The organism is Nonomuraea sp. NPDC054003, assembly GCF_055585125.1.
Map to the genome: position 1 here is coordinate 113962 of NZ_JBVJKR010000003.1, position 113825 is coordinate 227786.

Annotated in this window: 104 protein-coding genes and 1 pseudogene (1 of these 105 running past the window's edge); 59 read left to right on the plus strand and 46 right to left on the minus strand. The window is 71.2% G+C overall.

What is annotated here, in order from left to right:
• Window positions 1–210: 210 nt before the first annotated feature.
• The 4 genes and pseudogenes from ACZ6YG_RS08125 to ACZ6YG_RS08140 form a co-directional block, all read left to right on the plus strand.
• Window positions 211–378 (plus strand): annotated as a pseudogene (locus ACZ6YG_RS08125) (GntR family transcriptional regulator); the annotation flags it as partial.
• A 6-nt stretch (window positions 379–384) separates the two neighbouring features.
• The gene (locus ACZ6YG_RS08130) at window positions 385–933 is read left to right on the plus strand and encodes a GntR family transcriptional regulator (protein ID WP_261808886.1); all 549 of its coding nucleotides are present in this window, start codon (window positions 385–387) and stop codon (window positions 931–933) included.
• Window positions 934–1149: 216 nt separating this feature from the next.
• A complete protein-coding gene (locus ACZ6YG_RS08135) occupies window positions 1150–1752 on the plus strand; it encodes a GNAT family N-acetyltransferase (RefSeq protein ID WP_148033627.1) in 603 nt (200 codons plus the stop codon).
• A gap of 185 nt (window positions 1753–1937) precedes the next feature.
• Entirely contained in the window at window positions 1938–2618 is a 681-nt protein-coding gene (locus ACZ6YG_RS08140; RefSeq protein WP_466017527.1) for a copper homeostasis protein CutC, read from the plus strand.
• Window positions 2619–2622: 4 nt separating this feature from the next.
• Here the strand turns inward: ACZ6YG_RS08140 and ACZ6YG_RS08145 are convergent, their stop codons facing one another.
• Entirely contained in the window at window positions 2623–3777 is a 1155-nt protein-coding gene (locus ACZ6YG_RS08145; RefSeq protein WP_466017528.1) for a DUF6986 family protein, read from the minus strand.
• Between the two features lie 9 nt (window positions 3778–3786).
• Window positions 3787–5088 (minus strand): FAD-dependent oxidoreductase, encoded by a 1302-nt coding sequence (locus ACZ6YG_RS08150; protein WP_261808769.1) that lies wholly within the window; start codon window positions 5086–5088, stop codon window positions 3787–3789.
• Between the two features lie 246 nt (window positions 5089–5334).
• Here ACZ6YG_RS08150 and ACZ6YG_RS08155 point away from each other — a divergent pair, with 246 nt between their 5' ends.
• The 4 genes from ACZ6YG_RS08155 (at window position 5335) to ACZ6YG_RS08170 (ending at window position 9214) form a co-directional block, all read left to right on the plus strand.
• Window positions 5335–5787: a hypothetical protein gene (locus tag ACZ6YG_RS08155; protein WP_261808768.1), complete on the plus strand. Its 453-nt coding sequence runs from the start codon at window positions 5335–5337 to the stop codon at window positions 5785–5787.
• Window positions 5788–5890: 103 nt separating this feature from the next.
• A complete protein-coding gene (locus ACZ6YG_RS08160) occupies window positions 5891–6544 on the plus strand; it encodes a hypothetical protein (RefSeq protein WP_466017529.1) in 654 nt (217 codons plus the stop codon).
• A gap of 70 nt (window positions 6545–6614) precedes the next feature.
• Window positions 6615–8360, plus strand: coding sequence for a proline--tRNA ligase (locus ACZ6YG_RS08165; RefSeq protein WP_466017530.1), 1746 nt, complete (start codon window positions 6615–6617; stop codon window positions 8358–8360).
• 62 nt (window positions 8361–8422) lie between these two features.
• Window positions 8423–9214 (plus strand): class I SAM-dependent DNA methyltransferase, encoded by a 792-nt coding sequence (locus ACZ6YG_RS08170; protein ID WP_219544227.1) that lies wholly within the window; start codon window positions 8423–8425, stop codon window positions 9212–9214.
• A gap of 68 nt (window positions 9215–9282) precedes the next feature.
• On the opposite strand, the gene ACZ6YG_RS08175 is transcribed toward ACZ6YG_RS08170, so the two are convergent.
• From ACZ6YG_RS08175 to ACZ6YG_RS08185, 3 genes are all read right to left on the minus strand, one after another.
• On the minus strand, window positions 9283–9927 hold the full coding sequence (locus ACZ6YG_RS08175) for a DUF998 domain-containing protein (protein WP_466017531.1): 645 nt from the start codon (window positions 9925–9927) through the stop codon (window positions 9283–9285).
• A gap of 191 nt (window positions 9928–10118) precedes the next feature.
• Window positions 10119–10745: a PadR family transcriptional regulator gene (locus tag ACZ6YG_RS08180; RefSeq protein WP_466017532.1), complete on the minus strand. Its 627-nt coding sequence runs from the start codon at window positions 10743–10745 to the stop codon at window positions 10119–10121.
• 97 nt (window positions 10746–10842) lie between these two features.
• The gene (locus ACZ6YG_RS08185; RefSeq protein ID WP_466017533.1) at window positions 10843–11841 is read right to left on the minus strand and encodes a DUF4439 domain-containing protein; all 999 of its coding nucleotides are present in this window, start codon (window positions 11839–11841) and stop codon (window positions 10843–10845) included.
• 230 nt (window positions 11842–12071) lie between these two features.
• On the opposite strand from ACZ6YG_RS08185, the gene rimP reads away from it, so the two are divergent.
• The 8 genes from rimP (at window position 12072) to truB (ending at window position 19892) form a co-directional block, all read left to right on the plus strand.
• On the plus strand, window positions 12072–12557 hold the full coding sequence (rimP, locus tag ACZ6YG_RS08190) for a ribosome maturation factor RimP (RefSeq protein ID WP_466017534.1): 486 nt from the start codon (window positions 12072–12074) through the stop codon (window positions 12555–12557).
• A gap of 22 nt (window positions 12558–12579) precedes the next feature.
• Window positions 12580–13572: a transcription termination factor NusA gene (gene nusA / locus ACZ6YG_RS08195; protein ID WP_148034851.1), complete on the plus strand. Its 993-nt coding sequence runs from the start codon at window positions 12580–12582 to the stop codon at window positions 13570–13572.
• Entirely contained in the window at window positions 13556–13867 is a 312-nt protein-coding gene (locus ACZ6YG_RS08200; protein WP_219544224.1) for a YlxR family protein, read from the plus strand. The genes nusA and ACZ6YG_RS08200 overlap by 17 nt, the downstream gene beginning before the upstream one ends.
• A 113-nt stretch (window positions 13868–13980) precedes the next feature.
• Window positions 13981–17094, plus strand: coding sequence for a translation initiation factor IF-2 (infB, locus tag ACZ6YG_RS08205; protein WP_466017535.1), 3114 nt, complete (start codon window positions 13981–13983; stop codon window positions 17092–17094).
• Window positions 17095–17210: 116 nt separating this feature from the next.
• A complete protein-coding gene (locus ACZ6YG_RS08210; protein ID WP_148033615.1) occupies window positions 17211–17507 on the plus strand; it encodes a DUF503 domain-containing protein in 297 nt (98 codons plus the stop codon).
• A 41-nt stretch (window positions 17508–17548) separates the two neighbouring features.
• Window positions 17549–17998: a 30S ribosome-binding factor RbfA gene (gene rbfA, locus ACZ6YG_RS08215; RefSeq protein WP_148033614.1), complete on the plus strand. Its 450-nt coding sequence runs from the start codon at window positions 17549–17551 to the stop codon at window positions 17996–17998.
• Between the two features lie 8 nt (window positions 17999–18006).
• Window positions 18007–19017, plus strand: coding sequence for a DHH family phosphoesterase (locus ACZ6YG_RS08220; RefSeq protein ID WP_261808766.1), 1011 nt, complete (start codon window positions 18007–18009; stop codon window positions 19015–19017).
• Entirely contained in the window at window positions 19017–19892 is an 876-nt protein-coding gene (gene truB / locus ACZ6YG_RS08225; protein ID WP_466017536.1) for a tRNA pseudouridine(55) synthase TruB, read from the plus strand. The genes ACZ6YG_RS08220 and truB overlap by 1 nt, the downstream gene beginning before the upstream one ends.
• Here the strand turns inward: truB and ACZ6YG_RS08230 are convergent.
• Window positions 19889–20908 carry a TRM11 family SAM-dependent methyltransferase gene (locus tag ACZ6YG_RS08230; protein WP_364228169.1) on the minus strand — a complete coding sequence of 340 codons (1020 nt, stop codon included), beginning with the start codon at window positions 20906–20908 and terminating at the stop codon, window positions 19889–19891. The genes truB and ACZ6YG_RS08230 overlap by 4 nt on opposite strands.
• Window positions 20909–20988: 80 nt before the next feature.
• On the opposite strand from ACZ6YG_RS08230, the gene ACZ6YG_RS08235 reads away from it, so the two are divergent.
• Window positions 20989–21915, plus strand: a complete 927-nt coding sequence (locus ACZ6YG_RS08235) for a bifunctional riboflavin kinase/FAD synthetase (RefSeq protein ID WP_219544218.1) — start codon at window positions 20989–20991, stop codon at window positions 21913–21915.
• Here ACZ6YG_RS08235 and ACZ6YG_RS08240 read toward each other — a convergent pair.
• A complete protein-coding gene (locus tag ACZ6YG_RS08240) occupies window positions 21905–22498 on the minus strand; it encodes a TetR/AcrR family transcriptional regulator (protein WP_219544217.1) in 594 nt (197 codons plus the stop codon). The genes ACZ6YG_RS08235 and ACZ6YG_RS08240 overlap by 11 nt on opposite strands.
• Window positions 22499–22579: 81 nt before the next feature.
• Here ACZ6YG_RS08240 and ACZ6YG_RS08245 point away from each other — a divergent pair, with 81 nt between their 5' ends.
• From ACZ6YG_RS08245 to ACZ6YG_RS08270, 6 genes are all read left to right on the plus strand, one after another.
• On the plus strand, window positions 22580–22981 hold the full coding sequence (locus tag ACZ6YG_RS08245) for a VOC family protein (RefSeq protein ID WP_271279632.1): 402 nt from the start codon (window positions 22580–22582) through the stop codon (window positions 22979–22981).
• Window positions 22982–23141: 160 nt separating this feature from the next.
• Entirely contained in the window at window positions 23142–23411 is a 270-nt protein-coding gene (rpsO, locus tag ACZ6YG_RS08250; protein WP_148033607.1) for a 30S ribosomal protein S15, read from the plus strand.
• A 340-nt stretch (window positions 23412–23751) separates the two neighbouring features.
• Window positions 23752–26070, plus strand: a complete 2319-nt coding sequence (locus ACZ6YG_RS08255) for a polyribonucleotide nucleotidyltransferase (RefSeq protein WP_148033606.1) — start codon at window positions 23752–23754, stop codon at window positions 26068–26070.
• 52 nt (window positions 26071–26122) lie between these two features.
• Entirely contained in the window at window positions 26123–27433 is a 1311-nt protein-coding gene (locus tag ACZ6YG_RS08260; protein WP_466017537.1) for a M16 family metallopeptidase, read from the plus strand.
• Between the two features lie 23 nt (window positions 27434–27456).
• A complete protein-coding gene (gene dapB / locus ACZ6YG_RS08265; RefSeq protein ID WP_148033604.1) occupies window positions 27457–28194 on the plus strand; it encodes a 4-hydroxy-tetrahydrodipicolinate reductase in 738 nt (245 codons plus the stop codon).
• A gap of 141 nt (window positions 28195–28335) precedes the next feature.
• On the plus strand, window positions 28336–28818 hold the full coding sequence (locus tag ACZ6YG_RS08270; protein ID WP_148033603.1) for a GNAT family N-acetyltransferase: 483 nt from the start codon (window positions 28336–28338) through the stop codon (window positions 28816–28818).
• Between the two features lie 25 nt (window positions 28819–28843).
• Here the strand turns inward: ACZ6YG_RS08270 and ACZ6YG_RS08275 are convergent, their stop codons facing one another.
• The 5 genes from ACZ6YG_RS08275 to ACZ6YG_RS08295 all read right to left on the minus strand — a co-directional run bounded on the left by ACZ6YG_RS08275 (window position 28844) and on the right by ACZ6YG_RS08295 (window position 33254).
• Window positions 28844–29584 carry a GAF and ANTAR domain-containing protein gene (locus ACZ6YG_RS08275; RefSeq protein ID WP_466017538.1) on the minus strand — a complete coding sequence of 247 codons (741 nt, stop codon included), beginning with the start codon at window positions 29582–29584 and terminating at the stop codon, window positions 28844–28846.
• A 150-nt stretch (window positions 29585–29734) separates the two neighbouring features.
• Complete coding sequence (locus ACZ6YG_RS08280; RefSeq protein ID WP_148033601.1) at window positions 29735–30610, minus strand: 1,4-dihydroxy-2-naphthoate polyprenyltransferase; 876 nt, start codon at window positions 30608–30610, stop codon at window positions 29735–29737.
• 13 nt (window positions 30611–30623) lie between these two features.
• Window positions 30624–31232: a GNAT family N-acetyltransferase gene (locus ACZ6YG_RS08285; protein WP_148033600.1), complete on the minus strand. Its 609-nt coding sequence runs from the start codon at window positions 31230–31232 to the stop codon at window positions 30624–30626.
• A gap of 44 nt (window positions 31233–31276) precedes the next feature.
• On the minus strand, window positions 31277–31792 hold the full coding sequence (locus ACZ6YG_RS08290) for a CGNR zinc finger domain-containing protein (protein WP_466017539.1): 516 nt from the start codon (window positions 31790–31792) through the stop codon (window positions 31277–31279).
• A 67-nt stretch (window positions 31793–31859) separates the two neighbouring features.
• A complete protein-coding gene (locus ACZ6YG_RS08295; RefSeq protein WP_219544211.1) occupies window positions 31860–33254 on the minus strand; it encodes an aminotransferase-like domain-containing protein in 1395 nt (464 codons plus the stop codon).
• Between ACZ6YG_RS08295 and ACZ6YG_RS08300 the strand changes: the two genes are divergently transcribed.
• From ACZ6YG_RS08300 to ACZ6YG_RS08310, 3 genes are all read left to right on the plus strand, one after another.
• The gene (locus tag ACZ6YG_RS08300) at window positions 33253–34173 is read left to right on the plus strand and encodes a DMT family transporter (protein ID WP_466017540.1); all 921 of its coding nucleotides are present in this window, start codon (window positions 33253–33255) and stop codon (window positions 34171–34173) included. The two genes, ACZ6YG_RS08295 and ACZ6YG_RS08300, sit on opposite strands and share 2 nt — an antisense overlap.
• A 44-nt stretch (window positions 34174–34217) precedes the next feature.
• Window positions 34218–35240 (plus strand): hypothetical protein, encoded by a 1023-nt coding sequence (locus ACZ6YG_RS08305; protein WP_466017541.1) that lies wholly within the window; start codon window positions 34218–34220, stop codon window positions 35238–35240.
• A 64-nt stretch (window positions 35241–35304) separates the two neighbouring features.
• Entirely contained in the window at window positions 35305–35721 is a 417-nt protein-coding gene (locus tag ACZ6YG_RS08310; RefSeq protein WP_148033595.1) for an ASCH domain-containing protein, read from the plus strand.
• Here ACZ6YG_RS08310 and ACZ6YG_RS08315 read toward each other — a convergent pair.
• On the minus strand, window positions 35643–36164 hold the full coding sequence (locus ACZ6YG_RS08315) for a GntR family transcriptional regulator (protein ID WP_466017542.1): 522 nt from the start codon (window positions 36162–36164) through the stop codon (window positions 35643–35645). The two genes, ACZ6YG_RS08310 and ACZ6YG_RS08315, sit on opposite strands and share 79 nt — an antisense overlap.
• 34 nt (window positions 36165–36198) lie before the next feature.
• Window positions 36199–36675: a GntR family transcriptional regulator gene (locus tag ACZ6YG_RS08320; RefSeq protein WP_148033593.1), complete on the minus strand. Its 477-nt coding sequence runs from the start codon at window positions 36673–36675 to the stop codon at window positions 36199–36201.
• A gap of 110 nt (window positions 36676–36785) precedes the next feature.
• Here ACZ6YG_RS08320 and ACZ6YG_RS08325 point away from each other — a divergent pair, with 110 nt between their 5' ends.
• A complete protein-coding gene (locus ACZ6YG_RS08325) occupies window positions 36786–37091 on the plus strand; it encodes a hypothetical protein (RefSeq protein WP_466017543.1) in 306 nt (101 codons plus the stop codon).
• Between the two features lie 641 nt (window positions 37092–37732).
• Here ACZ6YG_RS08325 and ACZ6YG_RS08330 read toward each other — a convergent pair.
• Together ACZ6YG_RS08330 and ACZ6YG_RS08335 are read right to left on the minus strand one after the other, a co-directional pair.
• Window positions 37733–38389: a JAB domain-containing protein gene (locus tag ACZ6YG_RS08330; RefSeq protein ID WP_148033591.1), complete on the minus strand. Its 657-nt coding sequence runs from the start codon at window positions 38387–38389 to the stop codon at window positions 37733–37735.
• Window positions 38390–38794: 405 nt separating this feature from the next.
• Window positions 38795–39511 (minus strand): GntR family transcriptional regulator, encoded by a 717-nt coding sequence (locus ACZ6YG_RS08335; RefSeq protein ID WP_148033590.1) that lies wholly within the window; start codon window positions 39509–39511, stop codon window positions 38795–38797.
• A 575-nt stretch (window positions 39512–40086) separates the two neighbouring features.
• Here ACZ6YG_RS08335 and dapA point away from each other — a divergent pair.
• Together dapA and ACZ6YG_RS08345 are read left to right on the plus strand one after the other, a co-directional pair.
• Window positions 40087–41004, plus strand: a complete 918-nt coding sequence (dapA, locus tag ACZ6YG_RS08340; protein WP_148033589.1) for a 4-hydroxy-tetrahydrodipicolinate synthase — start codon at window positions 40087–40089, stop codon at window positions 41002–41004.
• Window positions 41005–41058: 54 nt separating this feature from the next.
• Window positions 41059–42744, plus strand: coding sequence for a ribonuclease J (locus ACZ6YG_RS08345; RefSeq protein ID WP_466017544.1), 1686 nt, complete (start codon window positions 41059–41061; stop codon window positions 42742–42744).
• An 846-nt stretch (window positions 42745–43590) separates the two neighbouring features.
• On the opposite strand, the gene ACZ6YG_RS08350 is transcribed toward ACZ6YG_RS08345, so the two are convergent.
• Window positions 43591–44370, minus strand: coding sequence for an ABC transporter permease (locus ACZ6YG_RS08350; RefSeq protein ID WP_466017545.1), 780 nt, complete (start codon window positions 44368–44370; stop codon window positions 43591–43593).
• A complete protein-coding gene (locus ACZ6YG_RS08355) occupies window positions 44367–45089 on the minus strand; it encodes an ABC transporter ATP-binding protein (protein ID WP_466017546.1) in 723 nt (240 codons plus the stop codon). Before ACZ6YG_RS08355 ends, ACZ6YG_RS08350 begins: the two co-directional genes overlap by 4 nt.
• 113 nt (window positions 45090–45202) lie before the next feature.
• Between ACZ6YG_RS08355 and ACZ6YG_RS08360 the strand changes: the two genes are divergently transcribed.
• Window positions 45203–46927, plus strand: a complete 1725-nt coding sequence (locus ACZ6YG_RS08360; RefSeq protein ID WP_466017547.1) for a sensor histidine kinase — start codon at window positions 45203–45205, stop codon at window positions 46925–46927.
• Complete coding sequence (locus ACZ6YG_RS08365) at window positions 46924–47565, plus strand: response regulator (RefSeq protein ID WP_148033583.1); 642 nt, start codon at window positions 46924–46926, stop codon at window positions 47563–47565. The genes ACZ6YG_RS08360 and ACZ6YG_RS08365 overlap by 4 nt, the downstream gene beginning before the upstream one ends.
• A 90-nt stretch (window positions 47566–47655) precedes the next feature.
• Here the strand turns inward: ACZ6YG_RS08365 and ACZ6YG_RS08370 are convergent, their stop codons facing one another.
• From ACZ6YG_RS08370 to ACZ6YG_RS08380, 3 genes are all read right to left on the minus strand, one after another.
• A complete protein-coding gene (locus ACZ6YG_RS08370) occupies window positions 47656–48201 on the minus strand; it encodes a DUF402 domain-containing protein (RefSeq protein WP_466017548.1) in 546 nt (181 codons plus the stop codon).
• A gap of 654 nt (window positions 48202–48855) precedes the next feature.
• Window positions 48856–49992 carry a hypothetical protein gene (locus tag ACZ6YG_RS08375; protein ID WP_466017549.1) on the minus strand — a complete coding sequence of 379 codons (1137 nt, stop codon included), beginning with the start codon at window positions 49990–49992 and terminating at the stop codon, window positions 48856–48858.
• The gene (locus ACZ6YG_RS08380; protein WP_466017550.1) at window positions 49986–51242 is read right to left on the minus strand and encodes a glucarate dehydratase family protein; all 1257 of its coding nucleotides are present in this window, start codon (window positions 51240–51242) and stop codon (window positions 49986–49988) included. The genes ACZ6YG_RS08375 and ACZ6YG_RS08380 overlap by 7 nt, the downstream gene beginning before the upstream one ends.
• Before the next feature lie 104 nt (window positions 51243–51346).
• Between ACZ6YG_RS08380 and ACZ6YG_RS08385 the strand changes: the two genes are divergently transcribed.
• Entirely contained in the window at window positions 51347–52804 is a 1458-nt protein-coding gene (locus tag ACZ6YG_RS08385) for an aldehyde dehydrogenase (NADP(+)) (RefSeq protein WP_466017551.1), read from the plus strand.
• Window positions 52805–52942: 138 nt separating this feature from the next.
• Here ACZ6YG_RS08385 and ACZ6YG_RS08390 read toward each other — a convergent pair whose 3' ends face one another.
• The 5 genes from ACZ6YG_RS08390 to ACZ6YG_RS08410 form a co-directional block, all read right to left on the minus strand.
• Window positions 52943–53848 (minus strand): 5-dehydro-4-deoxyglucarate dehydratase, encoded by a 906-nt coding sequence (locus tag ACZ6YG_RS08390; RefSeq protein WP_219544186.1) that lies wholly within the window; start codon window positions 53846–53848, stop codon window positions 52943–52945.
• Window positions 53849–53860: 12 nt separating this feature from the next.
• On the minus strand, window positions 53861–54622 hold the full coding sequence (locus ACZ6YG_RS08395) for an IclR family transcriptional regulator (RefSeq protein WP_148033578.1): 762 nt from the start codon (window positions 54620–54622) through the stop codon (window positions 53861–53863).
• A 70-nt stretch (window positions 54623–54692) separates the two neighbouring features.
• A complete protein-coding gene (locus ACZ6YG_RS08400; RefSeq protein ID WP_466017552.1) occupies window positions 54693–55556 on the minus strand; it encodes a carbohydrate ABC transporter permease in 864 nt (287 codons plus the stop codon).
• Window positions 55553–56482: a carbohydrate ABC transporter permease gene (locus tag ACZ6YG_RS08405; RefSeq protein ID WP_466017553.1), complete on the minus strand. Its 930-nt coding sequence runs from the start codon at window positions 56480–56482 to the stop codon at window positions 55553–55555. Before ACZ6YG_RS08405 ends, ACZ6YG_RS08400 begins: the two co-directional genes overlap by 4 nt.
• A complete protein-coding gene (locus ACZ6YG_RS08410) occupies window positions 56479–57792 on the minus strand; it encodes an ABC transporter substrate-binding protein (RefSeq protein WP_466017554.1) in 1314 nt (437 codons plus the stop codon). Before ACZ6YG_RS08410 ends, ACZ6YG_RS08405 begins: the two co-directional genes overlap by 4 nt.
• A 133-nt stretch (window positions 57793–57925) precedes the next feature.
• Here ACZ6YG_RS08410 and ACZ6YG_RS08415 point away from each other — a divergent pair, with 133 nt between their 5' ends.
• From ACZ6YG_RS08415 to ACZ6YG_RS08440, 6 genes are all read left to right on the plus strand, one after another.
• Window positions 57926–58720: an NAD-dependent epimerase/dehydratase family protein gene (locus ACZ6YG_RS08415; protein ID WP_466017555.1), complete on the plus strand. Its 795-nt coding sequence runs from the start codon at window positions 57926–57928 to the stop codon at window positions 58718–58720.
• A gap of 286 nt (window positions 58721–59006) precedes the next feature.
• Window positions 59007–59993: a carbohydrate ABC transporter permease gene (locus ACZ6YG_RS08420; protein WP_148033575.1), complete on the plus strand. Its 987-nt coding sequence runs from the start codon at window positions 59007–59009 to the stop codon at window positions 59991–59993.
• On the plus strand, window positions 59977–60846 hold the full coding sequence (locus tag ACZ6YG_RS08425; RefSeq protein WP_148033574.1) for a carbohydrate ABC transporter permease: 870 nt from the start codon (window positions 59977–59979) through the stop codon (window positions 60844–60846). Before ACZ6YG_RS08420 ends, ACZ6YG_RS08425 begins: the two co-directional genes overlap by 17 nt.
• A gap of 40 nt (window positions 60847–60886) precedes the next feature.
• On the plus strand, window positions 60887–62176 hold the full coding sequence (locus ACZ6YG_RS08430) for an ABC transporter substrate-binding protein (RefSeq protein ID WP_222709066.1): 1290 nt from the start codon (window positions 60887–60889) through the stop codon (window positions 62174–62176).
• A gap of 65 nt (window positions 62177–62241) precedes the next feature.
• Complete coding sequence (locus ACZ6YG_RS08435; RefSeq protein ID WP_466017556.1) at window positions 62242–63522, plus strand: Gfo/Idh/MocA family protein; 1281 nt, start codon at window positions 62242–62244, stop codon at window positions 63520–63522.
• Between the two features lie 66 nt (window positions 63523–63588).
• Complete coding sequence (locus ACZ6YG_RS08440) at window positions 63589–64677, plus strand: dienelactone hydrolase family protein (protein ID WP_466017557.1); 1089 nt, start codon at window positions 63589–63591, stop codon at window positions 64675–64677.
• An 85-nt stretch (window positions 64678–64762) separates the two neighbouring features.
• Here ACZ6YG_RS08440 and ACZ6YG_RS08445 read toward each other — a convergent pair whose 3' ends face one another.
• From ACZ6YG_RS08445 to ACZ6YG_RS08460, 4 genes are read right to left on the minus strand one after another with little or no spacing between them, the layout of a single operon-like run.
• Entirely contained in the window at window positions 64763–66646 is a 1884-nt protein-coding gene (locus ACZ6YG_RS08445) for a DUF6807 family protein (protein WP_466017558.1), read from the minus strand.
• Between the two features lies 1 nt (window position 66647).
• The gene (locus ACZ6YG_RS08450; RefSeq protein ID WP_372452413.1) at window positions 66648–67694 is read right to left on the minus strand and encodes a mandelate racemase/muconate lactonizing enzyme family protein; all 1047 of its coding nucleotides are present in this window, start codon (window positions 67692–67694) and stop codon (window positions 66648–66650) included.
• The gene (locus ACZ6YG_RS08455) at window positions 67694–68572 is read right to left on the minus strand and encodes a 5-dehydro-4-deoxyglucarate dehydratase (RefSeq protein ID WP_148033569.1); all 879 of its coding nucleotides are present in this window, start codon (window positions 68570–68572) and stop codon (window positions 67694–67696) included. Before ACZ6YG_RS08455 ends, ACZ6YG_RS08450 begins: the two co-directional genes overlap by 1 nt.
• Entirely contained in the window at window positions 68572–69456 is an 885-nt protein-coding gene (locus tag ACZ6YG_RS08460) for an NAD-dependent epimerase/dehydratase family protein (RefSeq protein WP_466017559.1), read from the minus strand. Before ACZ6YG_RS08460 ends, ACZ6YG_RS08455 begins: the two co-directional genes overlap by 1 nt.
• A 221-nt stretch (window positions 69457–69677) precedes the next feature.
• Here ACZ6YG_RS08460 and ACZ6YG_RS08465 point away from each other — a divergent pair, with 221 nt between their 5' ends.
• Both ACZ6YG_RS08465 and ACZ6YG_RS08470 read left to right on the plus strand, forming a co-directional pair.
• Entirely contained in the window at window positions 69678–70649 is a 972-nt protein-coding gene (locus ACZ6YG_RS08465; RefSeq protein WP_148033567.1) for a LacI family DNA-binding transcriptional regulator, read from the plus strand.
• On the plus strand, window positions 70646–71587 hold the full coding sequence (locus ACZ6YG_RS08470; RefSeq protein ID WP_148033566.1) for an aldose epimerase family protein: 942 nt from the start codon (window positions 70646–70648) through the stop codon (window positions 71585–71587). Before ACZ6YG_RS08465 ends, ACZ6YG_RS08470 begins: the two co-directional genes overlap by 4 nt.
• On the opposite strand, the gene ACZ6YG_RS08475 is transcribed toward ACZ6YG_RS08470, so the two are convergent.
• A complete protein-coding gene (locus ACZ6YG_RS08475) occupies window positions 71588–74014 on the minus strand; it encodes a SpoIIE family protein phosphatase (protein ID WP_187281329.1) in 2427 nt (808 codons plus the stop codon).
• Between the two features lie 202 nt (window positions 74015–74216).
• Between ACZ6YG_RS08475 and ACZ6YG_RS08480 the strand changes: the two genes are divergently transcribed.
• The 6 genes from ACZ6YG_RS08480 to ACZ6YG_RS08505 all read left to right on the plus strand — a co-directional run bounded on the left by ACZ6YG_RS08480 (window position 74217) and on the right by ACZ6YG_RS08505 (window position 80706).
• The gene (locus tag ACZ6YG_RS08480; protein ID WP_219544176.1) at window positions 74217–76727 is read left to right on the plus strand and encodes an FtsK/SpoIIIE family DNA translocase; all 2511 of its coding nucleotides are present in this window, start codon (window positions 74217–74219) and stop codon (window positions 76725–76727) included.
• A 74-nt stretch (window positions 76728–76801) separates the two neighbouring features.
• Window positions 76802–77551, plus strand: a complete 750-nt coding sequence (locus ACZ6YG_RS08485) for a helix-turn-helix domain-containing protein (protein WP_261808763.1) — start codon at window positions 76802–76804, stop codon at window positions 77549–77551.
• Window positions 77552–77596: 45 nt separating this feature from the next.
• Window positions 77597–79009, plus strand: a complete 1413-nt coding sequence (rimO, locus tag ACZ6YG_RS08490; protein WP_148033562.1) for a 30S ribosomal protein S12 methylthiotransferase RimO — start codon at window positions 77597–77599, stop codon at window positions 79007–79009.
• Window positions 79006–79578: a CDP-diacylglycerol--glycerol-3-phosphate 3-phosphatidyltransferase gene (gene pgsA / locus ACZ6YG_RS08495; protein WP_466017560.1), complete on the plus strand. Its 573-nt coding sequence runs from the start codon at window positions 79006–79008 to the stop codon at window positions 79576–79578. The genes rimO and pgsA overlap by 4 nt, the downstream gene beginning before the upstream one ends.
• A 5-nt stretch (window positions 79579–79583) precedes the next feature.
• The gene (locus tag ACZ6YG_RS08500) at window positions 79584–80075 is read left to right on the plus strand and encodes a CinA family protein (protein ID WP_466017561.1); all 492 of its coding nucleotides are present in this window, start codon (window positions 79584–79586) and stop codon (window positions 80073–80075) included.
• Window positions 80076–80349: 274 nt separating this feature from the next.
• A complete protein-coding gene (locus ACZ6YG_RS08505; protein WP_148034847.1) occupies window positions 80350–80706 on the plus strand; it encodes a helix-turn-helix domain-containing protein in 357 nt (118 codons plus the stop codon).
• On the opposite strand, the gene ACZ6YG_RS08510 is transcribed toward ACZ6YG_RS08505, so the two are convergent.
• Window positions 80703–81482, minus strand: a complete 780-nt coding sequence (locus ACZ6YG_RS08510) for a DNA-formamidopyrimidine glycosylase family protein (RefSeq protein WP_466017562.1) — start codon at window positions 81480–81482, stop codon at window positions 80703–80705. The two genes, ACZ6YG_RS08505 and ACZ6YG_RS08510, sit on opposite strands and share 4 nt — an antisense overlap.
• Before the next feature lie 192 nt (window positions 81483–81674).
• Here ACZ6YG_RS08510 and ACZ6YG_RS08515 point away from each other — a divergent pair, with 192 nt between their 5' ends.
• On the plus strand, window positions 81675–81812 hold the full coding sequence (locus ACZ6YG_RS08515) for a hypothetical protein (protein WP_271278667.1): 138 nt from the start codon (window positions 81675–81677) through the stop codon (window positions 81810–81812).
• A 7-nt stretch (window positions 81813–81819) separates the two neighbouring features.
• Here ACZ6YG_RS08515 and ACZ6YG_RS08520 read toward each other — a convergent pair whose 3' ends face one another.
• On the minus strand, window positions 81820–82404 hold the full coding sequence (locus tag ACZ6YG_RS08520) for a TetR/AcrR family transcriptional regulator (protein WP_364228220.1): 585 nt from the start codon (window positions 82402–82404) through the stop codon (window positions 81820–81822).
• An 81-nt stretch (window positions 82405–82485) separates the two neighbouring features.
• Here ACZ6YG_RS08520 and ACZ6YG_RS08525 point away from each other — a divergent pair, with 81 nt between their 5' ends.
• The gene (locus ACZ6YG_RS08525) at window positions 82486–83688 is read left to right on the plus strand and encodes an MFS transporter (protein WP_466017563.1); all 1203 of its coding nucleotides are present in this window, start codon (window positions 82486–82488) and stop codon (window positions 83686–83688) included.
• A 45-nt stretch (window positions 83689–83733) separates the two neighbouring features.
• On the opposite strand, the gene ACZ6YG_RS08530 is transcribed toward ACZ6YG_RS08525, so the two are convergent.
• Window positions 83734–84183, minus strand: a complete 450-nt coding sequence (locus tag ACZ6YG_RS08530) for an RrF2 family transcriptional regulator (protein WP_148033555.1) — start codon at window positions 84181–84183, stop codon at window positions 83734–83736.
• Window positions 84184–84191: 8 nt separating this feature from the next.
• Complete coding sequence (locus tag ACZ6YG_RS08535; RefSeq protein WP_466017564.1) at window positions 84192–86144, minus strand: endonuclease/exonuclease/phosphatase family protein; 1953 nt, start codon at window positions 86142–86144, stop codon at window positions 84192–84194.
• Window positions 86145–86234: 90 nt separating this feature from the next.
• Here ACZ6YG_RS08535 and ACZ6YG_RS08540 point away from each other — a divergent pair, with 90 nt between their 5' ends.
• A complete protein-coding gene (locus ACZ6YG_RS08540; RefSeq protein WP_148034846.1) occupies window positions 86235–87416 on the plus strand; it encodes an ROK family transcriptional regulator in 1182 nt (393 codons plus the stop codon).
• A 15-nt stretch (window positions 87417–87431) separates the two neighbouring features.
• Here the strand turns inward: ACZ6YG_RS08540 and ACZ6YG_RS08545 are convergent, their stop codons facing one another.
• From ACZ6YG_RS08545 to ACZ6YG_RS08560, 4 genes are read right to left on the minus strand one after another with little or no spacing between them, the layout of a single operon-like run.
• Window positions 87432–88877, minus strand: coding sequence for a glycoside hydrolase family 3 protein (locus tag ACZ6YG_RS08545; protein WP_466017565.1), 1446 nt, complete (start codon window positions 88875–88877; stop codon window positions 87432–87434).
• Between the two features lie 60 nt (window positions 88878–88937).
• A complete protein-coding gene (locus tag ACZ6YG_RS08550) occupies window positions 88938–89789 on the minus strand; it encodes a carbohydrate ABC transporter permease (RefSeq protein WP_148033552.1) in 852 nt (283 codons plus the stop codon).
• Window positions 89789–90793: a carbohydrate ABC transporter permease gene (locus tag ACZ6YG_RS08555; RefSeq protein ID WP_148033551.1), complete on the minus strand. Its 1005-nt coding sequence runs from the start codon at window positions 90791–90793 to the stop codon at window positions 89789–89791. The genes ACZ6YG_RS08550 and ACZ6YG_RS08555 overlap by 1 nt, the downstream gene beginning before the upstream one ends.
• A 6-nt stretch (window positions 90794–90799) precedes the next feature.
• Window positions 90800–92125, minus strand: coding sequence for an extracellular solute-binding protein (locus ACZ6YG_RS08560; RefSeq protein WP_148033550.1), 1326 nt, complete (start codon window positions 92123–92125; stop codon window positions 90800–90802).
• 138 nt (window positions 92126–92263) lie between these two features.
• On the opposite strand from ACZ6YG_RS08560, the gene ACZ6YG_RS08565 reads away from it, so the two are divergent.
• The 3 genes from ACZ6YG_RS08565 to ACZ6YG_RS08575 all read left to right on the plus strand — a co-directional run bounded on the left by ACZ6YG_RS08565 (window position 92264) and on the right by ACZ6YG_RS08575 (window position 95244).
• Window positions 92264–93409, plus strand: a complete 1146-nt coding sequence (locus ACZ6YG_RS08565; RefSeq protein ID WP_466017566.1) for an ROK family protein — start codon at window positions 92264–92266, stop codon at window positions 93407–93409.
• A 23-nt stretch (window positions 93410–93432) separates the two neighbouring features.
• On the plus strand, window positions 93433–94089 hold the full coding sequence (locus ACZ6YG_RS08570) for a M15 family metallopeptidase (RefSeq protein ID WP_466017567.1): 657 nt from the start codon (window positions 93433–93435) through the stop codon (window positions 94087–94089).
• A gap of 69 nt (window positions 94090–94158) precedes the next feature.
• Complete coding sequence (locus ACZ6YG_RS08575; RefSeq protein ID WP_148033548.1) at window positions 94159–95244, plus strand: carboxylate-amine ligase; 1086 nt, start codon at window positions 94159–94161, stop codon at window positions 95242–95244.
• Between the two features lie 4 nt (window positions 95245–95248).
• Here ACZ6YG_RS08575 and ACZ6YG_RS08580 read toward each other — a convergent pair whose 3' ends face one another.
• The gene (locus ACZ6YG_RS08580) at window positions 95249–99736 is read right to left on the minus strand and encodes an ATP-dependent helicase (protein ID WP_466017568.1); all 4488 of its coding nucleotides are present in this window, start codon (window positions 99734–99736) and stop codon (window positions 95249–95251) included.
• Window positions 99737–99825: 89 nt separating this feature from the next.
• On the opposite strand from ACZ6YG_RS08580, the gene ACZ6YG_RS08585 reads away from it, so the two are divergent.
• Window positions 99826–100314, plus strand: a complete 489-nt coding sequence (locus tag ACZ6YG_RS08585) for a VOC family protein (protein WP_466017569.1) — start codon at window positions 99826–99828, stop codon at window positions 100312–100314.
• 375 nt (window positions 100315–100689) lie between these two features.
• Complete coding sequence (locus ACZ6YG_RS08590) at window positions 100690–100884, plus strand: DUF3046 domain-containing protein (RefSeq protein WP_148033546.1); 195 nt, start codon at window positions 100690–100692, stop codon at window positions 100882–100884.
• Here the strand turns inward: ACZ6YG_RS08590 and ACZ6YG_RS08595 are convergent.
• Entirely contained in the window at window positions 100876–101142 is a 267-nt protein-coding gene (locus ACZ6YG_RS08595; RefSeq protein WP_466017570.1) for a hypothetical protein, read from the minus strand. The two genes, ACZ6YG_RS08590 and ACZ6YG_RS08595, sit on opposite strands and share 9 nt — an antisense overlap.
• Before the next feature lie 221 nt (window positions 101143–101363).
• Between ACZ6YG_RS08595 and recA the strand changes: the two genes are divergently transcribed.
• The 5 genes from recA to rny all read left to right on the plus strand — a co-directional run bounded on the left by recA (window position 101364) and on the right by rny (window position 109358).
• Window positions 101364–102461, plus strand: a complete 1098-nt coding sequence (gene recA / locus ACZ6YG_RS08600; RefSeq protein ID WP_148033544.1) for a recombinase RecA — start codon at window positions 101364–101366, stop codon at window positions 102459–102461.
• A gap of 2426 nt (window positions 102462–104887) precedes the next feature.
• The gene (recX, locus tag ACZ6YG_RS08605; RefSeq protein ID WP_466017571.1) at window positions 104888–105364 is read left to right on the plus strand and encodes a recombination regulator RecX; all 477 of its coding nucleotides are present in this window, start codon (window positions 104888–104890) and stop codon (window positions 105362–105364) included.
• Window positions 105365–105613: 249 nt separating this feature from the next.
• On the plus strand, window positions 105614–106114 hold the full coding sequence (locus ACZ6YG_RS08610; RefSeq protein ID WP_466017572.1) for a SigE family RNA polymerase sigma factor: 501 nt from the start codon (window positions 105614–105616) through the stop codon (window positions 106112–106114).
• Entirely contained in the window at window positions 106111–107448 is a 1338-nt protein-coding gene (locus ACZ6YG_RS08615; RefSeq protein WP_466017573.1) for a TolB family protein, read from the plus strand. The genes ACZ6YG_RS08610 and ACZ6YG_RS08615 overlap by 4 nt, the downstream gene beginning before the upstream one ends.
• 293 nt (window positions 107449–107741) lie before the next feature.
• Complete coding sequence (gene rny, locus ACZ6YG_RS08620) at window positions 107742–109358, plus strand: ribonuclease Y (protein ID WP_466017574.1); 1617 nt, start codon at window positions 107742–107744, stop codon at window positions 109356–109358.
• Between the two features lie 4 nt (window positions 109359–109362).
• Here the strand turns inward: rny and ACZ6YG_RS08625 are convergent, their stop codons facing one another.
• The 5 genes in view from ACZ6YG_RS08625 to ACZ6YG_RS08645 are tightly spaced (at most 58 nt apart) and all read right to left on the minus strand, a layout consistent with a single transcriptional unit that may run on beyond the window.
• Window positions 109363–111210 carry a S9 family peptidase gene (locus tag ACZ6YG_RS08625; RefSeq protein WP_466017575.1) on the minus strand — a complete coding sequence of 616 codons (1848 nt, stop codon included), beginning with the start codon at window positions 111208–111210 and terminating at the stop codon, window positions 109363–109365.
• A gap of 36 nt (window positions 111211–111246) precedes the next feature.
• The gene (locus ACZ6YG_RS08630; RefSeq protein ID WP_466017576.1) at window positions 111247–112140 is read right to left on the minus strand and encodes an amino acid ABC transporter permease; all 894 of its coding nucleotides are present in this window, start codon (window positions 112138–112140) and stop codon (window positions 111247–111249) included.
• Window positions 112137–112805, minus strand: coding sequence for an amino acid ABC transporter permease (locus ACZ6YG_RS08635; protein ID WP_466017577.1), 669 nt, complete (start codon window positions 112803–112805; stop codon window positions 112137–112139). The genes ACZ6YG_RS08630 and ACZ6YG_RS08635 overlap by 4 nt, the downstream gene beginning before the upstream one ends.
• A 58-nt stretch (window positions 112806–112863) precedes the next feature.
• Entirely contained in the window at window positions 112864–113748 is an 885-nt protein-coding gene (locus tag ACZ6YG_RS08640; RefSeq protein ID WP_148033538.1) for a glutamate ABC transporter substrate-binding protein, read from the minus strand.
• A gap of 18 nt (window positions 113749–113766) precedes the next feature.
• Window positions 113767–113825: the 3' end of an amino acid ABC transporter ATP-binding protein gene (locus tag ACZ6YG_RS08645; RefSeq protein ID WP_378525167.1), read on the minus strand. The gene runs 661 nt beyond the window's last position; 59 of the gene's 720 nt are visible here — the last part of the coding sequence; its start codon lies beyond the right edge, outside the window — the gene reads right to left on this strand; the stop codon is at window positions 113767–113769.

Here is a 113825-nt window from a genome sequence, read left to right on the forward strand (position 1 = left end):
GTCCCGCCAGGGCACGTACGGCATACCCGCGCGGTCCGGCATCACCGGCCCTCACCCCCTCACCGGCCTTTCGATGGATTTGTACCAACGAATGGATGATGCGGCTGCGGATGCCGTCCGGTCAAGGGGGAGATGGTCTGCTAGAACCAGATCGTCTAAATTGTTGGAACAAAAGGGGTGAAAGTGGCAAGGTCGGTGCTGTATCAGCAGGTGGCTTCGGAGCTGAGAAGGGCCATCTACTCCGGCGTACTCGGCCCCGGAGCACAGCTGCCGACAGAGGCGCAACTCATGGAAGACCATGGGGTGAGCCGCAACACCGTCCGATTGGCCCTCGGGGAACTCGTGAATGAAGGGCTCGTAACGCGTACGCCACGGCGCGGCACGGTGGTCAGGGATCGCAGGCCGCTGCTCATCTACCCGCAGCGCGAGCTGGAGCCGCAGCCTTCTGGAGAGCTGCGCGAGGCCTTCGCCTTCGCCGTCACGCAGGAAGGCCGCGAGCCCAGCCAGTACATAGAGGTTCTGACCGTATCTCCGGTGGAGGAGATCGCCAGCAGGCTGGAACTGTCCGACGGGGAGCTCGCCGTGGTACGGCGGCGCCTGCGGTTCGTGGACGGCCAGCCCTACAACACCAACGACTCCTACTTCCCGCGGAAGCTGGTGGCCGACTCGGCGATCGCCCGGCCGGGCGACATCGAGAGAGGCGCCAACCGCGTGCTGGAGGAGCTGGGGCACGAGCAGGTGCGCGTGGTGGACGACATCTGGGCGCGGATGCCCAATCAGGAGGAGGCTGAGCGGCTCCAGCTGGAGCTCGGCACGCCGGTCATGGTCTATGTGCGCGTGGGCTACGACCGTTACGAACTGCCGGTGCGCGTCGCGGTGTCGGTGCTGCCTGCCGACAAACATCTGATCAGATACGAGCTCGACCGCCGCTGACAGAGCTCGGTTGGGGGTGATCCCGCCGGCCGCGGTACCAGCGAGCCTGCCGTCTCGCTGGACGCGGGGAGCCGTAATGCTCCCCTTGTAGCGATTTATCCGTATATATCGGGCTATCGGATATATCGGGCCATAGGCCACCATTTGGGATTCGTATCCCATCCATCGATCACTTTGCGTATTCGTACGCGCGCGTATCGCAATGAAAGGTGAATCATGCGCACGAACACCCTCCTGCACCCGCTCACCCTCCGGCGGGCGGAGCCCGTCGACCTCCGGGGGGTTCTCGACCTCCTCGCCGACACGGCCGGCTGGCTGCACTCGCGGGGCGTCCGCCAGTGGCCCCGCGAAGGATTCGGCCCGGACCGTATCCTGCCGTTGATCGAGGAGCGCGTGCTGTTCCTGCTCGACGACGAGCTGCGCGCGCTCGACCCCGACGGGCCGGCGCCGCTCGTCGCCACCATCGCCCTCGACGGGCACGCCGATCCGGAGTTCTGGACCGAGGCCGACGACCCCGGCGCCGCCCTGTACGTGCACAAGCTCGCCGTGGCGCGGCCCTGGTCGGGGAGCGGCCTGGGAGACGCCCTGCTGGACTGGGCGGGCGCCACCGCGTACGGGTCGGGACTGCCGTGGCTGCGGCTGGACTGCGCCAAGCGCAACGAAGGGCTCCAGAGCTACTACCGGCGCCGCGGCTTCCGTCACGTGCGCACGGTGGACCTGCCGCATCGCGCGTCGGGCGCGCTGTTCCAGCGCAGGGCCGCCGACCCGGCGATCACGGCCTTCCGCGACCTCACGGCGCCGGAACTGATCGTCGCCTGACTCCGGATCCGTTCCGCGTGGCCGGCGATGTTCACGTTCACAGCATGGCCGGTCCGGCCGGTGGCTGACAGGGAGTGCGGGCCGTCGCCCGCGCTCCCCGGGTGTCCGGCGCATGCCGGCCCGCCAGGAGGATTTCCCCACCTCGGCGGGCAAATCAGGGCAGAGCTGCCTATACCCTCTCCAGCATGACGGGATCCCTGCTGGAGGTCATCGCGCTCGGCGTGCGTGACGCCGTGGCGGCTGAACAAGGTGGCGCCGACCGCCTGGAGGTCGTCACCGGGATGGCGGAGGGCGGGCTCACTCCGGCGCCCGAGACGGTCGCGGCCATCGCAGCCGAGTGCCCGCTGCCGCAGATGGTGATGCTCCGCTGCGACGGCGGGTTCGTCGCGGACGGCGACGTGCTGGAAAGGCTGCGCGCCGACGCCCGCGAGCTGGCGCAGGCGGGCGCGGCCGGGTTCGTCTTCGGGTTCCTGGACGAGGCGGGAGCCGTGGACCTGGCGGCCACCGAGGCGCTCATCCACGCGGTGTCCCCGCTGCCCTGGACGTTCCACCGGGCGGTCGACCACGCGGCCGACACACAGGCCTCCTGGCGGGCCGTCCGCCTGCTGCCCAACCTCGCCACGGTGCTGACGGCGGGCTCGCCGCACGGCGTGGGGGACGGGCTGCCCGTGCTCAAGGGCCGCGCCGACGCCGGCGACGGCTCCATCATCATGGCCGGCGGCGGTCTCAGGCCCCGGCACGTGGCGGACCTGCTGGACTACGGCGTACGCGCCTTCCACGTCGGCTCGGCGGTCCGGCGGAGCTGGACGGACCCGGTGGACGCGCAGCTGGTCCGCCGCTGGCGCTCGCTCGTCGAACGCGACTAGCCGGTCAGGGCAGGGCCGCGTCGGCCCGGCGCAGGGCCGCCACCAGCGTCTTGACGGTCGCCGGCTCGTCCATCACGCCGCCCCCGGCCGCGCGCCGCTCCTCCCAGGCGCGCACCCGCTCCCGGTAGGCGTCGTAACGCGCCAGATGGAAGGCGTAGACGGTGGCGAACCGGCTCACCAGATGCGACGGATGCATGTCCCACCCCTGGTGGAACCCGTGCGCCAGGGAGTGACGCACCAGTGCCGCGTGCCGCCGCCACAGCGCCCGCACGTCGGCGGCCGAGCCGGAGGCGGGGGAGGCGGCCAGCGAACCGTCCGACAGCTCCACCCCGGTGCCCGCGAACGCCGTCTGCGTCACGTGCCGCGCGTGGTCGCAGGCCGGATGGTCGAGCCGCTGCTCGTGCGGCGGCAGCCCGAGCGCGGCGGTGTAGTCGAACACCCCGAAGTGCGCCGCCGACAGCCGCCCGCCCAGCTCGCCGGCCAGCTCGGCGCGCAGGAACCGCACGGTCTGCGGCGCCTCCACCTGGATCTCGAACCGCAGCGGGGAGAGCCCCAGCGCCCGCTCCAGCCGCTCCAGGAACGCGACGAACTGCCCGAGGTACGCCTCCATCAGCACCTTGGGGAAGGTCACCACGAAACCGTCCGGCAGCTCGCCGAGCCGCTCGACGATCCCGGTGACGAACCCGTCGAGCGTCCGCACGGACCGCTCCGGGTCCCCGTCGGCGAACGACTTCACCCGAGGCCCCCACCGGCGCGGCAGCGTGCCCGCCGCGCGCATCGCGGCCAGCGCCTCGACCGCCTGCTCGACGTGGCCGTCCTCCTCGTCCGGGCGCACGCCGTACCCGTCCTCGAAGTCCACCCGCAGGTCCTCGACCGGCTCGCCGGCGAGCTTGCGCAGCATCCGATCGTGCACGGCGGCCGACAGCTCCGCCGGCACGTCGAACACCTCGGCCAGCTCGGCGGGCGTGGCCAGGTGCGCCTTGGCCAGCGCCAGCGCCTCGTCGCCCCACGCCGCCACGGTGCCGGCGCCGAACCGGTCGGCGGGCACGTACACGGTGTGCACGGGCTGCCAGCCGGGCTCGGCCGCGGGGTAGCGCTCCTGCTGCAGCCGGTAGACCTCGGGGAAGCCGGGCACGCCTGACGGGACGGTGGTACGCATGCGTTCCTCTCAGGGACGGCAGGCCCGCAGCATCGCCTCCAGGCCGGTCAGCTTGACCCGCTCGCCGCGGCCCAGCGACTTGGCCAGCTCGGCCTCGGCCGACTCGATCGCCAGCCATTCCTCGTACGTCACCGGGTGCACCCCGCGCTCGGACAGCAGCGCGTCGAGCGGCCTGAGGTCGCGCGGCGCCTGCCCCGAGAGGTCGGACAGCAACGTGCGGACGGTCTCGGCGGCGTCGGACTTGTTCGTGCCGATCACGCCGGTCGGGCCGCGCTTGAGCCAGCCGGCGACGTACTCGCGCTCGCGCACCCGCCCCGCCGCGTTCGGCACGGTCATCGTCTTCTCCGAGAACGGCACCCCGGGCAGCGGGACGCTCTGGTAGCCGACCGAGCGCAGCACCATGCCGACCGGCAGCGTCTCGTACTCGCCGGTGCCGACCACGCGGCCCTCCGGCGACAGGATCGTGCGCTCCAGCTTGAGCCCCTCGACCCGCTCGGTGCCCAGGATCTCCACCGGACGCAGCCAGAACCGCACGTCCAGGCGGCGCGGCCGGCCGGCCGGGCTGCGCTCCGACCACGAGCGCAGCACCTCGATGTTGCCCCGGATCTGGCGGGGGAAGTCGGCGCCGAGCACGACGGCCTCATCGGGGCGCACGCACACGTCGGCGTTGGCGAGCTCGCCCAGCTCGCGCAGCTCCTTCAGGGTGAACTTGGCGTGCTCGGGCCCGCGGCGGCCGATCATGTGGATGGCCTTGACCTGGCTGCTCTCCAGCCGCTCCAGCACCTCGTGGGGCACGTCGGTGGCGCTCAGCTCCTCGGAGGTCTTGGCCAGGATCCGCACCACGTCGACGGCCACGTTGCCGACGCCGATCACCGCCACCTCGGGGCTGTCGAGCGTGAACCGCGACGGGTCCACGTCGGGATGGCCGCAGTACCAGTTCACGAAGTCGGTGGCGGCGACACTGCCCGGCAGGTCCTCGCCGGGGATGCCCAGCCGCCGGTCCACCATCGCGCCGGTGCAGTAGACGACCGCGTCGTAGCAGGCCAGCAGGTCCTCGACGGTCACGTGCTCGCCCAGCGTGACGCCGCCGAGGAAGCGCACCTCGGGCTGCTCCAGCACCTTGCGCAGGTAGTTGGCGATCGACTTGATCGACGTGTGGTCGGGCGCGACGCCGTACCTGACCAGGCCGTACGGGGTCGGCAGCCGTTCGAGGACGTCCACCTCCACGGCTCCGCCGGACTGCTTGATCAAGGCCTCCGCCGTGTAGATCCCAGCAGGACCGGATCCGATGACCGCCACGCGCAACGTCACGCTGCCTCCCTCGTTCCGGAGATTGTGTACCAGTGGGCACACGCCCCACCAGGTGCAACCTGCCGGTGTGATCGATTTATCCCCGATCGTCCGTACGGATGAACCCCCGCCCTTCGTGCATACCGCCCGAACGTGACGTCTGTCGATATCCGCCTATCTCGGCCTATGTCCGCAGCCGCCCGGCCCCGCACTTCTGACCCACCCGCCCCTTGCGGAAACGCGTCCACGCCGATCACAGTGTTGCTCGTGAGGCGAAAGCACGCGCTGCGACGGACGAAGGACGGCACGCCGCCCGCCGCGGCCGACCTGCCGGCCGGCGGCGCGGTGCACTACGAGGCGTTCGGCCGGGTCATGGCCGCGCTCGCGACCGAGGCCGACTTCATCGAATCCTGCCGCGACCTGACCTGGTGGCGCGGCGCCGACCCGAGCTGGCACGTCGAGTGGCGCGACGGCCCGTTCGCCGCCGAGGTGGCGGCCCTGCTCTCCGACCGCATGCCCGGCCTGGTCACGACGGGCACGAGCGGCGACTCCTGCGCCGTGCTCGACGTCATGGGCGTCCGCTTCGAGCTGCGCGCCATCGACCCGATGGGCCGGGCACGAGTGCGCGCCCGCCCCGGCCTCTGGCGCCTGGCCGAGGCGCTCGACACCACCCGCCGCACCAACACCCGCCATCCGTGGGAAGAACTCCTGGGCGGCTGACGTTACTTCCGGTTAACCGAAATTTGCCTTTCTTGTACGGTCACATAATGTGGAACTGGTCGTCCGCGGCGTCTGCCTGAGGAGGGATGACCTGAGTATTGAGATGAAGACAAGCACGATCGACCACGACTACTTTCTCGAATTCGACCGTCGTCAGCGACGCATCGAGATCCACTTGGTGGTGGCCTTCTTCGCCGGACTGGCCGTCGGCCTCGTCGGCATGCTCGGCGCCGGCCGGATCCCCGGTTGGGCGGGCCAGGTCTACGACCCCTACGCCTATCTGGCCCTGACGGTCGCCGTCGGCGCCACCGCCTCCGGCTTCGGCTGGGCGCTGCTGACCACGTTCCTGGCCGCGGTGTCGACCGTGGTGGCCACCATGGGCGGCGGCGCCCTGCGCGGAGATCTCGACGTCACCCTTCTCGGCGGCACGCCGGCCGGGCTGCACTGGACGTTCGCCCTGCTCGTCGGGCTCGGGCTGCTGGCCTACGCGACCCGCAGGGACGACCGGTGGGGCGATCTCGCGGCCGGGGTGATCGGCGCCGCCGTGGTGACCGACGTCGTGGACCGGGCGACGCCCGGGTTCATCGCCGCCGAGCCGTACTTCTGGCCGTTGCCCGCCCTGCCGGTGGGGGCCCTGGCGGCCGCCGCCGTGCTCCTGCTGCGCCGCACGGGGCCGGCCAGGGCGCGCGCTCTCGCGCTGGCCGCCGTCATCGCCGGGCTGTTCGCCATGGGGCTGACCGTCCTGCCCGGGGGATAAGCCCGCGCGTACGCCTCCTCGGAATCGATAGCCTGTAATCCTTCAAGCCGGTTTCGAGCAAGGAGTAGCCGTGTTGCTGCGCATGTCGTCGTTGTTTCTTCGCACCCTGCGGGACGACCCGGCAGACGCGGAAGTGCCGAGCCACAAGCTCCTCGTTCGCGCCGGATACGTCCGCCGGGTAGCGCCCGGAATCTACTCGTGGCTGCCCCTCGGCAAGATGGTGCTGGAGAACATCGCCCGCGTCGTCCGCGAGGAGATGAACCGGATGGGCGCCCAGGAGGTGCTCTTCCCCGCGCTGCTGCCCCGCGAATACTACGAGGCCACCGGCCGCTGGACCGAGTACGGCGACACGCTCTTCCGGCTGCACGACCGCAAGGGCGCCGACTACCTGCTCGGGCCCACCCACGAGGAGCTCTTCACCGACATGGTCAAGGGCGAATACTCCTCCTACAAGGACTACCCGGTCACGCTCTACCAGATCCAGACCAAATACCGCGACGAGGCCAGGCCCCGGGCGGGCATCCTGCGCGGCCGCGAGTTCCTCATGAAGGACTCCTACTCCTTCGACCTCGACGACGACGGACTCAAGCACTCCTACGAGCAGCACCGCGAGACCTACATCCGCACCTTCGACCGGCTCGGCATCCGCTACAAGATCGTGTTCGCCACGTCGGGCGCGATGGGCGGGTCGGCCTCGGAGGAGTTCCTGGCGCCCACGCCCACCGGCGAGGACACGTTCGTGGCCTGCCACTCGTGCGGCTACGCGGCCAACGCCGAGGCCGTCACCACTCCCGCGCCGCCCGCCCGCGCCCTCGACGGGCTGCCCGCCCTGCGCGTCATGGACACCCCCGACACCCCGACCATCGAGTCGCTGGTCTCGCACGTCAACGAGCACCACGGTCTGTCGATCACCGCCGCCGAGACGCTCAAGAACGTCGTCGTCAAGGTGTCCACGCCCGGCTCCGACAAGGTCGAGACCCTGGTCATCGGCGTGCCCGGCGACCGCGAGGTCGACTTCAAGCGACTGGAGGCCGCGCTCGCCCCCGGCGAGCCCGCCATCTTCGAGGCCGACGACTTCGCCAGGCACCCCGGCCTGGTCCGCGGCTACATCGGTCCGCAGGTGCTGCGCGAGCTCGGCATCCGCTACCTCGTCGACCCCCGGGTCGTCACAGGCACCGCCTGGGTGACCGGCGCCAACGAGCCGGGCAAGCACGCCGCCGACGTCGTCGCGGGCCGCGACTTCGAGCCCGACGGCACCGTCGAGGCGGCCGAGGTGCGCGCCGGCGACCCCTGCCCCCGCTGCGGCTCGGCGCTCTCCATCGACCGGGGCATCGAGATCGGCCACATCTTCCAGCTCGGCCGCAAGTACGCCGACGCCGCCGGGCTCGACGCGCTCGGCCCCGACGGCAAGCCGGTCCGCGTCACCATGGGCTCCTACGGCATCGGCGTCTCCCGCGCGGTGGCGGTCATAGCCGAGCAGGCCCACGACGAGCTCGGCCTGGTCTGGCCGCGCGAGGTCGCCCCCGCCGACGTGCACATCGTCGGCACCGGCAAGGACCGCCAGGTCGAGGCCGCCCTGGAGCTGGCCGCTGAGCTGGAGTCGCGCGGCCTGCGGGTGCTCGTCGACGACCGGCTCCAGGTGTCGCCCGGCGTCAAGTTCAAGGACGCCGAGCTGCTGGGCGTCCCGACGATCGTGGTGATCGGCCGCGGCCTGGCCCAGGGTGTGGCCGAGCTGCGCGACCGGGTGACCGGCGAGAAGCAGGAGATCCCACTCGCGGAGGCCGCCGACCGGGTCGTCGCCGCCTGCGCATCCTGACAATCCCGGCGAAACACCGCCCCGGTTTGACGGGGCGGTGGGGGGCTGTAAGTCTCGACCCGGTGAAGCCACACGTCGAACTGAAAGACTTCTGGGAGCGACGCCTGCAGTCCGACTGGACCGAGAGCGGCGTCGGCTACAAGGCCCTCGGCAGGGCGTTCAACATCTGGATGTACCGAGTCCGCGCCGAGGGCTTCCGCCGCGAGGTCGCCGCCCTGGGTCTCGACCTGCCCAAGTCCCGGGTCCTCGACATCGGGTCGGGCACCGGCTTCTACGTCCGCCAGTGGCGGGCGCTGGGTGCCGAGTCCATCACGGGCAGCGACCTCACCGAGGCGGCCGTCGACCGCCTGCGCGGCCGCTTCCCCCGCGACGCGTTCCTGCGGCTCGACATCGCCGACCCCGGCGACGCACTCGAAGACGCCTCCTACGACGTCGTGTCGGCGATGGACATGCTCTTCCACATCACCGACGACACGCGCTACCGCGCCGCCCTGACCAACATCGGCAGGGCGGTCAAGCCCGGCGGCGTCTTCGTGCTGTCGGAGAACTTCCTGCACCGGCCCGAGCAGCGCTCCGACTACCAGGTCAACCACACGCTGCCGTGGATCACCGCGGCCCTCGACGAGGCCGGGTTCGAGGTGCTGCGCCGCGTCCCCATGCTCGTCCTGATGAACGCCCAGGTGGACGCCAACCCCGTCTGGCGCAAGCTGTGGGGCGGCTTCCTGCGCGCGGTCACGCTGACCGAGATCACGGGCTGGCTGGCCGGCGCCCTGCTGCATCCGCTCGAACGCCGCCTGGTCCGGGTGCTCCGCGAGAGCCCGACCACCGAGCTCATGATCTGCCGCCGCCGCTGACCTCTTCGGGAGGGTCGCCGCCTCGCCCGGAAGCGAGGCGGCGACGCGTCAGCGCTCGCGGGCGGTCCTCATGCCCGCCTCCTGAAGGCCAGCACGCCCATGGCCGCGAACCAGGCGTGCACCTCGACGATCCCCAGCCGCTGCACCAGCCCGGCCACCCCCTGCTCGGCCCCGTCGGCCGTGGGCTGGAAGGTCAGGAAGAACAGCACGAGCAGCACCAGCGTCAGCGGGCTGCCCACGAGCAGCCACGTGCCGAACCGGCGCAGGCCGGGCATCCGGCGGAAGTACCTCCCCGCCACCAGGAAGCCGATCACCGGCGTGCCGATGGCCAGCAGGTAGCCGAGCGTGTGCGGCATCATCTCCTCAAGGGTGAAGATCCCGCAGAGGATCTGGCCCACGCCGCTCAGCCCGAGCAGCACCACGCAGGCCAGACGGCCGGGCCCCGCGAAAATGCGGAAGACGCCGGCCACACCGGCGACCAGCATCAGCCCGGTGACGACGAACGCGGTGTTCATGAAGGGCCCGGTGACGCCCATGCCGAGCCCGCTGACGGGCTGGCTGATGGGCGAGTATCCGGTGAACCGGTGGCCGAAGAGCGTGTAGCCCGGGCTGACCAGGCCGAGCACGACCCAGGACAGCGCGAACAGCGCGGGCCCGGCGACGGCCCCCAGGGCCATCCATCGAGCGGTTAACGGGTAAGCGGGACGGAACATGACAGAACTCCTCCAGTGATCGACGTGCCCCACGGGGAGGAATCCCGGTTACCCTTGCGGTTGCCGACCTCGTGCACCGGGTTCCGTTCCCGCGGGATCTGCATACGAGGCCGACCCCGGTCGCGGTGTTCCCGCACCGCACCGGGGTCCTGCCCCTCGGGCCTGCCGTGGCGGCAGTCCGTTGAGCGGGGTCAGCCCGGCGGACCACCCCCGTCGGCGCTCCAGGCGGCATGCGCCCGCGCCCACTGAGGGCCCCAGCCGGTCTCGGGGTCCGTGATCCGCCGGACGAACCGTTCGACGAACGCCGTCTCGGCCTCCAGGAGCGCGAGCCGATACTCCTCCTCGACGACGAACAGCTCCGGCATGCCCGCGCCCACCGTGTCCTCGATCAGGGCGGTGATCTCCGCGCGCTGCGCGGCGAGCCGTTCCAGCCGCCTGCGCAGCAGCTCCACGACCTGGTCCGGCGGCAGCGCCCCGATCAGCGACAGCGCGGCCACGAACCCCGGATACTCGTGCTTCGGCTGCTCCACCAGCTCGCTGAGCCAGTCACGCAGCTCCCGCCGCCCTTCGTCGGTGAGCCCGTACACGGTCCGCTCCGGCAACTGTCCCTGCCGGCTCGTGCCGACCTCGACGATGAGCCCGGCGCGGGCCAGCTGACCGACGACCATGTAGAGCGAGCCGTGGTTGTACTTGATGCTGCGGGCGTCCCCGTGCTCGCGCAGGGTCCGGCCGAGCTCGTACGGGTGCATGGGACGCCGGCTCAGGTAGGACAGGACGGCCAGCGCCAGCAGGTTTCCCACTTTGCGCTTCCCCGCCATCACGCCTCCTGTAGTCAGGATCAACTATCCGGCGTCGGCTAGTCGATGTCAACTACTTCGCGGAGCGCTCCAAGGGAGCGGACTACGCTGCCGAAGGTCAGCCGCCGGGAGTCGGGGTGGCGGACGGGGCGGGAGCGGCGGGCGCGGACATGCCCGGGAAGGCCGTGGTGACGCCCCGGTGGAACGAGTGGGCCCGGACCACCGCCTCCTGCACGGCCACCGCCGCGTAGCGCCGCAGCGCGGTGTCCTTGGCCGCCACCAGCTCCAGATAGGACGCGGTGAGCCCGGTCTCGACGTGGGCCGCGAGCCGGGAGGCCGCCGCAGCGCTCGACGGGACGGACGGCAGCGCGTAGGAGGCCTGGGCCTCGCTGGGCTGCCCGCCGCGGGCGGTGATGAGGCGGCGCAACTGGTCGCGGCGGTCGCGGTGCGCGTCGAAGGCGCGGGTGAGGCGGGTGCGCAGGGAGCCGGTGGTGCGGGCGCCCATCAGGCCGTACGCGAAGACCGCGGCGTGCTCGGCCGAGAGCGCCTTGCGGAGCTTCTCGACGTCTCCAGGATCGCCGTGGGCGCCGGCGGCAGGCGGCCGGGGCGGCTTGACGACGGAGGCGGCGTGCAGGGCCTCGCAGGCGCCGATGCTCGCCACCAGCTGGGCCAGGGCGGGCGCCACACCCGCGAGCTGGGCGGGCCGCCGCGTCGCCGCCTCGCGCTCCAGCGCCCGCAGCCGCGACAGCGTCATCTTGGGCGCGGCCGTGGTGGTGGGGGAGACCGACGCCGTGGCCGACGCCGTGGCCGACGGGCTGGCGGCCGGGCTGGGGGACTGCGCGGGAGGCCGGGCGGTCAGCCCGGGGAAGCGCCGCCGCAGCTCGGCCAGGTGGGCGAGGTGGCGGTCGCGATAGGCGGTGAGCTTGCCGCCGTCGGCGATCAGCGCCGAGTAGAGCGCGATCGTCCGCTCCTTGTCGGCGATGAGGACGCGGGCCAGCGCCTGCTCGGGGGTGTCGCGTACCGGCTGGGGGTCGGGCGGCGCGCTGCAGCCCGCGAGCAACGCCACGACGGCCCCGCCCGCCAGCAGGGCTCGCCTGGAGAGGTGAGGCTGGCGCACGAGCAGGACCTTTCACTGTTGCGGACCGCAGAGAGCATCGTACGGGCTGGCACCCCCGCACGCGGTCAGGCGCGGCGTGTGCGGGGATCACGGTGAGCGGGGTGAGTGACGCTCTGCGCAGGCCGCCGAACAGATAGGGTGTCAACTGTCGTCGCTGGCCGAGCGGGCCGGCGACGCTGAGCCAGTGGCGAGGTCCGCCCGGCTGTGACTCGACAATAGGGGAGGTCGATATGGGCAGCGCGTCACCCCGCGACCACCTGATGAAGCTCCTGGAGCCCGTGGTCGTCGCTGAGGGCCTCGACCTGGAGGACGTGACGGTCACCAAGGCCGGCAAGCGGCGGCTGCTCCGTGTGGTCGTCGACCGTGACGGCGGCGTGAGCCTCGACGACGTGGCCGACGTGAGCCAGGCCGTCTCGGCGGCCCTCGACGAGGACGACGCGATGGGCGCCGCTCCCTACACGCTCGAGGTGTCCTCGCCCGGGGTCGACCGTCCGCTGACCGAGCCGCGCCACTGGAGGCGCGCCGCCAAGCGGCTGGTCAAGGCGGAGATGCGAGACGGCGGCCTCATCGAGGGCAGGGTGTTGTCAGCCGACGACGCCGGAGTCGACCTCGAGGTCGACGGCGCCGCTCGCAGGCTCGACTATCAAGACCTGGCCCGCGGGCGGGTGCAGGTGGAGTTTCGCCGCATCGACGACGTCGACGGCGACGAGGGCTAGGGGGAGCCTCGTGGACATCGACATGAGCGTCCTGCGCAGCCTGGAGCGGGAGAAGGACATCTCCTTCGACCTGGTCGTCAAGGCCATCGAAGACGCGCTGCTGATCGCCTACTTCCGCACCGAGGGAGCCGGCGCCAAGGCGCGCGCCGAGCTCGACAAGGCGACCGGCCACGTCACGATCTGGGCGGCCGAGCTCGACGAGGACGGCGAGATCGCGCGCGAGTACGACGACACTCCGGGCAACTTCAGCCGGATCGCGGCCACCACCGCCAAGCAGGTCATCCTGCAGCAGCTGCGCGACGCCGAGGACGAGATCAACTTCGGCGAGTTCGCCAGCCGCGAGGGCGAGCTGGTCTCCGGCGTGATCCAGCAGGGCAAGGATCCGCGGGTGGTGCTGGTCGACCTCGGCAAGATCGAGGCCGTGCTGCCCGCCCACGAGCAGGTGCCGGGCGAGGAATACACCCACGGCGAGCGCATCCGCGCCTACGTGGTGCAGGTGAAGAAGGGCCACAAGGGCCCGTCGGTCACGCTCTCGCGCACCCACCCGGGCCTGGTGAAGAAGCTGTTCGCGCTGGAGGTGCCGGAGATCGCCGACGGCACCGTCGAGATCGCCGCGGTGGCGCGCGAGGCCGGCCACCGCACCAAGATCGCCGTACGGTCGCGCAAGCCCGGCGTCAACGCCAAGGGCGCCTGCATCGGCCCGATGGGCTCGCGGGTGCGCAACGTGATGACCGAGCTGCACGGCGAGAAGATCGACATCATCGACTGGTCCGAGGACCCTGGTGAGTTCGTCGGGAATGCCCTGTCGCCCGCCCGTGTTTCCCATGTCGAGGTTCTCGATCTCGACGGACGGGTGGCCCGGGTCATCGTGCCCGACTACCAGCTCTCGCTGGCCATCGGCAAGGAAGGGCAGAATGCCCGGCTTGCCGCGCGGCTGACAGGCTGGCGGATCGACATCCGTCCCGACACCCAGGCAGAGGATGCCGCCGGTTCCGTAGATGCGTCGACACGGTAATCTGGAATATGGTTGCCACGCGGCCCCACAGCGCACCTGTGTGGGCTGCAGGGTTCGCACGGACAAGTCCGAGCTGCTCCGACTGGTGCTGGTCGAGGACCAGGTGGTCCCCGACCAGCGAGGACAGCTTCCTGGCAGGGGTGCATCGCTGCACCCGTCCATGAACTGTCTGGAGCTCGCCGAGCGTCGCCGGGCGTTCCCGCGCGCGTTTCGCGTGCCGGGGCCGCTCGACGTCTCGCGCGTGCGGGCACACCTGAAGGAGAACCACGAAATGTCATGTAGGACGCCGAGTTGATGGGGCGGAGTCAGATTGCTATGAGCGCCTGATGAGCACGCGGCGATGAAGACGTCAAGGTAGCGACGGTCCGGACGGCACAGCCAGCCTCCCGGGCCGAGTTAGGGAGTGCAGTGGCGAAGGTCCGGGTATACGAGCTCGCTAAGGAGTTCGGCGTAGAGAGCAAGGTCGTCATGGCCAAGCTCCAGGAGATGGGGGAGTTCGTCCGTTCGGCGTCCTCCACCATCGAAGCGCCGGTGGTCCGCAGGCTCACCGAAGCTCTGGGTGCGTCGAAGGGCGCGCCCTCGAGGGGCGGTTCGCCGTCCCGCAAACCGCAGCCGCCGAAGGCTGCCCCCCGGCCGGCGGACAGCCAGGCCGGAAACGGCGCCCCTCAGGCGTCGGTCCCCTCATCACCTCCGCGTCCCGGGCCCAAGCCCGGTCCGCGTCCCGGCCCGGCAGGCGGCACGCCTCGCCCGCCGGTGCCGATGCCTCAGCAGCAGCAGCCACCGCAGCCGCAGCAGCAGCCGCGACAGGAGCCCGAGGCCGCCCGCGGCGAGGCGCCCAGCGCCCCGCAGGCCCGGTTCGACACCGGCCAGCAGCGGCCTACGCCCGGCCCGCGTCCCGGTCCCGCGGCCCGTCCCGGCCCCAAGCCGGGTCCGGCCCCGCGTCCCGGCGCCGGCCGTGAGGGTGGCGGCGCCGCGCAGGCTCCGCGCCCCGGCGGCGCGCCGTCGGACCGCGGCCCGCGTCCCGGCCCCAAGCCGGGCCCGCGCGGCCCGCGTCCAGGCAACAACCCGTTCTCGTCCAACGCGAGCGGCATGGGCCAGGCGCGCCCGCGTCCCGGTGGCAACCGTGACGGGGCGGGCGCGGGCCCGCGCGACCGTCGCGACGGTCCGCCGCGTGACGGCGCCGCTCCGCGCCCGCCGCAGGGTCGCGGCGGCGACAGGCCCACGCCCGGTCCGCGTCCCGGCCCGCCCGGTGCGGCCGGTCCGCGTCCGGGTCCCGGCGCCGGTGGCCCGCGTCCCGGTCCTGGTGCGGGTGGCCCGCGTCCGGGTGGCCCGCGTCCCAACCCGATGATGATGCCGCAGGGCCGTCCGTCCGGCCCCGGTGGCGGCGGTGGCCGTCCCGGTGGTCCCGGCGGCGGCGGTGGCGGCCGTCCGGGTGGCGGTGGCCGTCCGGGTGGCGGTGGCGGTCGTCCCGGTGGCGGCGGCGGTTTCGCCGGTCGCCCGGGTGGCGGCGGTCAGCGCACGGGCACCGGCGGTCCCGGCGGCGGCGGCGGTTTCGCCGGCCGTCCCGGCGGTGGTGGCCGTGGTCGCGGTGGCGGCACGGCGGGCGCCTTCGGGCGTCCCGGTGGCCGTCCGGCCCGTGGCCGCAAGTCCAAGCGCCAGAGGCGCCAGGAGTTCGACAACATGTCGGCACCGGCGATCGGTGGCGTGCAGGTCGCTCGCGGCAACGGCGCGACGATCCGGCTGCCGCGCGGCGCCTCGCTGTCCGACTTCGCCGACCGCATCGGGGCCAACCCCGCCTCGCTGGTGCAGATCATGCTGCACCTCGGCGAGATGGTGACGGCCACGCAGTCGGTCAACGAGGAGACGCTGCAGCTGCTCGGCGCCGAGCTGGACTACAACATCCAGGTCGTCAGCCCCGAGGAGGAGGACCGCGAGCTTCTCGAGGCCTTCGACATCGAGTTCGGCGAGAACGAGGGCGACGAGGCCGACCTGGCCGCGCGGCCGCCGGTCGTGACCGTCATGGGTCACGTCGACCACGGTAAGACCAAGCTGCTCGACGCCATCCGCAAGACCAACACGGCGGCGCGCGAGGCGGGTGGCATCACCCAGCACATCGGCGCCTACCAGGTCACCACCGAGCACGAAGGCCAGGAGCGCAAGGTCACCTTCATCGACACCCCGGGTCACGAGGCGTTCACCGCCATGCGTGCCCGAGGCGCGAAGTCCACGGACATCGCGGTGCTGGTGGTCGCGGCCGACGACGGTGTCAAGCCGCAGACGATCGAGGCGCTCAACCACGCCCAGGCGGCCGACGTGCCGATCGTGGTCGCGGTCAACAAGGTCGACAAGGAGGGCGCCGACCCGAGCAAGGTCAGGGCCCAGCTCACCGAGTACGGCCTGGTGGCCGAGGAGTACGGCGGCTCGACGCTGTTCGTCGACATCTCCGCGCTCAAGGGTCAGGGCATCGAGAACCTCCTCGAGGCCATCCTGCTGACCGCGGACGCCGAGCTCGACCTGCGCGCCAACCCGACGATGGACGCTCAGGGCATCGCGATCGAGGCCTACCTCGACAAGGGCCGCGGCCCGGTGGCGACGGTCCTGGTCCAGCGCGGCACGCTCCGCGTCGGCGACTCGATCGTCTGTGGCGAGGCCTACGGCCGCGTCCGGGCGATGCTCGACGACACCGGCGAGCCGGTGGAGGAGGCCACCCCGTCGCGTCCCGTCCTGGTGATGGGTCTGACGGCGGTGCCGAGCGCGGGTGACAACTTCATCGTGGTCACCGACGACCGGATGGCCCGGCAGATCGCCCAGCAGCGCGCGGCGCGCAAGCGCAGCGCCGACATGGCGAAGTCGAGCCGCCGCCTCACCCTCGAGGAGCTGTTCAGCGACCTCGAGAAGGGCCGCGTCGACGAGCTCAAGCTCATCATCAAGGGTGACGTGTCCGGTTCGGTGGAGGCGCTGGAAGACGCGCTGCTCAAGATCGACGTCGGCGACGAGGTCAGGCTCCGTGTCCTGCACCGCGCCGTCGGTGCGATCACCGAGTACGACGTCAACCTCGCCGTCGCCGACGACAACGCGGTCATCATCGGCTTCAACGTGCGCCCCGAGCCTCGGGCGCGCGACCTGGCCGAGCGCGAGGGCGTCGACATCCGCTACTACTCGATCATCTACCAGGCGATCGAGGAGATCGAGGCGGCGCTCAAGGGCATGCTCAAGCCCGAGTTCGAAGAGGTCCAGATGGGCACGGCGGAGGTCCGCGAGGTCTTCAAGGTGCCGAAGATCGGCAACGTCGCCGGTTCGCTGGTCCGTTCGGGCGTGATCACCCGCAACAGCAAGGCCAGGCTGATCCGCGACGGCGTCGTCATCGCGGACAACCTGACCGTCTCGTCGCTGCGCCGGTTCAAGGATGACGCGACCGAGGTCCGTGAGGGCTTCGAGTGCGGCATCGGCGTCGGCTACAACGACATCAGGATCGACGACGTCATCGAGACGTTCGAGATGCGGGAGAAGCCGCGGGCCTGATCCGTGGCCGGGCGCCCGGCGGGCCATCCGCCGGGCGCCTTCCGCGCGTCCGGGCCGGTCTCCGCCGCACCGGCCCGGCGTGCGCTCGACACCAGTGCAAGCGGCGGTTGCCAACGATGTATGTGGGTGCCCTGACCCTGGACATCCTGCTCGGCGACGTGCACTCGCTGAAGCAGAAGCGATCCGTCGTGCGTCCCCTGGTCGCCGAGCTGCACCGGCGCTTTCCCGCCGTGGCCGTGGCCGAGGTCGGCCATCTCGACCTGCACAGGCGGGCCGAGGTCGGCGTCGCGGTGATCTCCGCCTCCGCGGGTAACTGCAAAGAGGTGATGGACGCCTGCGAGCGGCTGGTGGCCTTCCGCCCCGAGATCGAGCTCCTGTCCGCCAGGCAGCGGCTCTACAACGACGATGACTGAACGAAAGCACGACCGCTCGTCGTGCGTGAGGGGGAGCGAACATGGTGGATGCAGCACGAGCACGCAAGCTCGCCGACCGCATCCAGCAGATCGTCGCCGAGATGCTGGAGCGCCGGATCAAGGACCCGCGTCTGGGCTTCGTCACCGTGACGGACACGCGGATCACCGCCGACCTGCGCGAGGCGACGGTCTTCTACACAGTGTTCGGCTCCGACGCCGAGCGCGCCGACAGCGCGGCCGCCCTGGAGAGCGCCAAGGGCGTCATCAGGTCCGAGGTGGGCCGTCAGACAGGTGTGCGCTTCACCCCGACGCTGACGTTCAAGCACGACCCGCTGCCCGACAGCGCCCGCCAGCTCGACGACCTGATCTCGGCGGCGCGCGCGCGTGACGCCGAGGTGGCGAAGCGGGCGCAGAGCGCCTCCTACGCCGGCGAGTCCGACCCCTACCGCAAGCCGGAAGAGGACGAGCAGGACGGGCCTTCGGCGCTGTGACCCCCGACGTGCGCGACAGACCGGGCCGTCCGGCCAGGAGCGGTTCCGTCACGGTGTCCGAGGACGCCTGGGAACGGGCGGTCGGTCTCATCTCCGAGGCCGACGAGGTCGCGCTGGCCTGCCACATCTCGCCGGACGGCGACGCGCTCGGCTCGATGCTCGCCGTCGGGTTCGTGCTGCGCTCGATGGGCAAGCGGGTGGCCGCCTCCTTCGGTGACCACGACTTCACCGTGCCGCGCCTGCTCCGCTTCCTGCCGGGGCAGGACATGCTGGTGCCCCCCGACCGCTACCCGGCCGAGCCCGACCTCATGATCACCTTCGACTCGCCGTCGATCGCCCGGCTGGGGCTGCTGGAGGGCAGCGTCCGCCGGGCCCGCACGCTCATCGTGGTCGACCACCACCCGTCCAACGAGGGTTTCGGCACCGTCGACCTCATCGACGCCCGGGCGGCGGCCACCGCGATGCTCGCCGAGCAGCTCATCTACCGGCTCGGCGGCTCGCTCGACCGCGACATCGCCACCTGCCTGTACGCGGGGCTGGTCACCGACACCGGCTCGTTCCGCCACTCCTCGACCAGCCCGGCCGCACACCAGATGGCAGCCCGGCTGGTGGCCACCGGCCTGCACACCGACGAGATCGCCAGGGAGCTGTGGGACCGCGCCCCCTTCGGCTATCTCAAGGTGCTGGCCGCGGCGCTCGGCCGGGTGACGCTCGACGACGGCCTGGTGTGGACCTACGTGACGCGGGTCGACCGGGCCGCGTACGGGCTCCCGTACACCGAGCTCGAAGGCATCATCGACGTGGTGCGGCGCACCGACGAGGCCGACGTGGCGGCGGTGCTCAAGGAGGACGACCAGGGCGCCTGGCAGGTGTCGACCCGTTCCAAGGGCCGCATCGACGTGGCGCACGTGTGCGCCGCGCTGGGCGGCGGCGGCCACCACAACGCGGCCGGTTTCACCTCGTACGACAGCCCCGAGGCCACGATGGCGAAGTTCAGGGCCCTGCTGAGAGAGGCGTGATGGCCGAAAGCGGCTTGATCATCGTCGACAAACCCGCCGGTTGGACGTCCCACGACGTGGTGGCCAGGCTGCGCCGCCTGGCGGGCACCCGCCGGGTCGGGCACGCCGGCACGCTCGACCCGATGGCGACCGGCGTGCTCGTGGTCGGCGTGGAGAAGGCGACCAGGCTGCTCGGTCACCTGGCGCTGACCGAGAAGGTGTACGAGGCCACGATCCGGCTGGGTGTGGGCACGAACACCGACGACGCCGAGGGCGAGGTCACCTCGACCGCTTCGGCCGCGGACGTGGCCGAGGAGGCGATCCGGGCGGGCGTGGCCGCGCTCACCGGTGAGATCATGCAGGTCCCGCCCCAGGTCAGCGCCATCAAGGTCGACGGCAAGCGGGCCTACAAGCTGGCCCGCGCCGGCGAGGGGGTCGAGCTGGCCGCCCGGCCGGTGACCGTGCACGAGTTCGCGGTCACCGAGGTCCGCCGGCAGCCGGACTTGGTCGACGTCGACGCCACCGTGCGCTGCTCGTCCGGCACCTACATCAGGGCGCTGGCCCGCGACCTCGGCGGCGCGCTCGGCGTCGGCGGGCACCTGACGGCGCTGCGCCGCACCCGCGTCGGCCCGTACGGGCTCGACCAGGCCAGGACTCTCGACCAGCTCGCCGAGAAGTGCGAGATCCTGCCGATCGGCGAGGCGGTGGCGGCGGCGTTCCCGCGCAGGGACGTGAGCCTGGAGGAGGCCAGGGTGGTCATGCACGGCGGGCGGCTGCCCGCGGCCGGTCTGGGCAAGGGCCCGATCGGCATGTTCGGCCCCGACGGCGAGCTGCTGGCGTTGGTGGAGGAGCAGGGCCGGATGGCCAAGCCGCTGGCGGTCTTCGTCTCCGCCTAGACGGGCTTGCGCGCCACCATGATGTCGCGCACGATCGCCTGGTCGACCCAGTGTTCGAAGTCGGGGTAGGCGACCACGTCGAGGCCGGCACCGGTGAGGATGGCGGCCAGCTCGTCCCGGCCGCCCCCGTAGGTGTTCCAGGAGACGCCCAGAGCGCCGCCGGGCCTCAGCAGCTCGGCCCAGACCGGCGTGGCCTGCTCCAGCAGCTCCAGCGGGCTGCGCGACAGCCCGCCGCCGCCCTTGCTGCCGTGCTGCACCCCGTAGGGGGCGTCGGTGACGACGGCGTGGAACGAGCCGGGCTTGAAGAACTCCCGGGCGCGCAGGGTGTCGGCGTTGACCACGGTGACCTTCTGGGTGTCGCCCGCCTTGTAGGCCTCCTTGGTGGTGCCGAACACCACGTCCAGCCGCCGCCCGGCCAGCGCCCGCTGCCGGCGCACCGGCACGGTCTCGGCGGTGTGCTTGAGCCGCTTGTTCTTCAGCCAGGTGCGCAGGAAGCCGGAGTAGGCCTCGAAGTCCTTGCCGTCGTGGTCGAGCCCGTAGGCGTCGTAGCCGTACATGAGCGCCTGGTTGAGGGTGGTGCCGCGGCCGCACAGCGGGTCGAACACGGAGAGCGCGCCGCCGAGCGGGAAGTCGGAGGCCAGCACGGTGACGTTGAGCAGCAGCTTGGTGAAGTGCTCGTTGGTCTTGCCGGCGTACTTCTGGATCGTGATCAGGTCGCTGCTCAGCCGGTCGAGCGGGTTGAGCTCCACCGGACGCAGCAGCTCGCCCTCCACCCCGAACAGGGCGTAGACCGACGACAGGTTGGACAGCAGCGCGACGTCCGGGCCGGAGAGCGGCTCCGCCGTCTCGAACGTGACGTAGGGCAGCCCGCCGATGCGGGTCTCCTCGATGGCCCGCACGCCGGCCGCCAGCCCGCGCTCGGCGAAGACGTCCAGCTCGGCGCGGGTGAGGCGGGGCGCGCTGTCGGCGTAGACCCGGTTGAAGGCAGGCAGGATCAGCAGCGCGTATCGAGGCATGCAGCGGATCGTACCGCCCTCGGTTGCGAGGTACGGGCCCGCGCATGGCAGGCTTGGAGGGTTGATCCTGGGATGAGCGAATGGGGCCGGGTGTGCGTGAATCGGAGAGGTCAGTCGTCACGATCGGCGTGTTCGACGGCGTGCATCGCGGTCATCGGCAGGTGGTCCGGCGGGCCGTCGAGGTCGCCCGCGAGCGTGGCCTGCGCACGGTCGCGCTGACCTTCGAGCCGCCGCCCGAGGAGGTCGTGCGGCCCGGCTACCGGCCGCTGCGCCTGGTCAGCGCCAAGCGCAGGTCCGAGCTGCTGCGCGAGCTGGGCGTGGACGAGGTGGTCGTGCTGCCTTTCACGCTGGAGACGGCCGAGCTGAGCCCGGCGGAGTTCGCGCAGGGCGTGCTCGCCGACCGGCTGCGGGCGGGGGCGGTCGTGGTGGGGGCGGACTTCACGTTCGGCCACCAGGCCGCGGGTGACGTCGAGACGCTGCGCGCGTTGGGCGAGAAGTACGATTTCACGGCCGAGGGGGTGCCGCTGGTCCAGGGCGTCTCCTCGACGCTGATCCGCGAGCGGCTGGTGGCGGGCGACGTCGCCGGCGCCGCCGCCGACCTGGGCAGGCCGCACCGCGTCGAGGGGGTGGTGGTGCGCGGCTACCAGCGGGGGCGCCAGCTGGGCTTCCCGACCGCCAACGTCGAGTCGCCGCCGCAGACCGCGATCCCCGCCGACGGGGTCTACGCGGGCTGGCTGGAATGCGTGCCGGTGGCCAACCTGCCCGCGCTCTACGAGGGGGAGCGCTGGCCGGCCGCGATCTCGGTCGGCACCAACCCGACGTTCGAGGGGGTGCCGCGCACGGTCGAGGCGTACGCGCTCGACCGCGACGACCTGGAGCTGTACGGGGTGCACGTGGCGGTCGACTTCGCCGCCAGGCTGCGGGGCAACACCCGGTTCGACTCGATCGAGGAGCTCGTCGACCAGATCCACGCCGACGTCGACCAGGCCCGCCGCCTCACGTCCTGACCCGCAGCCCCTCCAGCAGCCCCGACAGCGCGGCCAGCGTGTCGTCCAGGTCGCCGGGGCCGGCCTCCGACTGGGCCAGCCACAGCACCGCCTCGTTCATCGCCCCCGACAGCAGGCGGGTGAGCGGGGCGACCGGCCGGGCCGTGATCGTGCCCGACCCGGCGAGCGCCGTCAGCGCCTCGGCCAGGTGGCGGGCGGAGGCGGCCTCGTCCATCGCCCGCCACTCGTTCCAGCCGAGCACGGCGGGGCCGTCGATGAGCATGATCCGCTGCACGTCCGGGTGGGCGGCGGCCCGCACGAACGCGGCGCACCCCGCCTTGAGCTGATCCCACGGGTCGGGTTCGGCGTCGGCCTCGGCCGCCACCCTGGCCCCCACCTCCTGCTGCACCTCCTCCAGCACGGCGCGGAACAGCGCCGCCTTGCCGTCGAAGTGGTGGTAGAGCGCGCCCTTGGTCACTCCCGCCTCGCGCACGATCTCGGCCAGTCCCACCGCGGCGTAGCCCCTGCCCGCGAAGAGCCGCCTGCCCACCGCCACGAGCGTGCGCCTGGTCTCCTCGCGTTGTTCGGCTCGGGTCCTCGTCATCGCGCGCCTCCAGTTGACATACCGACGGTATGCGAAATAGCGTACCTTGACATACCGTTGGTATGTGAAATGGAGGCATTCATGGAGCTCACCAGCTTCTATCCGGTGATCTGCACCGACAAGGTGGCCGAATCGCGTGACTTCTACGTGGGGCTGTTCGGGTTCGAGGTCACCTTCGAAGCCGACTGGTACGTCAGCCTGAGGCGCGGCGCGTACGAGCTGGCCCTGCTCGACCACGCGCACCCCACGCTGCCCGAGGCGTACCGCAACAGGGCGGCGGGGCTGCTGCTCAACTTCGAGGTCGGCGACGCGGACGCCGAGTGGGAGCGGCTCGTCACGGGCGCGGGGCTGAGGGCCGAGCTGCCGCTGCGCAGCGAGGACTTCGGCCAGCGGCACTTCATCGTGGCCGACCCCAACGGGGTGCTCATCGACGTCATCCAGCCCATCGAGCCCACTGGAGAGTACGCGGCCCAGTACGTCTAGAGAGCTTGAGCGCGGCATCCGCTCCGTGGTGGTAACCTTACATGTCGGCTCTGTGACGGCGGCGCCGCGCGCTGCCCTAAGGCCTTCCTGCGGCGACTGTAGGCACGCACGGTCGTTCGCACATTCGCATCCGCGCGTGCCCGTAGCTCAAAGGAGAGCCGTGTCTCTCGACACCGCTGCCAAGAAGTCCATCATCGCCGAGTACGCGACGACCGATGGTGACACCGGGTCGCCCGAGGTGCAGATCGCGCTGCTGAGCAAGCGCATCAGCGAGCTGACCGAGCACCTCAAGACCCACAAGCACGACCACCACAGCCGTCGGGGTCTGCTGCTCCTCGTGGGCCGCCGTCGCCGTCTGCTGAAGTACCTGCAGAAGGTCGACATCGCGCGTTACCGTGCGCTGATCGAGCGGCTCGGCCTGCGCCGATAGCATGGAAAGGGAGCGGCGGACTCGCCGCTCCCTTCTCATATGGGTCCGGCGAGTCCTGCGGCCGAGAGCCGCCCGCCTGACGTACAACTGAATATCCGAGACACTGAGAGCCCCCGCGTCCGCTCAGCACCACGCGACCCGCGACGCCTGCGGGCCGGTCCTCGGTAGTGGCTTCCGGTAACCAGACCGGGCGCTTCGATCGAAGACCGGCGCTGCACCTACTGACGGGAAGTCCGCCACAGCCTTTCACCGGACACGACGGTGGGGAGGCGCATTCCCGTCAAGCACGAGGGTGCCGGTGAAAAGGGCGCGGGAGACCGACTGACCAAGGAGGTCCCCCGTGGAGGGTGTCCACACCGCTGAAGCCGTCATCGACAACGGCTCGTTCGGCACACGCACGATCCGGTTCGAGACCGGACGCCTCGCGCGGCAGGCGGCCGGCAGTGCCGTCGCCTATCTCGACAACGACACGATGGTGCTGTCCGCGACCACCGCGTCCAAGCAGCCGAGGGAGAACCTCGACTTCTTCCCGCTCACCGTGGACGTCGAGGAGCGCATGTACGCCGCGGGCCGCATCCCCGGCTCGTTCTTCCGCCGTGAGGGCCGTCCGTCCGAGGACGCCATCCTCACCTGCCGGCTGATCGACCGGCCGCTGCGCCCGTCGTTCGTCAAGGGCCTGCGCAACGAGATCCAGGTGGTCGCCACCATCCTGGCGCTCAACCCCGAGCACCTCTACGACGTGGTGGCGATCAACGCCGCCTCGCTGTCGACCCAGCTCGCCGGCCTGCCGTTCTCCGGCCCGATCGGCGGCGTCCGCGTCGCCCTCATCGAGGGCCAGTGGGTGGCCTTCCCGACCCACCACGAGCTGGAGCGGGCCACGTTCGACATGGTCGTGGCCGGGCGGGTGCTCGCCGACGGCGACGTCGCCATCATGATGGTGGAGGCCGAGTCCACCCGCGACACGCTCAAGCTGGTCGCCGAGGGCGCGGTCGCGCCCACCGAGGAGACCGTGGCCGAGGGCCTGGAGGCCGCCAAGCCGTTCATCAAGGTGCTGTGCGAGGCGCAGGGCCGGATCGCGCAGGTCGCCGCCAAGGAGACCGCCGAGTATCCGCTGTTCCTCGACTACCAGGACGACGTCCTGGCCGCCGTGGAGTCCGCGGTGAAGAACGAGCTCGCCGCCGCGCTCACCATCGCCGCCAAGCAGGAGCGCGAGAACGAGCTCGACAGGGTCAAGGCGCTGGCCGCGGAGAAGCTGCTGCCCGAGTTCGAGGGTCGCGAGAAGGAGATCTCCGCCGCCTTCCGCTCGTTGATGAAGAAGCTCATGCGCGAGCGCGTCATCAAGGAGGGCACGCGCATCGACGGCCGCGGCACCAAGGACATCCGCGCCCTGTCGGCCGAGGTCCACGTGGTGCCCCGGGTGCACGGCTCGGCCCTGTTCGAGCGCGGCGAGACCCAGATCATGGGCATCACCACGCTCAACATGCTGCGCATGGAGCAGGTCATCGACACGCTCAATCCCGAGCGGACCAAGCGCTACATGCACAACTACAACTTCCCGCCTTACTCCACCGGTGAGACCGGCCGGGTGGGCTCGCCCAAGCGCCGCGAGATCGGCCACGGCGCGCTCGCCGAGCGGGCGCTGATCCCGGTCCTGCCGTCGCGCGAGGAGTTCCCCTACGCGATCCGCCAGGTCTCCGAGGCGCTCGGCTCCAACGGCTCGACCTCGATGGGCTCGGTCTGCGCCTCCACGATGGCGCTGCTCGACGCCGGTGTGCCGCTCAAGGAGATGGTCGCGGGCATCGCGATGGGCCTCATCGGCGAGGGCGACACCTACGTCACCCTGACCGACATCCTCGGCGCCGAGGACGCCATGGGCGACATGGACTTCAAGGTCGCCGGCACCAGGGACGTCATCACCGCCCTGCAGCTCGACACGAAGCTCGACGGCATCCCCGCCTCGGTCCTGGCCGGCGCGCTCAAGCAGGCCAAGGGCGCCAGGCTGGCGATCCTGGAGGTGATGCAGGAGGCCATCGACTCCCCGGCGGAGATGAACCCGACGGCACCGCGCATCATCACCATCAAGGTCCCGGTCGACAAGATCGGCGAGGTCATCGGCCCGAAGGGCAAGATGATCAACCAGATCCAGGACGACACCGGCGCCGAGATCACCATCGAGGACGACGGCACGATCTACATCGGCGCCACCGACGGCCCGTCGGCCGAGGCCGCGCGGTCGGCGATCAACGCGATCGCCAACCCGCACATGCCGGAGGTCGGCGAGCGCTACCTGGGCACGGTCGTGAAGATCGCCGCCTTCGGCGCGTTCGTCTCGCTCATGCCCGGCAAGGACGGCCTGCTGCACGTCTCCCAGATCCGCAAGCTGCACGGCGGCAAGCGCATCGAGAACGTCGAGGACGTCATGAGCGTCGGCGAGAAGGTCCAGGTGGAGATCGCCGAGATCGACCAGCGGGGCAAGCTGTCGCTGGTGCCCGTCGAGGTCATCGAGAAGGAGGCCGCCGAGAAGGAGGCCAGGGGCGACTCCGGCCAGCCCGAGGACTCGGCGTCCGACGGCGGCGACAAGGCCGACCGCCCGCGCCGCACCCGCACCCGGGTCCGCGCCCGCGGCGCCGGCTCCGAGGGCGACGACCGCAACTCGTGACGGTGACAATCAGCACCGGCGCCAAGGTGACGGGGCCGGCCAGGGAGGTCGCGTGACCACCACCACGCTGCACGCCGGCCGCGACGGGGCCGGGGTGGTCAAGCGCACCACCCTCCCCGGCGGGCTGCGCGTGGTGACCGAGACCATGCCGACCGTGCGCAGTGTCGCGGTCGGCATGTGGGTCGGCATCGGCTCGCGCGACGAGGCCCCCGAGCACATGGGGGCCACCCACTTCCTCGAACACCTGCTGTTCAAGGGCACGCCCACGAGGGACGCCATGGAGATCTCGGCGTCCATCGAGGGCATCGGCGGCGAGATCAACGCCTTCACCGCCAAGGAGTACACCTGCTACTACGCGCGGGTGCTCGACGAGGACCTGCCGATCGCGGTGGACGTCCTCGCCGACGTGGTGACCAGCTCGCTCGTGGACCCCGAGGACGTCGAGTCCGAGCGTGGCGTGATCCTGGAGGAGATCGCCATGCACGACGACGACCCGTCCGACGTGGTGCACGAGCAGTTCGCCGCGGCGCTCTACGGCGACTCGCCGATAGGCCGGCCGATCCTCGGCACGGTCGAGTCCATCAACACCCTCGGACGCGACCGGATCGCCGAGTACTACCGCCGCTACTACCAGCCGCCGCGCACCGTCGTCTCCGTGGCGGGGAACATCCGCCACGAGGAGGTCGTGGAGCTGGTGGCGCGGGCATACGAGCGGGCGGGCGTCCTCGCGGGCCCCGCCGCCTCGGCCCCGCCGCGCACCAGCGGCCCCGGCGCGGAGTCCCGCTCTGGCGTGCGCGTGCTCGACCGGCCGACCGAGCAGGCCAACCTGGTGCTCGGCACGACCGGCATCGCCCGCACCGACGAGCGGCGGTTCGCGCTCGGCGTGCTCAACGCCGCGCTCGGCGGCGGCATGTCGTCGCGGCTCTTCCAGGAGATCAGGGAGAAGCGCGGCCTGGCCTACTCCGTCTACAGCTACACCTCCGCCTACGCCGACACGGGCCAGTTCGGCATCTACGTCGGCTGCCTGCCCTCCAAGATCGACGACGTGCTCAAGATCTGCCGGGACGAGGTGTCCAGGGTCGTGGCCGACGGCCTGACCGAGGAGGAGATCGTCCGGGGCAAGGGCCAGATGCGCGGCGGTCTCGTGCTCGGCCTGGAAGACACCGGCTCGCGCATGTCCCGCATCGGCAAGAACGAGCTGGTGTACGACGAGCTGCTGTCGGTCGACGAGGTGCTGGCCCGCATCGAGGCGGTGACCGCCAGGGAGCTCTCCGAGATCGCCGCGGACGTGCTCAACCGGCCGCTCACGCTCGCCGTGATCGGCCCGTACGGTGACAAGGACTTCTCTCACGCCATCACCTGACCCTCCGGTATAGGGTTGACCCTGTGATCAAGGTAGGTGTGCTCGGCGCCCGCGGCCGCGTGGGCGTCGAGGTGTGCAAGGCGGTCGAGGCGGCGTCCGATCTGGAGCTGGTGGCCGCCGTCGACAAGGACGACCCGATCGAGGGCCTCGAAGGCGCCGAGGTGGTCGTCGACTTCACCCATCCCGGCGTGGTGATGGACAACCTGGAGTGGGCGATCGCGCACGGCATCCACCCCGTGGTCGGCACCACCGGGTTCGACGCCGAGCGGCTCGACACCGTGCGGGGCTGGCTGGCGAGCTCACCGGGCACCAACTGCCTGATCGCCCCCAACTTCGGCATCGCGGCCGTGCTCATGATGCACTTCGCCCAGCGGGCCGCCCGTCACTTCGAGTCCGTCGAGATCGTCGAGCTCCACCACCCCAACAAGGCCGACGCCCCTTCGGGCACCGCCCGGCGCACCGCCGAGCTGGTGGCCCAGGCCCGCGCCGAGGCCGGGGTGGGGCCGATGCCCGACGCCACCAGCTCCGAGCTCGACGGGGCGCGCGGCGCCGACGTCGACGGCGTCCGCGTCCACGCCGTCCGGCTGTCAGGGCTCATCGCCCACCAGGAAGTGCTGCTCGGCGGCGGCGGCGAGACCCTCACCATCCGTCACGACACGATGAACCGCGCCGCCTTCACCCCCGGCGTGCTGCTCGGGGTGCGGCGGGTCGGTGAGCTTCCCGGGCTGACCGTGGGCCTGGAGCGCCTGCTCGACCTCTGAGAAACGGGCCGTGCCCACCACCTCGGGCGAGGTCGGCGGGCACGGTCGAGGAGAGGGTCCCGGCGCCGCACAGCCGAGCCTACGATCATCAACCCTAATATCCGGAGGCGCCGGCCCCGGCACACGTGAGACCGTGTCGGCATGGTGCGATGGGCTGACGCCGGCGATCTTCCCGGCCTGGTCGCGGTGGAGGTCGCCGCCGACGGGCTGTTCGAGCAGGTGGGCATCACGTTCCCGCCCGGCACGACGATGATCGAGGAAGTGCGCGACCCGTCCTCGGTGCTGGTCGAGGGCGACCCGCCGGCCGGCTTCGCGCTTCTCGCCCGGGTCGACGGCAACCTCCACCTGGAGCAGCTCGCCGTCCACCCCGGCCGGATGCGGCAGGGCATCGGCGGGCGGCTGGTCGAGGCGATGCTGGATCACGCCCGCGCCTCCGGTGCGCCGGCGGTGACGCTGACGACGTTCAGGGACGTGCCGTGGAACGCGCCGTGGTACGAGCGCCACGGATTCAAGGTCTGGCCCGAGCCGTCGTGGGGGCCGGAGCTGCGCGAGCTGGTGCGGCGGGAGCGCGAGCTGGGCATCGAGGTCGCCCCGCGGGTGGTCATGGGGCTTTTCCTCAGCTGAGGGGCGCTGTCACGCCGCCGCCGGGTCAATCAGCGGGAGACGGGCGGCTGCCGGGGTTCCGGGTGGCGGGCGGGTCGCCGAAGTGGGGTGGAAGCGGAGGCTGGCCGGTGACCGCCTCCACGATGTCCGCGGCCACCTGGTGCACCTTCACGTTGCGCCGCTGGGAGCTGCGGCGCAGGATGTCGAAGGCGGCGGGGGCGGTGCACTGCCGCCGGGCCATGACGATGCCGAGCGCCTGGTCGATGATCGCCCGTGTGGTGAGGGCCTCGCGGAGCTGGGTGATGACCTCGTTCAGCCGGGCCGCCCGCAGCACGGCCTGGAACAGCACCTCGGCCTGCCCTGCCGTCACGGTGACGGCCGTCCGGGTCTCGGCGGGGAAGCCGCCGGCCCGCTCCGAGTAGAGGTTGATCGTGCCCTGGACGTGGCAGTCGAAGGCCAGCGGCTGCGCGTACACGCTTCGCACGCCGTGGGCGGCGAGCTCGGCCGCCGGGCCGGTCCAGCGCGGTTCGGACACCAGGTCGTCGGACCAGACGGCCTCGCCGCTCTTGATCGCGTCCAGGCACGGGCCCGCGCCGATGCTGAACTGCAGGGTGTCCAGGGCCACCGCGCCGGGCTCGGAGAACGCCACGGTGTAGGGGCCGCCGTCCCCGAGCAGGGCGACGCTGGTCAGTGTTTCGCCGGGTATGGCACGGGTCGTGACCGTGAGGATCTCGCGTAGCGGCTGCTCGAACTCTGCGGTCATGGTGAGGGTGCTCAGCGGGTCCAACGCCTTTTCCTCGGGTCTGCGAAGCCTCCGGACCAGTCATGAGGAACCTAGCCCCCGGCAGCCCGGCAGAGTAGTCAATCCCACAAATTGCAGTATTTACTCGTGCTTGTCATGGGCTGCCCCTGATGGAGAAAGCGTAACGTCCGAAGGTCAGAGAGAGACGGCCAGACCGATCGTCAGGAGCGCCCCGTACGCCATCTGCAGCTTGCCGGTCTGCTGCAGGGCTCCGATCAGCGCGGGGCCCACCGCGCCTGCGAGGACCGTACGGACCGGTGAGATCGCCAGCGGCGCCGCGAGCACCGCGAGCGCCGCCGCGGGCGCGAGCGGGACCATCGCCAGCGCGACCGCGAACGGCACGACCAGACAGGCCGCGTAGAGCGTACGGGTGCGCGGCGCGCCCAGCACGACCGCCAGCGTCCGCTTGCCCGACTCGCCGTCGGTGCCGACGTCGCGCAGGTTGTTGACCACCAGCATCGAGCACGACAGGAGCCCGACCGGGACCGACGCCGCCAGCGCCGCCCACGACAGCTGCTCGGTCTGTACGAACGCGGTGCCGACCACCGGCACCACGCCGAAGAACACGAACACGGCCGCCTCGCCCAGCGCGCGGTAGCCGTACGGGCGGCTGCCGCCGGTGTAGAACCAGGCGGCGGCGATCGCGGCGGCGCCCACCAGCAGCACCCACCACGCCCGCGTGACCACGACCAGGACCAGCCCGAGCACCGCCGCGGCGGCGAAGCAGCCCAGCGCCGCCGTCAGCACCTGGCGCGGGGTGGCGGCCCGCGAGCCCACCAGCCGCATCGGCCCGACCCGCTGGTCGTCGGTGCCGCGGATGCCGTCGCTGTAGTCGTTGGCGTAGTTGACGCCGATCTGCAGCAGCAGCGCCACGAGCAGTGCCAGCACCGCGCGCCACCAGCTGAAGCCGCCCTCGCCGATCGCCACGCCGGTGCCGGCCATGACCGGCACGATCGCGTTGGGCAGCGTGCGAGGACGGGCTCCCGCGAGCCATTGAGCAGGAGTTGCCATTCGGGAGAGACCTCTAGCTGATGTCGGTGGTGAGCCTGACCATGCGGATCGGGCGCCCCATGTCGAGCACCCGCTCGGCCATGTCTTCGCCCCAGCCCGCCGACTCCAGGAAACCGAGCACCGGATAGTTGTCGGCGAACACCCAGGTGGCGATCTGCCGGTAGCCGTCCTCACGAAGATAGTCGACGGTGGCGTTGAGCAGGCGGCTGCCGTGGCCGCGCCGCACGAAGTCGGGGTCGACCAGCAGCGTCAGCATCTCGGCCACCTCGGTGGGGTCGAGGTCCGGGTCCTCGGCGGGGGAGTGGGAGGCCAGGCCCACCACCCGTTCGCCGCCGCGCGGTGTCATCGGCATGTTGGCGCCCCCCACACCCAGCGCGGGGAAGCCCTCCGTGTCGAGGATGGTCTCCACCGCCACCAGCACGCGGTGCCGGGACGTGGGCGGGGCGGCGATCGCCTCGTCCCACTGGCGCAGCCACATCTTCTCGGCCGCCGGGCCTGTCATCTGCTCGAGTGGACCCTCGGGCAGGAACTCCCGGTAGCCGTAGCGCCAGGCGCGCACCTGCACATTCGCCACCTGGAGCACATCCTCGCGCCGGGCCGCCCGGACGCCTACGTCTGCCATCTCGGCCCGCTCCTTCGCCTGCTGTTCATGCCACAAGGCACGAGTTACACCGTATCGGTGTTTGACCCTGGGCGAGGACGCGAACCCTGCTTCCTCGCCCGGTATGCCCGCGTTTTAGTGCGGTTACCGCAGACCCGCATGGAACACCATGATCGGGAACGGTTCCTGGAGGAGTCGATGAACGCCCACTGACACGTCTCCTCGGCGCACACCTTCAGCCGGTCCCAGGAACCGCCGATCACCCCCGTCGCGATCACGGCCAGCCCGGCCGTCACCCCGCCGCCGATCGGCGCCAGCTCCGGCCGCCGCCCCACGGTCACCCGTAACGGCAGCAGCGGCAGCTCCACCGGCTCAGGGCCGCGCCGCAGCGCCTCCCTGAGCCCTTCCCGCAGCGCCACCGCCAGCGCGAGATCGTCGTCGCCGGCCCGGTCACCCGGACCGGCGAGCGCCCGCTCCCGCAGCCACAGGGCGAGCTCGGAGGGGGTGCCCAGGTCGTCGGCGTCGGCCTCGACGTCGTAGGTGTTCACGAAATCGCGCACCAACTCGGCCGACGCCACCATGGGAACACTCTACTCGCTTCGTGATCTTCTATGTCCTCGACGGCATCCCACCGATTCCGCCCGGCCGTCAGGCGGGCGGCAGCGCGCCGGCGAGCCGCCGGACGCCCTCGGCCAGCTCCGCCACGTTGGCCGCCGCGATGTGCGTCACCCGGAGGTGCGGGCCGGGCGGCTCCGCGGGGAAGTACATCCGGCCCGCGCTCACCAGCACCCCGTCCCGCTTGGCCGCCTCCACCAGCGCCCGCTCGTCGGTCTGCGCGGGCAGCCGCAGCCACAGGTGCATCCCCCCGATCGGCAGCACGTACGGCTCCGCCCACGGCATCCAGGCGGCCAGTGCCGCGGCGAGCGCGTCGCGGCGGGTGGCGATCTCGGCGTGCACCGAGGCCAGGTGCCGCCGCCAGGCCGGCGACCCGACGAACTCCAGCGCCGCCTCCTGCAACGGCCGCGCGGGGAAGAACGACTCCACGAGCTGGCCGGCCCGCAGCCGGTGGGCCGCCGGGCCGCGCGCGACCATCGCCGCCAGCCGCATGCTCGGCGAGAGGATCTTGGTGAGCGAGTGGATGTGCACCACGGTCCCGTGCGTGTCCATGGAGACCAGGGACGGCGGCGCCTGCCGGGTCAGCCACCGGGCGTAGTCGTCCTCGATCACGAACGCGCCGGCCGCCCTGGCCACCTCCAGCACCTGGCGGCGGCGTTCGAGGGTGAGGGTGGCGCCGGTGGGGTTCTGCAGCGTCGGCTGGCACAGGAACACCCGCGCCCCCGTAACCGCGAACGCCTCCGCCAGCAGGTCGGGCCGCACGCCGTCACGGTCCACCGGCACCGCCGTGGCGCGCAGCCCGGCCGCCTTGGCCGCGGCCAGCGCACCCGGGTAGGTCGGGGTCTCCACCAGCACCTGGGTACCCGGCGCGGCCAGGGCGCGGAAGGCGTGGCTGAGCGCCGCCTGCCCGCCGCTGACGATCAGAGCGTCCGCGGCCGTCACGTCACCGCCCGCCTGGGACGCGAACCACCGGCGCAGCTCGTCCACCCCGTTCAGCGGCGGCATCCCCCAGACGCCCGGCCTGCGCATCGCCCGGGTGGCCGCCGCCGCGAGCTGCTTGTCGGGCCGCAGCCCCGGGGGCAGATAGCCGCCGGTCAGCGGCACCACCCCCTCGGGGGCGCGGGCGAGCAGCGCCGTCATGGGGTCGTCGTCCACCACCCGGTCGCCGAGCGCCACCGTCTGCCACGAGAGGTCGGCGGCGTCCCGTACCGGCTCCCGCCGCGGTGCCACGAACGCCCCGCTGCCCGGCTTCGTGATCACCTTTCCCTCGGCGGCGAGCTGCCCCAGCGCCCGCGACACCGTCACGGGGCTCACCGCGTGCCGCCGCATGATCTCCCTGCTGGACGGCAGCCGATCGCCCGGCCGCAGCCGGGTGATCTCGTCCCGCAGCATCGCGGCGATCTGCGCGATACTGCTATCGTTCTCCATGAGAGATAAGAATAGCGCTACTGTCCCGAGGGGGATAGCGATCCCGGGCCGCGCGGCCCCGGGCGGGGGCACCTGGCTCGCCTTCCTCGGCGTGCTCGCCTTCTCCGGGTCCTTCCCCGCCACCGTCTACGCCATGGAGGGCTTCGACCCCTGGCTCGTCGCGATCGGCCGGGCCGCCATCGCCGGGATCGTGGCGCTCGTGTGCCTCAGAGCCGCCCGGCTGCCCCTGCTGCCGCCGCGCCCGCACTGGCGCGCGTACGGGCTCATCTCCCTCGGCGTGGTCTTCGGCTTCCCCGTCTTCAGCGGCCTGGCCCTGGACCTCGGCGCGAGCACCGCGCACGCCGCCGTCGTCATCGGGCTGCTCCCCGCCGCGACCGCCGTCTGCGCCGTCCTGCGGGCCGGCGAACGGCCCCGGCCGGTGTTCTGGGCGGCCTGCGTGGCGGGCGCGCTCGCCATCACCGCCTTCACCCTGACCCGCGGCGAGACCACGGCCGCCTGGGCGGACCTCCTCCTGGTCGGCGCCCTGCTGTCGGCGGCCGTCGGCTACACCGAAGGCGGGCGGCTCGCCAGGCACACGCCCGGCTGGCAGGTCATCTCGTACGCGCTGGTCCTGTCACTCCCGATCACCGTTCCCGTCAGCGCCGTCCTGGCCGCCGCCACGCCGGTCGCGCCCACGCCCGCCGCCCTCGCGGGCTTCGCGTACGTGGGGCTGATCTCCATGTTCCTCGGCTTCTTCCCCTGGTACGCGGGCCTGGCCAGGGGCGGCATCGCCCGCGCCGGTCAGACGCAGCTGACCCAGCCGCTGCTGACGCTCGTGTGGGCGTGGTTCCTGATGGGCGAGAGGTACGGGGCGGCCACCGTGGCGGCGGCACTGGCGGTGCTCGTGTGCGTGGCCATCACCCAGCGCGCCCGTACTTGAAAGCCGTGACACCGCGCCGCAGGATGGGAGAGGAGGTGTCACACATGGCGGACCTCACGATCCCCGAAGGCGGCTTCTGGCCGGCGCCGGAGATCCCGCAACCCAACATCTACCCGATGGAATGGCGGGTCGAGACCGAGAAGCTCGCGGCGATATACGAGAAGTCCAAGCGCCTGGTCTGGAACCCGGCCGACCTTCCGTGGGACGACCTCGACCCGGCCGACTTCACCCGTGAGCAGCGGCTCGGCATCATGTACTGGTTCGCCGTGCTCGCCAACTTCGACGCCTCGGGCCCGGCCGTGTTCGCCCGGGCCACCATCCAGGCGTTCGAGAAGCACGAGGAGGACCCGGTCAGGAAGTGCTTCTTCTCGATCACCCGTGACGAGATGAACCACGAGGAGTGCTGCCAGCGCACCATCGCCCGCCTCTGGCCCGGCGGCCCGCTCGACTGGGAACCGGCCGACGACCTGGAGAGAGCCGCCCACAACAACATCGGCTGGCTCTACCACAACGGCGGCCGCTACTGGACCGGCTACAGCTCGGCCGTCGGCCGCTACTCGCTCCCGGTGCTCTTCACCAGCTTCATGATGGGCGAGATGGCCGCCTCCACGTTGTTCCGCGGCATGGCGTCGGGCACGCGGCATCCCGTGTTCGACGAGATGTTCAAGCGCATCGGGCGCGACGAGTCGCGTCACCTCCAGATCTGCATGACGATCCTGGAGAACGAGTGGCCCGGGCTCGACGACCAGACCCGCGGCCTCATCACCCGCCAGTTGCGCGCCGGGTTCGTGTTCCTGTCGATGATCCTCTGGGAGCCGCCGGAGGGCTTCTGGGAGCTGCCGCCCTACTTCCTGGCCAACCACCGCGTGCTCATGGACCACGCCCGCGACGCCGGCCTGGGCCTGCTCACGTACGAGGAACAGGCGGAGAACTGGCGGGTGGCCATGGCGAGGATCCGTGCCATCGTCGAACGCTGGGGCGTCGCCTTCCCCGCGATCCCCGAGCTCGACCTGGAAGGCGTGGCGGTGGACATCATCGACCCGCAGGACATCATCCCGGTATTCTGACCGGTCCGTTGTGGCTTGTTCACGCCGCTGGGTTCATGCGGCTGGGTTCATGTGGGGCGGGGTCATGTGGGGACGGAAGAACGGCCTGCGCGTCGTCGAGCTCGGCCTGCCCGGCGAGATGCGCACCACGCTGACCGACCTGGTGCTGGCCGGCGCCAAACGCGCGACGGCCGGGCTGCTGGAGCTCGACTACGAGCGTGAGGGCGAGGAACTGGAGCACGTGGGGGAGCGGCTCGCGCTCGTCGGCGACTCCGGGGACCAGGTGGCCACCCTGGAGGTGACCGAGGTGCGGCTGATGCCGTTCGCCGAGGTGCCCTGGGAGTTCGCCCAGGCGGAGGGTGAGGGCTTCCGGGACATCGGCCACTGGCGCGAGGCGCATCGTGACTACTGGCGCGAGGAAGGCTACGAGGTGGACGACTCGACCACGGTGGTCTGCCTGTCATTCCGCGTGGTGGGCCAGCGCTCCTCAGGCGAGACGTAGGTCCCGCGGTAGGGCACCGTGAAGACCCACCCCAGCTCGCGGAGGTGAGCGGCAACCGCTCGGGCCGTCACTTTCGCCACGCCGTAATGCCTCATCAGCCACTTCTCGCTGGGGATCGAGCGGTTCGGCCGGAGCTCTCCGTTACAGATGCGTTCGGCGATGTCCGCCGCGATCTGCCGGGAGATGGGAACGGTCCTGCGCTGCCGAGCGACGTCGGGAGGGCCGACGAAGGTGCCTTCGCCCTGCACCGTGTAGGCCAGCCCGCGATCGCGCAGTTCCCTGGCCACTCGGCGTGCGGTGGTCCTGGCAATCGCGAAGCCGGTTTCCATGGCGGCCTCGCTGGGCACCGGATCGCCGTCGCGAAGCTCCCCGCTGCGGATGCGGGCCTCGATGATGTCAGCCACCTGCGCGTATAGGGGGACAGGGCCCTCACGATCGAGCACCCGTCAAGTCTAGGCGGACCCACGACCAGTCGAATCAGTGTTCGGGCCAGGAATCCCGAGGGGACACGTAGCTGCCCCGTTGCGGGACTGTGTAGATCCATCCTTGCTCGCGGAGGAGCGCCATGGCTCTGCGTACGGTTTCGCGGGCGCACTCGTACTGCTGGAGCAGCGTGGTCTCAGCCGGGATCGGGCGCCGGGGAGCGTACCGGCCGGCTTTGATCTGGTCGACGAGATCGCCGGCGATCTGGCGGTACAGCGGTGCCTTGCGCGGCTTGCGTGGTGCTTCGTCCGGGGCGCCGACGAATGTGCCCTCGCCCTGGACCGTGTAGATGAGGCCTTCCTCGCGGAGAATGTGGATGGCCCGCCGGGCGGTGGTACGGGCGACGCCGAACTCGTGCTGGATGTCGGCCTCGCTCGGCACCGGATGGCCGGAGGTCAGACCGGAGACCCGCTGCCGGAGGATTTCCGCGATCTGCAGGTAGAGATGGGTGTCTCCATCATAGTCGAGCACGTACAAAAAGATAGGCGAAGGCGGACGAGGCCTGACATAACGCTCCACCCAGTAAGGCCAAATAAAATGTCCCCCTCCCTGAAGAAGACAACTAGACGTATAGTGCCGACATGGTGGATCCTCAATCTCGCGAGGCGCGTGTCGACTGCGTGGGCAAGCACGTCTACCAGGTGGTGGGTGGCTACGGCTCGATCGACTGGCTTCCCGCGGTGCCGCGCACCGAGCGGGTGAAGGTGCGCGACTACACGTGCGACTGCCGGCCCATCGTCTACGAGCTGTGTCAGGCGGGAGGGCTGCGGTTCATCAGGCGGATCAGCAGGCTGAACGGGGGGCTGGTGGTGGAGGAGTCGCGGTGGTCCACCTCGGCGGTCATCGACACCCTCTGGGGAGAGCTGCTGCGCGGCGAAGCCCGCTGACCTCGAACTCCCGGCAGGTGTCATCCCAGCTCCTTGCACCTGCCGGGTCCAACTCATGGGCCACGGCGAAGAACAGATCGATCTGCTCGTTGAGCGGTGAGGGAACCCTGTCGGCGCGAGGCGTGTACGCCGAGCTCTCCTCGTTGAGCGCGCGGGCGCGCTGCTCCTTCATCGGGCGCGCTGCCTCCTACTTGTGGCGGTTCTCGGCGCCGGGCTGCCACCCGGCGCCGAGAACCAGAGGAGGGGACCGGAGCCCCGCGCGACACCGGACAGAAACCGCGCGGGTTGAGCCCTGCCGGCCGGTCACCCTGGTGATCGGCCGACAGATTGGCTCGCTGCCGGGTGACATGCCCGTCCGGCACTCTCGTCCACGATACGGATTGCCTTCGACCGCAGTGAGAATGCCCGGCAGCGGTGAACATGGCCCCGCGCCCTCCGGGGGACACGGAACCACGCACGGGTGAAGGCCGATGACGTCCAAACGGCCGTCCCGCGAGAATGAGGATGCCATGCCTTTCCCTGGCCCGGCTGGGCTTCCGCGCTTTCATAGGGATCATGCGGTTTAGGGTCGCGAGCGACTGGTCTCCGTTGTGCGCGGAATTTCCCGTGGTAAATGTGTGGGGACGCAACCGAATGTCGCCTCATACGTGGACGCGCCGCCAAGCGGAGTCCGTGACGATGAGGTGATCGAGGAACCGCAGGCCCACCGTCTCGGCGGCTTCCGCGAGGCGGCGCGTCGCCACCACGTCGGCTTCGCTGGGATCCAGCGACCCGCTCGGGTGGTTGTGCGCCAACCCGAACAGCGCACCGCCGGACCTGAGCACCGCTGCGACGATCTCGCGGACCGGCACCGTCGTATGGTCCGTGCCGCCCTCGGTCATCACCGTCCGGCGCAGCACCGCGCCGCGGACGTCGCACACGACCACCACCAGCCGCTCGTGCGCGTGCCCGCGCAGCAGGGGCGCGGCCACCGCCGCCAGATCCGCCGTGCAGGTGACCCTGGCCCGCTCTGGCTCCGCGTCCGCACGCCGGATCAGATGGAACGCCGCCGCCACGCGCGCCGCCTTGGCCGGTCCCACCCCCGGCACGGCGAGCAGCCTATGCGGCTCCGACCGGACCAGAGCGTCCAGGTCTCCGCAGTGCGCGATCACCCGCGCGGCCAGATCCATCGCGCTCGCCCCCCGGAACCCGGACCCGAGCAGCACCGCCAGCAACTCCCGATCGGCCAGCGCCGCCGCCCCGCTCTCCATCAGCCGCTCCCGTGGCCGTTCGCGCCTCGGCAGATCTTTGACCCGCATGCCCCACCTCCGGGAATGGTTGTATCAACGCCTACCGACAACCTTTGACCTGCGCTTACACGGCTCATCCCGATGCCCGAAAGGCCCCCATCGCGCCTGCAGAAGGCGAGATGGACGGGTTGTTCTGCCGCTTGGCAGGCCGGCGTCAGGCGTCTGGCCGACGACGGCCGAGGCCACGTCGTCGGGGAGGGTTCTGGGGCCGGCTCCTTCTCGCGCGTCTCCGCGAGGACGCCGGTCACGGTTCGTCAGTCGCGCCGTCGGGGACGGTCCTGGGGCCGGTTCCTTCTCACGCGTCTCTTCGAGGACGCCGGCCATGGGTCGTACGGCGAAGTCACCAGGTCCCGGGGGCGAAGGGACGATGACTGAGGAGGCCCCCCGGAGCTTGTGGCGACTCCGGGTCCGGCGTCAGACGGGCATGCTGTAGACCATGCGGAACCGGTCGCCCGGCAGGATGATGTCGCTGGTCTCCACCGGACGGTCGCCGGCCCAGTGGGTGCGTTCGACGTGGAGGACGTGCACGCCGACCGGCAGGTCGAGGGCCTCGCTCTCGCTGGGACGAGGCGCCCGGGTGTGGATGCTCTCCACGACTTCGGTGATCTTCACGCCGTGCGCGTACATCCTCGCGACCAGGCTGCGCCGCTCCTCCTCCGAGTGGGGCGCGAACTCCAGCGGCTCGTACGCCGTCGCCAGTTGCAACGGCCGGCCGTCGCCGCGGAAGACATAGTGGGTGCGCGTCACGGTCGTCGATTCGTCGACCCGCAGCCGTCTGGCGAGGTCGGGGCCTGCTTCTGCCGGCTCGCTGTGCCAGTCCCAGGTCACCCGCCAGCCCTGCGACTGCAGGTCCGCCGCGAAAGGGGTGGGGCGATCGAGGAACCGCCACCGGTGCAGCGGGGTGAGCTCGGATCGTTCTCTCACATAGTGGCCGGAACCGATGCGGCCGATGATGAGCCCCTCGCTGGCCAGAACGCGGAGAGCGTGGCGGGCGGCGGTCTCGCCGACCTGGTACTTGCGGGTCAGCTGGGCCCGTGACGGGATGAGCGCGCCAGGAGGAAGGGTGCCGTCATGGATCTGTCGCCGGATGTCTTCGACGACACGCAAGTAGACCGGATCTGAGGTGGCCACTAGTCCATCCCTGGAGGTTCGTGTGAGGCGTTGCCCCATGTTGCCGTATTCGGCAGGTAACCGACCGTCATCGATGACTGCTGGAGCCCCAACTTTGCGATAGCGGAAAATTATCGGAGAAACCCTGTAACGCCGGTGTAAGGGGTGCCGATTCTCCGGTAGAGGTCGTCGATGTGTGTACCCCCGAGCACATATCGGCGGCCTCTTCCTATGTGGCCCTCCGGGCCACCTCTTGTCCGGGTGAGTTTGCCAGCCGGTGGGCCGTGCGAAGCCGCCTGCCGGGCCCGGGGTGAATGGCGCTGGCGCGGACGACCTCTCGCTGGATGTCCTGGCCGACTGCCGATTGGGTCAACCAGCACGGTCCGATCGTTGACCTCGCCTGTGACCGCGACCGATCCCCGGCTCCCGGGTGGCTGGAGACGCCGCGCCGCGGGTAGGTAGGCGTTGACGGTGAGGCCGCGGAGGCCGGGCGTGCACGGGAATGCCGGAGGACGGGGTGACAAAAGGCGGCTCCAGGCAGGCAAAACGGGGTGGCGGCGTCCAATGGATTTCGGAATCCGGGTAGCGTTCGCACTATGGCATCGCCAACAGGAACCTCCGACGCGCCCTTCGGCCGCATGCTGACCGCCATGGTCACGCCGTTCACGTCTGATGGCGCGGTCGACTACCAGGCGGCGCGGCGGCTCGCCACCTATCTGGTGGACGAGCAGCACAACGACGGCCTGATCGTCAGCGGGACGACCGGCGAATCCCCCACCACCTCCGACGAGGAGAAGGCCCGCCTGCTCAGCACGGTCCTCGAGGCCGTCGGCGACCGGGCGACCGTGGTGGCCGGGGCCGGCACCAATGACACCCGCCACAGCGTCGAGCTCGCGCGGCAGGCCGCGCGCGAAGGCGCTCACGGCCTCCTCGTGGTGACCCCTTACTACAGCAAGCCTCCCCAGGAGGGTTTGTACCGGCACTTCACCGCCGTGGCCGACGCCACGGAACTCCCGGTCATGCTCTATGACATTCCGGGGCGCAGTGGGGTGCCGATCAAGACGACGACGCTGATCAGGCTGGCTCAGCACGACCGCATCGTCGCCGTCAAGGACGCCAAGGGCGACCTCTTCGGCGGCAGCCAGGTGATGATCGCCACCGATCTCGTCTTCTACTCCGGCGACGACCTGCTCAACCTGGCCTGGCTCTCGCTCGGCGCGGCGGGCTTCGTCAGCGTGATCGGGCACGTGGTGGGCGCCCAGCTCGCCCGCATGATCCAGCTCCATCGCAACGGCGATGTCGAGCAGGCGCGCGCGATCCACCGCCAGGTGGCGCCCGTGGTCGAAGGGATCATGATGAGCGCGGGCGGCGCGATCATGACGAAGGCCGCACTGGACATGGTCGGCATGCCGGTCGGGCCCGTGCGCCTGCCGCTCGTGCCCGCGACGGAAAAGCAAATCGCCGAGCTGCGTGCTTGCCTGGTGGCCGGCGGGGTGAAGTTGGCAGATATCTAGAAACGGGGAGGAATTGCGAGTTTTGAGAACGCGATTTGACCATGGGGGCCGGGCATGAGCCATCCGCATCCTGATCTCGGCCCTCCTCCGGCGCTGCCTGAAGGCGGCCTGCGCATCGTCGCGCTGGGCGGGCTGGGTGAGATCGGCAGAAACATGGCGGTCTTCGAGTACGACGGCCGGCTGCTGATCGTCGACTGCGGGGTGCTCTTCCCCGAGCCCGAACAGCCGGGTGTCGACCTGATCCTGCCCGACTTCGACTACATCAGGGACCGGCTCGACCAGATCGAGGCCATCGTCCTGACACACGCCCACGAGGATCACATCGGGGCGGTGCCCTACCTGCTGCGCGAGCGGCGGGACATTCCCCTCGTCGGCTCCAAGCTCACCTTGGCGCTGATCGAGGCGAAGCTCACCGAACACCGGATCCAGCCGGTGAAGAACCAGGTGGTGGAGGGTGAGCGGCGCACGCTGGGGCCGTTCGACTGCGAGTTTCTGGCGGTCAACCACTCCATCCCGGATGCTCTGGCGGTGGCGATCAGGACGCCCGCCGGCATCGTGCTCCACACCGGTGACTTCCGGATGGACCAGTTGCCGAGCGACGGCAGGCTCACCGACCTGGGCGGGTTCGCCCGGCTCGGCACCGAGGGCGTCGACCTGCTGATGTCCGACTCGACGAACGCCGAAGTGCCGGGGTTCGTCACCAGTGAGCGGGAGATCGGCCCGGTCATCGACGAGGTCATCCGTACCTCCGAACAGCGTGTGATCGTGGCGAGCTTCGCCTCGCACGTCCACCGCATCCAGCAGGTCATCGACGCCGCGGCCAAGCACGGCCGCAAGGTCGCGCTCGTCGGCCGCTCGATGGTGCGCAACATGGGGGTCGCCCGCGACCTGGGCTACCTCAATGTGCCGCCGGACCTCGTCGTCGACTCCCGCGACATCGAGCAGTGGCCGCCGCAGGACGTCGTGCTGATCTGCACCGGCTCTCAGGGCGAGCCGATGGCGGCTCTGTCGAGGATGGCGAACCGCGACCATCCCATCCGCATCACCGAGGGCGACACGGTCCTGCTCGCGTCGTCGCTGGTGCCGGGTAACGAGACCGCGGTCAACAAGGTGATCAACGGGCTCTCCCGGTGGGGCGCCCGCGTCGTGCACAAGGGCAACGCCAAGGTGCACGTCTCCGGTCACGCGGCAGCCGGCGAGCTGCTCTACGTGCTGAACCTGACCCGGCCCTCCAACTTCATGCCGGTTCACGGAGAGTGGCGGCACCTGCGGGCACACGCCAAGCTGGCCTCGCTCACCGGCGTGCCCGAGGACCACATCGTGATCGCCGAGGACGGCGTCGTCGTCGACCTCGTCGACGGCCGCGCCAAGATCGTCGGCGCAGTGCACGCCGGTTACGTGTACGTGGACGGCTCGTCGGTCGGCGAGATCACGGACGTGTCGCTGAAGGACCGCAGGATCCTGGGCGACGAGGGGTTCATCTCCGTCGTCGTCGTGGTCGACTCGAGCACCGGCAAGCTCACCGCCGGGCCTGAGATCCACGCGCGCGGCTCGGGCATCGACCCGGCGCAGTTCGAGGAGTTCATCCCGCAGATCGAGAGGGCTCTCCAGGACAAGGCCGCCGACGGGGTGGTCGACATGCAGGAGATCCGTCGTGTGGTGCGCCGCACGGTGGGGCGCTGGGTGAGCGACACCTACCGCCGCCGCCCGATGATCATCCCTGTGGTGGTCGAGGTCTGAGCAACGCACCGGTACGGCAGGCACACCCGCCTGCCGTACCGGCGGGACGAAGGGTGTGTTGATCTTCGTGCTGAGAAGGCGTTCCCAGCCTTGATCGAAGTACATAAGGATCTTCACGTCTTGTCTCGCCACGTTAGGTGAGCTTGAGGGATGGGCCTGTGGCCGGGCAAGCTCCCCTGCAGGGTTGCCGCCAGCGCGTTCAGCGCCGCGGGTGGTACGGGTTCGCAAGTGGACAATCATCAGGTCCGCTCCGGCCTCGGCGAACGCGCGTGCGGCTGCGGCCGAGTCCCCGTCGTGGTGCACCTGGCTGTCGGACGGGTCCCGCGCTGAGTCCGCGCGGCGTCTATGGGTCCCCGTTACGCATCGGCACGGTGTTGATGGGGCCCGTCCTGCGTCGGCATGGTGGTGATGGGTTCTGTCCGAGATCCGCGCGGCGTCGATGGATCCCGTTCGGCGTCGGCACGGTGGTGATGGGTCCTGTCCGGCGTCCGCGCGGCGTTGATAGGTCCCGTCCCGCGTCGGTGCGGAGCCGACGGAGCATGTCATGTGCGCGGCGGAACTGCTCGATGGTGCCAATGTTGAAGTCCAGGGCTGGGCATGGCGTGGTGATCCGCAGTGTGCGCTTCTCGCCGCTGCTTCCGATGCCGATAGGCGGATGAGGCCGTTGCGTCGGCGCGCTCGCTGCGGGCGCCGATGAGCCGGAATCGCTCGCCGTGCATTGTGGCGGGCTCCTGCCGCAGCAGTCTGATCATCACCTGGCAGGCCTCCTTCAGACGATCGCTACGCTGCCAGCGAGCGGACCGGGCTGAGGCCTGCCCACGGCTGGCATATGGCGATGCTGTGTTGTCAAGCGTCTCTCCGTTGCAGCAGCCACAGGCCCGCGAGCACGGGGAGCACCGCGTAACAGGCCAGGAGAACGGCTGCCATCGGCGGCGGCAGCGAGGTGCCGTAGAGGCCCGGGGTGGTCAGGTCACCACTGATCTGGCGGGCAAGGGCGCTGATCATCACCGAGCCGAGCCACTCGTTCCACGGTCCGGGGAGGTTGCCCACGATCATGGGGATGACGTAGACGAGCCCTACCAGCAGCGTGATCCCGCCTGCGGTGGAGCGCAGGATCGCTCCCAGGCCGAGCCCCAGTAGCGCGAACACCGGCACGGTCAGACTGAGGGCGACCAGCAGCGGCAGCTTGCCGGAGAACGGCGCCTGGTAGAGGCCGGAGAAGCGATCGCCGATGACCCAGCGGCACACGAGGTGCGTGCCGAAGACCACCACCGGCCCTGTCACCAGCCCGATCACGCCGACGACCGCAGCCTTGGCCGTCAGCACCGGCCAGCGCCGGGGGACCACGGTCAAGCTGGTCCTGATCAGCCCGGTCGCGTACTCCGAGGTCATGGCCAGCACGCCGAGGATGCCGAGGCTGAGCTGGGGAACGATCAGCACGACCTCCTCCAGCTCCGCGATGCGGGCCCTGGCCTGCTGAGCCGGAGACGCGCTGTCGTACATGCCGACCGCCATCTGCGCTATGCCGAAACCGAGCAGGACCCCGCCGAGGGCCAGCAGGATGGCGAGCCGGCTCGAACGTACGGAGTGGAGCTTGAGCCACTCGGCCGGCAGGACGTGTCTCATGGTCTGCCCGCCCGGTGTCCGGCGCTGCTCGCGGTGAGCGCGAGATAGGCGTCCTCCAGGGAGGGATAGCGAGCGGTGAGCTCCTCGACCGTGGCCTCCGCGATCAGCTTGCCCCTGCTCACGATGACGATGCGGTCGGCGGTCAGCGCCATCTCGCTCATCAGATGGCTGGAGAGCAGGATCGTCCTGCCTTGGGTGGCCAGCGAGCGCATCAGGTCGCGGATCCAGCGGACGCCGTCGGGATCGAGCCCGTTGACCGGCTCGTCGAAGATCAGCACACCGGGGTCGCCGAGCAGTGCCGCGGCGATGCCGAGGCGCTGCTTCATGCCGAGCGAGAAGCCGCCCACATGCTTGCGGGCGACGCCGTCGAGGCCGACGCGCTCCAGCAGCTCGGTCACACGCCGAGGGCCGATGCCGTTGGTGCGGGCCAGGCAGAGGAGATGGTCGCGGGCGCTCCGGCCTCCGTGGACGGCGCCGGCGTCGAGCAGGGCGCCGACCTCGCGCATGGGTGTGAGGAAAGTGGTGTAACGCTTGCCGTTGACCAGCACCTTGCCCGAGGTGGGGGCATCGAGGCCGAGGATCAGCCGCATGGTCGTCGACTTACCCGCGCCGTTGGGGCCGAGGAAACCGGTGACGTGCCCCGGGCGCGCGGTGAACGACAGGTCGTCGACGGCGAGCGTCGAGCCGTAGCGTTTCGTGAGGTGCTTGAGTTCGATCACACCGTAAAGGGTGCGGCACGGAGGGGCTTCGTCACATCGGACCACGGTTCGAACCTCAAAGTCAGACCCTGGTCTGACGTGCGGAATCGGGGTCGGGGGCTACCGTCGTTCGCGTGAACGAGTCGCACCGCCTCTTCGTCGGGCCACTGGGGCGCTCCCAGCTGATCGCGCTGGATCTGGTCGCCGCGCTGGCCTTCGTGTTGGTCGCCCTGACGGCGACGGTCAACGCCGCGGGGATCCCGCCGTGGGCCAGGCTGGCCATCCCGCTGGGTCTGGGGCTGCCGTTGGCCCTGAGGAGAGTGTGGCCGCTGCCGGTCTTCCTCTTCACGTTGGTGCTGGCCGTCACGGCGGTGGTGAGCGGGGCGTTCAGCTTCGCGTACGTGTCGCCGGCTTACGCGCTCTACCTGGTGGCGGTGGCGGAAGACCGCGGCAGCTGGCTGCCCACCTCGACGATCGGGGTGCTCGCCCTGCTGACCGGGGTCGGGCTGGTGATGGTGGGCGGTGTGCCTCACCCCGAGGGGCCCGCATGGCTGCTGGGCGTCGACGAGGCGTTGTTCGGCATCGCCGCCCTCGGCGGCGCCTGGACGGTCGGCCGAGCCGTGCGCGAACGGCGGATGTACGCGACGCGCCATGCCGAGCGCCTGGCCGAGCAGGCCGTGGCCGAGGAGCGGCTGCGCATCGCCCGGGAGCTGCACGACGTGGTGACGCACAACGTGGGGCTGATCGCGGTCAAGGCGGGAGTGGCCAACCACGTCCTCGCCACGAAGCCGGAGGAGGCTCACGACGCGCTGCGGGTGATCGAGACCGCCAGCAGGAACGCGCTGGTCGAGATGCGTCACCTGTTGGGGGTGCTGCGTTCTTCGGAGAGCCCGGCCCGCGGTCCTGCGCCGGGGCTCCGCGGGTTGGCTGGTCTGGCCGAGCAGGCCCGACAGGCTGGAGTGGACGTGGAGCTCGACGTCAGCATGGCGCGAGGTCAAGGTGGTCCGGAGATGCGGGAGAGCGCGACGGGCGGCATGTTCCGCGAGGCGCAGCAGACGAGGGCTGGCGAGACGTCGGGTCTGGCGGCGGGTCAGGCGGAGAGAGGGACAGGCCTCAGCACGCAGAGTGGATCAAGCTCCACGAGGAAAAGTGGATCAAGCTTCGGTACGCAGGATGATTCGAGCGTCGCTACGCAGGGTGTTTCGAGCTTCGGTACGCGGGATGGTTCGAGTTTCGCTACTCAGGATGGAGCAAGTTTCACGAAAGAGAGCGGATCAAGATTCACCACGCAGGGTGGATCACGTTTCACTACGGAGGGCGGATCACGCATCACTGCGCAGGGCCAATCGGGTCCTGCGGCGGCAAGTGGATCAGGTGCCAGAACGGAAAGTGGAGCGGGTCTCGCGACGGAGGAAGGAGATGACGGAGCGTCCACGCGGGACATGTCTTCTGGGGAGGAGGCGTCCGTGTACGGGAGGAGGTCCATGACGGGCAGGCAGTCCGCCGAGAAGGTGGGGGTTGCGGAGGGGGGAGCACCTGCTCAGCCTGTGCGGGGAAGGCTGCCTGAAGGGGTGGAGCTTTCCGTGTACCGGATCGTTCAGGAGGCGCTCACCAACGTGGTCAAGCATGCCGCGCCTGCGCGGTGCCGGGTGTCCGTGGTCGACGATGGGCGGGCGGTGCGGATCGAGGTCAGCGACGACGGGCCCGGTCATCGCACGATGACCGGCCGGGGGCCTGGTCACGGGCTGATTGGGATGAGGGAGCGGGTCATGATGTACGGCGGGACGTTCGAGGCGGGCGGAATGATCGGTCAAGGCTTCCGGGTCTCGGCCAGCCTCCCCTACGGGAGTGATTCATGATCCGGGTGCTGATCGCTGATGATCAGGCGCTGCTCCGGGGCAGCTTCAAGGTGCTGGTGGACTCCGAGCCCGATCTGGAGGTGGTGGGGGAGGCGTCGACGGGTGTGGAGGCCGTGGCCGTGACCGAGCGGGAGCGGCCCGACGTCGTGCTCATGGACGTGCGTATGCCCGAGATGGACGGCATCGAGGCGACAAGACTGATCGGGAAGGGCTCGCGGGTCCTCATCGTGACCATGTTCGACCTGGACGCGTACGTGTACGACGCGCTGCGGGCCGGGGCGAGCGGGTTCCTGCTCAAGGACACGCCACCGGCTGACCTGCTCGCCGCGATCAGGGTGGTGGCCAGAGGAGAGGCGCTGCTGGCTCCGACGGTCACGCGGCGGCTGATCGAGGAGTTCGCGCGGACGCCCGCGACGCCTCAGGTGCGTGGGCTGGAGGGGGTGACCGAGCGGGAACGGGAGGTGCTGACTCTGATCGCCCGCGGGCTGTCCAATGTGGAGATCACTCGGCATCTGCAGCTCAGTCTGGCGACGGTCAAAACCCATATCACTCGGTTACTGGCCAAACTCGATGCTCGTGACCGGGCGCAACTGGTGATCGTGGCATACGAGAGCGGGCTGGTCTCGGTGCCTCGATGACGGCCGTGGCCTCCGTGTGACGGCCGTGGCCTTCGTATGTCGGCCTTGGTGTGGCTTGCCGCGGCGATGTCGTCCGTTCCTGACGGTCGGCTATGGAGCTTGACGAGGGGGATGAGGTGGAGGCGTGTTGGGATGCGGTGGGAACTCAGCGGCCTGCCATCGGGTGTGGGCTCCGCCGAAAGGGCCGTGGTGATGGGCTACTGCTTGGAGGAGCCAATGGGCGGTGTCCTCGGCTTGCCGGATGATCTCGCTCGGGTAGCCGAGTGTCAGCTGGTGTTCGGCAAACTCGTCCTCGTCGTCGAGGAAGAGGCGGCCGTCGCGCATCCTGACGACATCCAGGTCCAGGTCGAGCATGGTGACCTGGCCGTCACGCCATTCGGGGACGGTGGTGACGTCGACGTACACCTCGATGCGGTGGGGCGGTGAGTTGAACGTGGCGGTCCACCAGGATGAGCGTGGGAAGAGCATCAGGGAGTCGTGGGGCCAGGTGACCTTCGGGCCTTCGCCTTTGCGGGCGACGGTTCCGCTGGGCACCGCGACCCAGGAGCCGTGTTCGTCCTCGCCGAGGAGCGTGCCGGGGTGATGCCAGTGCAACGCGCCGCCGTACTTCCTGTAGACGATCTCGATGTCACCCAACGCCCGTGCCTTTCCGCCGGATGCGGCGTTTTTGAGGGGGTTCGTGGTGGTGTCGGCTTTCGTACCGAGGGAGATGGGCAGGGTGCGGCGGCCGGTGTCGGGACGCCTGCTGATGCTTACGTGCTCATGATGCCAAAGCAGTCTGTGGGCGGACGAGACCCGGGATGGTCTTTCGCGGGTCTCGTCAGGGGGATGCCGCGGCAGTGGGGCGTGGAGGTGCGACACCCAGCGGCGCCGTGCTCACTGGGTGTCGCGTTCCGTTGGGTGTCGTGTCTCGGCTGGCGTCGGCTCCGTTGGGTGTCGTGTCTCGGCTGGCGTCGGCTCCGTTGGGTGTCGTGTCTCGGCTGGCGTCGGCTCCGTTGGGTGACGTGCTTCGGCTGGCGTCAGCTCCGTTGCGTGCCGTGACTCCACTTGGTGTCGCGCCTCCTCCAGGCGGGACCTCGCTCCGAGTGGGACCCTGCTCCGAATGGGGCCTTGCTTCGGGTGGGGCCGCGCTTCACATCCGACCGTGGTCCACATCCGACCGTGCTCCACATCCGACCGTGCTCCACGTTGGACCCTGCTCCACGAGGACTCTGCTCCGGTGTGACGGGTGCGGGCGCTTCGCGTCGCGAGTCGTCGCTGCCGGGTGTGGTGGATGCTGGGCGTGTCGGGCTATAGGCGGGTCAGTTCGAGGGCTTGGGCCATGGCGGTCAGACGTTGTGGGCTTGCCAAGCCTGCGTGGTACAGGTGGAACTCCGATGCGCCTGCCTTGGCGTAGGTGGTGAGGAGTTCGGCAAGTGTCTCCGGGTGGGCGGGGCGCGGGGGGAGGGCGAGGACGTACGCGCCGACCCGTTGGCCGGGGGTGCGCAGTTCGGTGAGGTGGGAGAGGCGGGCGGCGTCCGTGGCAGGGGCGCCCCAGCAGTTGCCCACCAGGACGTCGGCACCCGGGTCGCCGGTGGGGAGGGCGGCGAAGGGGCCCGTCGCCCAAGGGTCGGGGTTGGCGTGCAAGGTGATCGGGATGTCAGGGGCGATCTCGCGGGCGGCGGTGATCAGGTGGTGGCGGAGGGAGGCCGAGAGCTCCACGCGGACGGCCCGTACCTCGTCCGCGAGCGGGCCGAGGGCTGCGTCCACGAGGCTCTTCGGGGCGTCGTGGGGCGGAGGTTCGGTGGGGATGCCGATGGCGTTGCGGACTCGGGTCCTGGTGTCGGTGGGGTAGCGGGGGGCGCAGGAGGCGCAGAAGCAGAGGGACATCAGGTCCGGGTCGTAGCCGGCGCCCGAGGTCTTCTCGTGGACGCCCTGGTGGGCGAAGCCCATGGGGCCGCAGCCCTCCAGGATGAGGCCGTCGGGGCGGCCCGCCACCAGCACCTCGCGCACCAGCCGTTCGCAGTACTCGGCGACGTCGGGGGCCGACGGGCAGAGCGCGTACGGGTAAGGGTCGCCGAAGGCGTTGCGTACGACGAGGTGGGGGAAGGCAGTGCCGAGTTGGGCGTTGTGGGTGAGCACGGTCCAGGCGTGCACGCGCAGGCCGGCCGCGCGCAGGGCCGACTGGGCCAGGAGGTACGCGTCGGGGGTGGTCCAGGTGGGGGTGGCGGGGGTGAGCCGGCCCCAGGCTTTAGGGCGTACGGGAAGGTAGAAGGCGGAGTGGGGGACGTCGAGGACGCGGTGCGCGGGGTGGAAGGGGGTGGCCGCGCGGGTGGAGTGGTAGGAGGCGGCGAGGGCGACGGTCGTCACGCCGAGTGCGGCGATGCGCTCGGCGGCGGCGGGGTCCCCGACGACGTCCCAGGGGTAGACGTAGGCGACGTTCACCACCGCGGCCTCCTCGCGGTGAAGTCGGGCTGGAAGCGCCGCATGTACGTGGTGTCGTCGCGGGCGGTGACGCCGCACTTCCGATACTGCTCGTGCATGACGGCCAGCGCGTCGCGGTCGAGTTCGACGCCCAGACCGGTGCCGGAGGGCACCGGGACGGCGCCGCCTTCGAAGCGGAGCGCGCCGGGCGCGACCACGTCCTGGCCGTCCTGCCAGGGGGTGTGCGTGTCGCAGGCGTGGGTGAGGTTGGGGGTGGCGGCGGCCAGGTGGGTCATGGCGGCGAGACTGATGCCGAGATGGGAGTTGGAGTGCATCGACAGTTCGAGCCCGAAGGTGCCGCAGAGCGCGGCGACCTGGGCCGAGCGCTGCAGGCCGCCCCAGTAATGGTGGTCGAGCAGGAGCACGCCGATGGCGCCGGCGGCGATGGCCTCGGGCAGGTGCTCCGGGGTGACGACGCACATGTTGGTGGCCAGCGGCATCGGCACCCTGGCCGCGACCTCCGCCATGCCGGGGATGTCCGGCGTGGGGTCCTCCAGATACTCCAGCGCGCCCTCCAACTCCCGGCCCACCCGGACGGAGGTGTCGACGCTCCAGGCGGCGTTCGGGTCCAGGCGCAACGGCACGCCGGGGAACGCCTCGTGCAGCGCCCTGATCGCCTCGATCTCCTCGTCGGGCGGGAAGACACCGCCCTTGAGCTTGATCGAGGTGAAGCCGTGCTCCTTGATGAACAGCGCCGCCTGCTCGACGATCCCGGCCGGGTCGAGCGCCTCGCCGAACCTGTCCGGCTCCTGGCCGGGGTGACCCGCCCACTTGTAGAAGAGATAGGCGCTGTACGGGACGGCGTCGCGGACCCGGCCCCCGAGCAGGTCGACCACGGGGACCCCGGCGGCCTTGCCGCGGATGTCCAGGCAGGCGACCTCGAACGGGGAGAAGACCCGGTCGATGCTCTTCTCCTTGGTGGCCACGCCGGTCAGCCCGTGCAGGTCGCTGACGGCGTCGCCGACGGTGGCCGCGACGCGCGCGTACATCTGGTTGGTGTGGTGCACGTCCAGGCCGACCAGCGCCTGCGCGCACTCGCGTACCTTGGACAGGTGTCCCAGGTCGCCGTACGTCTCGCCGAGACCGGTCAGGCCCTCGTCGGTCACCAGCTCGACGATCGTGCGCAGCGCCCAGGGTTCGTGCACTCCGGCGGCGTTCAGGAGGGGCGGATCCTTGAAGGCGACAGGGGTGACGTGGATCTGCCTGATGATCATATGATCGCCGTCCATGTATGTGAACAGGGGCCAGGTTTGTGGACAGAATGCGGCAACTGTAAGAATCGAGCTGAGAAGGTGTCAAGACTCCGAAGGGCCATTCGATGATCTACGGATACGACCCCAGGACCGGTGAGCCCGTGGGCGCCGGCGTGGCCGAGACCGACCGAGCCGGGGTCGACCTGGTGGTCTCCGCCGCCGTGGCAGCGGGCCAGGCGTGGCGGGCGACCCCGGCGGAAGACCGCGCGGTGGCGCTGGAGGCCGTCGCGGACGCGCTGGACGCGCACGCCGACGAGCTGTGGCGGCTCGCCGACGAGGAGACGGCGCTCGGCGAGGCACGGCTGCGCGGAGAGGTGGGCCGCACCACGGGCCAGTTCAGGTTCTTCGCCCGGGTGATCAGGGACGGCGGCTACCTCGACGCGATCATCGATCACGCCGAGCCGCCGCGGCCGGACGTGCGGCGCGTGAAGCGGCCGCTGCCCGGCGTGGTGGCGGTGTTCGCGGCCAGCAACTTCCCCTTCGCGTTCTCGGTGGCCGGCGGCGACACCGCCTCCGCGCTGGCGGCCGGCTGCCCGGTGGTGGTCAAGGCGCATCCCGGTCATCCCGGCACCTCCGAGCGGGTGGCCAAGCTGGTACGCGACGCGCTCCCGTACCCTGACCTGCTGGGTCTGGTGCACGGCCTCGACGCCGGCGCCGACCTGGTGCGGCACCCGGCGGTGGTCGCGGCGGGGTTCACCGGGTCCGTCGCGGGGGGCAAGGCGATCCAGCGACTCATCGACGAGCGCGAGGTGCCGATCCCGTTCTTCGGCGAGCTGGGCAGCGTGAACCCCGTCGTGGTGCTGCCGTCGGCGTCCGCGCAGCAGGTCGCCACCGGCTTCGCCGCCTCGCTGACCCAGGGGGTGGGGCAGTTCTGCACCAACCCGGGGCTGATGTTCGTGCCCGAGGGCGACGAGCTGCGCAAGGCGCTGGCCGAGGCCGTCGAGGGCACCAGCGGCGGGCCGATGCTGGCCGAGCGGATCCGCGAGGGCTACCTGGGCGGTCTGGACCGGCTCGGGCAGCTGGAGCTGCTGGCCGAGGGCTCGCCGGGGGAGGGCGGCTGGTCGGTGACGCCCAAGGTGTTCACCACCGATCTCGACACCTTCGCCGAGAAGCTGCCCGGCATCGGTGAGGAGTGCTTCGGGCCGGCCTCGATCGTGGTCACCTACCGTGAGGTCGGCGACCTGCCGCCGGTGCTGGAACGGCTGGAGGGCTCGCTCACCGCCACCGTGCACGCCGCCGACGCCGGTGAGGCGGAGCCGCTGGTCGACGTGCTCGGCCGGAAGGCCGGGCGGCTGATCTGGAACGGCTGGCCCACCGGCGTGGCCGTCACCTGGGCCATGCATCACGGCGGCCCCTGGCCGGCCACGACCACGGCGACCACCTCGGTCGGCGCCACGGCCATCGACCGCTGGCTGGAGCCCACGGCCTACCAAGACTGGCCCGAGGCGCTGCTGCCTGACGAGCTGAAGGACGACAACCCCCTGGGAATCCCCCGCCGCGTGGACGGCGTAGTCGGACGGTAGAACGGCGGCCCAGGCGGGCGCCGCGGTCGCAGGGAGGCTCGGTCCTCCCGGCGGCCCCGGATGTGCGACGTGTCCGCCGGTCAGGAGCCGGCTACCCCCACCGCGGGAGGGCATGACCCTCCCGCGGTGGGGGATGGGTCAGGCGCCGATGATCTCCATGCCGGCGGCGATGATCTTCTCCAGCTCCGCCACGTGCTCCGGTGCAGGATCGACCAGGGGCGGCCGGACCCCGCCCACGTCCAGCCCGCGCAGTCGTACGCCGGCCTTGACCAGCGAGACCGCGTACCCCGGGACCTGGTCGCGCAGCTCCACCAGGGGCTTGTAGAAACCCGTCAGCAGGCGGCGGGTCAGCTCCTCGTCGCCGGAGGTGATCGCCCGGTAGAAGGCCAGCGCGACCTCCGGGGCGAACGCGAAGGCGGCGCTGGAGTAGAGGTTCACCCCCAGCCCTCGGTAGGCGGGCACGGTCAGCTCGGCCGTCGGCAGCCCGTTGAAGAACGTGAAGTCCGGCCCCGCCGACTCGCGCACGGTCAGGATGATGCGCTGGAGCAGGTCGAGGTCGCCCAGCCCGTCCTTGAACCCGATCACCTCCGGCATCCGCGCCAGCTCGGCGACGGCGGCGGGGGAGAAGCGGGCGTTGTTGCGCTGGTAGATGATGACGGGCAGCCCGCCCGCCAGGGCGACGTCGCGCACGTAGTCGACCAGGCCTTCCGGCGGCGCGCTGACCAGGTACGGGGGCATGATGAGCAGCCCGTCGGCGCCCTCCGCGGCGGCCGTGCGGGCCAGCGTCCTGGCTTCGGGGAGCGTGCCGCCAGCGCCCGCGAAGACGGGCACCCGCCCGCCCGCGGCGGCCACGGACGCCCGCACCGTGGTGGTGTAGTCGCCGGGGCCGAGGGCGTTGAACTCACCCGTCCCGCACGCGGTGAACACCCCTCCCGCTCCCGCCGTTACCCCGGCGTCGACGTGCCGGCCGAGCGTCTCCCCGGCCACCTCGCCGTCGGGACCGAACGGGGTCACCGGGAAGAACAGAACGCCTTCTAGCCGCATCAGCGCCTCCTTTTACCGGATGCCCTCTCGCCGGAGAGTGGCAGCCAGCTTGTGGGTGTGTGTGATCACCGCTTCGATGACCCGCTCGATCTGGGCGGGCGGCAGGTCTGCCGGCATCGAGCAGCTGATCGCGTCGGTGGCCGGGATCCGGTAGTCGACCGTGACGGCCACGCAGGCCACGCCCGACGTGCCCTGCTCGCGTTCGTACGCCCAGCCCCGGGTGCGGACCTGGTCGAGCTCGCCGGTCAGCTTGCCCAGGTCGGTGATCGTGTGGTCGGTGATGCCGGGCAGCGGGTCGGGGAGCAGGGCCTTGACCTCGTCGTCGGTGAGCTGGGCGAGCAGCACCTGGCCGAGCGCGGTCACGTGGGCGGGCAGCCGCCTGCCCACCCGGGGGATGATGTGGTGGGCGTCGCGGGATTCGCGGGTGGCCAGATAGAGGACGTGCGCCTCGTCCCTGCGGGCGAAGTGGGCGGTCTGCCCGGTCTCCTCCCTGAGGTCCTCCAGCGTCGCCTGGGCGAACGGCAGCGCCGGGTCCTTGTCCAGATAGGCGGTCCCGGTCAGCAGCGCGTGCGGGCCGATGCCGAAGGCCGACCGGGCGGCGTCGGTCTCCACCCAGTTGAGCTCCACCAGCGTGCGCATCAGCGCGTGCAGGCTGCTGCGCGGGAACCCGGTGAGCTGTTGCACCTCCGACAGCGTCAGCGTGCCCGGGGCGGCGGCGAGGGCCTCCAGGATGCGTACGGTCCGCTCGGCGGACTTGACCAGCTGCGGCTCCATGATCGTCCCATCTCGACTGCGACTTATGGGTGTCAGGATATGGGATGTCGTCCAGATACATGGACACAGGTCACCCCTTCACCGCCCCACTCGTCAGACCGCGCATGAACTGCCGCTGGAAGGCGAGGAACGCGATGATCGACGGCAGCAGCGCCAGCAGCGTGGCCGCCAGCAGCACGCCGATGCCCACCTCCTCGTCGGAGCGGAGCGAGCGCAGCGCGATGGGCAGCGTCCACATGCTCGACTCGGGCGCCACGATGAGCGGCAGCAGGTACTGGTCCCAGATCATGGTGAAGCCGAAGACGCCGATCACGCCGAGCGCGGGCCGGCACAACGGCAGGATGACGGTGAAGAACGTGCGCAGCTCGCCCGCCCCGTCGATGCGCGCGGCCTCCTCCAGCTCGACCGGCACCTCCTTCATGAACTCCGTCATGACCAGGATCGAGAAGCCCCAGGCGCCGACCGGCAGGATCATGCCCGCGTACGTGCCGATCAGGTTGAGGTTCAGCAGCGGCATGTCGGCCAGCACGAGGGAGAGCGGGATCGCGATGATCTCCTCGGGCATCATCATCGTGGCCAGCATGATCAGCATGACCACGCCCATGCCGCGGAACTTCTTGCGCGCGAGCGAGTAGGCGGCGAACACGCTCACGATCATCTGCAGCAGCAGCCCGAACCCGACCACCACGAAGGAGTTGAACAGATAGAGATAGACGTTGCGGTCGGCGGCGTGCACGAAGTTGTCGAACGTGAACTCGTCCGGCCACCAGGTGAAGGAGGTCGGGTCGAGCGTCTTGTTGAAGGCGCTGATCAGCAGCCCGAGCAGCGGCCCGGTGAACACCACCACCATGCCCGAGTAGAGCAGGATCTTGCCCGCGGTGGCGAACGGCCCGCGCCGCGACTCCAGCCCCAGCGCGCTGTCGAACCTCATCATGCCGCCTGCCTCCTGCGCATGAGCTGGACCAGTATGGTGAGCACGAGCGTGGCCGCGAAGAGCACGATCCCGCCCGCCGAGGCGATGCCCAGCTCGCCGGTCTGGAAGCCGAGCTTGTAGATGAGCGTCATCAGCACCTCGGACGAGCCGTTCGGCCCGCCGTTGGTGAGCACGTACACCTCGACGAACACGCGCAGGCCGCGGATGGCGGCGAGCGTGAACAGGATCCAGAACACCGGCCGCAGCGCGGGCAGCGTGATGTGCCGCAGCCGCCTCCAGGTGGACGCGCCGTCCACCGCCGCGGCCTCGTACAGCGTGCGGTCGATGCCGACCAGCCCGGCCAGGAAGATCATCATGTCGTACGGGGTGCCGCGCCAGATGTTCATGACCATGATCGACAGCAGCGAGGAGTCCTCGTCGGCCAGGAAGGGCTGCGGGGCGATCCCCACCCAGCCGAGGATCATGTTGAGCGTGCCGGTGTCGCCCGGGTGGTACATGATCCGCCACACCTCGGCGACGGCCGCCATGGTGACCACGACCGGCAGGAAGGCCGCGGTCCTGACGAACCACAGATACCTGGCCGGCCCCTCGATCAGGAGCGCGAGGCCCAGCCCGAACACGATCGAGCCGGCCGTGGTGCCCAGCGCCAGCACCAGGCTGTGCCAGATCGCCGAGCGGAAGGCGTCGTCGGTGAGAATGGTCGCGTAGTTGTCCAGCCCGACCCAGGTGCTGTCGATGTAGCGGATCTCCTGGAGGCTCATCGTCAGCCCGGTGAACATCGGGATGAACTTGAAGTACAGGAACAGCAGCAGGGCGGGCGCCAGGAAGGCCCAGGCGACCAGCGGCCCCCGCCAGCGCGCCCGGCGGGGCGGCTGGCCGGGGGCGGCGGCCCGCGGTGGCGGCGCCGTGGTCAGCGTCGGGGTCATGATGCCTTTTGACTCTGCAGTTCCTGGGTCAGCTTGGTGTTGAGCGCGTCCATCTCCGCCTTGACGTCCTTGGCGCAGTCGGCCCACACCGTGTTGATCGAGTCGGCGGAGGTCTGCCGGATCGGCGCCCAGTTCGGCACCGGGTGGGCGTATACGGCGTCGGCGTAGGCGTCCTGGAACACCTGCCAGCGCGGGTCCTGGCGCTCGGCGGCCATGTCGACCTCGGAGCTGACCGGCAGGCGGACGATGGCGCCGTTGGCGTCCTTGTTCATGCCGATCCGCTGGCCTTCGGCGGAGATGGCGAACTCGGCGAACTTCTTCTGGCCCTCGGTGTTGCCCGATCCGGCCATCAGGTAGACGTTCTCGCCCTCGCCCAGTGTGCCGGGGCCGCCCGACGGGCCCTTGGGCACCGGGTAGACCTCGATCTTGTCGGTGCCGATGCTGTCCACGAACCGGGCGAGCACGTACGGGCCGGTCAGGTAGATGCCGCCCTGGCCCTTCTCGAACACCTCGTGGGTGACCGTGGTGTCGTTGCTGACCGCGCCCGGGTTGACGGTCTTGGTCTTGCAGAACTGGTCCTGGAGGAACTGCACCGCCTCGACGGCCTTGGGGTCGCTCATGGCGGAGGTGAACGTGCCGGAACCTGACGGGGAGACGAAGTCGCCGCCGTTGCCGTAGATGAACGAGGAGGCGTACCAGGACGCGTAGCCGCGCTTGGTGCTCGCCGGGATGACGAAGCCGGCGGTGTCGTTCTCGCCGTTGCCGTCGGGGTCCTTCTCGGTGAAGGCGGTGGCCAGCGCGGCGAGGTCCTCCCAGGTCTGGGGGATCTCCATGCCGACCTTCTCGCGCCAGTCCTTGCGGGCGATGATGGCGAAGGCCTGCGCGGAGAACGGGGCCGCCCAGGTCTTGCCGTCGCTCGCGGTGGCGGCCTTCCAGGCGAGGTCGGAGACCTTGTCGCCGCCCGCCAGGGAGGCCCGGTCGACCTCGGTCAGCCAGCCCTGGGTCTGCATGTTGCCGATCTGGGCGGTGTCGTTGATGACGATGTCGGGCAGATCGCGCTGCGCCGCCTGCTGCTGCAGCTTGGTCTCGAAGTCGTCGAAGAGGGCGACCACCTTGGTCTGGATCCCGCTGGCCTTGGTGAACGCCTCGGCGAGGCGCTGCGCTGTCTTGGCCGACTCCGAATCGGGCGCCTGCCTGATCCAGATCTCCAGCGCGTCGTCCGTGCTTGAGCCTGTTCCCCCGGAGCCGCAGCCTGTCAGCGTAACGGCCAGGGTCGTGGCCAGCGCGACCCCGAGCAGACGACGTGACATAAGACCGCCTCCTGTTCACATATGTGACAAGTGTCGTGGATGTGGGCGAGTCTTGAAGAAAGTAACCAGTGACACACATCACGGTCAATATTCAAGAATGTGAATCTGGGCCAGTGTTGTGTACAACGGGGGAATGCGCATTCTCATGACCGGCGCCGCAGGGAAAGTCGGCACGCTGCTCCGTCCCCGTCTCGCCCGTGACGGCCGGACGCTGCGCCTGTCGGACCTGGCGCCGCTCGAAACCGGACCCGGCGAGGAGCTGGCCGTGGCCGACCTCACCGACGAGCTGGCCATGGCCGCCGCGATGCGGGACGTCGACGCGGTGCTCCACCTCGGCGGCCAGAGCCGCGAGCATCCGTGGGCCGACATCGTGCGGGCCAACATGGACGGCACCTACGTGCTCATGGAGGCCGCCCGCGCGGCGGGGGTCGGGCACGTGGTGCTGATGAGCAGTCACCACGCCGCCGGCTTCCACACCCGGCCGCCCTCCGGCGGGGAGCTGGCCGACTACGCCTTCCCTCGCCCCGACACGTACTACGGCGTGAGCAAGCTCGTGATGGAGGGGCTCGGCAGCCTCTACCACGACAGGTTCGGCATGCACGTGACCGCCATCAGGCTCGGCACCTGCAACGAGCGCTCCGCCGACACCCGCGGCCTGGCCACCTGGATCTCGCCGGACGACCTGGCCCGGCTGGTGGAGGCCGCGCTGACGGCGACCGGCTTCCACGTCGTGTGGGGCGTCTCCGACAACGCCCGCAGGTGGTGGTCGCTGAAGGAGGCGGAGGCCATCGGGTACGAGTCGCGCGACAGCTCCGAGTCGTACGCCGCGGGGATCATCGCCGAGCAGGGCGAGCCGGACCTGAGCGACCCGTTGCACGACCGGGTCGGCGGGGTCTTCACCTTGAAGGAGCTCGGCGGCTCCTGGTGACCGTTTCTGCTCGATAGCCGCCCCGACCGATCAGGTCAGGGCGGCTGTCGGCATGCCCGGACTCTTTCGCCGCGAAGTGCAACCGGTTGTAGTGGAGGTGGGTCAGAGCGAAAATGTTAAGAACGCGTATCCACCCTCATCTCCCCTCTGAGCAGGCACTATTCAGTTGGCGATATATCGGTAACGGCTTTGTAACACCTGCAAAGGGTTGACGAAACTTTTCGCCTCCTTATAGGAATGCGCTATCCGATCCCGCCGTGCCGGGCAGGGCCTGGAAGAGGGATGTATGTCCGAATCAATCTCTGTCACCCCGGAGCGACCCCCCGCCGCCCCGCGGGAGGCCGCTCGACCCCCGGGGCGTCGCCGCCGGACGACCTATGCGAACGTCCACAGGCGCCGGGAGGCCCGCACCGCGTACGTCTTCCTCGCGCCGTGGTTCGTCGGCCTGTTCCTGATCACCGTGGGGCCGATCCTGGCCTCGCTGTACCTGTCGTTCACCGACTACAGCCTGCTGGAAGAGGCCCAGTGGGTGGGCTGGGACAACTACTCGAAGCTGTTCTTCGAGGACACCCGGTTCATCCAGTCGCTCAAGGTCACCACCATCTACGTGGTCGTGTCGGTGCCCATGCAGCTCGCCTTCGCGCTGGCGCTGGCGCTCGCGCTCGACCGGGGCCTGCGCGGGCTGTCGTTCTACCGCTCCATCTACTACCTGCCCTCGCTGCTGGGCGGGAGTGTGGCCATCGCCATCCTGTGGCGGAAGATCTTCGGCACCGACGGCCTGGTCAACGCCGTCCTCGCGATCTTCGACATCGAGGGGCCCGGCTGGGTGTCCGACCCGGACACCGCCCTCGGCACGCTGATCCTCCTGCACGTGTGGACGTTCGGCGCGCCCATGGTGATCTTCCTCGCCGGACTCCGGCAGATCCCGCAGAGCTACTACGAGGCGGCCGCGGTCGACGGGGCCACCAAGCTCCGCCAGTTCCGCTCGATCACGCTGCCGCTGCTCACGCCGATCATCTTCTTCAACCTCGTACTCGAAGTCATCAAGTCCTTCCAGTCGTTCACGCAGTCGTTCATCGTCAGCGGCGGCAGCGGAGGACCGGTCGACTCCACGCTCTTCTACACGCTCTACCTCTACCTGAAGGGCTTCAAGAGCTACGAGATGGGCTACGCGGCCGCCATGGCGTGGGTCCTCCTGCTCCTCATCGCCGGACTGACCGGCGTGAACTTCCTCGCGTCGAAGTATTGGGTCTTCTATGGCGACACGAAGTAACCGGGTGCCGTTCCTGTTCCGCCCGCTCCCGCGGGGCAGCCGGCTGCTCAAGCACGCGTTGCTGATCGGCTTCGGCCTGATCATGCTCTATCCGCTGCTGTGGATGATCTCCAGCTCGCTGAAGCCGGAGGACCTCATCTTCCGCGAGCCCGGCCTGTGGCCCAGCGCGGTCACGCTGGACAACTACAGCGACGGCTGGACGGCGCTCAAGCACAGCTTCGGCTACTACCTGTGGAACTCGGCCGTCATCACGGGACTGTCCGTGGCGGCCAACCTGGTCGCCTGCTCCCTGGCCGCCTACGCCTTCGCCCGGCTGAACTTCCCCCTGAAGAAGGTGTGGTTCGCCATCATGCTGGGCTCGATCATGCTGCCCTACCACGTGACCGTCGTGCCGCAGTACATCGTGTTCGCCAACATGGACTGGATCAACACGATCTGGCCGCTGGTGGTGCCCAAGTTCCTGGCCACGGACGCGTTCTTCATCTTCCTGATGGTGCAGTTCATCCGGACGCTGCCACGGGAGCTGGACGAGGCCGCGGCCATCGACGGGGCGGGCTACTGGCGGATCTTCCTGCAGGTCATCCTGCCGCTGTGCATGCCGGCGCTGGCGACGACCGGCATCTTCACCTTCATCTGGACGTGGAACGACTTCTTCAGCCAGAACCTGTACCTCACCAACTCCGACAACCTCACGGTGGCCGTGGCGCTGCGGCAGTTCCTGGACTCCAGCGGAGAGTCGTCCTGGGGTCCGATGTTCGCGATGTCCATCGTGTCGCTCGGGCCGATCTTCGGGTTCTTCCTGGCGGGACAGAAGTACCTGATCCGCGGGATGGCGACCACTGGCCTGAAGTAGTTCCTCTTCACCCCCTGTAACCCCAAGAGGAGGTAGAGCTGTGAAACTCGGCTCTCGTAAGACGATGTGGGTCGCCGCGCTGTCGGCGGCCATGCTGACCGCGGCCGCCTGCGGCAGCGGCGACGGCGGCGAAGGAGGAGGCGGCGGTGGCGACGGCGGCAAGGTGTCGATCACCTTCGCCTACTGGGGCAGCGACGCCCGGCAGAAGCTGACCGACCAGGCCATCCAGAAGTTCGAGGAGAAGAACCCGACGATCGACGTCGAGGGCGACTTCTCCAACTGGGACAGCTACTACGAGAAGCTCGCCACCAAGGTCGCCGCCAACGACGCGCCTGACGTGCTGAGCATCGAGATCCGCGGCCTCAGCGAGTACGCCGGGCGCGGCGCGCTGATGGACCTGGCCGGCAAGCTGCCCACCGCGGACCTCGACCAGCAGGTCCTGTCGAGCGGCCAGATCGACGGCAAGCAGTACGCCATCCCGACCGGCGTCAACGCCTTCTCCATGCTGGCCAACCCGGCCGCGCTGGAGAAGGCCAAGAAGGAGCTGCCGGACGACACCACGTGGACCTGGGACCAGTGGGCCGCGCTGGCCCAGGAGATCTCGGCCACGGGCGCCGCCACCGGCGCCGAGTACAACTTCAACCCCGCCTGGCTGCAGATCTACGCGGCCCAGCGCGGCGAGAAGTTCTACGACGGCACCAAGATCGGCATGTCCGTCGACACGCTGAAGTCCTGGTGGGCCATCCACCAGAAGCTCATCGAGACCAAGGGCTCGCCCGACGCCGCCAAGAGCGAGGAGATCGGCGACACCGGTCCCGAGCAGTCGCTGCTCGGCACCAACGAGGGCGCCATGGGCATGTGGTGGAGCAACCAGCTCAACGCCCTGACGAAGTCGTCCGGCCAGGACATGACGCTGCTGCGGATGCCGAAGCTGGAGGGCGCCACGACCAGCGGCATGTTCCTGCAGCCCGCCATGTTCTACGCCGCCTCGGCCAAGACGGAGAAGGCGGACGCCGCGGGCAAGTTCATCGACTTCCTGGTCAACGACCCCGACGCGGCCGGCATCCTGCTGAGCGACCGCGGCCTGCCCACCAACTCCAAGGTGCTCGCCGCCGTCAAGGACAAGCTGCCGCCCGCCGACCAGAAGACCCTGGCCTTCATCGACGAGGTCAAGAGCGAGCTGAGCCCGATCGAGGCGCCGCCGAAGGGCGCGCTGGAGATGGAGGACATCCTGGAGCGCGCCAGCGAGGAGGTCGTGTTCGGCAGGGCCACTCCGGACGCCGCCGCGGCGAAGTTCCTGGAGGAGGCGAACGCCGCCATCGCCGGCTGACCAGCCGGCGACCGGCCGGGGGCGCACCGCCCCCGGCCGCCCACCGCGACTCGGGGAGAGAGCACTTGAGCACCAGGTACGCCTTCGTCGGCCTCGGGCACCGCGCGCAGATGTACGTCGACGCGCTGCTGGGCGACTGGCAGGACACCGGGACCATCGTCGGCCTGTGCGACGTCAACACCACGCGCATGGCCTACTACGCCGAACGGATCGGCCGCCCGGTGCCGTGCTTCGCGCCGCGGGAGTACGGCAAGATGCTGGAGCTGGCCGACGCCGTCGTGGTGTGCACGGTCGACGCCACCCACGCCGAGTACGTCGTCGCCGCGCTCGACGCCGGCCTCGACGTCATCGTGGAGAAGCCGCTCACGGTCGACGCCGAGAGCTGCGCGGCCATCGCCGAGGCGGCCGAGCGCAACCCGGGCCGGCTGGTCGTCACCTTCAACTACCGCTACTCGCCGCGCAACTCGGCGGTGCGGAAGCTGATCGGCGAGGGCGCCATCGGCGACGTCACCTCGGTGCACTTCGAGTGGGCGCTCGACACCATCCACGGCGCCGACTACTTCCGCCGCTGGCACCGCGAGCGCGCCCACTCCGGCGGGCTGCTCGTGCACAAGTCCACCCACCACTTCGACCTGGTCAACTGGTGGCTCGGCTCGGCGGCCGAGCTGGTCTTCGCGCAGACCGACCTGCGCTTCTACGGCCAGGCCCGGCCGCGCGGGCCGCGCCCGGCACGCGGGCAGGGCGCCCCGGGTCTGGGCAGCGACCCGTACATCCTGGACATCTCCCAGGACGAGCGCCTCAAGCAGCTCTACCTGGACGCCGAGCACGAGGACGGCTACATCCGCGACCAGGACGTGTTCGCGCCCGGCGTGACGATCGACGACACCATGTCGGTGCTCGTCCGCTACGCCAACCGGGCGATCCTCACCTACTCGCTGACCGCGCACGCGCCGTTCGAGGGGTACCGGGTGGCGTTCAACGGCACCGAGGGGCGGATCGAGCTGGAGGTGTGCGAACGGTCCTGGACCCCGCCGCACGCCGCCGTCGACCCGAGCGCGGCGAGCAAGGAGCACGCGGCCGGCTCCTGGGAACGGCTCATCCTGCACCGGCACTGGCAGGAGCCCGAGGAGGTGCCGATCGAGCAGGGCGCCGGCGGCCACGGCGGCGGTGACCGGCTGCTGCTCGACGACGTCTTCCGCGGCCCCGGCGACGACCCGCTCGCCCGTCCCGCGGGATACCGGGACGGCATCCGCAGCGTCCTGGTGGGCGTCGCGGCCAATCGTTCAGCCACCACCGGCCGCCCCGTCCGCCTCACCGCCGACGGCACCCGCCTCGCCGGCGCCTGATCCGTACGAAGAGGAGATGCGTCTGACTCCTCACAGTGCTTTCTCGTACGAGTCATGAGAGGTGAGATGCGGCATCTAGGGGAGTTCGCCGGGCTTGTGGAGGTGGCGGGAAGGCAAGGGGAGCTGTTCCCGGACGCGCCCGCCGGGCCGGAGCTGCGGGCCGCCGCGCGCGAAGCCATCGGCACGCTCGACCTGACGGCGGGGGACGTACGGGTGGAGCGCACCTGGACGGCGGACGGGCTGGACGGCGAGGAGCTGTCCTGGGACGTCGGCTACGGCCCGCGCACCCGGGCCTACCTGCTCAGGCCGCACGGTCACCGGGGCGCGCTGCCCGGCGTGGTGGCCCTGCACTGCCACGCGGGCATGAAGTGGGCGGGCAAGGAGAAGATCGCCGACGGTCCCGAGCCGCCCACCCCCGAGGTGCGGCGGCTGCGCGGCGAGCTGTACGGCGGCCGGGCGTTCGCCTCCGAGCTGGCCAGGCGCGGCTTCGCGGTGCTGGCGCACGACGTGACCGGGTGGGGGAGCCGCCGGTTCCCGCTCACGGACATGCCTGACCGGGTGACGGCCCTGGCCCCGGACGCCGGGCTGTCGGAGGCCGACCGCTACGACGTGGCGGCGGGCCACCACGAGCACGTCCTGGAGAAGTACTGCAGACTGCTGGGCACCTCGTTCGCGGGCGTGGTGGCGGGCGAGGACCTGGCCGCGGCGGCGTACCTGCGGGGCAGGCCGGACATCGGGCCGGTCGGCTGCGCCGGCCTGTCGGGCGGCGGCCTGCGGGCCGCCCTGCTGGGCGCCTTCGACCCGGGCGTGCGCGCGGTCGTGGTCGCCGCGATGACCTCGTCCTACGCCGACCTGCTCGACGGGTACGTGGCCTCGCACACCTGGATGCTCTTCCCGCCCGGCCTGTCGCGGGTCTGCGACTGGCCCGCGCTGGTCGCGTCCGGAGCGCCGCGACCGCTGCTGGCGCTGTACGCGGGCGACGACCAGCTGTTCCCCGAGCGGGGGATGCGCCGCGCCCACGAGGCCATCGCCCGCCGCTACCCCGACGGCGGCTACGAGGGCCGGTTCTTCGACGCCCCGCACGCCTTCGACGTCCCGATGCAGGAGCACGCCTTCACCTGGCTGGCCGCCGAACTGCGCCCTGAACCCCGCTGAAAACACGACCCGTACGACCCCGACCCGTACGACCCGCACGGCACGGCGGCGCGGGCCCGGCGTGGCACCGCGCCGGGCCCGCGGGTCAGCGGCCCGTGGCCAGCTCGGCCGCCTCCTCGCGCGACAGGCGCCCGTCGACGACCACGACCGACACCTTCCTGTCGAGCCGGGCGTCGAACGACAGGGGGGTGTCCCAGGCCAGCGCGGTGCCGACGCCCGGATACTCGGCCACCCGCACGAACCACGGGTCGGCGTCCTGCGCGAACAGCAGCGTCCACGCCTCCGACGACAGCGCCAGCCACGGCGCCCGCGAGCCGTGCACCCGCTCCTCGCCCTCGGCCGCCGCCGTGAACACGCGCAACCCGGGCGAGCCCGCCGGCGCGCGCCAGAAGAACCCGCCGTAGCCGGCGCCCGCCCGCCCCTTCGTGGCCGAGCTGCGCACCGTCAGCGGCGCCCCGGTCAGGTTGTGCAGGGTGAAGCCGAACTCCAGGACCCACCCACGCGCCGCTGGACGGGCCCGTACGGTGCGTTCCTCGCGAACCAGGGCGTCTTCCCCCGGCCGCAGCCACGAGAGCGTCTCGGTGAAACCGGCGGCGTCGCGCTCGGTGAAGGCCAGGTGCCGCTGGACGCCGTGGTCGTCGAGCCAGGTCGGCCCCTGGTCGCGGACGTAGGTGCGCCCGCCCCAGAAGTTGCGCCCGCCCAGGTCCGTCACCGCGAGCCCGGCCCCGAGGTGGTGCGGGTGGTCGGCGGGACGGACCTCGGTCACCACGGTGCCGCCGAGCGTGCGCACCGGGTGCAGGTAGGGGCGGGGCGCCGCGGTCAGCGGCAGGTCGGGGCTGGTCACGTACTCGGCGACGGGAGAGCCGCCCACCACGAGCGGCGTCGCCCAGCTCAGGCCCAGCTCGGAGAAGAGCGCCAGCTCCGAGGCGCACCTGTCGACGACGGACGCGATGCCCGGCAGCACCCGGCCCTCGCCGGACAGGTCCTGGTGGTCGTCGGCGATCGGCAGCGGGTCGGGCGCGACCCTGATCGCCTCCATCACCTCCATGAACCCGCCCGTGCGCTGGATCGGCACCAGCAGCGGGACGCCGGACCGCACGTGCTCGACGAGGTTGACCAGCAGGTCGGTGCGGTCGAAGCGCTGGACGGGCCCGTCGTCCACCTGGACCTCGTCCATCGTGTAGACGAACCGGATCCGCCCCTTCTCGCCGTGGACGAGCACGTACGGCTCGTCCCGCTCGGCCGCGCAGAGCGTGACCGCGGCCACCAGCGGGGTGCCGCCGGCGAGCGTGACGCGGACGGCGGAGGTGTCGTCGGACTCGATCCCGTTGGCGTGGAAGAGCTCGGTCTCCACCGAGGCCACCGCGCCGCGCTCGTCGGCCCCGGCCACCGCCAGCGCGGTGGCCAGCGCGTGCGCGAACGGGTTCGTCAGCGCGCCGTCCACCACGTCCACGCCGTCGAGCACCCGCCTGCCCGCCCACGGGCTGCGGGTGAAGTACGCGGCGGGGCGCGGCCACGAGCCGCCCACGCCGATGCCGGTGACGCGGCCGATCGCGCCGCCCGCGATCAGCTCGCGCACCGCGGGCACCGCCGCGGAACCGAGGCTCTGGAACCCGACCTGGCAGGCCAGCCCCGCCTTGGCGGCGGCCCGCTCCATCCGGTCGAAGTCCGCCAGCGTGGCCGCCGTCGGCTTCTCCACCAGGACGTGCGCGCCCGCCTCCAGCGCGGCCAGCGCCAGCTCGGCGTGCGTCGGGATGGGCGTGGCCAGGATCGCGATCCGGGCGCCGGTCCGCTCGATCAGGCCGGGCAGGTCGGCGGAGATCTCGGGGGAGCCGAGACCCGCCAGGCTCTCCGGCGGGACCGGCCGCACGTCGCAGACCCCGGCCAGCTCGACCAGCCCGGTCAGCCGGCGCAGCCGGTCGAGATAGTTGGAGCCGAAGCCCTGGGCTCCGGCGAGCACGACACGCATGTCACCTCCAGCGGAGGCCGAGGCCCCGGTGCTCGCCGGCGCGCAGCTCCGCGCCGTCCACCCGGACAGGGTACGGCTCGGCGAGCAGCCCCAGCGCGGCGAACGAGGCGTCCTCGACGTCCTCGGCCATGGACGGCAGCGGCAGCGAGAGCGCCAGCTGCCCCGACAGGTCCGGCAGCAGGTGCGGGTAGACCGGCACGTCGAAGGCGCGGGCCAGCTCGGCGATGCGCAGGAACGGGGTGATGCCGCCGACCCTCACCACGTTCGGCTGCACGACGTCGCAGGCCCCGGCGGCCAGCAGGTCGCGGAAGCCGTAGACCGTGTAGACGTTCTCGCCGACCGCGATCGGCACGTGCGCCGACCGGCGCAGCTCCACGTGCGCCGCCACGTCGTCGGCCGGCAGCGGCTCCTCCAGCCAGTGCAGGCCGTACGGGGCCAGCGCGTCGGCGGCGCGCCGGGCGGTGTGCAGGTCCCAGCGCTGGTTGGCGTCCACCATCAGCAGTGTGTCCGGGCCGATCACCTCGCGGACGGCGGCCACCCGCGCCACGTCCTCGCGCACGTCCGGCCGGCCGACCTTGATCTTGACGGCGGGGTAGCCGGCGGCCTTCCACCGGCCCGCCTGCGCCACCAGCTCGTCCAGCGGGTAGTGCAGGTTCACCCCGCTCCCGTACACCGGGACGGACTCCCTGCGCCGGCCCAGCACGTCCACCAGGCCGCGCTCGCCGCAGCGCAGGTCCCACAGCGCCAGGTCGACCCCGGCCAGCGCGATCGTGGTGATCCCGCCGGGCCCGGCCTCGCGCAGGTGCCGCCAGAGCCGGTCCCACACCACCTCGGGGTGCGGGTCCAGGCCGATCAGCGCGTCGCGGATGTCGTGCTCCAGCAGCGCCCGCACCGCGTGCGCGCCGATCTGCGGAGTCCAGGAGAACCCGGTGCCCACTCGCCCGTCGGCGAGCGTCACCTCGACGACCAGGACGTGGTTGGCGGGCACGTCGGGCCCCCACGGACGGCGCAGCGCGACCGTGCGCGGGGTGACCGTGAGGTCGCGGATCACGGCGTGCCGATCAGCGAGCGTCCGTGCTTGATCAGCGACTCCAGCTCGGCCACGTCCTCGGGCGCGGCGTCGACCAGCGGCGGCCGGACCGGCCCCACGTCCAGGCCGCCCAGCCGCACCCCGGCCTTGACCAGTGCGACCGCGTACCCGGGCACCTTCGAGCGCAGCCGGACGAGCGGCTCGTAGAACTCGGTCAGCAGCCGGTGCTCGCCGTTCAGGTACGCGGTCGCGATGTCGGGCGCGAAGGCGAAGACCGCCGAGGAGTACAGCTCGACGCCGAGGCCCCGGTAGGCGCCCATGGTCAGCTCGGCCGTCGGCAGGCCGTTGAAGAACGTGAAGCCGTCGCCCACCTCCTTGCGCACGGCCAGCATCGAGCGCTGGATGAGGTCGATGTCGCCCAGGCCGTCCTTCAGCCCGACCACGCCGGGCACCCGGGCCAGCTCGACCACCTGCTCGGGGGTGAGCACCACCGAGCCGCGCTGGTAGATGATCACCGGCAGGATCGCCGCGATCTCCCGCACGTACGCGACGAACCCGTCCGAGGTGCCCTTGGCCAGGTAGGGCGGCATCAGCAGCAGGCCGTCCGCGCCCGCCTCGCGCGCCGCTCCGGCCTGCGCGAGCGCGGCGCCGAGCGGCCCGCCCGCGCCGGCGAACACCGGCGCCCGGCCGGCCGCCGTCTCGACGGCGACCCGGACGACGGCGGCGTGCTCGGCCTCCGACAGGGAGGAGAACTCGCCGGTGCCGCACGCCGCGAACACTCCGCCAGGTCCGTGGTCGAGCCCCCGTCCGATGTGCTCGGCCAGCACCTCCTCGGCGAGCTTGCCTGACAGGGTGAAGGGGGTGATGGGGAAGAAGAGGACTCCGCTGAGGTTCATCAGATCTCCAGTTCGGTGCGCCAGCTGCGCTTGGCGGTCCAGCCGAGCATGCGCTCGGCCTTGGCCGAGGTGAACGCGGGAAGGGTGTCGGTGAGCGCGGGCGCGTGCTCGCTCGTGCCGGGCATCACGGCGGGGAGCAGCTCCGCGAGGGGGCGGCGGGCCAGCGCGTCGGCCGCGCCGGCGAAGAACACCTCGCCGCTGGGCAGGCCGGGCAGCCGCTCGATGAGGGTGGCGATCATGTCGGAGGCGTCCCTGGCGTCGATGTAGTTGAACAGCGAGACACCGGCGATCTCCGGCAGGTCCAGGCGCTCCAGGATCGTGTGGCCCGACTGGGTGGGCGCCCCCGCCCACTCCTCGGGCGCCACCACGAAGCACGGCCGCACCGCCGCGAACCGCGTCCGCGAGCTGCGCGCGAACGACGCCATCGTCTGCTCGGCGACCACTTTGGACAGGTTGTAGGCGTTCCACGGCGACGTCGGGTGGTCCTCGTCGATCGGCAGATAGCTCGGAGCCCAGCCGGAAGGCGACCCGTAACCGATCACCGTGGGACTGCTGGCCACCACTACCCGGCCCACGCCCGCGTTGCTCGCCGCCTCGCACACGTTGAACGCAAGTTGCGTGTTGGTGCGGAAGATCACGCCCTCGGTCCGGCTGAACGGGGTCGCGATGGCCGCCAGGTGGACCACGACGTCGGGCCGGAACCGCGCCATCACGTCGTACGCCTCGCCCAGGTCGGTGAGGTCGGCCGGGAGGGTGGCCGCCGCGCCGTCCGGGGTGCCGGCGGTGACGTCGACGCCGATCACTTCGTGACCCGCCTGCGCCAGCGAGGTGACCAGGCTTCGCCCCAGCCTTCCGGCGCTGCCCGTCACCAGTGTTCGTGTCATCGCTCGTTCACCCTTCCGCAGGGGTCATTACCGCAACCGGTTGCAAAAAGTATTGAGGTGCCGTCGGCAGAACGTCAAGCCGACTCGTCTCAGCCTGCGGTGTCGCCGCTGGCCTCATGCGCGGTAGCATGAGTTTTCGGCGCTCGGCCCTCGCGAAAGAGGCCCGTTGACAGCGATACAAGCGCTTGCATTAATGTACTTGGCATGCTCGGAGGCCCAGCGTGGCGGTGACCATTCGTGACGTGGCGGAGGCATCAGGCGTACACGTCTCCACGGTGTCGCGCGCCTTCTCCGCCCCCCATCTGGTCAACCCAGTCACGCGCACCCGCGTGCTCGCCGTCGCCGAGGATCTCGGCTACCGGCCCAACCGGGCCGCCCGCGCGCTGACCACGGGGCGCACCCACAACATCGGCCTGATCGTGGCCGACATCGCCAACCCGTTCTTCCCGCCGCTCATCAAAGCGGCCCAGGCGCAGGCCAGGCTCCGCGACTACCACGTGTTCGTGGCCGACACCGACGAGGACCCGCAGGTCGAGGAGGAGCTGATCCAGACCCTCACCAAGCAGGTCGACGGCGTGCTGCTGTGCAGCCCCCGGCTGACCAACAAGACGATCGAGCGGCTGCGCGAAGAGGTGCCGTTCGTCGTGGTGAACCGCAGGGTCAAAGGCATGCCGACGGTGCTCATGGACGTCGGCCGCGGGGTCAGGCTCGCCGTCGAGCACCTCACCGGCCTCGGCCACCGCAGGCTCGCCCTGGTGACCGGGCCCAGCGGGTCGTGGACCAGCAAGGAGATGCAGGCGGCCGCCGCCGCCATGAGCGAGGCCGACGTCACCTTCCTCGGCCCCAACCCGCCCACCGAGCTCGGCGGCCTGGCCGCCGTCACCGACGTGATCGCCTCCGGCGCCACCGGGGTGCTCGCCTACAACGACCTGGTCGCCATAGGCTTGATCGAAGGGCTGGCCGAGCGGGGGGTCGACGTGCCCGGGGAGATCAGCGTGATCGGCGTCGACGACATCGTGCCCGGCCGTCTGAGCCGCCCCAAGCTGACCACCATCGCGATGCCCACCGCCGCCGCCGGCCGCATCGCTGTCGACCTGCTGCTCGGCTCGGTCGACTCCGAGGCCACCAGCGGCGTCACCGTGCTGGAGACGAGCCTGATCGTCCGCGAATCTACGGGAGAGGCCCACACATGAACTTCGGAACGCTGCCCTCGGGGGAGCGCGTCGAGCGCCACGAACTGACCTCGGGGCGCCTGCGCGCGGCGGTGCTCTCGTACGGGGCCATCCTGCAAACGCTTGAGGTCGACGGCGTCAACGTGGTGCTCGGCCTGCCGACCCTGGACGACTACCTGACCCGCAGCCGCTACTTCGGCGCCGTGGTCGGCCGCTACGGCAACCGCATCGCGGGCGGCCGCTTCACGCTCGACGGCGTCGAGTACCACCTGCCCGTCAACAACGGGCCCAACAGCCTCCACGGCGGCACCGAGGGCTTCGACAGCAAGGTCTGGACGATCCGCGACGTCACCGGCTCGGCCATCACGCTCGCGCTCGTCAGCCCCGACGGCGACCAGGGCTACCCCGGCACGCTCACCGCCTCCGTCACCTACACGCTCGACGGCGACGCGCTGCGCATCGACTACACCACCGAGACCGACGCGCCCACCGTGGTCAACCTGACCAACCACTCCTACTTCAACCTGGCCGGCGGCGGCGACGTGCTCGGCCACGTGGTCCGCATGGCGGCCGACCACTACCTGCCCGTCGACGGCGACAAGATCCCCACCGGCGAGGCGGCCCCGGTCAAGGGCACCGTGTTCGACTTCACCACCCCCCACGCGATCGGCGAGCGCTTCGACGGCGCCTACGACCACTGCTTCGTCCTGAACGGCGACATCACCGTGACCGAGCCGGGCAGCGGACGCACCATGGAGGTCACCACCACCGAGCCCGGCGTCCAGTTCTACGCGGGCGGCATGCTCGACGGCGACGCCACTCCATACGGCCCGCACGCCGGGTTCTGCCTGGAGACGCAGCACTTCCCCGACTCGCCCAACCAGCCGGCGTTCCCCTCGACCGTGCTGCGCCCCGGCGAGGTCCGCGCCTCCACCACCACCTACCGCTTCCCGGGTTGATCAGGGGAGAGCCGGCGTAGCCCGCAGCACCAGCAGCGCCACGTCGTCCCTCGACGGGGCGCCGGCGAAGGAGTGGACCGCCTGCCGCACCCGCTCGGCGACGGCGTGGGCGCTCAGCCCGGTGCAGCCCGACAGCAGCCTGGACAGCCCGTCGTCGTCGTCGAGCAGCCGCTTGCCGTCGCGCCGCTCGGTCACCCCGTCGGTGACGCACAGCAGCACCTCCTCGGGCGCGAGCTCGAATGACTCCACGAAGAACCGCACGCCGTGCTCGACGCCGAGCAGCAGCTGCGGCGAGGCCACCTGCTCCACCTCGCCGTCGGTGTGCAGCAGCAGCGGCGGCACGTGCCCGGCCGAGGCGATCGTGCACCGCGCCCCGCCCTGCGGCAGCGGCGTCAGCTCCCCGCACAGCAGGCTGAGAAACCGGCCCTCCTCGTCCTCCTCCAGCAGCGTCCGGTTGAGCCGGTCCAGGATGTCGGCCACGGTGTAGTTCTCCTTCGCGAGCAGCCGCACGGCGTGCCTGGCGAGCCCGGTGACGGCGGCCGCCTCCGGCCCGCTGCCGCAGACGTCGCCGAGGGCGAAGCACCAGTGGTCGGCCACGGTGAACAGGTCGTAGAAGTCGCCGCCGACGTGCGCGCCCTCCTCGGCCGGCTCGTACACGACCGCGGACTCCAGGCCGGGCATCGGCGCCATCCGCACCGGCAGCAGGTTGCGCTGCAGCGCCTTGGAGGTGGTGGCCTGGCGGGTGTAGAGCATCGCGGTGTGCAGGTTGAGCGCGATCAGGCGGCACAGGTCGGCCAGCAGCTCGGCCAGCTCCAGCGGCAGCGTCGGCTCGCTCCGGCCGATCACCAGCGCGCCGTGGGCCCTGCCCTGGGTCAGCAGCGGGAACGACAGCACGTTCCCGCGGCCGACCGGCCAGGTGACCTCGCTCAGCGGCGTGCGCGGGAGGGCGGGCAGCGACGTGCGCAGCTCGGCGTTGTGCCGCTCCTCCCGGTGCCACACGTGCGCCAGCCGCGTCATGCCCGCCAGGTCGGTCAGGTAGACCGCCGCCCAGGTGGCGATCTTGGGCACCACGAGCTGCGCGGCCAGCGCCGCGAGCAGCTCCTCGTCGTGCACGCCCGCGAGCAGCTCGCCCGCCTCGGCGAGGAACGACAGCCGACCCCGGTGCGCCCGGTCCTGCTCGGCCAGCCGCTCCCGCTGCACGGTGCCGGCCACCTGGTCGGCGATGTGCCGCAGGCTCGCGGCCAGGTCCTGGTCGAACCGCCCCGGCTCGGCGGCGGTCACCGCCAGGTGGCCGATCACCTCGCCCGCCACCACCAGCGGCGCGCACGCCAGCGACCTGGCCCGCAGCCGCTGGGCCAGCTCGACGTCGGCGGCGAGCAGGTCGTCCACGACCGCCGGCGCGCGCCGGTCGGGGGCGAACACGCCCGCCGCGACCACGCCCACCAGCCCCGCCGCCTCACCCGCCCCCGCCGCCACCCCGAACCTGTTGCCGGAGTCGGCGCGCAGCAGCACGTACGCGGCGTCGCCGGCGCTGGAAAGCTGGACGATCCGCGCGATCGTGTCGAGCAGCTCGGCGAGCGGGCGGTCGCGGTCGAGCAGGTCCTTGATGCGCCGGCCGGCCTCCCGCCTGGCGGGTGAGGGCGGCGAGGCCAGCACGAACCCGTGGTCGCCGCCCACCACCATCCAGATCGCCCTCCGGTGCTCCGGCCTGCCCCCGGTGCGCAGGTGGGAGACGTAGACGGGGACCAGCCGCCCGTCGCGGTGGCGCATCCGCGACTCCCCGCGCCAGCGGCCCAGCGCGAGCGCGTCGGACAGGGCCGGCGCGTCGGGGCCGTGACCGTCCCAGTCGACCAGGTCCTCCAGCGGCCGGCCCGCCGCCTGCCGCGCCGTCCAGCCGAGCAGGGCCTCGGCGTCGGCGTTCCACGAGATCACCCGCCCACCCGCGTCGGCGACCAGCACCGCCACCCGCAGCGCGTCCACGGGCTCGCGCGGCGCCGGGATCGAGGGCGGGCACGGCTCCTGGGCGTCGGCGAGCTCCATCCGCACCCAGACCCGCTTCGCGCTCCTGGTGTACGTGACGCCCCAGGCGTCGGCGAGCATGCCCGCCAGCGCCAGGCCACGCCCGGAGGTGGCCATCTCCTCGGCGGGAGGCGGCACGTCCAGGACGGTCCGGCCGGGCTGCTGGTCGTCGACCTCGATCTCGAGTTTGGGCGGCACCGCCTCGGCGTCCAACCGGCAGGTCAGCTCGACGCCGGTGCCGGCGTGCACCACCGCGTTGGTGACGAGTTCGCTGGTCAGCAGCACGGCGTCCTCCGCCAGATGGCTCAGGCTCCACTCGCCGAGCACCTGGCGGACGAACCGTCGCGCCGCCGCCGGGGCATGGGGAGTGCCGTCGAAGGAGGTGCTCGACACCCGGGTCGTCTCCACTGTGCGTCCTAGAACATCACTCGATGTGGCAGTTCGGTCACTCTCAGGGTGGCAGACCGGGAGCCCGCGCTCCCTCCACTTGGGAAGAAGGCCGAGGTTGGTCACCAGCCGGCTGGCGCCGGGGAAGTCTTTCGACACGATCCGGCGGTGGCCCGGCGCGTCCCGGTGCTTTCTCGGGGGTATCCGACGTACCTTTGGCAACATGGCCACCCGTACGCCGAAAAGCGCATCGAAGGGTCCGGCGAAGCGGTCGCCCTCGTCTCGTTCGACCCCCGCGAAACGGGGCGCCGCGTCCACGGGGCGGCCCAGGGCGAAGGGGGCGGGGCCGGCCCGTAAACCCCCGATGACCCATCAGGACCCGATCAGCTGGGTCTTCACCATGATCGGCAAGCTGGTCGTCGGCCTGTGGATGCTGCTCGCCAACGGCATCGGCAGCACCGCCCGCGCCCTGGGCAAGAACGCCAGGGAGCTCGACCCGGTCCACCGCCGCGACGGCGTGGGGCTGGCGGTCCTCGCCGGCGCCATCGTGCTGGCGGCGATGACCTGGCGCGACACCAGGAGCGGCGTCTCCGAGGTCGTCCACACCGTCGTGCACGCCGTGTTCGGCTCGCTGGCGTGGGCGCTGCCGCTGCTGTTCGGCCTGCTGGCCTGGCGTTACCTGCGCCACCCCGACCAGAACGCCGACACCGGCCGGATGGTGATCGGGTGGAGCGCGCTGCTCGTCGGCGTCCTCGGGGTGATCCACGTCGCCAACGGCACCCCTTATCCCGCGGGCGACGCGAACAACACGATGGAGAAGGTGTCGCAGGCGGGCGGCATGATCGGGTTCATCGTGTCGGCGCCGCCGATGAGCATCCTGCCGCCGTGGATCACGATCCCGCTGCTGCTGATCCTGTCGGGGTTCGGCGTGCTGGTGATCACGGCCACACCCGTCCACCGCATCCCGGAGCGGCTGGCCGAGCTGCGCCACATGCTCTTCGAGCGCCAGACGCCGGAGGGCAGGCCCGCGCCGCAGCCGAAGAAGCGCGGGCGGCCGAAGAAGCCCGCCGCCGAGGGCGAGGAGTCGGTCAAACCGTACGACACGCCCGTCCTGTCGGAGAAGGAGAAGCGCGAGGACCACTCGCCGGAGATCGTCCCGGGGCTCATGGACGAGGAGGAGCCGCCGCCGGCGCCGGTCAAGCAGCCGGAGCCGCCGCAGCCCACCCCGGCGCCGCGCAAGGTCGAGCAGCTCGTGCTCTCCCCGCAGGCGGGCCCGTACCAACTGCCTGACCTGCAGCATCTCAAGCAGGGCACCGCGCCCAAGCCGCAGACCAAGGCCAACACGGTCGTGGTGAACGCGCTGACCAGCGTGCTGGAGCAGTTCACCATCGACGCCCAGGTGATCGGGTTCACCCGAGGGCCGACCGTGACCCGCTACGAGATCGAGCTGGGGCCCGCGGTGAAGGTGGAGAAGGTCACCGCGCTGACCAAGAACATCGCCTATGCCGTTAAATCGGCCGATGTTCGGATCCTGTCCCCGATCCCCGGCAAGTCGGCGATCGGGGTGGAGATCCCGAACGCCGACAAGGACCTGGTCGCGCTCGGCGACGTGCTCCGCGCCCAGGTGGCGCAGGCCGACCACCACCCGATGATCGTCGGGCTGGGCAAGGACGTCGAGGGCCGCACGATCGTGGCCAACCTGGCCAAGATGCCCCACCTGCTCATCGCCGGCGCCACCGGCGCGGGCAAGTCCGTCTGCGTCAACGGGCTGATCACCTCGATCCTCATGCGCGCCACCCCCGACGAGGTGCGCATGGTGCTCGTCGACCCCAAGCGGGTCGAGCTGAGCGTGTACGAGGGCATCCCCCACCTGATCACCCCGATCATCACCAACCCGAAGAAGGCCGCCGAGGCCCTCGAATGGGTGGTGGGCGAGATGGACCGCCGCTACGACGACCTGGCGGCCAGCGGGTTCCGCCACATCGACGAGTTCAACAAGGCGGTGCGGGCCGGCAAGCTCGTGCCGCAGCCCGGCAGCGAACGCGTCTACCAGCCCTATCCGTACCTGCTGGTGATCGTGGACGAGCTGGCCGACCTGATGATGGTGGCGCCGCGCGACGTGGAGGACTCCATCGTCCGCATCACCCAGCTCGCCCGCGCGGCGGGCATCCACCTGGTCATCGCCACCCAGCGGCCGAGCGTGGACGTCGTCACCGGCCTGATCAAGGCCAACGTGCCGTCCCGGCTGGCGTTCGCGGTGTCCTCGCTGACCGACTCGCGGGTCATCCTCGACCAGCCGGGCGCCGACAAGCTGGTCGGCCAGGGTGACGCGTTGTTCCTGCCGATGGGGGCAAGCAAGCCGATCCGGATCCAGAACGCGTTCGTCTCCGAGAAGGAGATCGCCGAGATCGTCAACCACTGCAAGCAGCAGATGCAGGTGGAGTACCGCAATGACGTGACCGTCGCGGCCGGCGCCAAGAAGGAGATCGACGAGGACATCGGCGACGACCTCGACCTGCTCATCCAGGCCGCCGAGCTGATCGTCACCACCCAGTTCGGCTCGACCTCGATGCTGCAGCGCAAGCTGCGCGTCGGCTTCGCGAAGGCCGGGCGGCTGATGGACCTGCTGGAGAGCCGCGAAGTGGTCGGTCCCAGCGAGGGTTCCAAGGCTCGCGAGGTGCTGGTGAAACCAGATGATCTGCCCGGATTGCTAGCCGACCTGCGTGGCGAATGACCCCAATGGCCACTTCCCTGCCACTTACTGCTTGAATAGGAGCAACTACGCTCCGTCGTGGGGAGGCGGTTGTCGTGCAGGAGCAGAGCATCGGAGCCATATTGGCGGCGGCTCGGCAGTCTTCGGGGTTGACTGTCGAGCAGCTGAGCAAGATCACGCGTATCCGAGAGGCGATCATCAACGCGCTCGAGCGTGACGAGTTCGCCGAGTCCGGAAGCGATTTCTACATCAGGGGGCACGTCAAGACCATCGCGGCTGCCGTGGGGCTCGATCCCGAGGCCGTGGTGCACCACTACGACCAGCTGCACGGCGGTGCGCCGCAGCCGGTGCGGGCGGCGGCGGTGTTCCAGGCCGACCGCATCATCAAGATGTCCGAGCGGCGGGGGCCCGGCTGGGCCCCGGCGCTCGCGGTCGCGCTGTCCGTGGTGGTCGTGTTCGGCGTGGTCAAGGTCCTGGGCGGCGCGTCCGACCAGGTCCGCACCGCCCGCGGGGAGCGGCCGGCGGCCACCGTGCCGCCGAACTCGCCGTTCACCGAGGGGCCGTCCGCCGTGGCCATGGCGGGCAAGAACACGGTCGAGGTCACGGTCGAGGCGAAGCGGCGGGCCCGCATGACGGTGCGCGACGCCAAGGGACGCCGGCTGTTCGACGGCAGCCTCAAGGCGGGCAGCAGCGCCACCTGGCGGGCGCAGAGCCGGATCGACTTCGAGGTGGGTGACGCCGGAGCCGTGTCGGTGCAGGTCAACGGCAAGAACCTGGGAGCTGTGGGGGAGCGGGGGGAGAAGGTGCGCCGGTCGTTCGGCCCGGGGAAACCACCAGCTCGGTAACCCCTGCATCGTGTGGTGGCCAACTGCCGATACCGTAGTGTCACCATGTCATCCCGCCGAACCGCATCGCTGATCACGCTGGGCTGCGCCCGCAACGAGGTCGACTCCGAGGAGCTGGCCGCGCGACTCGAGGCTGCCGGTTGGCAGCTCGACGACGACGACCCGGATGTCGTCGTGGTCAACACGTGCGGCTTCATCGAGTCGGCGAAGAAGGACTCGATCGACACCCTGCTGGCCGCCGCAGACTCGGGGGCCAAGGTGGTCGCCGCGGGCTGCATGGCCGAGCGCTACGGCAACGAGCTCGCCGACGCGCTGCCCGAGGCCAGCGCGGTCATCTCCTTCGACGACTACACCGACATCGGCGGGCGTCTCGACGACGTGCTCGCCGGGCGCGCGCTCACGCCGCACACGCCGCGTGACCGCCGCCTCCTGCTGCCCATCACGCCGGTCGACCGGGCCGCCGCCCCCCGCGGCGCCATCCCCGGCCACGGCGACCTGCCCGACGGGCTGGCGCCCGCGAGCGGCCCGCGGGTGCTGCGCAAGCGGCTCGACGAGAGCCCGGTGGCCTCGCTCAAGCTCGCCTCGGGCTGCGACCGGCGCTGCACGTTCTGCGCCATCCCGGCCTTCCGCGGCGCCTATGTGTCCCGCCACCCCGACGAGCTGGTGGCCGAGGCCGACTGGCTGTCCCACCGCGGCGTGCGCGAGCTCGTGCTGGTGAGCGAGAACTCCACGTCCTACGGCAAGGATCTGGGCGACCTGCGGGCGCTGGAGAAGCTGCTGCCGAGGCTGGCGGCCGTCGAGGGCGTCTCCCGGGTGCGGGCTAGCTACCTCCAGCCGGCCGAGCTGCGGCCGGGGCTGATCGACGTGATCGCCGGCACCGACGGCGTCGCCGCCTACTTCGACCTGTCCTTCCAGCACGCCAGCGGCGGGGTGCTGCGGCGGATGCGCCGCTTCGGCGATCCCGAGCGCTTCCTCGGCCTGCTGGAGAGCATCCGCGAGCGGGCGCCGGAGGCGGGAGTGCGCTCCAACTTCATCGTCGGCTTCCCCGGCGAGACCGAGGAGGAGTTCGGCGAGCTCGTCTCCTTCCTGGAGGCGGCCAGGCTCGACGTCATCGGCGTGTTCGGCTATTCCGACGAAGACGGCACCGAAGCCGCGGGCTTCGACGGCAAGCTGGCCCAGGAGGTCGTCGACGAGCGCGTGCGGGTGCTCACCGAGCTGGCCGAGGAGCTGACGGCGCAGCGCGCCGAGGACCGGATCGGCACCGAGGTCGACGTGCTCATCGACGAGGACCTCGGCGACGGCGGCTACGAGGGCAGGGCCGCCCACCAGGGTCCCGAGGTCGACGGATCGGTCACCGTCCAGGGCATCGGCCTGGTGCCGGGCGAGCTCGTCCGCGCCATGGTCGTCGACGCCGAGGGCGTCGACCTCATCGCTCGGATCAAGGCCGCCGGTCCATGACCAGAGACGAGCGCCGCGCGGTGAGTCCGTGGAACATCGCCAACGTCCTCACGGTCCTGCGGCTGGCGCTCGTCCCGTTCTTCGTCGTCTGCCTGTTCCTGCCGGGCATGGGCTGGCGGCTGGCCGCGCTGGCGGTCTTCGCGGTGGCGTCGTTCACCGATCATCTCGACGGTGAGCTGGCCAGGCGCTACGGCCTCATCACCGACTTCGGCAAGATCGCCGACCCGATCGCCGACAAGGCGCTGACCGGGGCCGCGCTGGTGTGCCTGTCGCTGCTGGGCGAGCTGCCGTGGTGGGTCACGATCGTGATCCTCGGCCGTGAGCTGGGCATCACGCTGCTCCGGCTGGTGCTGATCAGGCTGGCGGTCATCCCGGCGAGTTACGGCGGCAAGGTCAAGACCGTCCTGCAGATCGCCGCCATCGCGCTCTACCTGGTGCCGTGGGTGCCGGAGGTGCTGCGGGAGACGGTGATGGGGGCGGCGCTCGTGGTCACGGTGGCGACGGGGGTCGATTACGTGTTCCGCGCGATCAGGTTGCGCGGGATGGCGAGGCGTGCGCGCGGGGAGTGAGGATCATGGCCGAGGTCACGCAGGTGCTGGAGTCGCTGGCGAGCCAGGAGGCCACTGTCGCCGTGGCCGAGTCGCTCACCGGCGGGCTCATCGGGGCGACGTTCACGCTGGTGCCGGGGTCGTCCCGGGTCTTCAAGGGCGGGGTGATCTCCTATGCCACCGACCTGAAGCAACGGCTGCTGGGCGTGCCGGGGGATCTGCTGCGCCGCGAGGGGGCGGTGCATCCGGAGGTCGCCGCGGCGATGGCGGCCGGGGTGGCGCGCTTGTGCGAGGCCACGTACGGGATGGCGGTCACGGGCGTGGCAGGGCCGGAGCCGCAGGACGGCCAGCCGGTCGGCACGGTCTTCGCGGCGGTGAGCGGACCGGGCGGACAGGTGTGGGGCCGACGGTTGAGCCTTAAGGGGTCGCGTGAACGTATCAGGGTAGAGACGATGGACGAGGCTATTGATCTACTAGCAAGTGTGCTTAAGGACAACAAAGGGGAACATTCCGGATGATTACCGTGTTACGTCCCCAGCGAACATGCGAAGCACGGTCTGACGCGGTGTCGGTCGATGCGGGTACGGTGGAGCTGTGAGTGAGGTCCGTGAGCCAACTGCAAGCAGCGAGCGCCCGGCAGGCGGGCCTGATGAGTCACGAGCGGCGGGCCAGGGGCGGAGACGCCCGGCAATGACGGCGAGGAGTATGTACGAAGCGAAGAAGAAAGACGGGCGGCACGACTCGATCGCGCGGAGCGTGGTGAAGCCATCCACTCCGGGGAGGGAGCGACAGATGATTTTGCTGCGTCAGCTGCTCGGAGACGTGCTGAGGCGGTTGCGCGTGCGGCAGGGACGCACACTCCGAGAGGTGTCCACGCTGGCGCGCGTCTCACTCGGCTACCTGTCCGAGGTGGAGCGGGGCCAGAAAGAGGCGTCCTCCGAGCTGCTCGCGTCGATCTGCGGCGCGCTCGGGGTTCCGCTCTCGCAGGTCCTGCGTGAGGTCTCCGATCAGTTCGCGCTGGCGGAGCTTCAGGCCGCTCCCGTGCTGGCCGACGCGCCCGAGCACGAGCGCATCGCGGTTCCCGACTCGGTCCCAGGATCGATTTCCGACACCGTCTTCCCCGAAGTCAAGGACATGGTGGCTGCCTAGCCCGGCTGACAGCCGCCGCACCACATGATGAGCCGCTCCTGCGGTCCTGTCCCCATCTCGCCACGGCTGATGCGGGTCCCGCAGCGGCGACAGGGTCTTCCCGCCCTGCCGTAGACCCAGGTCTGATGCGCCGGGCGGCGGTCTCCCGTGGTCACCGTGCCCGCGTGATGCCTGTTGGCCGCCAGCAGCCTCTGAGCCAGTGTGACGAGCCCTTCCAGGTCCCCGACGTCCCCGACCCTCCGCCACGGCCATACGCCGCGCAGGAAAAGCGTCTCCGCGCGGTAGATCGTGCCGATCCCGGCCAGGTTGCGCTGGTCGAGCAGCGCCTCGCCGATGGTCATGTCCGGGTCCCGGCTCAGCCGCCGCACGGCCTCGGCCGGATCCCAGTCGTCGCCCAGCAGGTCGGGGCCCAGATGCCCGACGACCTTGCCCTCGTCGGCCGTCCTCAGCAGGTCCACCATCCCCAGCCGTATGCCGACCGCCTGCCACTGCCGGTTGGCCAGGATCAGCCGCACCCGGTCGCCCCCGGGGACGCTCCGGCCGGCCGGGGCGACCTGCCAGCTGCCGTCCATCCGCAGGTGGGTGTGCACGGTGAGCCCGCCCTCGACCCGGGTGAGCAGGTGCTTGCCCCGTGACACGGTCTCCAGCACGGTCCGGCCGGTGAGGTCGGCGGTGGCGTGGCGCGGCACCCGGAACTCCGACCGGGTCAGCACCTGACCGTCGAGCGCCCCCCGCAGCCGCGCGGCGGTGCGGTAGACGGCATCACCTTCGGGCATGCGTCCAGTCTAGGAAGCCTGGACGGCCCGGCGGTCGACTTCCTCGCCGAGCTGGCCGGACCGGGTGCGGCCGTATCGCGCTGCCGCTCAGCAGGCGGGGCGTCCGCGTCCACGGCATCGAGCTTCGTCGTCGAGGTCTACGTTCCCGAGCTGCGACGGCTCCCGCCCGGCCAGACCGTGCACCCGTTCACCGTGACCCCGGAGCACCTGGGTTTCGAGGAGTACGACCTCGCGTCCCGGATCGCGGTCTCCCACCACTACTGGGTGGTGGACGGGCGGCTCGAGACCTACTCCTCGCGCCATCGCCACGTCTGGCCGGGCGCGGCGTGACGGCCGCTCAGCGGGCGGCGGCCTCGACCCACTCGTCGACCAGGTCGGCGAGCTGGTGCAGGGCTTCGTCGACGCGCTCTCGTTCGCCGGTGGTGAGGACGTCGAGCTGCAGGCCCGTGTAGGCGGAGTTGACCAGGGTCGAGATGCGCAGCGCGTCGCGTTCGGGGACGCCGCGATCGCGGAGCAGCGACGCCACGAACGCCGACCGGTCCGCCAGCAGTTCCGGCACCAGACCCGTGAGCCGGCCGCCCGCCGCCAGCCCTTCGATCTCGTGGATCAGCCGGGCGATCGGCAGGTTGTCCTCCCTCAGCTGGAACTCCCAGGTGCGGCGGACGATCGTGCCGACGCTGTCGGAGCCGTCCCAGCCGGGCAGCGAGCGCAGCCAGGCCCGGTGGCGCTCGTCCAGACGTCGCATGGTGGCCGACAGCAGCTCTTCCTTGTCCTCGAAGTGGTGGGTCAGCACGCGGGTGGACTTGCCCAGGTGCTCGGCCAGCGGCCGCATGGACAGCGTCGAGAGGCCGCGCTCCGCCAGGTAGTCGACGATGCGGTCGAGGAGTTCATCCCGGCGGGCGGGATCGGCGGTCCTGGCCATCGGATAATCCCTTTGACGTCATTGAGGTGACGACTGTTACCTTACCTCGGTAACAACTGTTGCCTTAATTTTGGGGTTCCCATGTCCAAACGAGTGCCCGCCTGGCTGGCGGCACTGACGTTCACCATGTTCACCTTCGCCACCGACGACTACGTGATCGCCGGGGTGCTGCCCGCGCTCTCCCGCGACCTCGGGGTCAGCGAGGCGGTGGGCGGGCAACTGGTGACCGGCTTCTCGCTGGCGTTCGCGCTGACCGCGCCGGTGGCGTCCGTGGTGACCGCCTCATGGCCGCGGCGCGGGCTGATGACCGGGGCGCTGCTGCTGTTCGTCGCCGCCAACGGGGCGGCGGCGCTGGTCACGTCCTACCCCGTGCTGATGGGGCTGCGGGTGCTGGCGGCGGTGGCCGCGGCGGCCGTCGTGCCCGCCGCGTACGCCATCACCGCCTCCCAGGCCCCGGCCGGGAGGCAGGGGCGCTACCTGGCGCTGGTCATGGGCGGGCTGACCGGGTCGCTGATGCTGGGCGTGCCCATCGGCACCTGGGTGGGCGGCGCGTTCGGCTGGCGGGCCACGTTCGTGCTCGCCGCGCTGCTCGGCCTGGTGTCGCTCGTGGCCGTGCGCCGGACGCTGCCGCACGTGGCGCCGGAACCGGCCGAGGGCTCGCTGCGGGATCGGCTGGCGCCGCTGGCCCGGCCCCAGGTGGTCGCCGGACTGCTGGGGATCGTGGCGATCGTGCTCGGCAGCATGATGGTGATGACGTACCTGGCCCCGTTCCTGCGGGAGCTGGCGGGGGCCGGGCCCGTCGAGGTCGGCTGGGTGTTCGTGCTGGCGGGGGCGGCCGGGTTCGCGGGCGGGCAGCTCGGCGGGCGCGCCGGCGACCGGTGGGGGGCCGACCGGGCGCTCATCGCGGGGATCTGCGGGTTCGGCGCCGTCATGGCCGCGTTCACGGTCGTGTGGGGGCTGCGGCCGCTCGCCCTGCTCGCCCTCCTGCCGCTGCTCGTGCTCTGGGCGGGGGTGTCGTGGTGGATCCCGCCGCCCGCCCAGGTCCGCCTGCTGGCCCTGGCCGGTCCCGCCGGGCCGCAGGCGCTGGCGCTCAACAGCAGCGCGGTGTACGTGGGCGTGTCCGGCGGGGGCGCGCTGGGCGGTGTCGTGCTGGAGTGGCACGGGCCGGGCCTGCTCCCGGCGGCCGCGGCCCTGGTGGAGGTCGTCGCCCTGGTGCTCTTCTGGCAGGCGGCCCGGCTGGGCCGACCGGCGGTCACCAGCACGGTCAGCCGTACGGGGACCTGAGCGGGGTATCTGTACGGGGCCTCCGACGGCGGCGCCGCGGGCCGGTCAGTCCCAGGCGGCGGGGTCGGCGGCGAGCTGGCTGACGCGGTCGGGCAGGCGGCCGGAGGCGACGTGCTCCAGCGTGACCTCTTCGAGGATGCCGCGCTCGGTCGCCCGCAGCGCGATCCACACCTGCTGCAGCGACTCGGCCGGGCCCCGGTAGCCGACGTGCTCGGGCCGCTCGCCCCGCACGTTGGCCAGCGGGCCGTCGACGGCCCTGATGACGTCGGCGAGCGAGATGTCGGCCGGCGGGCGGGCCAGCACATAGCCGCCCTCGGGACCGCGCTGGCCGCGGACCAGGCCGGCGCGGCGCATCTGCAGGAGGATGTTCTCCAAGTACTTGGGCGGCATGTCCTGCTCCTTGGCGAGCTCGCCCACGGTGGTGGGGCCGGCACCGGCCGCGGCGAGTTCGGCGGCGGCGCGGAGGGCGTAGTCGACGCGAGCAGAAAGGCGCATGTTATCGATTATCCCTGTTGGTCAACACTGGTTAGACGCAAGGTGGCCACCACGGGCAGATGATCAGAGAACGGTACCCGCGGCGCCTCGGCGGATACGGCGGTCAGCCCGTCGCTGATCAGCACGTGGTCGATCCGCTCCGTGGGGGCGTCGGCGGGCGAGGTGGGCGGGTCGCCGAGCGCGAGCAGCGGGTCCGACAGCCCGGCCCCCTCCAGCACCCGCATCTCCGGGTCACCGGGCCGGATGTTCAGGTCCCCGGCCAGGATCACCGGCCTCATCGGGCTGTTGCCCACCCGCGAGCGCGGGCCCGCCTCGGCGGCGTCCCTCCCGGCGGCCAGGGCCCTGACCATGGCGGCGACCTCGGGCGCCTGCCCGGCCGGGGCCTGCAGGTGGGTGTTCACGATGCCGAGCTCGTCGGGCCCGACGCCCAGCACGATGGCCTGGGCCTGGGCGCCGGTCGGGTAGTCGTGCCCGCCCAGCCGATGGGAGTGGATGCCGCGTACGACCAGGTTGGTGAGCAGGGCGTCGCCCCACACGTTGTCGGCGGCCGGGGCGAAGTAGTAGCGCATGCCCAGGCCGCGGGCGATCCTCGCCAGGTCGTCGTGGCCGCCGTTGAGCAGCCAGCCCCGGTCCACCTCGCTGAGCAGCACCACGTCCGGCTTCTGGGCGGCGGTCCAGGCGGCGATGTCGTCCAGAGACAGCCGTCCGTCCAGGCCGAACCCCATCCGGATGTTGTAGGCGACCAGCTTGATCGTGTCTCCGCCCAGGGGGCGGTTCGCGGGCGGGGGCCGCCAGCTCGTGGCCGCGACGAGCACCATGAGCGCCCCCGCCACCGCCACGGCCGGCCACACCCGCCGCCGCACCCGCGGACCCAGCGGCCGGGGCCGCCCCGGCCATACGGCCACGACCGCCGCCAGCACCGCTACCGTGACCGGCCAGACCTGGTTGGGTATGCCCAGGTCCAGGTCGTACGAGGCGTAGTAGCCGAAGGTCGCCACCAGGAACACCAGCCCGCCGCCGAGCACCGCGACCCCCTGCCGCCCGCCCGCCGGCCGTTGCGCCGAGGCGGCGAGCACCGGGCCCGTCCACAGCAGCACCATGGCGCCGCTCAGCCCCAGCCCCGTGGACCCGGACGACGGGAGCAGCAGCAACACCGTGAAGCACACCAGCAGCACGGCCGCGGCGGCGTCGAAGGCGGGGGAGTGCGACACCCGCGACGCCAGCACCGTCGCCGCGACCAGCGCCGCCACCTGAAGGAGCGCGTCCCAGCCGATCACGCTCGGCCCGACGGCCGCCTTCGCGTAGCCGGTGGCCGCCATCCCGGCGAGCAGCAGCACCGGCCCGACCAGGAACCAGGTCCCGGCAGGCGCGAGCCCGCCGTCGCCACCCGCCCGGGCTGAGGTGTCACCAGCCGGGTCGGCGCCTCCCGCGCGGGCTGGGGTGTCAGCATCCGTGCGGGCCGGGTCGGCGCCCGCTGTACGGGTCAGCACCAGGAACGCGGCGCACAGCCCCAGCACCGCCGCCCACGCCAGGAGCCCGGGTCGCCACATCAGGTCCACCCCGTCGAGCAGCAGGTGGCCGAGCACCGAGCAGGCCACTCCGCCGATGATCCCCGCGGGCGCCGCCGCCCGGGTCGTCGTCCGCGCGCATCCGTACAGGAAGACCAGGCCGGCGCTCACCCCGGCCGAGGCCACGTACAGCTGCGAGACGCCGGCCTGCAGGAGCACGCGGGCCAGCACCAGCGCGACCGCCCCGCCCAGCACGGCCCAGCGCGGCTTCAGCCGCAGCGCCAGGAACGGGAGCACGAACCAGGCGGCCGCGTAGAGGCCCATCAGCTCCGGAGCCGTCGACCCGGCCCGCCCGAACAGCGTGATCAACGACGGGAGGAACACCCGCAGCACGTCGAGGAAGAGGACGACGCCGATCGCCAGGAGAGCGACCTGGTGGCGGAGGGAGAGCATGAGCAATCCTCGCGTTCACCTGCATCGATAAGCAAGGGTGGGAGCGCTAAACTTGCAACAACCTTTTCGATTGTGACGGTGGGATTCAGCGTGGAGCGACGGCCTGGTGTGCCCAGACTGCTCAGGGAGATCAACGACCGGGCCGCTCTGGAGCTGCTGCTGGCCTCCGGGCCGATGACCCGCGGCCAGATCGGCGAGCTGACCGGCCTGTCCAAGGTGACCGCCTCCCAGACGCTGGCCCGGCTGGAGGAACGCGGGCTGGTCGAGGTGGTCGGCGCGCAGGCCGGGGGGCGCGGCCCCAACGCGGCGCTCTACTCCGTCATCCCCTCCAGCGCCTACGTGGCCGGGCTGGAAGTCGGTCCCGGGCTGATCTCCACGGCGGTCGCCGACATCCACGGCCGCACGATCTCCCAGGTCACCGTCGATCCCGACAGCCACCCCGACCCGGTCGCCGCCGTGCACGACGCGATCACCAAGGCCTGCCGGAGCGCCAAGGTCGGCCTGGGCAGGCTGCGCGGCGTCGTCATCGGCACTCCCGGCGTGGTCGACCCGCGCAGCGGCGACGTGCGCTTCTCCTTCGACCTGCCGGGCTGGCACGAAGGCATCCACGAGGCCCTGGCGGGCGACCTCAAGCGCGAGGTGACGATCGAGAACGACGTCAACCTCGCCGCCATCGCCGAGCGGGCCGACGGCGCCGCGCGGGGCATCGACGACTTCGTGCTGCTGTGGTCCAGCCGCGGCCTGGGCATGGCGGTGATGCTCGGCGGCCGGCTCCACCGCGGCCGCTCGGGCAGCGCGGGCGAGATCGGCTACCTGCCCGTGCCGGGCGTGCCGCTGCCCGAGGACATCCGCACCGCGCCGGGACGGCTGCCGTCGCTGGCGGGCGGCCTGCAGTCGCTGGTCAGCGCGGAGGCGGTGGCGGAGCTGGCGCAGGGGTACGGGTTCGCGGCCGACAGCGCCGGCCAGTGCGTCCAGGTGGCGGTGGCGGCCGGGGCCGAGGGCGAGCCCCTGCTCGACGAGATAGCCCGCAGGCTCGCCCTGGGCGTGGCGGCCGTCTGCGTGATCCTCGATCCCGGCCTGGTGGTGCTGGCGGGGGAGGTCGGTCACGCCGGGGGAGAGGCGCTCACCTCGCGGGTGGAGGAGGCGGTGGCCCGCGTCTGCCCGGTCCGCCCGCAGGTGGTCACCACCGCCGTCACCGACCCGAACCCGGTGCTGCGCGGCGCCGTGCTCGCCGCGCTCGACCAGGCCCGCCAGGAGCTCCTCACGTCCTGACCGGCGGCCGGTCGCTCAGGTCCCGGCGAGCAGTTCCGCCGCGGCCTGCGCGTTCGCCCTGGCCGCACCGTACGTGGCGAGGTAGGCGGCCGTGTCCGGGCGCCAGACCGGCAGTCCCATCTCGACCACCGTCGCGTCCGGCCGGGCGGCCACCAGCGCGGAGACCAGCGCACGGCTGTCCGGGTGGCGGTGCGCGTCCCTGACCACCACGACCAGCGACCGGTCCGCGGCCTTGGCCAGCAGCGCAGTCACGTCGGCCGAGCCGGGGGCGAGCCGCAGGACCTCCGCCTCCGGCAGCCAGCGCCCGAGCCCCCACGGCACGTCGCCCACGGCGATGGTCGGCGGCGTGTCCACCTCCACCACCAGCGGCTGCGACAGCGGCGCCGGCTCGCCGGCCAGCCGCACGGCGCGGCGGGCGGCGCGCAGCCCGACCCCGTTCCGCTCGGGCGGGGTGCGCCCCGGCGCGCCGAACCAGGCACGCAGCGCCTCCACCCGGGCCGCCGCCTCCTCCAGCCTGGCCGGCGGCAGCGTTCCCTCGTCCACGGCGGCCACGATCGCGTCGATCACCTCGCGCACCTCGTCGTGGCCGGGTATCGGCCCGAGGCAGAGCAGGTCGGCGCCGGCGGCCAGCGAACGCACCGCGCCGCCTGCCAGTCCGACGCTCCTGGTGATCGCGTGCATGTCGAGCGCGTCGGAGATCACCACGCCGTCGTAGCCGAGCTCGCCCCGCAGCAGGCCGGTGAGCGCGGCGGGTGACAGCGTCGCGGGCGTGCCGCCGGTCAGCGCGGGCACGGACACGTGCGCCGTCATGATCGACTTGGTGCCCGCTTCGATGGCCGCGCGGAACGGCGCCAGCTCCCGCTCGCGCAGCACCTCCGGGGTGACGTCCACGACCGGGATGGCCAGGTGCGAGTCGACGCGGGTGGCGCCGTGGCCGGGGAAGTGCTTGACGCAGGCCGCGACCCCCGCCGCCTGCAGGCCCTCGACGGCGGCCACCGTGTGCCGGGCGACCAGTCCGGGCTCGTCGCCGAACGCCCGGGTGCCGATGACAGGGTTGTCCGCCTCGGAGTTCACGTCGGCGTCCGGCGCCATGTCCAGGTTGATCCCGCACGCGGCCAGTTCCGCGCCGATCGCCCGGTAGACCTGCCGGGTCAGCTCGGCGTCGTCCACCGCGCCGAGCGCCGCGTTCCCCGGGTACGGGCTGCCCTCGTGGTAGGCCAGCCGGGTGACGTCGCCGCCCTCCTCGTCCAGCGAGACGACCGGCTCGCCGCCCGCTTCCCGCAGCGCCGCGGTGAGCGCGGCGGGCGGCTCGTGGCCGTCGACGTTGAAGCCGAAGAGCGTGACGCCGCCCAGCCCTCGCTCCAGCTCGCGCAGCACCCAGCCCGGCGGTGTGGTGCCCTGGAAGGCGACGAGCAACGTACCGGCCGCGAGGCGGCGCAGCCCCCGATCACTACGACTCATGGCTCCTCATCAGATGGAAAACGGGCAGCCTCGGATACGGGGAGGCGCCCGTGGTGTCGATCAGCCCTTGACGGCGCCGGCCATGAGGCCGGTCACCATGCGGCGCTGCACGATCATGAAGAAGATGACGACCGGGATGGTCATCATCGTGGAGCTGGCCATGATGGCGCCCCAGTCCGTGCCCTTGTGGCCGAAGAAGTACTGCAGGGCCACGGGCATGGTGTAGCCGGTGGACTCGCTCATCAGCACCAGCGCGAAGATGAGCTCGTTCCACGCGGTGATGAAGGAGAAGATGCTGGTCGCCACCAGGCCCGGCGCGACCAGCGGGAAGAGCACCCGCCAGAACGTGACGAACCTGGACGCCCCGTCGATCCAGGCCGCCTCCTCCAGCGACTTCGGCACCGCGGCCACGAACGTGCGCAGCATCCAGATGCCGAAGGGCAGTGTCAGCCCCACGTTGACCAGGATCAGGCCGGCGAGGTGGTCGTACAGGCCGAGGGTCTTGACCTGCAGGAACAGCGGGATGAGCAGCGCCTCGGCCGGGATCATCTGCGCGATCAGCAGCAGGAACAGGAAGCCGGTGCGGCCCTTGAACCGGAACCGGGCCACCGCCGTCGCCGCCAGCAGCGAGAAGACCGCCCCGATGAGCACGGTGCCGAGCGCCACGACCGCGCTGTTGCCCATGTAGACCCAGATCGAGTTGCCCGCCACGCCCTCGGTCAGCACCCGGTGCAGGTGTTCGAAGGTGAAATGGGTGGGGAACGGAATGAACTCGGTGGTGAAGATCTGGTCGTTGGCCTTGAAGGCGGTCGACACCATCCAGTAGACGGGGAAGACCGCGAACAGGAACACCAGGAGGGCCGTGGCGTTCAGTGCCACCTTGCCCAGGCGCTTCCTGGCCAGCGGGCTCATCACAACTCCTCCTGCTTGACCAGTTGCCGGATGTACACGGCGGTGACGACCAGCAGGAGGACCGTCAGCACCAGCGCGATCGCCGAGCCCGTGCCCATCTTCTGCGGCGCCTTGAACGCCTCGGTGTAGGAGTACATGGACAGGTTGAACGCCTCACGGTTCGTCGGCCCGCTCATGAGCACGTACAACTGGCTGAAGACCTTGAAGTCCCAGATGATCGACAGTACGGTCAGCACCGCGAACACCGGCTTGAGCAGCGGGAACGTGATCTGCCAGAACGTGCGCCAGCCGGTCGCCCCGTCCACCCGCGCGGCCTCGTACAGGTCGGAGGGGATGCCCTTGAGCCCGGCCAGCACCGACACCGCGATGAACGGGAAGGACGCCCACACCACCGTGATGATCAGCACCATGTAGACGGACCAGGCGTCGTTGAGCCACGGCTCGCCGGTCCAGTCGGCGCGGCCGAAGACCAGCGTGGACAGCCAGTCGGGCAGCAGGTTCAGCGCCCAGTTGATCATTCCGGCCTCGGCGTCGAACAGCCACCGCCAGATGATGCCCTGCGCCACCGGCGGCACCGCCCACGCGCACATGATGCCGATCACCAGGAACGTGGACATCTTCTTGCCGAGCTTGCTCAGCAGCACCCCCACGGCGGTGCCCAGCACCAGCGTCATGGTGACCGCGATGACCGCGAACACGACCGTGTTGCGCAGCGAGTCCCAGAAGATCTGGCTCTCGAAGATGCGGGTGAAGTTGTCGGTGCCGACCCACTCGGCCGGCCGCCGCCCGCTGATCTGCGGCAGGCCCACCTTCTGGAAGGCGATGATCGCCACCTGGACCATCGGGTAGAGCAGCAGCGCCGCGATGACCAGCAGGCCGGGGATCAGCAGGACGTACGGGATGGACCAGACGGGCAGGCCCCTGCCCCTGCCCCTGCGGGACGGGCCCCGGCCCGGGGCGGAAGCGTGCCTGCCGCCCCGGGCGAGTGTCGGCGTGTTCGTCATGGCCTGTCAGGACTGGTTGAGGATGTCTTCGAGCTCGGTGTTGGCCGCCGCCAGCGCCTCGTCGGCGGTGGCCTTGCCCTCGATCACCTGGCGCGCGGCGTTCTGCAGCACGGCCTTGGTCTCGTTGGCCTCGGTCCAGTTCGGGTCCGCGGGGAAGGCCTTGGCCTTGGCGAACGCGGCCGCGAACGGCGCCTGCGCCGGGTCCTCGGCCAGCTTGGCGAGCGCCTCCGGGTAGACCGGCAGCAGGCCGCCCTCGGTGGCGTACCGGACGCCCCAGTCCTTGTTGGTCGCCATCTTCACGAACTCCTTGGCCGCCTCGGGCTCCTTGGCGGTGCCCCACACGGCGATGTCGTTGCCGCCCAGGAAGGCCTGGGCCTCACCGCCGTCCTTGCTCGGCAGGGGGAAGAACGCGAGCTTGTCGCCCTTGAGCTTGCCCTTGCTCTCCTCCTCGATCGTGGCGAGGTCCCACGACGCGGTCAGGTACATGCCGACCTTGCCGTTGGAGAAGCGGGTGCGGATGTCCGAGCTGTTCTGGGTGAGCCGCGACTTGCTGGACAGGCCGTCCGTCACCAGGGACGTGTACTGCTCGAAACCGGCCTTGAAGGCGGGGTCGGTCAGCTTGCCGACCCACTTGTCGCCCTCCTTGACCGCGTACTCGCCGCCCGAGGTCCAGGCCAGCGAGCCGAGCAGGTGGTTGGCGTCGGAGCCGCCGTTGAAGGCGAAGCCGTCGACGTCCGAGCCCTTCTCCGCCTGGACCTTCTTGGCCGCGGCCACGAGCTCGTCCCAGGACTTCGGGACCTCGATCTTCAGCTCCTCGAACCAGTCCTTGCGGTAGAGCACCGCGCGGGTGCCGCCGCCCCACGGCACGGCGTACGTCTCGCCGTCGATGGTCTCCATGCCCATCAGGTTCTTCGGGATCCCGGCCTGGTCGCCGGAGCCGACGATGTCGGTGACCGGGGCGAGCGCCTCCTGGCTCACCCAGAGCGGGACCTGGTCGTTGCCGATCTCGGTGACGTCGGGGCCGGCGCCTCCGGCCGCGGCGGCGGTGAACTTGTCGTTCACCTGGGGCCACGGGATCCACTCGACCTTCACGCTGGCGCCGGTCTCCTGCTGGAAGGCGGCCACCAGCTCATCGGTGTACTTCTGCGCGTCGGGGTTGCTGTCACCGAGGCGCCAGAGCGTGAGCTCCTTGCCCGCGAACGCGGGGCCGCTAGCTTCGGCGGTGCTCGCCGCGCTGGGCTCCGCGGGCGCCTCACCGCCGCCACAGGCGGCCACGCCCAGGGCCAGGGCGGCCGTGGTGACCGTAGTGGCTGTGATCTTCGCGATCCTCACAGGGTTCTCCCTTCCCGGGTGCTGGCCTACGGTCCGCACCAGGCTGATCGTCAATGCCGAACGACAGGTGTTAAACTAACAAGAAACTTTCTTAAAAAAAACCGTCTGTTAGCCGATCGTGACGAGAGGGGCATGAAGATGAGCCGGAACCCCGGGACGCCTCGGCTGCTACGCAGGCTGAACGACCGCTCCGCGCTCGAACTCCTCCTCGCCGAGGGCCCCCTCACCAGGGCCGAACTCGGAGAACGTACCGGATTGTCCAAGGTCACCGCAGGTCAGCTGCTCGCCAGGCTGGAGGACAGGGGCCTGGTGGAGGTGGCAGGGGAACGCGCCGGCGGCAGGGGACCCAACGCCGCACTTTACGGCGTACGACCCTCCAGCGCCTACGTCGCCGGGCTGGAGGTGCTGCCCGAGAGCGTCACCGTCGGCGTGGCCGACATCACAGGCCGGACCGTGGTCGAGGTCACGGTCAACCCGTTCGACGGCGACCCGGTCCGTACGGTCCAGGCCGCGGTCGAGCGGGCCTGCGCCGTCGCCGACGTCAGCCTGTCGCGGCTGCGCGCCTTCGTCATCGGCACCAGGGGCATGGTCGACCCGCGCACCGGCGACGTCCGCTTCTCACTCGACCTGCCCACCTGGCACGTCGGCGTGCTGGCCGGCCTGCGCCGCAGCCTCGGCGCCTCCGTCACCATCGAGAACGACGTCAACCTGGTCGCCCTCGCCGAGCACCGCTACGGTGCCGCCGCCGGCGTCGACGACTTCGTGGTCATGTGGGCCGGCGTCGGCCAGGGCCTCGGCGTCATGCTCGGCGGCCGGTTGCACCGCGGCATCACCGGCGGCGCGGGCGAGATCGGCTGGCTGCCCGTGCCCGGCGAACCGCTGCCCTCCGACGTCAAGCACCCCAACTCCGGGTCCTTCCAGCGCCTCGTCGGCACCGCCGCACTCCAGAACCTGGCCGGCACGTACCAGGTGCCCGGCGCGGGCGTATCCGACCAGGTGCGCAACGGCGGCGACGACTACCTCGACGAGCTCGCCGACCGGCTCGCCGTCGGCGCGGCCGCCGTCTCCGTCGTCCTCGACCCCGGCCTGATCGTGCTCAGCGGCGACATCGGCCGCGCGGGCGGCGCCCGGCTGGCCGCCAAGGTCCAGGACGCCGTCGCCCGCATCTGCCCCGCGCCGCCCCGCGTCGCCGCCGGCGGGGTCCCCGGCAACCCGGTGCTCCGCGGCGCCCTGGTGGCCGCTCTCGAACAGGCCCGCGAACAGGTGTTCTCCGACACCGTCTGACACGTGTGTGAGAATCACTGCACATGTGGCAGCCACCGAGTGACATCGTGCTCATCTCCGATCCCCGCGTGGCGGCGATCCCGGTGCAGGACAACGGCGAGCCCCTGGCCGACGCGCGCGACCGGCTCCGGGTCGACGCCCGGCTCGCCGACGCCGCCGGCGCCTACGCCCACCTGCGGGCCGGGCTGCTGGCCAGGCTCGAACGGGCCGAGCGGCTCCTGCCCGGCGGATACCACCTGATGATCGTCGAGGGCTACCGGCCCCTCGCCACCCAGCGCCGCTACTTCGAGGAATACCGCGACGAGCTGCGCGCCGCCTTCCCCGCCATGTCCGAGCAGGAGGCGCACGTCGCCGCCAGCCGCTACGTCTCCCCGGTCGAGGTCGCCCCGCACACCGCCGGCGCCGCCGTCGACCTCACCCTCTGCGACCCCGACGGCGCCGAGTACGACATGGGCACCCAGGTCAACGACAACCCCGAGGAGAGCGACGGCGCCTGCTACACCGCCGCCCCGCACATCTCCGCCGACGCCCGCGCCCACCGCAAGCTCCTGGCCGCGGCCCTGGAGCCCGCCGGGCTGGTCAACTACCCCACCGAGTGGTGGCACTGGTCCCACGGCGACCGCTACTGGGCCCTGACCACCGGCGCCCCCGCCGCTTGCTACGGGCCAGTAAGCATGTAGCGATTCCGGAAGGCGGCAGGCGGGCACAAATCGTGCGGAGGCTCCCCCGACTTCCTGCGAGGTGTGGGCATGGTTCCGCTGATCGGGATCGAAGAGGAGTACCTCGTCGTCGATCCGTACACCCGCCACGTCACCCCACGTGCGGCCGACGTCCTCGCCGCCGCCACGGACGTGCTCGACGTGGCCCACGAGATCACCAGGTTCCAGGTGGAGGCCCGCAGCGCGCCCTCCGCCGACCTGGCCGAGCTCGGCGCCCAGTTGCGGGCCGCCCGCAAGGAGGTCGCCGGGGCCGCCCGCTCGTGCGGGCTCGCCGTCGTCGCCAGCGGCATCCCGGTGCTCGGCAACGTCATGACGCCGCCGCTCAGCGACGACGCCCGTTACGAGCAGGGCCGCAGCCTCTACAGGGCGCTGCAGGACGAGATCAGCATCTGCGCCCTGCACGTGCACGTCGACGTGCCCGATGAGGAGCACGCCGTTTACGTCGGCAACCACCTGCGCCCCTGGCTGCCCACGCTGATCGCGCTGGCCGCCAACTCGCCGTTCTTCGTCGGCCGCGACACCGGCTACGCCTCCTGGCGGGTGATCAGCTGGGGCCGGTGGCCCGTCTCCGGCGCGCCCCCGTACTTCCCCACCTTCGGCGACTACGAGCTGGCCGTGCGCGCGCTCGCCGAGTCGGGCGCTCTCATGGACCCGAAGACCGTGTTCTGGGACGCCCGGCCCTCACCCCGGCTGCCCACGGTCGAGGTGCGGGTGGCTGACGTGCCGCTCGACGTGAACGACAGCCTCACCATCATCGGGCTGGTGCGCGGCCTCGTCGTCAGGGCGCTGGCCGACGTGGCCCGCGGCGACCGCGGCCTGCCGATCCCGTCGGAGGTGGTGCGCGCCGCCTACTGGCGTGCCGCCCGCGACGGGCTCACCGGCGACAGCCTCGACGTCCGCCACGGCACGCTCGTGCCCGCCCCGCTGATGGCCCGCCGCCTCCTGGCCCACGTGAGCGACGCCCTGTCGGAGGCCGGCGACCTGCCCTACGTCGAGGACGGGCTGGAACGCCTGCTCGACAAGGGCTCCGGCGCCGAACGGCAGCGCCGCGTGCACGCCCGCGAACAGGACCTCACCGAGGTGGTCGACGACCTCATCGAGGCCACCGTCGCCTGACGCCCTACGCACGCAGCCGGAGACCGCGCGGGGTGGGGTGGAACCCGGCTTCTTCCAGGGCGGCCCCCAGCGGCGAGTCGACGATCGGCTCGCCGTCGGCCCGCTCCACCGTCAGCTTGCCCAGCACGCCGTCGCGTACGGCCAGCGCCAGCGCGTCGACGGCGGGCCGCAGCCGGTCGTCGTCGGCGAATGACAGCAGCGTCTTGCCGCCCCGCTCGACGTAGAGCACCAGCCGCCCGTCGACCAGCACCACCAGCGCCCCCGCCTTCCTGCCCGGCTTGTGGGCCACCTCGCCGGGATGCGCGGGCCAGGGCAGCGCCGCCCCGTAGGGGTTGGCCGGATCGGCCGCGGCCAGCACCACGGCCCGGCGCTCCTCCCCGGGCGAGCCGTCGGGGGAGGAGGGCGCCATCGCGCGCATCCGGTCGACCGCCCCAGGCAGCGCGAACTGGGCCCCGCCGAGCCCTTCGACGAAGTAGCCGCGCCGGCACCGCCCGCTCTCCTCGTAGGCGCGCAGCACCTGGTAGACCGGCGAGAACCCGCCCGGCAGCCGCTCGGCGGTGACCGCCCCGCGCGTCACCACGCCGTGCCGCTCCAGCAGCACCTCGGCCTGCGCCTGCGCCCGCAGCGTCGCTTCGGCGGCCGGCTCCGGCAGCAGCCACCAGCGCCCCGCCACCGTGGGCGGCCCGCTGCGGCTCGGCAGCACCGCCCGCCGCCTGCGGGTCGCCGGCCGGTGGGCGGGCCGACCCGAGCCGAGCGCGGCCCGCATCGGCGCCAGCGTGTCGCCCGACACCCGCCCCGCCCACACCAGGTCCCACAGCGCCGTCGCCGCCGCCTGGTCGTCGAGCAGCCCCAGCCTGTCGGCGAGCTGACGGAAGAACAGCGCGCCGCCCCCGCTCAGCTCCTCGAGGATGCGCTCGTGCACCGGCGTCACCGTGATCTCGCCCGCCTCGGGGAGCAGCAGCGGCGCGGTGTCGGCGAAGTAGAGGGCCACCCAGCCGTCGCCGCCCGGCAGCGACCCCTGCCCGGCCCACACCACCTCGCCGGCCGCGGTCAGCTCGTCGAGCAGCCCCGGGTGGTAGCCCGGCACCCGCGACGGCAGCACCAGCGTCTCCAGCGCCGAGGCCGGCACCGCCGCGCCCTGCAGCAGCTCGATGGCGCGGACGAGGGAGTCCATGGCCCGCGCGCCGCCTTCCCGCCCGCCGCGCGGGCCGCCGGTGATGCCGTGCCAGGCCGGGGTGAACACCGCGAGCGTCTCCGGCGGGACAGGCTCCACCTCTTTGCGCAGCCGGGCCAGCGACCTGCGGCGCAGCATCCGCAGCACGCCCGCGTCGCACCACTCCTCGCCCCGCCCGCCCGGCCGGAACTCGCCGTTGACCACCCGCCCGGACACGGCCAGCCTGCGCAGCGTGTCGGCCACCACGGCCACGCCGAGCCCGAACCGGCCGGCCGCGGTCGAGGCGTGGAACGGGCCCCGGGTGCGGGCGTGGCGGGCCAGCAGGTCGGCCAGGGGGTCGGCCACCGGCTCCAGGAACGCGTGCGGCACCCCCACCGGCAGCGGCGTCCCCAGCGCGTCGCGCATCCTGGCGGCGTCCTCGACCGCCGCCCACTGCTCCTCGCCCGCGACGCGCACCCTGATCGCCCGCCGCGCCCGCTCCAGCTCCTCCAGCCAGGCCGGGTCGCCGCCGCGCACGCTCACGTCGGGCGCCAGCAGCGGCCCGTGGGAGCGCAGCAGGTCGGCCAGGGCCTCCACGTCACGCAGCGGACGATCGAGCCTGGCGAGCTCACGCTCGGTGTCGGAGATCACGTCAGGGTCGAGCAGCTCGCGCAGATCGGCCTGGCCCAGCAGCTCCGCCAGCAGCGACGTGTCCAGCGCCAGCGCCTGCGCGCGCCGCTCGGCCAGCGGCGCGTCTCCCTCGTACATGAACGCGCCCACGTAGTGGAACAGCAGCGAGGCCGCGAACGGCGACGCCTGCCCCGTCTCCACCTCGACCACCCGCACCCGCCGGGCCGCGATGTCGCGCATCAGCTCGACCAGCCCCGGCACGTCGAAGACGTCCTGCAGGCACTCGCGCATCGTCTCCAGCACGATCGGGAACGACGCGTAACGCGAGGCGACCCCGAGCAGGTGGGCGGCCCGCTGGCGCTGCTGCCACAGCGGGCTGCGCCTTCCCGGCACGCGGCGCGGCAGCAGCAGCGCCCGCCCCGCGCACTCGCGGAACCGGGACGCGAACAGCGCCGACCCGCCCAGCTCCTCCGTCACGATCTGCTCGATCTCCTCGGCGTCGAACGCCGCCACGTCGGACGGCGGCTCGGCCAGGGTGTCGGGGATGCGCAGCACCACGCCGTCGTCGGAGTGGACCGCCTGCACGTCGACGCCGTAACGCTCGCGCAGCCGCCGGTTGATGGCCAGCGCCCACGGGGCGTGCACCCGCGCGCCGTAAGGAGAGTGGATCACCACCCGCCAGTCGCCCAGCTCGTCGTGGAACCGCTCCACCACCAGCGTCTTGTCGTCGGGCACGTAACCCGTGGCCGCGCGCTGCTCGCGCAGGTAGGACAGCAGGTTTCCGGCGGCGTAGGAGTCGAGCCCGGCCTCGCGCAGCCGCTCCGGCGAGTCGTCCTTGGCCTGCTCGCGCAGGAACGCGCCGATGGCCCGGCCCAGCTCGGCCGGGCGGCCGGGAGTGTCGCCGTGCCAGAACGGCAGCTTGCCCGGCTGGCCGGGAGCGGGCGAGACCAGCACCCGGTCGGCGGTGATGTCCTCGATCCGCCACGACGACGCGCCCAGCACGAACACGTCGCCGACCCGCGACTCGTAGACCATCTCCTCGTCGAGCTCGCCCACCCGCGAGGCCCGCTCGCCGACCAGGAACACGCCGAACAGGCCCCGGTCGGGGATCGTGCCGCCGTTGGTGACGGCCAGCCGCTGCGCGCCGGGCCGGCCCCGCAGCGTGCCCGTCACCCGGTCCCACACGACGCGCGGGCGCAGCTCGGCGAACTCCTCGCTCGGGTAGCGGCCCGCGAGCATGTCGAGCGTCGCCTCCAGCGCGCTCCTGGGCAGGGTCGCGTACGGGGCCGCGCGCCTGACCACGGTCTCCAGCTCCTCGACGGTCCACTCGTCGAGCGCCGTCATCGCCACGATCTGCTGGGCCAGCACGTCGAGCGGGTTGCGCGGATAGCGGAGCTCCTCGATCAGGCCGCTCTTCATGCGCTCGGCCACCACGGCCGTCTGCACCAGGTCGCCGCGGTACTTGGGGAAGATCACGCCCTTGGACACCGCGCCCACCTGGTGACCGGCCCGGCCGATGCGCTGCAGCCCGCTCGCCACGCTCGGCGGCGCCTCCACGCACGCCACCAGGTCGACCGCGCCCATGTCGATGCCCAGCTCCAGGCTGGAGGTGGCGACCACGGCGGGCAGCCGCCCCGACTTGAGCGCCTCCTCGATCTGCGCCCGCTCCTGCTTGGAGACGGAGCCGTGATGGGCGCGCACGACCTCCGGGCCGACGCCCTTGCTCGCCCCGGCCTGCGCCATCATCTCGGCCGGCGGGCGGTCCCACGCCGACAGGTCGACCTCGCCCCCGCTGCGGGCGAGCGCCAGCTCGTTGAGACGGGTGCAGAGCCGCTCGGCCAGCCGCCGCGAGTTGGCGAACACGATGGTCGAGTCATGGGCGGCGATCAGGTCGAACAGCCGGTCTTCGACATGCGGCCAGATCGACCGGGTGGCCGGGTCGGGCGCGAACTCCTCCGCCTCGGCGGGGGACGGGCCCGCCTCCACCTCGGTCATGTCCTCGACCGGGACGACCACCTCGACCTCGATGCGCTTGTCGGCCGGTGGCTGCACCACCGTCGCCGCGCGCGGACCGCCGAGGAACGCCGCGACCTCGCTCACCGGCCGCACCGTCGCCGACAGGCCGATCCGCTGGGCGGGCCGCTCCAGCAGCGCGTCGAGCCGCTCCAGCGTCAGCGCCAGGTGGGCGCCCCGCTTGGTCGCGGCCACCGCGTGCACCTCGTCGACGATCACCGTCTCCACGCCGCGCAGCGCCTCCCGCGCCTGGCTGGTCAGCAGCAGGAACAGCGACTCGGGCGTGGTGATGAGGATGTCGGACGGCTTGGCGGCGAACCGCCTGCGGTCCTCGGCGGGGGTGTCGCCGGAACGGATCGCCACCGAGATCTCCGGCACCGGCAGCCCCAGCCGCCGCGCCGTCTGCTTCAGCCCCGCCAGCGGAGCGCGCAGGTTTCGCTCGACGTCGACGGCCAGCGCCTTCAGCGGCGACACGTACACCACCCGCGTGCCCTTCGCGGGCGGCTCGGCCGCCAGCCGGTCGAGCGACCACAGGAAGGCCGCCAGCGTCTTGCCGGACCCGGTCGGCGCCACGACCAGCGTGTTGTCACCGCGGGCGATCGACTCCCACGCGCCCTCCTGGGCGGCGGTGGGCGCGGCGAAGGCCCCGGAGAACCAGCTGCTGGTCACCTTGCTGAAGCGGTCGAGCGAGCTCACCTGCACATACTGCCTCGCGCCACCGACAGAAAACGCATTGCGGCCGCGCCGCGTGATTGAGCGGGCGCGCGGGCGGACATACACCGACCGTGACCATCGACCACGCGGCCGTCGAGGCCCGCCGCGAGGAGATCAGGCGGCGCTACCTCTTAGCGCACCGGCCCTCGTCCAGCGCGCGCGGCCTGCACCACATCGCCCTGTTGTCGTCGGACGTGGAACGCACCGTCAAGTTCTACCAGGAGCTGCTGGAGTTCCCGCTGACGGAGATCTTCGAGAACCGCGACTACAAGGGCTCGAGCCACTTCTTCTTCGACCTCGGCAACGGCAACCTGCTGGCCTTCTTCGACCTCCCCGGCCTCGACCTCGGCCCTTACCAGGAGGTGCTCGGCGGCCTCCACCACATCGCGATCTCCGTCGACCCCGCCACCTGGGAGCGGCTGCGCGGGAAGCTGGAGATGGCCGGCGTGCCGCACCAGATCGAGAGCGGCGCCTCCATCTACTTCAAGGACCCCGACGGCGCCCGGCTGGAGCTGCTCGCCGACCATCTCGGTGAGATGTACGGCGCGCGCGTGCTGTGACGCCGTGACCTAGCGCCGCGACGCGCGGCGCGTGCGCGGACGGCCCGCCCGCGGCTCCTGCCGGATCCCGGCATGCCGCTCGGACCTCTCTGCCTTCTCCTTCCGTACGGCCTCGCGCCGCAAGGACAGTAAGTGGCGGCGCTTCGTCCTGTTGGCCTTGGCCTTGGCTGACTTGGGGGGTGAGGGTTTCGCGGTCTTCGCCATCAGAGTCGCGCGGAGGGGGACCGCCTGCCTCAGCCGACGGGGGGATCCGCGCTTCCTCCCTTCCGGGTCTCCGGCACATGCCGATGCCGTGGTTCGAAGGCGGGTGATACGCAGGTCGTTCACGTTCCCGTTGCGTCCTACCCACTCCCGGGGCCGATCCATACTTGAGTGATGCGCCTGACTGAGTTCTGGAGAAGGATGCGCCTGCACTTCGGCGACACCTACGCCGAGTCGTGGGCGCGTGATTACGTGATCGCGCCGCTCGGCGGGCGCACCGTGGTGCAGGCGCTGGCCGACGGCGAGAGCGCCAAGACCGTCTGGCGGGCCGTCTGCCAGGTCGAGGACGTCTCCCCCCGGCTACGCTGAGCCCAGCGTCTCCCTCAGAGCGCGCGCCGTGCGATCGAGGTCGTCGGCACCGCCCGTGCCGCCGGGCGCCCAGAGAAACAGCCAGCCCCGCTCCGACGGCGTGGCGAAGACCAGGGTCTGCCTGCTCGTGTGCGGATGCCACACCCACAACAGCGGCTCCTCCTCGCCCACCATCCGGCTCACCAGCCCGTGGCGAGGGAGCACCTCGGCGAGGCCCTGCAGATGAGTGCGCCGTTCGCTGGTGTACGAGCTCGCCACGTGGTCACCTCCTGCCCTCTTCCCAGGAGTCTCCCCAGGCTGCGGGAACGCATCCGGGCGCGGGCGGACTTCCTCGCGGACGTGCGTGTGATCGAACAGCCGTTCGGCTACGATGGGCTCGCCGGGCCACGTCTTCCACGACCGCTTCCGGGAAAATGTCGGTGGCAGACCGTAGCTTTCACTCGACTGATTCCGACCACGACCCTCAAGAGGGAGCTCCCATGGCTATCAACGACCGCGAGAAGGCCCTCGAGACCGCCCTCGCCCAGATCGAGCGGCAGTTCGGCAAGGGTTCCGTCATGCGCCTCGGCGATGACGCCCGAGCCCCCATCGAGGTGATCCCGACCGGGTCGATCTCCCTCGACGTCGCGCTCGGCATCGGCGGCCTGCCGCGCGGCAGGATCGTCGAGATCTACGGTCCGGAGTCCTCCGGCAAGACCACCATCGCGCTGCACGCGGTGGCCAACGCGCAGCGGGCCGGCGGCATCGCGGCGTTCATCGACGCCGAGCACGCCCTCGACCCCGAATACGCCAAGAAGCTCGGCGTCGACACCGACGCCCTGCTGGTCTCCCAGCCCGACACCGGCGAGCAGGCGCTGGAGATCGCCGACATGCTGATCAGGTCCGGCGCCGTCGACATCATCGTCATCGACTCGGTGGCCGCCCTGGTGCCCAAGGCCGAGATCGAGGGCGAGATGGGCGACAGCCACGTCGGTCTCCAGGCCCGCCTGATGTCCCAGGCCCTGCGCAAGGTCGCGGGCGCGCTCAGCAGCACCGGCACCACCGCCATCTTCATCAACCAGCTCCGCGAGAAGATCGGCGTGATGTTCGGCAGCCCCGAGACCACGACCGGTGGCAAGGCGCTCAAGTTCTACGCCTCGGTCCGCCTCGACATCCGCCGCATCGAGACCCTCAAGGACGGCACCGAAGCGGTCGGCAACCGGACCCGCGTCAAGGTGGTCAAGAACAAGATGGCCCCGCCCTTCCGGGTGGCCGACTTCGACATCCTCTACGGGGTGGGCGTCTCCCGCGAGGGCGGCCTCATCGACATGGGCGTCGAGCACGGCTTCGTCCGCAAGTCCGGCGCCTGGTACACCTACGAGGGCGACCAGCTCGGCCAGGGCAAGGAGAACGCGCGCAACTTCCTGCGCAACCACCCCGACATGGCCAACGAGATCGAGAAGAAGATCAAGGACAAGCTGGGCGTGGGCCCGCGCCTCGACGAGCCCGCCGAGGCCCCCGCGCCTCCCGCGCCCGCCAAGGCGCCCGCCGCGTCCGGCCGCGGCTCCAAGTCCACGCCGAAGCCTGGTGACGTCTGATCGGTCGGCGCATGAGTGACACGGATCCGGCGCCCCACGACCGGGGCGCCCCGGCCTCATCCCGCCGCAAACCCCGGCGCTCCTCATCCGAGGGCGCCCCACCCGGCGGGCGCCACCCTTTCTTCGGCGGCCGCGCCCCGGGGGAGCAGCCGCCGCCTGAAGACACCTGGTGGACACGGCCCGCGGGCGAACCCCAGCAAAGCCACCCCTTCTGGGGCGATCCGACCCCTGCTGAGGGTGAATCCGGGAAGCGGGCCGGTGAAGAGCTGTCCCTGGAGGGGCGGGCGGCTGGTGGTTTCTCCGTGCGGGAGCGGGCCGCTGAGGAGGTGTCCCAGGAGGGGCGACAGGCCGCTGCGGGGTGGTCTGCGGGCAACTCCTCCGTGCGGGGGCAGGTTGGTGACGATCTGTCCCTGGAGGGGCGGGCAGGTCGAGCGGCGGGTGGCTTCTCCGTACGGGAGCGGGCCTCCGAGGAGGCTTCCCCGGAGGCGCCACGGGACGATCCGGCCGCTGCGGGGCAGTCTGAGGGCAACTCCTCCGTACGGGGACGGGTTGGTGAAGAGCTGTCCCTGGAGGGGCGGGCGGATCGAGCGGCGGGTGGCTTCTCCGTACGGGAGCGGGAGGCGTCCCTGGAAGAGCGACGGGACGATCGGGACGCTTCGCGGCAGCCTGGGGGAAACTTCTTCGTACGGGGGCAGGTTGGTGAAGAGCTGTCCGTGGAGAGGCGCGGAGTGGGGCGGTCTGAAGCTGTCCGCGGGCAGGCGCCCATGGGGTTGTCCCCGGAGGAGTTCCGGCGGGATCCGGATACGGCGGGGCGACCTGTGGATGGATCCTTCACGTCGGAGGGGGTTGACGAGGGACCGTCCTCGGAGGCGCGGCGTGAGTCTCTAGTGTCCGAAGGGGGCTCTCTGGAGGCTCAGCCGATAGAGGGGCGGGTGGTCTCCCAGGAGGCTCTTTCCGTGCCTGGCTTCACATCGGGAGCCGTCAGCGGATCTTCCGCAGCGGAGCCGGGTGACGGACTTACTAGTGGGGCTCGGGCCGATGGTGATTCGGGCGCGGATTCTGACGGTCCTTCCAGTGAGGCTCGGGACGATGGTGTTGCCCGCGGGGAGTCTGACGGTCCTTTCAGCGAGGCTCGGGGCGATGGTGCTTTCAGCGGGGTGCGGGCCGATGGTGGTTCAGGTGAGGAACGGTCTGACGGTCCTTTAAGCGAGGCTTGGGGTGATGATGCCTCCGGTGAGGAACCGTCTGACGGCTCTTCCGATGTGGTGCGGGTCGATGGTCCTTACAACCCGGTAAGGGCCGATGATGCTTTCGATCGGGTGCGGGCTGATGGTGCTTCGTCTGGGGAACGGGCCGGTGGCGGTGCTGCTGCTGAAAGACGGGTCGGCGGTGGGCGCTCGGGCGGGGAGCGGGCCGGTTCGGTTTTCCGGCGAGGCGATGGGTTGACTGATCAGGGGGTTTCGAGGAAGCGGTCTTCTCCGGCGACGAGTGGTGGGATCGGTGGTTGGCCTTCGCCTGAAGAGTGGCGCGAGCAGCGCCGTCGTCAGCGGGAATCCGTTGTGAACTCCGATGACATGCTTCCTCCCTCCGCAGGCTCCGACGCTGAAGCCGCAGACCCTCGGCCTGCGTTCCACGGTGAGGAGGGCGGCCCGGACGACGCGGATTCGCGTGGAACGCCGCAGGTCATGTCCGGGAGGAGCGTCGCGTCCGTCGTGAGTGCCTGGCGGCCTGGGCAGACCGCCGAGGAGGGGAGGCCTGACGGAGGTGGGGAGTCCTCTCTTTCTCCCGACGCTGCCCTCGATGAGCAGGACGGTGGCGCGGCGGCTTCCCACCCCGCGTCCGATGGGATGCCAGGCCGTGGCACGGCGTCAGCTGAGCCGCTGGGCAGTGGTGCGATTCCGTCGGGGGATGCATCTGGTGAGACGTTGAGCGGTGGTGCTGGCCCGCTGGAGGATGCCTCCGGTGAGGCGACGGGCGGCGGTGCAGTTCTGTCGGGGGATGCATCTGGTGAGGCGTTGAGCGGTGGTGCGGGCCCGCTGGAGGATGCCTCCGGTGAGGTGCCGGATGGTGGTGCGGCGTCGGTAGGGGATGGTGAGGTGCCGGGCGACGCGGTGTCGGCGGATGGGGGAATCAGGGCTCCGGGCGGGGCATCGGACAGGGGGACCTGGGCTTCCGCGGGGGTGTCGGACGCAGGGACCGGGACTTCTGCCGGGGTGTCGGATGCAGGGACCGGAACTCGTGTGGGGGAGTCGGCTGCGGGCACGGAGTTCTGGGCGACGCCGGGGGTGGAGCCGGGTTCGGGGGAGAAGGCGAAGAAGGGGTGTAAGGGGAGGCGGTCCGGACGGAAGGCCGGGCGGGGATGGCCGGCTGATGGGCCGGATGCCGGTTCGGGAGCGGCAGCGGCGCCGCCGGCCGATCCTGAGGCGGTGGCGCGGGCGATCTGCCTGCGGCTGCTCACCATGGCGCCCAAGACGCGGGCGCAACTGGCCGAGGCGATACGGAAGCGGGAGGTGCCCGACGAGGTGGCGGAGTCGGTGCTCGACCGGTTCACCGAACTGGGGCTCATCAACGACGAGGCGTTCGCCGAGGCCTGGGTCGACTCCCGGCATCACGGCCGGGGCCTGGCCAAGCGGGCTCTGGCCAACGAGTTGCGGCATCGCGGGGTCGACCAGGAGACGGTGAAGGACGCCGTCGAGCGGCTCGATCCGGATCAGGAGGAGGAGACCGCCCGGCGCCTCGTGGAGCGGAAGCTGCCCTCCACTCGCTCCCTGGACTCCAAGGTCCGCACCCGCCGCCTGGCCGGCATGCTCGCGAGAAAGGGCTATCCGCCGGGGCTGTCGTTCCGGGTGATCCGGGAAGCTCTGGAGCAGGAGGGCGTCGAGGTCGAGGACGAGTACCCGTAGGCCGGTGGTGCGTCGAGGACGAGTACCCGTAGGCCGGTGGTGCGTCGAGGTCGCGTATTCGTGGCCCTGGCGGCGGATGACCTCGGCGAAGGTGGTCTCCGGCAGTGGTACAGGTCCTGGGCGGGGGCTGGAGCCCGGCAGGGCTTCTTGCGTGGCCCCGTACCGAGTCGCCGGGAGATTCGTCGCGGTTCAACGAATTCACCTGTGTGGCCGTCTGGAGAGGGAGGCTACGAAGAAGGTGAAGATCATTTGGACGACGAGTCGTGGTTCGCGGAGTTCGTCGCCGAGCGGGCCGACGCGTTGCTGCGTTACGGGTACGTGCTCAGCGGCAACCCGCACGATGCGGCCGACCTGACGCAGGAGGCGCTCATCAGGCTGCACCGGGCCTGGCCGCGGGTGCGGCGGAAGCAGGACCCGGAGAGCTACACGCGGGTGATCATGGCCAGGCTGCACATCAGCGCCTGGCGCTTACGCCGCAGGGAGCGGCTGGCGTGGGATCCGCCGGAGGAGTCGTACGTGGACGCGCCACCGTCCGATGGCGAGTACGGGCTGTGGCGGGCGCTGGAAGGGCTGCCGCGTAAGCAGCGGGTGGTGCTGGTGCTGCGTTACTACGAGCAGCTGACCGACGCGGAGATCGCCCGGGTGCTGGGGATCTCGCAGGGGACGGTGCGTAGTCACGCCTCGCTCGGCTTGGGCAAGTTGCGGGCCGTCGTGGCCCGATCCGCATCGGCGAACGGGAGGTCGTCATGAGCACGGAGCTGGAGGACGGCCTCCGCCGGGCGCTGGGGAAGGCCGCGGAGCGCGCGCCGCGGGCGCCGTCCGATCTGTCGGGGCGGATGGTGACGCGGTCGCGGAAGCGGCGGGCGCGCGGGCAGGCGCTGATCGCGGCCGTGGCGGTGGTGGTGATCGCTGGCGGTGTCGGGGCGGTGGTTCGGGGCGCCGGGAACGACTCCGGCCCGGCGTCGGGGCGGTCCGAGATCGAGCTCCCGAGGGATGCGAGGGAGCCCGAGACGACGCCGGGCGGGCCGTTCCAGACGGACCAGCCAGGGGAGCCGGAGACGACGCCCGGCGGTCAGACGGACCAGCCAGGGGAGCCCGAGGCGACGTCCGGCGGGCCGCCGCAGGGAGATCGGCAGCCGCCGGCGAAGATTCCGCCCGCTCTGGAGAAGGTCTGGCCGGACGCGGTGTGGCGGATCCCGGACAAGCTTCCGAACGGCCGCGAGTATCACCCGCAGGCGTTCATCGACGAGCACACCATCCTGGTGGAGACCTGGGCCGGTCACGAGCAGGCCAACGCGATCTACGCCTACGACGTCGAGACCCGGAAGGCCCGCAAGATCACTGACCTCCGCACCTCCATGGGCAAGCACGCCGACGGCTTCCAGGTGGTCGGCGACCGCGTCTACTTCGAGGCGTTCGGCGACGGCGCCTCCCGGTTCTGGTGGGTGCCCCTCCGAGGCGGCGAGCCGCGGGAGATCCGCATGACGGAGACGATCCGCGGCCGGTCCGACGCCTTCGCCGTGGCGGGTGACCGGCTGGCCTTCTCGCTGGGAGCGAACGGCGGCGTCTACACCGTCCCCATCAGGGGCGGCGCCCCCACGCCGGTGCCGGGAGCGGAGCGGCACCACATCCTGCGCTGGCCGTGGGCGGGCACGCCGGGCGAGTACACGCCGGACAACGAGCCCAGCTTCCAGCGGCTGCTCAACGCCGAGACGGGCGAGACGAGCACGGCCGTCGTCCATCCGGGCGAGCAGTACGTCCGTTGCGGGGTGACCCACTGCGCGGGCATCCGCCAGGACCGCAGCGGCTTCCACCGGCTGCGCGACGGCTCGGACGAACGCGACCTGCCGCCGGGGGCCCACGCGGAGCTGGCCGCCGACCGGTTCACGACCGGACCCCTGGCCCGGTTCACGGACGGGCAGGTTCTGTACGACGTGCGGACTGGCAGGTCGGCGCACCTGGAGCACGCGCCCAGCGAGGAAGGAGGCGTCAGCGTCGTCCGGCTCAGGTCCGCCCAGGGCCCGCTCGTCGCTCACCGGTTGCCCGGGGAATATCAGATCATCAACCTGGACGGGATCGACTGACGAGGGTGTCGGGTAAGACACGCTTGGTAAGTCGTTTGCTTGCTCGTGACCTGTTCGACGCATAACCTCGACGGCAGTGAGGAGTTACTCCGCGCAGTGCGGATTGCCATACCGGTGAACGACGGACGAGCGAGCTTGGTTGATCGAGGCGGACGAGGTGCCGGCTGTTGCGGTCGGCACGAAGTCGGCCTGTGCTTGATAGCTGTCCCGGGGCTTTCCGTGCCGCGCCCGTGACCCTCCCGTGCGAGGGCCGCGTTTGTGGGTGTTGACGACGCGAGGAGGGCGGGGCGTACATGGGGCCGCTTGTCGTAGTGCTGTCGGTGGCGGTGCTCGTACTGACCTGCGGGATGATGGCAGCCCTCTTCATCGTCGTCAGGCGCACCTCGGGCGGCGTCCCGAGAGGCGCCAAGCCCACGCCGGAGCAGTTGGAGGCCGTTCACGACGAGCTGGAGCAGGCTCGTGCGGAGGCGGGCCAGATCCGCGACAGGGCGGAGTCCGACGCCGAGGAGATCCTGCGCAGGTCCGAGGCGGCGGCGGAGAGCGCGGCGCAGATGCGGCGGGAGGTCGAGGAGGAGAGCCGGATCCTGAAGTCGGAGCTCAAGGAGCTCCGCACCGACCTGGAGCGCAGGGAGCAGCGGCTGGCCGAGCGGGAGCAGCGGCTCGACGAGGAGGCCAGGCGGCAGGCCGAGCGCGACCGCAAGCTCGCCGAGACGGAGATCGAGCTGGCCGACCGGCGGGCCGAGCTGCTGAAGGTGGAGGAGGAGCGGCGGGTCATCCTGGAACGGGTGGCCGGGCTGACCGGCGAGCAGGCCAGGGCCGAGCTGGTGCGTGACATCGAACACCAGGCCAAACGCGAGGCGGCGCTGATCGTACGGGAGATCGAGGGCGAGGCGCGCCGCGAGGGCGAGAAGCGCGCCACCAAGATCGTGACGCTGGCGGTGCAGCGGATGGCGACCGAGCAGACCGCGGAGTCGGTCGTCAGCGTGCTGCACCTGCCGGGCGACGAGATGAAGGGCCGCATCATCGGCCGCGAGGGCCGCAACATCCGGGCGTTCGAGTCGACCACCGGCGTCAACCTGATCATCGACGACACTCCAGAAGCGGTGCTTCTGTCGTGTTTCGATCCGGTCCGCAGGGAGACGGCGCGGCTCACGCTGGAGAAGCTGGTGCTCGACGGGCGGATCCACCCGCAGCGCATCGAGGAGGCGCACGACCGCAGCCGCGCCGAGGTGCAGGATCTGTGCGCCCGCGCCGGCGAGGACGCGCTGGTCGAGCTGGGCCTCACCGACATGCACCCGGAGCTGGTGCTGCTGCTCGGCCAGCTCCGCTACCGCACCTCCTACGGGCAGAACGTGCTCAAGCACCTCATCGAGTCCGCCCACATCGCCGGCATCATGGCCGCCGAGCTCAAGCTCGACCAGACGCTGATGAAGCGCTGCGCGCTGCTGCACGACATCGGCAAGGCGCTCACCCATGAGGTGGAGGGCAGCCACGCGCTGATCGGCGCGGAGATCGCGCGCCGCTACGGCGAGCAGGAGGACGTGGTGCACGCCATCGAGGCGCACCACAACGAGGTGGAGGTGCGCACCGTCGAGGCGGTGCTCACCCAGGCGGCCGACGCCATCAGCGGCAGCCGTCCCGGCGCCCGCCGCGAGTCGCTGGAGGCGTACGTGAAGCGGCTGGAGCGGCTGGAGGAGATCGCGCAGTCCTACGACGGCGTGGAGAAGGTCTTCGCCATGCAGGCCGGGCGGGAGATCCGGGTGATGGTCAAGCCGGACGCGATCGACGACATCCAGGCGCAGGTGATCGCCCGCGACGTGGCCAAGCAGGTGGAGGAGGAGCTCACCTATCCGGGGCAGATCCGGATCACGGTGGTGCGGGAGTCGCGGGCGACCGAGTTCGCGCGCTGACCTCTCACCGGAAGATCTGCTGGTAGAAGGCGAGCTCGGCGGCGAGCGCGGTGGAGCGGGTCTCGGTGCGGCGGAAGCCGTGCGCCTCGCCGTCGAAGGCCAGGTAGGTGCAGGGGATGCCGCGTTCCGACAGCGTTTCCGCGAAGGCGGCCGACTGCTCCGGCGGCACCACCGGGTCGTCGAGCCCCTGGAGCAGCAGCATCGGGCAGGAGACGCCGCCGGCCAGGGCGAGTGGTTCGCGTTCGGCGTACAGCTGGGGGTCCTCGGGGCCGACGAGCCACTCCACGTAGCGGGATTCGAAGTCGTGGGTGTGCGCGTTGAGCGGGCCCAGGGCGCTCACCCCGTAGTACGAGACGCCGCCGGCGAACGCGCCGGACCGGCAGCAGGCCGCCATCACGGTCCAGCCGCCCGCGCTGCCGCCCCTGACGGCGATCCGGCCGGGGTCGGCGTGCCCTTCGGCGGCCAGCCAGCGGGCGGCGGCGACGGTGTCGGCGACGTCCGCCAGCCCCCACTGCCCCTTCAGGGACTCGCGGTAGGCGCGGCCGTAGCCGGTGGAGCCGCCGTAGTTGACGTCGAGCACGCCGATGCCGCGCGAGGTCAGGAACGCCTTGCCGAGGTCGAGCGCGGTGGTGGCGTGCGCGGTCGGCCCGCCGTGCACGAAGATCACGTACGGGTGAGGTCCGTCGGCGGCGTGGTCCGGATGCGCGGGCGGATACAGGAACGCGTGCACCTCCCGGCCGTCCTCGCCCGGCAGCGTCACCGCCCGAGGCTCCGGCAGGTAGGCCGGGTCGGGCAGCCCGCCGTGGTCACCCGCCAGCACCTCGATCCCGCCGGGGGTTCCGATGGCCGTGGTCACCCGGGTCACGGACATCGGGGTCGCCGGGCCGTACCCGATGCCCAGGACGGAGGCGCCGTCGGCGGCCAGCGTCGGCGCCCACCCCGGGAACGGGGTGTCCAGGTCGGTGAGGACGCCCGTGAGCGGGTCGAGCACGCCGAGCCGCAGGTCGCCGCGCCCGTGCAGGACGGCGAGCCGGCCGTCGGCGAGGACCGCGTACGGGAGGCCGCCCAGATACCACAGCGGCCAAGCGAACTCCTCCTCGCGCGGGCAGAGCGGCTCCGGCTCGCCGCCGCCGATGTCGGCCGCGTACAGGTTCCACCAGCCGGAGCGGTCGGAGATCAGGTAGAGACGGCCGTCGTCGCACCACTGGGGCGCCAGGACGGACTCGGAGGGGCCGCCGGCCACGGTCCACGTCTCGCCGTCGGACAGGCGGGTGACGCGCAGCTCGGTGCCGTGCCACGGCATCCGGGGATGGTTCCAGCACACGTACGCGAGCAGCCGGCCGTCGGGGGAGAGCGTGGGGAAGGCGTAGAAGTCGTGGCCCGTGACCTGCTCGGCGGCCTCGCCCCCGGCCAGCGGGACGGACACGATCGACCGTGAGACCTTGCCGCCGTCGAGGTGGCGTTCGCGGACGCACCACACCTGGTCGTCGCGGACCACCAGGTCGGCGTAGCGGTCGCCCTCGGGAGTGAGCGGCCTGATCTCGCCCGACCGGTCGAGGGTGTGGAGCCGCTGGTCGGTCAGCTCCGTGAAGACGACATCGCCGCCGGGGGTGACGGCGTAGGGGCGGCCGCCGTACTCGTGCACGCGGGTGCGGGCGTTCCACGGCGGCGGCAGCAGCTCGGTCCGGGCGCCGTCGGCGGTGAGGCGCACGATCGTGGTGCGCCCGCCCTCGCCGGGGCGGTCCTCCGTCCACCAGGCGGCGCCGCCGGACACGACGGGCCAGGCCGGACGAGCCGCCGCCCGGGCGACGTCGGAGGTGGAGATGGGTGAGGGCCACAGAGCGGCGGGCATACCCGCATCCTGCCGGAAATCCCCGCCGCTCGTGGGTCAGTCGGTGCTGTCGAGCCCGCCGCCGGAGCGCAGGCCGATCGCCTCCGCGCCGGGGGGCGCCACCGGGGGCGCCGCCGTCTTGCGGCTGCGCCTGCTGCGGCGTTCCAGCCAGTGGGCCAGGTAGCTGAGCGCCATGTTGAGCCCGACGTAGATGATGCCGATGACGATGGCCGCCGGGATCAGCGAGCCGAAGAACACCGCCGGCAGGATCTTGAAGCCGGTGTTGAGCAGGTCGACGTAGGCGATGATGTAGCCGAGCGCGGTGTCCTTGAGCAGCACCACGAGCTGGCTGACGATGGCCGGCATCATGGCCGTGACCGCCTGCGGCAGCAGCACCAGCCGCATCACCTGGTTCTTGCGCATGCCGACCGCGTACGCGGCCTCCGCCTGGCCCTTCGGCACCGAGAGCACGCCGGCCCGGACGACCTCGGCCAGCACCGACCCGTTGTAGAGGGTCAGGCCGAGCACCACGGCCATGAACGCGTAGTCGCCGCCGCCCATCACGGTCGGCGCCAGGTAGAAGATGAAGAAGATCAGCAGCAGCAGCGGGATGGCCCGGAAGACCTCGACCACCAGCCCGGCCGGGATCCGGATCCAGGCGTGGTCGGACAGCCGCGCCAGACCGAAGATCGCGCCGAACGCGAACGCGAGCACCGCGGCCAGCGCGGCGGCCCGCAGCGTGCCGGCCAGGCCGGGCAGGATCCACGTCTGCCAGGTGTAGGGGTCGAGGAACGGCTCCCAGATCTTCCCCTCGAACTGGCCCTTGGCGTCGAAGCCCAGATAGACCCAGTAGGCGATGCCGCCCACGATCAGCACGCTGATCGCGGTGAGCAGGTGGTTGCGCACCCGCCCGCGCGGGCCCGGGGTGTCGAACAGGACGGAAAGGTTCATCGGGCCACCGCCAGACGTCGGGACAACCAACCGGTGAAGTAGCCGATGGGCATGGTCAGGGCCATGAACGCGACGACGATCCCGATGAAGATGGGGATCGACGCGCCGGTGGTGTCGAAGACCTCCTTCATGGTGGCGGCCGCGTCGGCGAGGTAGCCGCCGGCCGTCGCGACCGTGGTGTTCTTGATCATGGCGATCATCACGCTGCCCAGCGGGGCGATGACGGCCCGGAACGCCTGCGGCAGGATGATCAGCCGCAGGGACTGGAAGAACGACAACCCGATCGACCGCGCCGCCTCGGCCTGCCCGAGGGGCACCGTGTTGATGCCGGCCCGCAGCGCCTCGCACACGAACGACGCGGTGTAGAACGACAGGCCCATCGCGACGATCCAGAACGAGTTGACGCTCGGCTCCTGGGAGAACACCAGGCCGAGCTGGTCGCTCAGACCCAGCGCGGAGAACGCCAGCACCAGCGTCAGCGGCGTGTTGCGCACCACGTTGACGTAGACGGTGGCGGCCGCACGCAGCACCGGCGTCGGCGAGACCCGCATCCCCACGAGAATCGTGCCCAGGATGAGGGAGGCGACCGCGGCCACGAGGGAGAGCTTGACGTTCTCCAGGAAGCCTTCCGCGAGGACGGGCGCGTACTTGATTAGTTCGTCCATCGTGCTCCACCGCATAGGAGGGCGGCGGCCGGGATCCCGGCCGCCGCCTACGACATGATCAGGCGCAACCCTCGGCCGGCGGTGCCTCGGTCGAGAGCGGCAGGCCCTCGATGCCGCCGAACCACTTGTCCAGCATGGTCTTCATCTGGCCGTTGTCCCACAGCGTCTTGATCGCGGTGTTGACGGCCTCGCAGGTCGCGGTGTCGCCCTTCTTCAGGCCGACGCCGTACTTCTCGTCGGTGAAGCCCTGGCCCAGCACCTTGAAGTTGCCGCCCGCCTGCTTGGCGAAGCCCGCCAGGATCAGGTCGTCGGTGGTGACGGCGTCGAGGTTGCTGCCGTTGAGCTTCTGCACGCACTCCGAGTAGTTCGCCGCGTCGACGGTGGTGGCGTCGATGTCGAGCTCGCCGTCCGGCGGCGGGTCGGTGATGCGCTTGTAGGAGTTGGACCCCGCGGCCTTGCAGATGCGCTTGCCCTTGAGGTCCTGCGGGGTGTTGATCGACGTGTCGTCCTTGCGCACCATGATGTCCTGGTGCGAGATCACGTACGGGCCGCCGAAGGTGACCTTGCCCTTGCGCTCCTCGGTGATCGAGTAGGTGGCGAAGATGATGTCGACGGTGCCGTTCTGCAGGAACGGCTCGCGGTTGGACGAGGCCGACTCCTTCCACTCGACCTTGACGTCGGTGCCGCCGTTGAGCTCCTTGAGCACGGCCTTGGCCACGTCGACGTCAAAGCCCTCCGGCTCGGGCCCGGTCTTCAGACCCAGGCTCGGCTGGTCCCACTTGGTGCCGACGACCACGGTGCCGCCACCCTTGATCTTGTCGATCACGGTGGCGTAGGAGCCGCCGCCGTCGCCGCCGCCTCCAGCGTCATCGCCGCCGCAAGCGGTCAGCGCGCCCGCCATGGCGAACGCGGCGAGCACCGCTCCCATTCGACGCATGTGCATGTGTACCTGCCTCGTTAGTCAGTGCGTGAGGATCTTCGAAAGGAAGTCACGCGCCCGGTCGGTCTGCGCGTTGGTGA

Coding starts and splice junctions, on each gene's coding strand:
- ACZ6YG_RS08280 (WP_148033601.1), bottom strand. CDS start 30,610: ATGGCAACTCCTGCTCAATGGCTCGCGGGAGCCCGTCCTCGCACGCTG.
- ACZ6YG_RS08625 (WP_466017575.1), bottom strand. CDS start 111,210: ATGCCCGCCGCTCTGTGGCCCTCACCCATCTCCACCTCCGACGTCGCC.
- ACZ6YG_RS08175 (WP_466017531.1), bottom strand. CDS start 9,927: ATGTTCCGTCCCGCTTACCCGTTAACCGCTCGATGGATGGCCCTGGGG.
- ACZ6YG_RS08410 (WP_466017554.1), bottom strand. CDS start 57,792: ATGTCACGTCGTCTGCTCGGGGTCGCGCTGGCCACGACCCTGGCCGTT.
- ACZ6YG_RS08245 (WP_271279632.1), top strand. CDS start 22,580: ATGGAGCTCACCAGCTTCTATCCGGTGATCTGCACCGACAAGGTGGCC.
- ACZ6YG_RS08380 (WP_466017550.1), bottom strand. CDS start 51,242: ATGATCATCAGGCAGATCCACGTCACCCCTGTCGCCTTCAAGGATCCG.
- recA (WP_148033544.1), top strand. CDS start 101,364: ATGGCTATCAACGACCGCGAGAAGGCCCTCGAGACCGCCCTCGCCCAG.
- ACZ6YG_RS08510 (WP_466017562.1), bottom strand. CDS start 81,482: ATGCCCGAAGGTGATGCCGTCTACCGCACCGCCGCGCGGCTGCGGGGG.
- dapA (WP_148033589.1), top strand. CDS start 40,087: ATGGCATCGCCAACAGGAACCTCCGACGCGCCCTTCGGCCGCATGCTG.
- ACZ6YG_RS08235 (WP_219544218.1), top strand. CDS start 20,989: ATGGGGCCGGGTGTGCGTGAATCGGAGAGGTCAGTCGTCACGATCGGC.
- rimP (WP_466017534.1), top strand. CDS start 12,072: ATGGGCAGCGCGTCACCCCGCGACCACCTGATGAAGCTCCTGGAGCCC.
- ACZ6YG_RS08470 (WP_148033566.1), top strand. CDS start 70,646: ATGAACTTCGGAACGCTGCCCTCGGGGGAGCGCGTCGAGCGCCACGAA.
- ACZ6YG_RS08635 (WP_466017577.1), bottom strand. CDS start 112,805: ATGGACGAACTAATCAAGTACGCGCCCGTCCTCGCGGAAGGCTTCCTG.
- ACZ6YG_RS08460 (WP_466017559.1), bottom strand. CDS start 69,456: ATGACACGAACACTGGTGACGGGCAGCGCCGGAAGGCTGGGGCGAAGC.
- ACZ6YG_RS08455 (WP_148033569.1), bottom strand. CDS start 68,572: ATGAACCTCAGCGGAGTCCTCTTCTTCCCCATCACCCCCTTCACCCTG.
- ACZ6YG_RS08590 (WP_148033546.1), top strand. CDS start 100,690: ATGCGCCTGACTGAGTTCTGGAGAAGGATGCGCCTGCACTTCGGCGAC.
- ACZ6YG_RS08210 (WP_148033615.1), top strand. CDS start 17,211: ATGTATGTGGGTGCCCTGACCCTGGACATCCTGCTCGGCGACGTGCAC.
- ACZ6YG_RS08395 (WP_148033578.1), bottom strand. CDS start 54,622: ATGGAGCCGCAGCTGGTCAAGTCCGCCGAGCGGACCGTACGCATCCTG.
- ACZ6YG_RS08575 (WP_148033548.1), top strand. CDS start 94,159: ATGGTTCCGCTGATCGGGATCGAAGAGGAGTACCTCGTCGTCGATCCG.
- ACZ6YG_RS08135 (WP_148033627.1), top strand. CDS start 1,150: ATGCGCACGAACACCCTCCTGCACCCGCTCACCCTCCGGCGGGCGGAG.
- ACZ6YG_RS08535 (WP_466017564.1), bottom strand. CDS start 86,144: ATGCTCTCCCTCCGCCACCAGGTCGCTCTCCTGGCGATCGGCGTCGTC.
- ACZ6YG_RS08305 (WP_466017541.1), top strand. CDS start 34,218: ATGGCGGACCTCACGATCCCCGAAGGCGGCTTCTGGCCGGCGCCGGAG.
- ACZ6YG_RS08500 (WP_466017561.1), top strand. CDS start 79,584: ATGGCCGAGGTCACGCAGGTGCTGGAGTCGCTGGCGAGCCAGGAGGCC.
- ACZ6YG_RS08505 (WP_148034847.1), top strand. CDS start 80,350: ATGATTTTGCTGCGTCAGCTGCTCGGAGACGTGCTGAGGCGGTTGCGC.
- ACZ6YG_RS08425 (WP_148033574.1), top strand. CDS start 59,977: ATGGCGACACGAAGTAACCGGGTGCCGTTCCTGTTCCGCCCGCTCCCG.
- truB (WP_466017536.1), top strand. CDS start 19,017: ATGGCCGAAAGCGGCTTGATCATCGTCGACAAACCCGCCGGTTGGACG.
- ACZ6YG_RS08445 (WP_466017558.1), bottom strand. CDS start 66,646: ATGCGTGTCGTGCTCGCCGGAGCCCAGGGCTTCGGCTCCAACTATCTC.
- ACZ6YG_RS08295 (WP_219544211.1), bottom strand. CDS start 33,254: ATGGAGAACGATAGCAGTATCGCGCAGATCGCCGCGATGCTGCGGGAC.
- ACZ6YG_RS08145 (WP_466017528.1), bottom strand. CDS start 3,777: ATGCGTACCACCGTCCCGTCAGGCGTGCCCGGCTTCCCCGAGGTCTAC.
- ACZ6YG_RS08230 (WP_364228169.1), bottom strand. CDS start 20,908: ATGCCTCGATACGCGCTGCTGATCCTGCCTGCCTTCAACCGGGTCTAC.
- pgsA (WP_466017560.1), top strand. CDS start 79,006: ATGACCAGAGACGAGCGCCGCGCGGTGAGTCCGTGGAACATCGCCAAC.
- ACZ6YG_RS08520 (WP_364228220.1), bottom strand. CDS start 82,404: ATGGCCAGGACCGCCGATCCCGCCCGCCGGGATGAACTCCTCGACCGC.
- rbfA (WP_148033614.1), top strand. CDS start 17,549: ATGGTGGATGCAGCACGAGCACGCAAGCTCGCCGACCGCATCCAGCAG.
- ACZ6YG_RS08350 (WP_466017545.1), bottom strand. CDS start 44,370: ATGAGACACGTCCTGCCGGCCGAGTGGCTCAAGCTCCACTCCGTACGT.
- rny (WP_466017574.1), top strand. CDS start 107,742: ATGGGGCCGCTTGTCGTAGTGCTGTCGGTGGCGGTGCTCGTACTGACC.
- ACZ6YG_RS08555 (WP_148033551.1), bottom strand. CDS start 90,793: ATGACGAACACGCCGACACTCGCCCGGGGCGGCAGGCACGCTTCCGCC.
- ACZ6YG_RS08525 (WP_466017563.1), top strand. CDS start 82,486: ATGTCCAAACGAGTGCCCGCCTGGCTGGCGGCACTGACGTTCACCATG.
- ACZ6YG_RS08240 (WP_219544217.1), bottom strand. CDS start 22,498: ATGACGAGGACCCGAGCCGAACAACGCGAGGAGACCAGGCGCACGCTC.
- ACZ6YG_RS08630 (WP_466017576.1), bottom strand. CDS start 112,140: ATGAACCTTTCCGTCCTGTTCGACACCCCGGGCCCGCGCGGGCGGGTG.
- ACZ6YG_RS08415 (WP_466017555.1), top strand. CDS start 57,926: ATGCGCATTCTCATGACCGGCGCCGCAGGGAAAGTCGGCACGCTGCTC.
- ACZ6YG_RS08200 (WP_219544224.1), top strand. CDS start 13,556: ATGCGTCGACACGGTAATCTGGAATATGGTTGCCACGCGGCCCCACAG.
- rimO (WP_148033562.1), top strand. CDS start 77,597: ATGTCATCCCGCCGAACCGCATCGCTGATCACGCTGGGCTGCGCCCGC.
- ACZ6YG_RS08160 (WP_466017529.1), top strand. CDS start 5,891: ATGAAGACAAGCACGATCGACCACGACTACTTTCTCGAATTCGACCGT.
- ACZ6YG_RS08345 (WP_466017544.1), top strand. CDS start 41,059: ATGAGCCATCCGCATCCTGATCTCGGCCCTCCTCCGGCGCTGCCTGAA.
- ACZ6YG_RS08385 (WP_466017551.1), top strand. CDS start 51,347: ATGATCTACGGATACGACCCCAGGACCGGTGAGCCCGTGGGCGCCGGC.
- ACZ6YG_RS08300 (WP_466017540.1), top strand. CDS start 33,253: ATGAGAGATAAGAATAGCGCTACTGTCCCGAGGGGGATAGCGATCCCG.
- ACZ6YG_RS08365 (WP_148033583.1), top strand. CDS start 46,924: ATGATCCGGGTGCTGATCGCTGATGATCAGGCGCTGCTCCGGGGCAGC.
- ACZ6YG_RS08270 (WP_148033603.1), top strand. CDS start 28,336: ATGGTGCGATGGGCTGACGCCGGCGATCTTCCCGGCCTGGTCGCGGTG.
- ACZ6YG_RS08290 (WP_466017539.1), bottom strand. CDS start 31,792: ATGGTGGCGTCGGCCGAGTTGGTGCGCGATTTCGTGAACACCTACGAC.
- ACZ6YG_RS08480 (WP_219544176.1), top strand. CDS start 74,217: ATGGCCACCCGTACGCCGAAAAGCGCATCGAAGGGTCCGGCGAAGCGG.
- ACZ6YG_RS08545 (WP_466017565.1), bottom strand. CDS start 88,877: ATGAGTCGTAGTGATCGGGGGCTGCGCCGCCTCGCGGCCGGTACGTTG.
- ACZ6YG_RS08405 (WP_466017553.1), bottom strand. CDS start 56,482: ATGACCCCGACGCTGACCACGGCGCCGCCACCGCGGGCCGCCGCCCCC.
- ACZ6YG_RS08140 (WP_466017527.1), top strand. CDS start 1,938: ATGACGGGATCCCTGCTGGAGGTCATCGCGCTCGGCGTGCGTGACGCC.
- ACZ6YG_RS08390 (WP_219544186.1), bottom strand. CDS start 53,848: ATGCGGCTAGAAGGCGTTCTGTTCTTCCCGGTGACCCCGTTCGGTCCC.
- ACZ6YG_RS08420 (WP_148033575.1), top strand. CDS start 59,007: ATGTCCGAATCAATCTCTGTCACCCCGGAGCGACCCCCCGCCGCCCCG.
- ACZ6YG_RS08565 (WP_466017566.1), top strand. CDS start 92,264: ATGAGCCGGAACCCCGGGACGCCTCGGCTGCTACGCAGGCTGAACGAC.
- ACZ6YG_RS08310 (WP_148033595.1), top strand. CDS start 35,305: ATGTGGGGACGGAAGAACGGCCTGCGCGTCGTCGAGCTCGGCCTGCCC.
- ACZ6YG_RS08330 (WP_148033591.1), bottom strand. CDS start 38,389: ATGCGGGTCAAAGATCTGCCGAGGCGCGAACGGCCACGGGAGCGGCTG.
- ACZ6YG_RS08640 (WP_148033538.1), bottom strand. CDS start 113,748: ATGCACATGCGTCGAATGGGAGCGGTGCTCGCCGCGTTCGCCATGGCG.
- ACZ6YG_RS08180 (WP_466017532.1), bottom strand. CDS start 10,745: ATGGCGGGGAAGCGCAAAGTGGGAAACCTGCTGGCGCTGGCCGTCCTG.
- ACZ6YG_RS08550 (WP_148033552.1), bottom strand. CDS start 89,789: ATGAGCCCGCTGGCCAGGAAGCGCCTGGGCAAGGTGGCACTGAACGCC.
- ACZ6YG_RS08570 (WP_466017567.1), top strand. CDS start 93,433: ATGTGGCAGCCACCGAGTGACATCGTGCTCATCTCCGATCCCCGCGTG.
- nusA (WP_148034851.1), top strand. CDS start 12,580: ATGAGCGTCCTGCGCAGCCTGGAGCGGGAGAAGGACATCTCCTTCGAC.
- ACZ6YG_RS08530 (WP_148033555.1), bottom strand. CDS start 84,183: ATGCGCCTTTCTGCTCGCGTCGACTACGCCCTCCGCGCCGCCGCCGAA.
- ACZ6YG_RS08400 (WP_466017552.1), bottom strand. CDS start 55,556: ATGATGAGGTTCGACAGCGCGCTGGGGCTGGAGTCGCGGCGCGGGCCG.
- ACZ6YG_RS08325 (WP_466017543.1), top strand. CDS start 36,786: ATGGTGGATCCTCAATCTCGCGAGGCGCGTGTCGACTGCGTGGGCAAG.
- ACZ6YG_RS08440 (WP_466017557.1), top strand. CDS start 63,589: ATGCGGCATCTAGGGGAGTTCGCCGGGCTTGTGGAGGTGGCGGGAAGG.
- ACZ6YG_RS08615 (WP_466017573.1), top strand. CDS start 106,111: ATGAGCACGGAGCTGGAGGACGGCCTCCGCCGGGCGCTGGGGAAGGCC.
- ACZ6YG_RS08285 (WP_148033600.1), bottom strand. CDS start 31,232: ATGGCAGACGTAGGCGTCCGGGCGGCCCGGCGCGAGGATGTGCTCCAG.